We start from the raw sequence: 110,591 nt of genomic DNA, 5'->3' as shown, positions 1-110,591 counted from the left end.
CCTCGGTGATCAGGGCGTTGGCGCCGATCAGACAGTTCTTCCCGATCTTCGCCCCGTTCAGGATCACCGCCCCGATGCCGACCAGGCTGTTGTCGCCGATGGTGCAGCCATGCAGCATGGCCTTGTGCCCCACGGTCACGCCTGTCCCGATCACCAGGGGCGAGCCGACGTCCGTATGCAGGATGCTGCCGTCCTGAATATTGCTGTCGCGGCCGATCACGATGGGATCATTGTCGCCTCGCAAAACCGTGTTGAACCAGATGCTGGCGCCGGGATGCAGAATCACATTCCCTAGGACCGTTGCATTCGGCGCGATCCAGTATTCGCCCTCCGGCGGAAGCTGTGGCTTGCTGTCGCCTAGACTGTAAACACTCATCCGAACACGCCCTATGTTTCAGAAAATGATGGCTTTAAGCCCTCATAAACTACGTTAGCATCATTCTGTTGATGCGATTCGAGGTCGCCATTTCGCCCCCGGATCCGAAGCCGGATCAAGCCCGGTCCGGTCAGATACTGGAGAATGCGCGTGGCGTGTTCGCGACCGGTTCCAGGACGACGCCTCTGCTGCGGCGACGACCCGGCGACTGATCCCGGCGGCCGCCGTCTGTTTCCGGCCCCTTCCTCCCCCACCGACGACCAAGGCGTGTCCCTGCCGGGCGCGCCTTTTTTCATGCCCTGGAGGCGTTCATGACCAAGCGTTCGGCCATCAAGCATCAAGTCCGTGAAGGCGTTCTGGACTCGCGGGAGTTCCTGCAGGACGCCAAGGTGCGGCGTTTGCCGCCCCGCAACGGCTGGTCTCCCTATCCCTCGAACGACGAACGTGACCAAGGCTACCTCAAGACGTTGAAGCCCAAGTCGGACGGCCAGGCCGAGCTGATGGACGCGGTCGACGCCCACAACCTGGTCCTGGCCCTGGGCCCGGCAGGCACCGGCAAGACCTATCTGGCCGTGGCCAAGGCGGTCGAGGCGCTGGAGGCCGGCAAGGTGGGCCGCATCGTCCTGAGCCGTCCCGCCGTCGAAGCCGGGGAGTCGATCGGCTTCCTGCCCGGCGACATGGAGGACAAGCTGGCCCCCTATCTGCGCCCCCTCTACGACGCCCTGTCGGACCGCCTCAGCATGAAGCGCGTCAAGGCCCTGATGGCTGAGGGTCTGATCGAGATCGCCCCCATCGGCTATATGCGTGGCCGCACCCTGAACAACGCCTTCATTGTCGTGGATGAGGCCCAGAACTGCACCTACGTCCAGCTCAAGATGCTGCTGACGCGGCTGGGCTGGCACTCGACCATGGTGGTGACCGGCGACCCGCAGCAGTCGGACCTTCTGCCCGGCGTGTCGGGCCTGTCGGACATCGCCGAGCGGCTGGAGGCCGTGCCGGAGATCGCCGTGGTCCGTCTGGCCGAACGCGACATCGTGCGCCATCCCCTGGTCGCGAGCATGATCGGCGTCCTGTAAGCCCCCCTAACAGGACGCGGATGCGGAAGAGGCCCGGCGAGCGATCGTCGGGCCTCTTTTCTTTACATGACGTCGGCCAGGGTCGCCTTGGGCTCATCCTTCTTGGGCGGCGTGATCACCCGACCGCCGATCCGGTCGATCAGGGCGAAGACGAAGGGATTGAGCGAGATCGACAGCAGGGCCGCCGCCAGGATCAGGTCGTGGGTCTCGCGGCTCATGGCGCCCAGGGACACCGAGATGGCGGCGAGGATGAAGGAGAATTCGCCGATCTGAGCCAGGGCGGCGGCGACGGTCAAGCTGGTCGGACGGTCCAGCTTGAAGGCCGTCGTGATGGCCAGGGCCGCCAGCGACTTGCCGACGATGACGATGCCCAGAACCCCCAGGACGGCCAGGGGCTCGCGCACCAGGATCATGGGGTCGAACAGCATGCCGACCGAGACGAAGAAGAGGACGGCGAAGGCGTCGCGCAGCGGCAGCGACCGCTCGGCCGCATTGTGGCCCAGGGGCGAGCTGTTCAGCACCAGTCCGGCCAGGAAGGCGCCCAGGGCGAAGGAATGGAACAGGTAGTAGGCGACCCAGGCGATGCCCAGGGCGATGGCCAACACGCCCAGGGTGAACAGTTCGCGCGACTTGGTGTGGGCGATCCGCACCAGCACCCAGGGCAAGACCTTGGCGCCGATCACCAACATGACGCTGACGAAGACCGCGACCTTGAGAAGGGTCCAGCCGATAGACTTGGCCAGTTCGACACCGCTCAGCGTCTCGCCGGGCGCGATGATCAACAGCGGCATCATGACCAGGGCGACGACGATGACCAGGTCCTCGACGATCAGCCAGCCCATGGCGATGCGACCTGCGTCGCTCTTGAGCTGTTTACGCTCCTCCAGCGCGCGCAGCAGGACCACGGTCGAGGCCACGGACAAGGAGAAGCCCAGCAGCAGGGCCTCGACGTCGCCGAGGCCGAGCAGAAGACGCCCAAGACCCCAGCCGAGCACGGTCGCCGCGCCGATCTGAACCAGGGCGCCGGGAATGGCGACCTTGCGCACCTTCATCAGGTCCGCCGCCGAGAAGTGCAGCCCGACCCCGAACATCAGCAGGATCACGCCGATCTCGGCCAGTTGCGGCGCCAACTCCGTGTCGGCGACGAAACCGCCCGTGTAGGGACCGACGACGACCCCCGCCACCAGATAGCCGACCAGGGGCGACAGCTTAAGCCGATTGGCCAACATGCCGAACACGAAGGCGAGGACGAAGCCTCCGACCAGGGTGATGATCAGGCTGTCGGCATGCGGCATCGGCGCTCCTGCGTCGGTGAAGGTTCTTTTTGGACTGGAAACCTCAATCTGGGGGCGCAAGGCCGCCACGGCAAGGCTTTCATGCCCATTTTACCGGGATGAAACCGATATGAAACAGTCAAAGTTGCGTGCGCGACGACGGGTCGCGGAAGGCGAGGTGCGACGCCGGTTCCTTCTCCCCTTGCGGGAGAAGGTGGCAGCCGAAGGCTGACGGATGAGGGGTCTCGCGACACGTGCCGATGACCGGCCTTCATCCAACCGCCAGAAACCCCTCATCCGAGCCCTTCGGGCCCACCTTCTCCCGCAAGGGGAGAAGGAAGAGATTTAAGCCCGAACGGCCCGGCTGGCGTCCACGCCCAGAGCCGTCAGGGCGGTCGCCGCGATGTGGTCGGCGTCGAGGCCGGCCTGGGCGTACATGACCTCGGGCTTGTCCTGGTCCTGGAAGACGTCGGGCAGGGTCAGGGTGCGGATCTTCAGACCGCCGTCCAGCGCGCCCTTCTCGGCCAGCAGTTGCAGGACGAAGGCGCCGAAGCCGCCCATGGCGCCCTCTTCCACCGTGATCAGGCATTCGTGCTCGCGCGCCAGACGCAGGATCATGTCGGCGTCCAGCGGCTTGGCGAAGCGGGCGTCGGCGACCGTGGCCGAGACGCCGCGTGCCGCCAGCATATCGGCGGCCTTGAGCGATTCCTGCAGACGGGTGCCGAGCGACAGGATGGCGACCGAGGTGCCTTCGCGGACGATGCGGCCCTTGCCGATCTCCAGCGGGGCGGCCAGTTCGGGGATCTCGACGCCGACGCCGTCGCCGCGCGGATAGCGGAAGGCCGAAGGGCGGTCGTCGATGGCCAGCGAGGTCGAGATCATGGCGGCCAGTTCCGCCTCGTCGGCGGCGGCCATCAGCACCATGCCGGGCAGAGCCCCCATGAAGCCGATGTCGAAACTGCCTGCGTGCGTCGCGCCGTCGGCGCCGACCAGACCGGCGCGGTCCATGGCGAAGCGCACCGGCAGGGACTGGATGGCCACGTCGTGGACGACCTGGTCATAGCCGCGCTGAAGGAAGGTCGAATAGATGGCGCAGACCGGCTTCATCCCGTCCGCGGCCAGACCGGCGGCGAAGGTAACGGCGTGCTGCTCGGCGATGCCGACGTCAAAGGTGCGGTCGGGGAAGGCCTGACCGAACAGGTCCAGCCCGGTGCCGGTCGGCATGGCGGCGGTGATGGCGACGATCGACGGGTCGATCCGGGCGTGCTTGATCAGCTCGGTGCCGAAGACCTTGGTGTAGCTGGGGGCGTTGGAGACGGCCTTGGCCTGCTTGCCCGAGACCACGTCGAACTTGACCACGCCGTGGTATTTGTCGGCGCTGTCCTCGGCCGGGGCGTAGCCCTTGCCCTTTTGCGTCACGACGTGAACCAGAACCGGGCGGTCGGTGATGGCGGCGGCGTTTTTCAGGATGGGGACCAGGTTCTCCATGTCGTGACCGTCGATCGGCCCGATGTAGTAGAAGCCCAGCTCCTCGAAGAAGGTGCCGCCGACGATCATGCCGCGGGCGTATTCCTCGGCCTTGCGCGCTGCGTCGCGGAAGGGGCGCGGCATATGGTCGACGAACTTCTTTCCGACCTTGCGGATGTTCTGATAGGCGCCGCCCGAGACCTGCTTGGCCAGGTAGGCGCTCATGCCGCCGACGGGCGGGGCGATCGACATGTCGTTGTCGTTCAGCACCACCATCAGCTGGCCGTGGGTGGCCTCGGCGGCGTTGTTCATCGCCTCATAGGCCATGCCCGCCGACATGGAGCCGTCGCCGATGACGGCCACGACGCGGTTCTTCTCGCCCTTGGCGTCGCGCGCGGCGGCGAAGCCGAGCGCGGCCGAGATCGAGGTCGAGGCGTGGGCTGCGCCAAAGGGGTCGTATTCGCTCTCGGCCCGCTTGGTGAAGCCCGACAGGCCGCCGCCCTGACGCAGGGTGCGGATACGGTCGCGCCGCCCGGTCAGGATCTTGTGCGGATAGCACTGATGGCCAACGTCCCAGATCAGGATGTCCTTCGGCGTCTCGAACACATGGTGCAGGGCGACGGTCAGCTCGACCACGCCGAGCGCCGAGCCCAGGTGGCCGCCGGTGACGGAGACGGCGTCGATGGTCTCGGCCCGCACCTCGTCCGCCAGCTGCTTCAGCTGATGAACGTCCAAGCCCCGCGTGTCGGCGGGAAACTTGACGGTGTCGAGAAGCGGGGTGTGGGGCATGGGTATCGGGGGCCTTTGACGCAGGACGTCATATTCTAACCCGCGGGAGGCGGGCGCGTTTCCTATCAGGACCGGCGTTTGAGCACAAAGTCCACGCTGGCCTTGAGGACTTCGGCCTCATGACCGAACAGGTCAAGGTGGGAGCGGGCCTGATCGGCCAGGTGCGCGACCCTCTGTCGCGCCGCCTCGACGCCCAGCAGGGTGACGAAGTTGGTCTTGCCGAGCGCCGCGTCCTTGCCGCCGGCGGCCTTGCCCATCTCTTCGGCCGAACCCTCCGCGTCCAGAACATCGTCGATGATCTGATAGGCCAGCCCCACGTCGTGGGCGAAGCTGGTCAGGGCGTGCCAGGCGTCTTCGCCGCCGCGCGAGATGATCAGCGGAATCTCGAAGGCGTAGGCGAACAGGGCGCCGGTCTTCAGGCGCTGCATCCGGGCCACGCCGCCGAGGTCGTCGCGGACGCCCAGCAGGTCGATCATCTGACCGCCAGCCATGCCGCGTGCGCCCGAGGCGAAGGACAGACGTCGCGCCAGCTCGCAACGGATCGTGGCATCGTCGTGGGTGTCTTCGTCCAGGATGATGTCGAAGGCGGCGGTCTGCAGCGCGTCGCCGGCCAGAATGGCGGTGGCCTCGTCATAGGCGATGTGCAGGGTCGGACGCCCACGACGCACGTCGTCATCGTCCATGGCCGGCAGGTCGTCATGCACCAGCGAATAGGCGTGGACGCATTCCAGGGCGCAGGCGGCGCGCAACACCGCGCGCTCGTCGACCTCCAGCATCCGGCCTGCCTCGATGGCGAAGAAGGGACGCAGCCGCTTGCCGGGACCAAGCGCGGCGTAGCGCATGGCCTCGGTCAGGCGGGCTTCGGGGCCGTCGGCGCGAGGCAGCAGTTCGTCCAGGGCGACGGTGACCAGATCGGCGATCTCGGCCACGCGGTCGATGACGGCCTGTTCCGGGGAGTTGGCGGCGAGCATGGTCAAAACAGTCTCCCGCCCAGCGGCAGGTCGCGGTCGACCCCGGCCAGGACGACATTTCCGTCCGCGTCGGGGAAACCCAGGGTCAGGACCTCGGACTTGACCGGGCCGATCTGACGCGGCGGGAAGTTGACCACCGCCGCGACCTTGCGGTCCTGAAGGTCGTCCAGGGTGTAGTGATGGGTGATCTGAGCCGAGGACTTCTTGACGCCGATCACGGGACCGAAGTCGATGGTCAGCTTGTAGGCGGGCTTGCGCGCCTCCGGGAAGGGCTCGGCCTTGATGATCTGGCCGATGCGGACATCGACCTTCATGAAGTCGTCGAAGCCGATCAGCGGCGCGATAGCGGCGTCGGACATCAGCCGAACTCGGCCGGCTCGACGCCCTTGGCCTGACCGTCAGCGCCGACGACGATCTTCTCAACGCGCAGCTGGGCGGCCTTGAGGCGGGCCTCGCAGTGGGCCTTCAGACGTGCGCCCTCTTCGTAGAGGGCGATGGACTCTTCCAGCGGGGCCTGGCCCGACTCCAGGCGCGAGACGATGCCCTCCAGACGCGACAGGGCGTCCTCGAAGCTGAGATCGGCGGAAACGGCGGGGGAAGCGGAGGCGTCGGTCATGATGCGGGCAACCTAGAGACGCCCGCGCGGCGCATCAACGACGAAAGCCTCCATATTCGTCACCCTCGGGCTTGTCCCGAGGGCCCATGTCGCCTCACTGTCTCGCTATGGAACGAGAACGCCCGTTCATCGCCGCCTACATCGTGACCAACCGACCGTACGGAACCCTGTACGTCGGCGTGACGAGCAATCTCTATCAACGGGTTCAGCAGCATCGGGATGGCGCGTTTCCTGGCTTCACCAAGACGCATGATCTCAAAAGACTGGTCTGGTTCGAGCCCTTCGAGGCCATTACGGACGCGATCCGGCGCGAAAAGCTGATCAAACACTATGTGCGCGACTGGAAGATCAACCTGATCGAACGGGACAACCGGCATTGGGAAGACCTGTCCCTGCCCTGGTTTGCAGCGCCGGTTTGGCGACACGATCCCTAGGCCGAGAGCCGGAAGCCGCGATAGGCCCTCGGGACAAGCCCGAGGGTGACGAACCCTTTCAGGTTCAGCGCTTCTCGTAGCGACGCTGCGACCAGTATTTGAAGCCCTGGTTGTGGGCCAGACGCCAGCCGTGGGCCTTCAGCTTCTGGCCGACCATGTGGTTGAAATAGCCGTGGGCCAGAACCAGAACGTCCTGACCTTCGCCGGCGCGAGCGATGAGGATGCGAGCGGCCTGATCGGCGCGGACCTCGGCCTCGGCGCGGGTTTCCTGGCCTTCATGGTGGTTGAAGACGTGCCACCAGAAGCGCGAGATCACGCCCCAGTAGCGCGGCGACAGCTTGATCCACGACGGGAAGCGCGGCGGCGGCAGGGGCGCCTCGATGAACAGGGCGTCGACCAGAACCTCACGGTCGCGCGCCACGGCGCGGGCCGTTTCCTGGGCCCGCAGACGGGAGGAGGCGTAGATGGCGCCGGCGCCCTCTGCGGCGGCCAGCAGGGTCTGCGGCGGGGTCTGACCGGCGCGCAGGCCGCCGACCTCATAACGACCCCACCAGTCACGGTATTGATCCGAGGTGATCATACATTTGCGCGACAGGGCCGGTTCGCCGTGTCGGGCCAGGATGATCGCGCCGACAGCCGGCTCCGCCTGGGCGGCGCGGGGCGCCTCATTGGGCGTCGATGCTGCGGATTCGGTGTGTGTCATGAGAGCGGGAGACGTCATAGCACGGGGAGCGGCCTTTGAAATCAAGGCTTTGGCGTCCCTCAATCCCCCCGATTGCGGTTGACGGGGCAGGCATGTCGTCCGCCCCTTGGAAGATGGTGGTAGCTCCCGCCGCGCGCCCCTGCAACCACCAAGCGATGACAGCCTCGCGAGCGGGCTCTACGGCCTCGACCGCCGCGTCTCACGGCGCTATGGCCGAAGCCATGACCGAAGCCCTGATCCGCCCCGCCCGCCCCAACGACGCCGCCGCCCTGGCCGTGCTGGGGCGACAGACGTTTGTGGACACCTTTGTCACCGGTTTCGGCATCCCCTACCCCGCCGACGACCTGGCCGCCTTCCTCGACAAGAGCTTCAGCGTCGAGACCATCCAGACCAAGCTGGCCGAGCCTGGCGCCGCCTGGTGGGTGGCCGACCGCGACGGCGAGATCCTGGGCTTCGCCAACACCGGCCCGAACACCCTGCCCCATCCCGACGCGCGCCCCGGAAACGCCGAACTGCGCCGCCTCTACATCGGACGCGACGCGCAAGGCCTGGGGCTGGGCACCAAGCTATTGAAGCTGGCCCTGGAATGGATGGAGGCCAATACCGACGGCCCCCTGTGGGTCGGCGTCTGGAGCGGCAACGAAAAGGCCCAGAAGCTGTATGCCGCCTATGGTTTCGCGAAGGCTGGCGAATACGACTATCCGGTCGGCGCCTGGAACGACCACGAGTTCATCTTGCGGCGGGGCTGATCGCGGCCCAGTCTGATCCCATGCTCCTGCCCTTCTTCACCGCCCTGCGCGAAGCGCGTGTTCCCGTTTCGCTGAAGGAATGGCTCCATCTGATGGAGGCCATGGACAAAGACGTGGCCGGGCGGGAGGTCGAGGCCTTTTACCATCTGTCGCGAGCGGTGCTGGTCAAGGACGAGAAACACTATGACCGCTTCGATCAGGTGTTCGCCAAGGTGTTCAAGGGGCTGGAGACGGTCGGGGCGGGCGAGGACCTGACCACCGATATTCCCGAGGACTGGCTGCGGCTGCTGACCGAGAAGTTCCTGACCGACGAGGAGAAGGCCCAGATCGAGGCCCTGGGCGGCTTCGACAAGCTGATGGAGACGCTGAAACAGCGTCTGGAAGAGCAGAAGGGCCGGCATGAGGGCGGCAACCGCTGGATCGGCACGGGCGGGACCAGCCCCTTTGGCCACGGCGGCTATAATCCCGAGGGCGTGCGCATCGGCGGCCCCGGAAAACATGGCCGCGCGGTCAAGGTCTGGGAAAAGCGCGAATACAGGAACCTGGACGACACGGTCGAGCTGGGCACCCGCAACATCAAGGTCGCCCTGCGTCGTCTGCGCCGCTTTGCCCGCGAAGGCGCGGCTGAAGAACTGGACATGGACGGCACCATCGACGGCACGGCGCGTCAGGGCTGGCTGGACATCCAGATGCGGCCCGAGCGGCGCAACACCATCAAGGTCCTGCTGTTCCTCGACATCGGCGGCTCGATGGATGGCCATATCAAGCTGTGCGAGGAGCTGTTCTCGGCGGCCAGGACCGAGTTCAAGAACCTGGAATTCTTCTACTTCCACAACTGCCTCTACGAGGGGGTGTGGAAGGACAATCGGCGGCGTCACAACGAGAAGATCCCGACCTGGGACGTGCTGAACAAATACCCCGGCGACTGGCGCGCCATCTTCGTCGGCGACGCCACCATGTCCCCCTATGAGATCACCATGCCGGGCGGCTCGGTCGAGCACTGGAACGAGGAGGCCGGCGCCGTCTGGCTGAAACGCGCCCGTCAGCAGTGGGACAAGTCGGTGTGGCTGAACCCCGTCACCGAGCGTTACTGGAGCTACACCCAGTCAGTCGGCCTGATCCGCGAAGTCATGGACCAGAGGATGTTTCCCCTGACGCTGGACGGGCTGGACAAGGCCATGCGGGCGCTGACACGCTAGGGCCCTGATCCAGGAGGGACGCGATGACGACGGCTCTGCTCTTCGCCTTGGTATTGCAACAGGCCGCGCCCAGCGTGGTTTGGTCCGACGATCCGCCCGCCCCCGTCGAAGAGGTCGTCGAGGCGGCGCCGGCGCCGGTCCTGCCCGCCCACGCCCTGGCCGATGCCTATGGCTGGGAGCGGTCGCAATGCAGCCCCTTCATCCGCAAGGACGAACCGCTGGAGCATTGCCAGGCCCGAGTGCGGGTGACGCTGGCCGCCGCCATGGGAGACCAGTTGCCCGAGGCCCTGCGTCCATCGAAGGCGCTGGAGAACTGCACCCCCGGCACGGCTGCCAACGGCTACGCCATGCAGTGCGGACCTCGACCCGTCGCGGCCCTGGGCGCGCCGACGCCACTGGAAAAGGTTTGCGACAACCGACCGCAACGCACCGCCAGCGGAGCCATCGCCTTCAACAGCGAGTGCCGACCGGCGCCAGGCGAAGCGCGTGAAGCGGACGGCTTGCGCATTCGCCTGGGCGGCGACTGAGGCCTGCTGGGGTCGCTGCGACGAAACCTAGTCGACGCTCATAACGCCGAAGGCCGGCCTGATGCCCACCGCCGTCTCCTGTCGGAAGAAATAGCGACCGGGATGGAGGAAGAACGTCGCCTCTGCCGCGCCCGACGTCAGCAGATAGTGGTCGGCGGGCGGCCCTGCCGTCCCCTCCTGCAGGGGCAGGGCCTGCACCAGCGCCAGTTCGTCCAGAGGCGGGACCGAAATCGCGACGCGTCGGCGCTCAGGATCCGCCGCCAGCCAGCCGGGACGACCCGCGACCGGCGCCATGCGGGGATGAAAGACCGAAAGATCCATCTTTCCGACATAGGCGGGCGAAGCCACGATCTCGCCCGCTCGCGACACCACGATGGGCCTGTCAGGCGCAAAACGGTCCAGAACAGCCGCCACATGCGGCGCATCGTTTTCAGACGCGATCGCCGGCCAGTTCATCGACTGCTCGATCGTCAGCGGATCAATGCCGGTCTTGGCCTTGAGACGCGCGGCGAACCATGTTCCGCCTCGGCCCGGCTTCTCAAGCGCATGGCTGTAGCCGACAAAGACAAAGACGCGCGCTTCGGGATGGCCGGACAGGATGTTGGCGATCAGGTTGTCGGCCTGGGCCTCTTCCCGAGCGGCGATACGCAATGCGCCGTCGGCGTCGTCAGGCGCGTTCTGATCGAAACGTTGCTCATAGTCCGCAAAGCGATAGCCGAGCCGCGCCGCTTCCCGGACCATTTCAGCGAAGACGGGATCATGGGTGTAGTAGCCGTAGCTGGACAGAAACGGCGCGCCCCTGACGTAGCTGCTTATCCGGACATGGGGGTCAGGCTGCGGCGATGTAAAGGTCTCCGCCGCGAACCAGTCATACCCGAGCGGGAGCAGCGCGCGCATCACCCGAGCGGCGAAGGCGCGATGGCCCGACACATTATGGGCCTCGTTGAGTATGACGATACGCGTGTCGCGCGCGGCCTCCACGATGGCCTCAATCGCATCGCGCGCCACGGCGTCATCGAGATCAGGACGAGCGAGCGAAGGATGCGGGGGGCGTTCCATCATCCCGACGGCGGTGGCTTCGTCGCCCAAAAAGGACGCGAACTGGCTCAGCATCTGGCGCGCCGCCTCATCCCCGGCTTCCGCCTTCGCCTTCAGCTCCAGATAGGTCGGCAGGTAGCGTCCCTCGGCGTAGAAGCGATCATTGCTCGACAAGGCTTCCTGTGAAATCGCCGGCGCCCCATGGGCAAACCCCAGACCGGCGGCCGCCAACAAAACAGATCGACGCGGCACCATGGCCCAACCCCATCCCGACACTTCACATGACGGTCAGCCTAGAGGCTTCATAAAGCTTGGCAATAAAAAGCGCCCCGCAGACCCTTTCGCCGCGACTGACGCAGGCACTAGAGCGAACATGAAAAGGCCGCCGCCCCCACCGGGAGCGACGGCCTGATCGGTGCAAACGGAGGCTAGTTACGCTTGTCGCGCAGGGTGTCCTTGAGGCCGCCGACGGCGTTCTGGACCTTGCCGGCGACCTGATCGGCGCGGCCTTCGGCTTTCAGCTTTTCATCGCCGGTCAGCTTGCCGGCGGCTTCCTTGATCTTGCCGCCGATGTTCCTGGCGGCGCCTTCGACACGGTCATGATCAGGCATGGGAACCCTCTGTGCTGACGCCGTCGGACTGACGACGCTTCGACAGAAACAACCATTCGCCGCAGGGGCGGTTCCCTAAATTCGTGAGCGCAGCCACTTGGCCACGGCCCAGGCGTGGGCTTCGTGGCGCAGGCGAGAGACGGCTTCCAGCGGGTCCAGCCAGACCAGTTCGTGATCGGCCTCGCACTGGGTCGTGGCGTCGAAACCGGCCAGGCGCACGGTCCAGAAACCGCCGGCGTTGTTGACGGGCGAACCGTCGGTGCGCTGGAAATACTGGGCGGCTTCGACCAGGCGGTCCTCGGGCTGGACGATCAGTCCGGTTTCCTCGGCGAACTCGCGCACCAGGGCCTGCTGCTCGCTTTCCTCGCCATCGACGGCGCCGCCGGGCAGGTCGAAATAGCTGCCCTCGCCGCGGTCGACGCGCACGCAGGCCAACTTGCCATCCTGTTCAACCAGACCAAAGGCGGCAGGGCGGTGGAGGTAGTCGAGGCCCGGACGGGCCGTTCCAAACTGAAGCTTCATTGACGCAGACTAACGCGCGGTCACGCCGATGCGAAAGACCTAAAGATCAAAGACCAGTTGCGCCCGCACGCCAGGATGATCGGCGTCGAACTCGACCGTCGAGCGCAGGCCGCCAGCCATGGCGGACACGATCTTGGAACCCAGGCCAGTGCCCTTGGGGGCGCCGTCGCCTAGACCCGGCCCGTCATCCTCAACGGTCAACATGGCCCGCCCTTCGGCGGCCGTTTCCAGCACCACGCGGATCTCGCCGCCCTCGCCCGGCGCATAGGCGTATTTGACAGCGTTGGTGACCAGTTCGGTGACGATGACGCCCAGGGAAACGGCCTGATCCGTGGTCACCCGCATGGGCTCCGCGCGCAGGGTGAGGCGCGGCGAGGTCTCGTCCCCTCCCGCGCCGGGCCCGACCGACTTGCCCAGTTCCTCGACCAGACCGATCAGGTACTCGTCCATGGCCACGGTGGCGAGGTCCGACGAGGTGTAGAGGCGGCGGTGGACGTGGGCCACGGCCTCGATCCGCACCTGGGCCTCGCGCAGGGCCGAACGTGCGCCCTCGTCGGCCAGTTGGCGCAATTGCAGGGAGATGAAGCTGGACACCAGTTGCAGCGAGTTGCCGACGCGGTGATTGACCTCGCGTAGCATGGCCTCGGCGCGGTCGCGGGCCAGACGGACCTCTTCCTGGGCCAGCTCGTTCTCGCGTTCCAGACGACGGCGCAGCAGGGCGTCCTCGATCGCCGAGCGCAGCAGGGCGGTGAAGTCCTCGGACACGTCCTTGATGACATAGTCGGCGGCGCCGGCGCGCAGGGCGGCCACGGCGATGCGCCCGTCCTGGGCCCCGGTGACATAGACCACCGGCGGCGGACTGGGCAGGTCCAGAATGTCGGGCAGGACGTCCAGGCCCTCCCGGCCCGGCATGTAGTGGTCCAGGGCGCAGACGTCGAACACACCCGCCTGCAGGGCGGCGTAGCCGGCGTCGGCGTCGGGGGCGCAGGTCACGTCATAACCGTGACGGCCCAGCTCCTTCTGGACCAGCCGCGACAGGCCGCGGTCATCGTCGATGTAGAGTAGGCGGATCGCGGCGCTCAAATCTCGGGCGCCTGCATGACGGACAGGAAGAGACCCAGTTGCTGGATGGCGCCAGCGAAGGCTTCATAGTCCACCGGCTTGGTGATGTAGACGTTGCAGCCCAGATCGTAGCAACGCTGGATTTCCACCTTGTCATCGGTCGTGGTCAGGATGACGACGGGGGCGCGGCGCAGGCGCTCGTCCGACTTCACCTTCTCCAGAATGTCGGTGCCCGACATGTCCGGCAGGTTGAGGTCCAGCAGGATCAGCAGCGGGCCGTGGGCGCGAACCTCGTCGCTGAACAGATAGTCCAGCGCGGCGTCGCCGTGATCGAAGTGAACGATGTCGTTGGCGATGTTGGCGCGGCGGATGTTCTTTTCGATGAGCTTGGCGTGGCCGTGGTCATCCTCGACCATGACGATCTTCACGGAATGGCTCATAGATTGTCTCCCGCTTCCCCCGGCACGATCAAGCGTGTGGGGAATTTCAGATGGAATGTCGAGCCTTGTCCCAGCTCGGACTCCAGGGTGATGACGCCCCCCAGACGACGCACGCTGTTACGCACAAAGGCCAGACCCAGGCCCTCGCCCGGCAGGTCCTGTTTCCCAGCGCGGCGGAACAGTTCGAAGATACGTTCATGGTCGCGCTCAGACACGCCGCGCCCATTGTCAGTGATGCGATATTGAAGCCGTCCGTCGTCAGCCGTCTCGCCCTCGACCATGATCCGGATGGGTCGGCCCGGCTCTCGATACTTGACCGCATTGTCGAGCAGGTTGCCGAAAATCTGCTCGATCGACAGCCGATCGCTTTCCAACGCGGGCAGGTCATGCACGACGATCTCGCCGCCGGCCTCGCTGGCCTGATGGTGCAGACTGTCAGCAATGGACTGGACCAGGTCGGTCATGGGCAGGATCTCGGGAACCAGGGCTCGGCGGCCTTCGCGCGATAGCTTGAGGATGGCGTTGATCAGCCGGTCCATCTTGGCGGTCGAGGCGCGGATGAAGCCGACGGCCTCTGGAACGTCCTCGCGTACGGCCCGGATCGCTTCGGGCTCGATAGCGTCGGGGTGGGTCCGAGCCAGGGAGGTCAACTGATGGTCAAAGATCTTGCCAACCTGCTCCAGCTCAGAGGTATAGCCCATGACGTTGACCAGCGGCGACCGCAGGTCATGGCTGACGATATAGGCGAAGCGCTGGATTTCCTCGTTGGCGCGGGTCAGCTCGGCGGTGCGGTCGAGGACCTGATTTTCCAGCCCGGCGTTGACCCGATCCAGTTCCAGATGGGCCGCCTCGATCTCCTCGACATAACGCCGCACCAGCCAGACGCTGATGCCCGCCAGGATCAGGATCAGGACGGCGGCCAGGGCGTTGACCGACACGGTCACCGCCGAGGCGCGCTCGGACTGTCGCGTGCGCTCAACCAGACGCCGGGCCTCGATCGCATCAATGGCGGTCAGCTCGACCCGCATCTGATCCATCAGGGCCTTGCCCTGACCGCTGCGGATCAGTGACACCGCCTCGCCAATCCGACCCATGCGGGTCAGGGCGATGGTGTTGTCCATCAGGGTCATCCGCTGCTGATACAGCCCCCGGACGCGGCTCAGACGGGGGGTCAGCTCCGGGTCGCCGTCGGTCAGATCGTCGAGCCTGGACAAGACGCCGGGCAGTTCGGCCACGGCCCTGGCGTGCACGCTCAGATACTCGGGCCGCGCTGTCAGCATGAAGCCGCGCTGGCCGGTTTCGGCGTCGACCAGAAGGCTGAGCATGTCCTTGGCCGCCAGCCGGACCTGCTGGCTGTGATCGACCGTGTCGTTATAGGCCGTGGTCCGCTGGATCATGACGAAGGTGGCCGCGTTCACCGCCAGCAGCAGCAGGATGGCCAGCGCCAGAAGGGCGATGATCGAACGACTGAGGGTCGGCGTGCGCAGAAAGGCGCCAAGGGTCCGCAGGGCCGGCCGAATTCGTTTCATGGACGCCAGCTTATCGACCCAACCCCTTGAGTCCAGTCGTTAACCTCGAAGTCGATCAGACCGTGCCGACCGTACGCAGCCGCGCCTTGGGATGGACTTCGTTCTGGCTCATCACCACGGTCTGACCGCGGAAACGCTCGATGATGGAGCGGACATAGGGGCGAACCTGCGGCCCGGTCAGCAAGACCGGGTTCTCCCCCGCCATGGCGGCGCGCTCGAAGGTGTCGCGCACCCCCCGGATGAAATCCTGAAGACGGCTGGGAGCCATGGCCAGTTGCTTGTCCTCGCCGGGACCGATCAGGCTCTCGGCGAAGGCCTGTTCCCAGTCCGGCGACAGGGTGACGATCGGCAGGGCGCCGTCGTCGCCGCGGTTGGCCCAGCACAGCTGACGCGCCAGGCGGGTGCGGACATGCTCGACCAGGGTGGTGACGCTGGTGGTGTGGGGCGCGGCCTCGGCCAAACCTTCGAGAATGGCGGGCAGGTCGCGGATCGAGACCTTCTCGCGCAGCAGGCTCTGCAGCACGCGCTGCAGGGTGGTGACGGTGACCACGCCGGGGATCAGTTCCTCGACCAGCTTCTTCTCTTCGCCGTTCAGTTCGTTGAGCAGCTTCTGCACCTCGGCGTAGGACAGCAGCTCGGCCATGTTCTCCTTGAGGATCTCGGTCAGATGCGTGGTCAGCACCGTCGAGGGATCGACCAGGGTGTAGCCGCGGAAGGTGGCTTCCTCGCGCAGGGATTCGTCGATCCAGGTGGCGGGCAGGCCGAAGGCGGGCTCGCGCGTGTGCTCGCCGGGCAGTTCGACCTGACGCCCCGCCGGGTCCATGGCCATCAGGGACGACAGACGCACCTCGCCGGCCCCGGCCTCCATCTCCTTGATGCGGATGGCGTAGCCCTGATTGGGCAGGCGCATGTTGTCGAGGATGCGCACGCTGGGCATGACGAAACCATACTCCTGGGCCAGCGAGCGGCGCAGGGCGCGGATCTGATCGGTCAGGCGGCGGCCTTCCAGGTCGTTGATCAGCGACAGCAGGGCGTAGCCCAGCTCGATCTTGACCTCGTCGATGGTCAGGGCGGTCGAGATCGGCTCCTCGACGTCCTCCTTGGGCTTGGCGTCGACGACCTCGACCGGCGCCGGTTTGAGGCGGTCGCGGCCCAGCTTCCACGCCATGAAGCCCGAGCCCAGGGCCAGGGCGGCGAAGGGGATCAGCGGCATGCCGGGGATCAGGCCAATCAGGCCCGCCGCGCCGGAGACCACGCCCAGGCTGACCGGGTTGCTGGCCAACTGGCTGACCAGGGCCTTGTCGGCCGAACCTTCAACGCCCGCCTTCGACACCAGGAAGCCGGCGGCGACCGAGACGATGATGGCCGGGATCTGGGTCACCAGACCGTCGCCGACGGTCAGCTGGACATAGGTGTTGGCCGCCTCGCCCACCGGCATGCCGTGCTGCGTCACCCCGATCAGCAGGCCGCCGATGGCGTTGATGAAGGTGATGATCAGGCCCGCCACGGCGTCGCCGCGCACGAACTTGGACGCACCGTCCATGGCCCCGAAGAAGGTGGATTCCTGTTCCAGCTCCTTGCGGCGCAGCTTGGCCTGGTCCTCGGTGATCAGGCCCGACGACAGGTCGGCGTCGATAGCCATCTGCTTGCCCGGCATGGAGTCCAGGGTGAAGCGGGCCGAGACCTCGGCGATACGGGTCGAACCCTTGGTGATGACGACGAAGTTCACCACCAGGATGATGGCGAAGATGATCACCCCGATGATGAAGTTGCCGCCCATCATCAGCTCGCCGAAGGCGTTGATGACCTGACCGGCGCTGTCGTGGCCTTCCTGACCGTGGGTCAGGATCAGGCGCGTCGAGGCCAGGTTGAGCCCCAGTCGATACAGGGTCGAAACCAGCAGGACCGTGGGGAAGATGGCGAAGTCCAGCGGCCGCTTCATCATCACGGCCGTCATCAGGATCAGCACGCTGGACACCAGCGAGATCGCCAGCAGCAGATCCAGAAGCATCTTCGGGATCGGCAAAATCAGCAGCATGATGACCGCGATCACGCCGACCGCCAGCCCCACATCGCCGCGCAGCAGCCAGCCGAGCGCATCGCGCCCGGTGGGGCGCGCGTAGCCGTCCTTCATCAGGATCGGCGCATCAACCATGGCGGCGGACGAAGATCATCCCGCCTGATGACAGGATTCGCGTGGTCTCAGCCATGGCCCAGCGCCCTGAGCGCCAGACGGGTGGCGTCGGCGATGACCGCTTCGCGCTGGGCGTCCGTCGACTCCCGCGTGGCGTGGAAATAGACGGCGATGACCACCGGAGCGCCGGTAGGCGGCTGGATCAGGCCGATGTCGTTGGTCGGGCCATAGCCGCCGGTGCCGGTCTTGTGCGCCACGGTCCAGCCCGCAGGGACGCCCGCCTTGATGCGGCCCTGCCCCGTCGGCGTCTGGGTCATCCAGCGCATCAGCAGGGCCTTGGACGCCGCGTTCAGCGGGGTGTCGGGCGAGACCAGCAGGCGGCTGATGTTCTGCACCGACTGGATCGGGGTGATGGTGTCCTTGTCGCCGTCGGCGCGGTTCATCTCGGGCTCGAGACGGTCGACGCGGGTGCTGTCGTCGCCGATGCCGCGATAGAAGGCGCGCAGGGTCTCCAGGCCGCCCATCTCGCGGATCAGGATGTTGGCGGCGGGATTGTCGCTCAGCTCGACCGTGGCCTGCATCAACTGCTCGACCGTCAGGGTCGAACCGACCGCCTTTTCCGTGGTCGGAGCGTGGTTGATCATGTCGGCGGCGGTGATGGCGACGGCGCGATCCAGCCGCTCCTGCCCCGCCTGGACGCGCAACAGGGTGGCGGCGGCCAGATACATCTTGAAGGTCGAGCAATAGACGAAGCGCTCGTCGCCGCGCCAAGCCGCATTCACACCGCCCGAGGCGACGGCCAGGCCCAGACGGCCGCCGTGGCGGGCTTCCAGATCCGACAGGTCCAGATCGACCGTGCCGTCATCCGCCGCGATGTCGGCGTCCAGATCGGTCTCAGCCGACTTCACCTCGCGCGAGCAGGCGGCCAGCGCCAGCGCCCCGGCGCCCAGCAGAACCGTCCGGCGGTCGGCGCGCATGGCCCTAGCCCGCCGCGCCATAGGCGGCGGCGACGCCCGATTGCGGGGCGGGGATGGCCGTGCCGTCGTCGGCGTATTCGTTCAGCTTGTTGCGCAGGGTGCGGATCGAGATGCCCAGGATGTTGGCCGCATGGGTGCGGTTGCCGAGGCAATGGTTCAGGGTGTCGAGGATCAGGGTCTTTTCCATCTCGGCCACGGTCTGACCGACGAAGCTGCGGGTCATGGCGTCGGCCATCTGGGCCGCGTGGCCGGCGACGCCCGCGTCATAGACCGAGGCGGTCGGCGACGGGGCCGTCGAGCCGCCTTCCAGCAGGGGGCGGCCGTCCGGCAGGCGGATGGCGTCCACGTCGATCTCAGGCCCCGTCGCCAGCAGGACGGCGCGGTGCATGGCGTTTTCCAGTTCCCGCACGTTGCCGGGCCAGCGGTGGCCGGCCAGGGCGCGGCGGGCCTCGACCGAGATCGGGCGCGGCGACACGCCGTTGGCGGCGGCGTATTTGCGGATGAAGTGGTCGCACAGGACGGCGATGTCGCCTGGACGTTCGCGCAAGCTCGGCAGGCGCAGGTTCACGACGTTCAGGCGATACAGCAGGTCTTCGCGGAACGTCCCCTCGGCCACGGCCTTGGCCAGGTCGCGGTTCGAGGTGGCGATGATGCGGATATTGACCGGCACGGGCTTGGAGCCGCCGACGCGGTCGATCACCCGTTCCTGAATGGCGCGCAGCAGCTTGGCCTGCAGGCGGGCGTCCATCTCGCTGATTTCGTCCAGCAGAAGCGTGCCGCCGTCGGCCTCCTCGAACTTGCCGATGCGGCGGGCCACGGCGCCGGTGAAGGCGCCCTTCTCGTGGCCGAACAACTCGGATTCCAGCAGGTTGTCGGGAATGGCGGCGCAGTTGACGCTGATGAAGGGCTTGTCGGCGCGCTTGGACCCGGTGTGCAGGTGACGGGCCATCACCTCCTTGCCGACGCCGCTTTCACCGGTGATCAGGATGGAGGCTTCCGAGCGCGCCACCTGATCGGCCAGGCCGATGACGGCCTTCATCGCCGGGTCGGCCGAAATCATCGGGCGCTCATCGTCGGCCACGGCCGACAGGACGGCGGCGATCAGGTCCGCCTCGGGCGGCAGGGGGATGAACTCCTTGGCCCCGGCGCGGATGGCGTCGGCGGCTTCGCGGGCGTCGGCGTCCACGCCGCAGGCCACGATCGGCACATGGATGCGCTCGACCTCGTTGGCGGCGATCAGGGCGGCGATGTCGATGCGGTAGTCGACCATCATCAGGTCGGCCCCCTGCCCGCGCCGCAGTTGCTCCGTCGCCTGATCGGCGCGCTCGACGTGCTGGACCTTGGCGCCGTGCGCCATGGCCATCTTCACCGCCGTCGCCAGCTGTCCGCTGAGCCTGCCAACCACCAGAAGCCGCATGGGTCTTCTCCTCTAGATCGCTACTACGAAAACCAGGCAGCCGATCAGGCGCCCGAGTCCTCGGTCTTGATGATTTCCGTCATGGTCACGCCCAGGCGATCCTCGACGACGACGACCTCCCCGCGCGCGACCAGACGGTTGTTGACGAAGATGTCGATGGCCTCGCCGACCTTGCGGTCCAGCTCCAGCACGCTGCCGCGGTTCAGCTTCAGCAACTGGGCGACCGACATGTGGGCCTTGCCCAGGACGGCCGAGATGTTGACCGGGACGTCGAAGACGGTGGCCAGGTCGGCGGCCGATTTGTCGCCGCCCTCGTCAGCGATGTTCAGAGCGGTGGAGTCGCCGAACTCTTCCAGGGCGAGATCGTCGGTGGCCATCAGAAGGCGCTCCTGTCGAGGGATTCAGCATGACCGGCCTCGGCCGCGAGCGCGGCCTCCAGGGCGGCGGAGACACGGGCGGCGACGCCCTCGGGATCAAACTCGGCACGGCCGTCAGCCCATTCCAGAGCGAAGGCGGCCGCTGGCGCGCCCGCGTCCTCGCGGAAGGCGATCAGGCCGGTGAAGCCGGCGTCGGCGCACAGGGCCTCGACATGGGCGCGGGTCGCCTCGTCCAGGCCGGAGGCGCGGACCAGCAGGCGCGGCGAGGCGTCGATCTCCTGCCCCAGTTGTTCGATGGCGGCTTCCAGCGGGCGTCGCGGAAAACGGTCGAAGGCGGCGGAGGCCAGAACGCGAGCAGCGGCGACCGACAGCTCGGCCGACTGGCGACGATGGGCCTCGGCGATGGTGCTCAGCGCGCCCGCCGCATGGGCGGCGTGCTGGGCCAGGGTCGACAGGGCGTCGGCGCGCAGGGCCTCGACCTCGGCCAGGGCCTGCTGACGCGCTTCCAGACGGGCCTGAGCGACCAGGGCGTCGACCTCGGCCGGGGCGAAGGATCGCTTCACCGGCTGCCAGGCCGAGGGCCGCACGACATCGCCCGAAGCGTCGAACTCGGTGTCGAAGATAAAGGGGCGCGCGGTGGAGGGGATGCCGGTCATGTCAGTAGATCAACTCGTCGTCGCCGCTCTGGCCGGCCAGCATGATGTCGCCGCGCGCGGCCAGGTCCTTGGCCACCTGGACCATGGTCATCTGGGCGGCGTCGACGTCCTTGAGGCGCACAGGGCCCATCGACTCCATGTCCTCGCGCATGATCTTCGAGGCGCGCTCGGACATGTTGGAGAAGAACATGTCGCGCAGGGATTCCGAGGCGCCCTTCAGCGCCAGGCCCAGTTGATCCTTCTCGACCGCGCGCAGCAGGGTCTGCACGCCGCCGGGGTCCAGCTTGGACAGGTCCTCGAAGACGAACATCAGCGAGCGAATGCGCTCGGCGGAATCGCGGCTGCGTTCCTCCAGGGCGCCGATGAAGCGGGCCTCGGTCTGGCGGTCGAAGCTGTTGAAGATGTCGGCCATCAGTTCATGGCTGTCGCGCTTGGAGGTCCGCGCCAGGTTGGACATGAACTCGGTGCGCAGGGTCTGCTCGATCTTGTCGAGGATGTCGCGCTGCACCGGCTCCATGCGCAGCATGCGCTGGACGCATTCCAGAGCGAAGTCTTCCGGCAGGGCCGTCAAGACGCGCGAGGCGTGGTCGGGCTTGACCTTGGACAGGACCACCGCGACCGTCTGCGGATATTCGTTCTTCAGGTAGTTGGCGAGGACCGCCTCGTTCACATTGCCGAGCTTGTCCCACATGGTCCGACCGGCGGGGCCGCGGATTTCCTCCATCAGGGCGTCGACGCGGTCGCCGGGCATGAAGGAGGCCAGCAGGCGCTGGGTCTGCTCGTAGCTGCCCATCAGGGCGCCCGCGCCGCCGATGCCCGAGACGAATTCGACCAGGACTTCCTCGACCACCTGAGCCGCCACGGTGCCGAGGCCGGCCATGGCCTGGGAGACCTCCTTGATCTCCTCCTCGTCGAGTTGCTGCCACAGGATGGTGTGCTCTTCGCCCAGCGACAGCAGGACCACGGCCGCCTTTTCAGGCCCCGACAGCTTGCGAATATCGTCGATCGCGCCCTTTTTGCTCACCAGACGGGTCATTAGCTTTCATGCACCCAGGAGCGGAGGATCGCCGTCGATTCCTCGGGGTGGGTGTCCACGAAGTCGGCGACCTTCTTGATCGAGGAAGCCTTCACCTGGCCCTCGATACGGGCGATGTCGAGGCGTTGATCCATCTCGCTGGGACCAGCCAGCATCTGGGGCTGGCCCGGCAGAACCCCGCCGACCAACTGGGTGTCCAGCGGCGTGACCGGCAGGCCGTTGGCGCCGACCAGGGCGGGCGTCGTCGCCCCGCCCGTCGCCGCCTTCAGCAGCGGCCGCACGACGAAGAAGATCAGCAGGAAGCCGGTGATCACCAGCACCAGCAGCTCGACGCCGCGCATGATGTCGTTCTTGTCGAAGTTGAACATCGACGAGCCTTCGTCCGCGCCCGGCGCAGCCGAGGGCTCGCGGTTGAAGCGGACATTGACCACCTCGATCTTGTCGCCGCGCGTCTCGTCGATGCCGACGGCGGCGGCGACCAGGGTCTTGATCTGCTGCACTTCTTCGGCGGTGCGCGGGGCGTAGGTCGGCTCGCCCTTACCATCGGCGGCGGGAGTGTATTTGCCGTCCACGGCGACCGAGACCGACAGCTTCTTGACCTCGCCCGGTTCCTTGACCGTCGTGGTGGTGGTGTTGGAGATCTCGTAGTTGGTCGTCTCGGTGTTTTCCGAGTTGGTCGAGCCGACCGGCGTGGTGTTCGGGGCCGCGCCGCCGGGGATGTTGTTGGTGGCGGTGACGCCGCCATCGGCCTGACCCGTGGTGTCCTGCGACTGCGAGCCGTTGGTCGAGGTCGAGCGGACGACCTGGCCGTCGGGATCGAACTTCTGTTCCTGGGTGGTCGAGCGGCTGTGGTCGATATCGGCGGTGACCTGGACGCGGGCCGCGCCGGCGCCGACGACGCCCTCGACGATGTCCTTGATGCGGGTCTGCAGCTGGGACTCGGTCGTGGCCTTGGCGGCCTCGGCGTTGGCCGAGGTGAAGCCTGTGTCTTCCGAACCCGCCGCCAGGGTGCGGTTGGACTGGTCCGTGACCGTGACCTTGTCCGGCTTCAGGTTCGGCACCGACGAGGCGACGACATTGCGGATGGCGCGAACCTGATCGCCGCTGAGGTCGCGACCACCGACACCCACAACCACGGCGGCGGTCGGGTCGGTAGCGGCGGCCTGGAACATTTCGCGGCGCGGCATGGTGATGTGGACGCGGGCCGAGGTGATGCCGCGCATCGACATGATGGTGCGCGACAACTCGCCTTGCAGAGCGCGCTGCTCGTTCAGGTTCTGCTGGAACTCGGTCTGGCCCAGAACCGACTGGTTGTCGAAAATCTCGTAGCCGACGCTGCCCGAGGTCACGAGCCCCTTGCCCGCCAGCATCAGGCGCGCCGTGCCGACCTCGTCGCGGCTGACGAAAATGGTCGAGCCGTCGCCCTTGGACGAATATTTGATGCCGGCCTGATCCAGGGCGGCGCTGATCTCGGAGGCTTCGCGCAGGTCGAGGTTGGAATAGAGCAAGGCGTCAGGAGCCTGGCCCACACGCAGCATGACGGCGACCAGCACGGCGGCCACGCCCGCGGCGACGCCAAGCACTGCGGCCAGACGGCCGATACCGAACTTCTGCAACGCCGCCGTGAAGCCGCCCACGCGTCCCCGCCCATCCACTGGCGGGTCGAACTGATCCCGCTAGGCAGAAACTGCCGCCTGGATGGTAAACGCGGCGTTAAGATGCGTTAAAGATTAAGGGAATCCGGGTCGTCTCTCCCTCCCCTTCATGGGGAGGGTGGTCGCGAAGCGACCGGGTGGGGAGGGCCGACAAGCAGAAGGCGGCGCATCTTTCGACACGCCGCCCCCACCCGGCCTCGCCCTGCGGGCTCAGCCACCCTCCCCATGAAGGGGAGGGAGAAAGTAATTAAGCCGCCTTGAGCAGTTCGGCCTTCTGGTCCGCCGCCGCACTGATGCGGGCTTCGGCGATGGCGTCGGCGATCAGATGGGTCGGCTTGTTCTCGGAGGCCGAACGCTCGAGGATTTCCTCGAAGGTCTCCATCAGGCGCGACAGCTTGCCTTCGACCCACGAGGCGTCATAGGCGCCGCCCGACTGGCGAGCATTCATTTCCGAGGCGACGTTGATGATGCCGCCGCCGTTGACGACGTAGTCAGGGGCGTAAAGCACGCCGCGACGGAACAGCTCGTCGCCGATGTCGGCGGTGGCCAGCTGGTTGTTGGCGGCGCCGCAGACGGCCTTGACCTTGAGACGGTCCAGGGTCTGCAGGTTCAGCGTCGCGCCCAGGGCGCAGGGCGCATAGATGTCGGCGGCGACGTCATAGATGGCGTCGGGCGAGACGATCTCGGCGCCGGTCTTGGCGGCGACGGCTTCTAGGTTGGCCTGGTTGACGTCGGTGATGATCAGCTTGGCGCCGGCCTTGTGCAGCATCTCAGCCAGATAGGCGCCGACGTGACCCACGCCCTGCAGGGCCACAGTCAGGCCGGTCATGTCGTTCTGATTGAACAGGCGACGGGCCACGACCAGGTTCGAGCGGAACACGCCCTCGGCGGTGACCGGGCTGGGGTCGCCCGAGGCTTCCGGGCCGTCCTTCAGGCCCAGAACGTATTCGGTGACCTTGCGGGCTTCGGCGATGTCCTCGACCGAGGTGCCGACGTCTTCGGCGGCGTAGTAGTGGCCGCCCAAGCCATTCAGGGCGCGACCGAAGGCGCGGAACAGTTCCGGCGACTTCTGGGTGCGGCTGTCGCCGATGATGACCGACTTGCCGCCGCCCATTTCCAGATCAGCCACGGCGTTCTTGTAGCTCATGCCCTTGGACAGGCGCAGGACGTCTTCGAGCGCTTCGGCCGACGAAGCGTAGTTCCACATGCGGGTGCCGCCGACGGCGGGGCCGCGCGCGGTGGAGTGAACTGCGACGATGGCCTTCAGGCCGGTTTTCTCGTCGTGGAAGGCGTGGACGCCTTCATGGTTCGCGAAAGAGGGGGAATCAAACAGCGTCTTGCCCATGACAGGCCTTTCCTGGGGTATTTTTTATTGCGCGAGGAGATACGCCGCGCCCGCCTACAGAGCAAGCGTGTCGGTTTCACGTCAGGAAAAGGCGGGATCAGCGCGCCTTGGGATCGGCCCGCAGCGCCGGCAGAACCGGGGCGGCCCCGGACGGCAGGGGCGCGGCGGCGTCGCGCAGCCAGGCCTCGACGTCGCGATAGACGACCTCGCCCTGCAGGTCGCGGTTCAGGATGTGCCAGCCGTTCGGATAATAGGCCGTGCGCAGATTGGGGCGCTCGCCCGCGCGTTCCAGCGCCAGCCGCATCGGCCCCTTGCGCACGATCTGGTCGTGGGCGCCGTAGAGCAGCAGGGTCGGCTTCTCGACCGCGCCGAGACGCACGGACGCCGCCTCCATCAGATCGACCAGACCGTGCATGGAATCAAAGCGGGTGGAGATGATGCTGAGCGGATCACGCCCGTTGCGGATCAGTTCCAGGGTATTGTCCGAAGCGCGGATGTTACGGACAGCGAAGGCCGGCGGCTCGACCGCCTTGTCGCCCATCAGCCGGGCGGCGGCCCAGAGACCTGCGCGGTTGAACGGGCTCTGGCTGGACCAGCCCCAGACGCCGGGGGCCAGCAGGATCACCCGGTCGGCGTCTGGCGGGGCCTCGCCTCCGAAGGCGGCGATGGTCGAAGACCCGCCCATGCTTTCCCCCGCCACCACGATCAGGGCGTTAGGGCGCTCGGCGCGGACAAGAGACACGATGGTGTGCAGGTCGGCGCTCGTCAGGCTCTCTGGCGCGAACTCGCCGCGATGGGGCGACAGGCCGAAACCACGCTGGTCATAGGCCCAGGTCTCGATGCCGCGCGTCGCCCACCACGGCCCGGCCAGGCGGAAGGAGGCGTAGTGGTCGTTGAAGCCGTGCAGGGCGACGATGACGGCCCAGGGCGGCTGACCCTCCGGCGACCAGCGCAGGTAGGGCAGACGCGCCCCGTCCTGAACGACAAAGGCGCCGCGCCCCAGGGTTCCAGCTTCGATGCGCGGACCGTTGAAGCCGACCGGCGGCGTTTCCGGTCCTTGCAGATGCGGCGTGGCGCAGGCGGACAAGGCGAGGGAAAGGGCCAGAAGGCCTGCCGTCAGTCCGCTACGCCAAAGGGTCACGCCAGAATCTCCGCTGTCCTCTGGCGAAGGTAGGGCAGAACCTCGGCTTCAAACCACGGGTTTTTCTTCAGCCAGGCGGTATTGCGCCATGAGGGGTGCGGCAGGGGCAGGACGGCGGGGGCATAGTCGCGCCAGGCGCGGACGGTTTCGGTCATATTGGCCTTGGCCCGCTCGCCCAGCGCCCAGGCCTGGGCGTAGCCGCCGACCAGCAGGGTCAGCTCGACATTGGGCAGTTCGGCCAGCAGGCGGGGCCGCCACAGCTCGGCGCAGCGGCGCGGCGGGGGATAGTCGCCGCCTTTTGGATCGGTGCCGGGAAAACAGAAGGCCTGGGCCGCAACGCCCAGACGCGGATCGCCGTAGAAGGTCGCCTCGTCCACGCCCAGCCAGTCGCGCAGGCGGTCGCCGGACGGATCGGTAAAGGGCAGACCGCTTTCATGCACCCTTCGTCCCGGCGCCTGACCACAGATCAGCAGGCGGGTTTCGGGCGCAAGCATGACCACCGGGCGCGGCGTGTGGGGCAACTGCCCCAGGCACGCCCGGCAGGCGCGGATCTCGGCCAGGAGCTCATCCAGGCCGTTTTCCGGTTCAGTCGAAGTCGTCATCCGAGGCTTCGACCGGCGGCAGGGCCGCCAGCGCCGCGGCCGTCTCGGCCTCGGTCGGCAGGCGCAGGCGGATCACGCCCTTGAAGGCGTTCGGGTCGACCGCCTTGCCCTTCTTGGTGATGGTCAGCTTGCCCTGACGCATCAGGCCAAGCGCGACCGCGCGCACCTTGGGCAGCATCCGCTGCCACTGCTCGGGCTGCAGCTCTTTGGCCACATCCGAGGGTTCAATGCTCTTGCCGCCGACGTTCTTGGGGTCGGCCTTGGCCAGTTTTTCAAAAATGGCCGCTTCGATTGGATCGCTCATTGCGCCTATATGCTGCAGCGCGAGATCAGAAAGAAGGCGTAATCGGCATGGTTGGCAGGATCACGGTATCGGAAGGCGAGTTCGCTGGCTGGGAAACCTATGAGGTGACGGACACCACCTTCGATTCCACGGTCGGCCCCTTCTACCGCAAGCCCGATCCCGACGGGTCGATGCGCTGCGCCTTCCGCGCCGAGCAGAAGCACATGAATTTCGGCGGCCGGATGCATGGCGGCTGCCTGATGACCTTCGCCGACATCGCCATGTTCCAGATCGCCTATCAGGAGATGGAGGGCGCGTCCGGCGTGACGGTGCAGCTGGATTCCACCTTCATCGACGGCGCCTATGTGGGCGAACTGATCGAGGCCACGGGCCAGGTCACCAAGGCGGGCAAGAGCCTGATCTTCGTCCGCGGTCAGATCAACACGGGCGAGCGGCTGCTGATGACCTTCTCGGGCGTGATCCGCAAGTTCACGCCGCGAGACTGAGGCCCCTACTTGGCGGCGTAAACCACGCGGCATTCGCCATCAACCGTGGTGTAACGGCCGTTTGCGGCGTCCACGAAGGCGATGCGGCCGCCGTCATTGTATTCGACCTTGCCGGTCGAACGGCCCTTGAAGGTTTCGACGCCATAGCTCCAGCAGGTGATGTCGGCCGGGCGGTCGCTGAAGGTCGCGTCATTGCGCGCGCGCCGGCTTTCCGTGCAGGCGGCGGCCGATACGGCGAGACCGAGGACAAGGGTGATGGTGACAGCTCTGTTCATGCCGCACAGCTTGGCATGACGAACAGGGGTCGAAAAGCCTTTAGACGCCCGCCTTCGCCGCCGGGCGGGCGCGGCAGGCCTCGAGCCAGCGGGCCAGATGGGTGAACTCTTCCGGCGGGCGGTATTTGACCAGTCGGGCGAAGTCCAGACCGACCGCCGCCACGATGTCGGCTATGGTGAAGCGGTCGGCGGCGATGAACTCATGCTCGGCCAGTTGACGGTCCAGAAGGCGCATGAACTTCTCGGCGCCGACGCGGCTGTATTCAGCCACCTGCGGCTGAGGGGCCTCCAGCGCGGCCAGGGCCGGGTGACTGAAACGCACGTTCAGCATCATGGGATTGGCCAGATAGATCTCGCAGCGTCGGGTCCACATCTCGATCAGGGCCTGTTCCTGGGGATCGTGACCGAACAGGTTCGGCTCCGGGTTCAGGGCTTCCAGATAGCGGCAGATGGCGATGGATTCGGAGATGCAGGTCCCGTCGTCCAGTTCCAGCGCCGGGACGTGCGGCACGCCGACCTTGGCGCGATATTCCGCCGTGCGGTGCTGACCGGACAGCAGGTCGATCTCGACGAACTCGACGTTGTCGACGCCCTTCTCGGCCATGACCCAACGGACCCGGCGCGGATTGGGCGCGCGATAGGAGGTGTAGAGCTTCATCGGACGGTCCCCCGGTCCAGATCAGGATTAATGGCCAGAGCGTTGTTACTGGCCGAACACGGAGGCCGGCATGGCCCCGACGATGCAGGCGGTCATCAGCGTGGCCAGGAAGCCCGCTAGCAGGGCCTTCCATACCAGGCCCAGAACTTCCTCGCGGCGCTCGGGCATCAGCACCGACAGGCCAGTGACGGTAATGCCGACCGAGCCGATGTTCGCGAAACCGCACAGGGCATAGGTCATCAGCATCCGGGTGCGCTCGGTCATCTCGCCATCCGGCACCGCACCCAGTTTGATGAAGGCGACGAACTCGGTCAGGGTCAGCTTGACCCCCAGCAGCCAGCCGGCCTTCTGCGCATCGGCCCACTCCACCCCGATCAGCCAGGCGAGCGGCGAGAAGACGACGCCCAGGACACGTTCGACGCTCAGCGGCTCGCCGCCGATCCAGAAGGCGCCCAGCATGACGTTGGCCAGGGCCACCAGGGCCACAAAGACGATCAGCACGGCCGAGATGTTCAGCACCACCATCAGGCCATCCGAGGTGCCCTTGACGATGGCGTCGACGGCGCTGTCGTATTTCAGCGCCGAGTTGTAGTCGGCGACCGCCCCGCCCTCGCCCGGCTTCTCCGGGATGATGACGCGGGCCAGCAGGACGCCGGCCGGGGCCGAGACGATGGAGGCGACCAGAACGTGGCCTGCCGCATTGGTCAGCACCGGGGCCAGGATGGTGGCGTAGGCCACCATGGTCGAACCGGCGACAGTGGCCAGGCCGACCACCATCATCAGAAAGACTTCCGAACGGGTCAGCTTGTCCAGATAGGCCCGGATGACGATGGGGCTTTCGATCATGCCCAGGAAGACATTGGCCGCAACCGCCAGGGCCGAGGCGCCGCCCAGGCCCATGGTCTTCTGGAACACAAAGCCGAAGCCCAGGGTGATCCACTTCAGGATCTTCCAGTGCCACAGCAGAGCCGACAGGGCCGAGATCACCAAGATCAGCGGCAGGACCTTGAAGGCGAAGGTGAACAGCGCCCCTTCATTGGCCACGGCGTAGGGTTGGTCTCCGCCTGCCAGATAGCCGAAGACGAACTTGGTCCCCTCTTCGGTCGCCACCTCCAGCCCCTTCACGGCGTTGTTCACGCCGTCCAGCACCACCTGCGATCCGGGAATGGCGAACGTCGCCAGGATCAGCGCCGCCTGCACCAGCACCGCACCAATGGCCAGCCGCCAGGGGAAGAGCTTGCGGTTCTCGGACAGGCCCCAGCAAACGGCGATGATGACGACCAGGCCGAGAAGGCTCTGCAGGTTCAGAAGGCTGAACATGGGAAAAGGCGGCTCCACGAGCGACCGACGGCCGAGAGCCGCCTTTAAAATCTGCTTGAACGCTACCGCGCGGCTTCTGGTCAAGTGCGCATGCGGCGTCCTGCCGCGCCAAAGCCTCGCCTCAGTCTAAACTTCGCCGTTATGCGAGCAGCCAATCACCGTTGCGTCATCAACGGGGAGAGGTCGAATGCGCAAGGCACTGATCGGAGCGGCGGCGGCGAGCGCCCTGCTCGCAGGATGCCAGGAGGGATCGCGTCAATACGCCGACGAGTCGGTGGACGTCGAACTGATGGAAGCGGCGCCAGCCGCACCTGTCATGGACGCCGCCGCCTCCGCGCCGTCGGGGCCCGGCAGCGGCGCCACGCCGGTCGTCGCGCCTAGCACCGCCCCCAATGTCGCCCCCAGCATCGCCTATGCCTATCGTTTCGGACTGGAACTGCCGGCAGAGGCGGCGACCAGCCTGATGGCGAAGCACGAACAAGCCTGCATCGCCGCCGGCGCGTCGGCCTGCCAGGTGATCGGTTCCAACTCCAGCCGGGTCGGTCGCGATTCCGTCGAGGCCAGCCTGGAGATGCGCGCTACGCCCGCCTACGTCGCCCGCTTCCGCGCGGCGCTGGACGGCGAGGCCAGGGGCGCGGGCGGGCGCGTGGCCCAACAGTCGGTCGAGAGCGAGGATCTGACCCGGCAACTGGTCGACACCGAGGCGCGGATGCGGGCGATGGAGACCCTGCGCGATCGGCTGCAACAGCTTCTGGCCACGCGCAGCGGACCACTGGAACAACTGCTGCAGGTTGAGCGCGAACTGGCGCGGGTGCAGGGCGAACTGGATGCCACGCGTTCGGCGCTTACAGTCATGCGGACGCGGGTGCAGACGTCGAGGCTGGACGTGACCTATCGCGCGGCGGGGCAGTTGGCGCCCGACAGCGCCCTGCGCCCCGTGACCGACGCCCTGGGCCAGGCGGCCTATCTGTTCATGTCGACCCTGGGCGCCTTGATCATGCTGCTGGCCGGCGCCCTGCCCCTGCTGCTGGTGATCGCGCCTCTGGCGTGGCTGGGGTGGCGCTGGCGTCAGAAACGCGGGGCGCAGCGCCGGGCCGCCGAGGCGGCGCGCAAGAAAAAGGCGGAGGGTGACCCCTCCGCCTGATCGCACTTTTCTTTCCTCCCCATTGCATGGGGAGGGGGGGTCAGAGCTGGCCGCGGACCAGCTTGCCGTAGTCGTCCATCAGGGTCAGCGACAGCTCGCCCGGCGTGAAGCGATAGTCGCCGATCTCGCTGACCGGTGTGACCTCGGCGGCCGAGCCGGTGAGGAAGCATTCCGAGAAGTCCGCCAGCTCTTCCGGCAGGATGTCGCGGATCACCACCTCGATGCCCTTGGCCTGGGCCATCTCGATCACGGTCTGGCGGGTGATGCCGTCCAGGATGTGATCGACGCGCGGGGTGTGCAGGGCGCCGTTCTGGACGAAGAAGACGTTGGCGCCGGTGGCTTCGGCCACATAGCCGCGCCAGTCCAGCATCATGGCGTCGGCATAGCCGCGCTTCTCGGCCGCCGTCTTGGACATGGTGCAGATCATGTAGAGGCCGCCGGCCTTGGCCGTCGAGGGGGCGGTGGCGGGGTCAGGGCGACGCCACTTGGCCCACTCCAGACGGATGCCCTTCTTCTTGACCTCGGGGTCGAAATAGCTGGGCCACTCCCAGGCGGCGATGGCCAGGTGAACCTTGCTGTTCAGCGACGAGACGCTGAGCTGTTCGGCGCCCAGATAGGCGACGGGACGGATGTAGCAGTCCGTCAGGCCGTTCTTTTCACAGGTTTCCTTGCAGGCGGCGTCGATCTCGGCCACGCTGTAGGGAATGTCGAAGTCCAGCAGCTCGGCCGAGCGCTTCAGCCGTTGGCTGTGCGCCGTCAGCTTGAAGATTTCGCCGCCATACATACGCTCACCCTCGAACACCGACGAGCCGTAGTGAAGGCCATGGGTCAGAACGTGCGTTTTCGCGTCCCTCCAGGGCACGAACGCGCCGTCAAACCAGATCCAGCCGTCACGATCGTCGAAAGGAACGAAGGCCATTGAATAACGTCTCCTCGGGATGTGGTCCGGTTACACTCTTCTCTCCCGCCGCCGTCAACGCCTTTGCGTTCGGCAGGATCGCCTAAGACATGACTGATACGCGCTCGAACGGCCGCTCCGGCCCCATCGCTGCTCCCGGCGCCGGCCGTCACCTGCTGGTCGTCGACGACGACGACAGAATCCGCGAACTGCTCAAAGAGTTCCTGGCGCGCGAGGGCTATCGCGTCACCGGCGCCGCCCACGCGGGCGCGGCGCGGCGGCTGGTCGAACTGATCGAGTTCGACCTGATCGTGCTGGACGTCATGATGCCGGGCGAGAGCGGCTTCGACCTGACCAGCTGGATTCGCAGCCAGGCCTCGCTGTCCAAGACCCCGGTCCTGCTGCTGACGGCCAAGGGCGATCCGAACGACCGCATCGAGGGCCTGTCGCGCGGGGCCGACGACTATATGTCCAAGCCCTTTGATCCGCGTGAGTTGGCGCTGCGGGTCGAGGCCATCCTGCGCCGCACCGGCGGCAAGCCCATGACCCCGCGCGAGATCCGCATGGGACCGGCGGTGTTCGACATGGAGCGGCTGGAGCTGACCCGCGACGGCGAGTTGCAGCGCCTGACCGAAGCCGAGGCGCAACTGCTGAAAACCCTGGCCATCCACGCCCATTCGCCGGTCGAGCGCATGAACCTGTCGCCCGACACAGCCGACATCACCGGCCGCGCGGTGGACGTGCAGGTGACGCGCCTGCGCCGCAAGCTGGAAGCCGACCCCAAGAACCCGCGCTATCTGCAGACCGTGCGCGGCGTGGGCTATATGCTGGCCCCGGACTGATCCGGTCATGAGGCTGCTGCCCCTTCCCCTCTGGGCGCGGATGATCAAGCGCCGCCTGCCGACCTCGCTATGGGGCCGTTCGCTGCTGATCATCGTCCTGCCGGTGCTGATCATGCAGGGGGCCGTGACCTGGGCCTTTTTCGACGCCCACTGGCAGGCCGTGACCGCGCGCCTGTCCGAGGGCCTCGCCGGGGACGTCGCCTGGGCGGCCGAAAGCTATCGCGACCAGCCGACGGCGCAGAACCTGGCCGTCATCGCCGACCGGGCCGAACGGTCGATGCAATTGTCGATCGCGTTTCAGGACGGTGCGGTCCTGCCCGAGGAGCAGCGGCGCGGGGCCATCGGCGTAGTCGACCGCGTCCTTGAGAAGGCCCTGTCCTCGCGACTGGACCAGCCCTTCTGGTACGACACCACCCGCTATCCCGCCTATGTCGACATTCGCGTGCAGGAGCCGGGAGGCGTGCTGCGCATCATCGCCCCGCGCGAACGGGCCGTAGCGACCCAGGCTCATATCTTCGTCCTGTGGCTGACCATCGCGACCGTCCTGCTGCTGGGCGTGGCGGTCCTGTTCATCCGCAATCAGGTGCGGGCCATCGAGCGGCTGGCCGACGCCGCCGAAGCCTTCGGTCGGGGCGAAAGCGTGCCGCGCTTCAAACCGCACGGCGCACGCGAGGTGCGGGCCGCCGCCAGCGCCTTCCTGGACATGCGCGGCCGCATCCAGCGCCACATCGACCAGCGCACGGCCCTGCTGGCCTCGGTCAGCCACGACCTGCGCACGCCCCTGACCCGCCTGCGGCTGGAACTGGCCCTGGCCCCGCCCTTTAAACGCGCCGAGGCGATGAAGGGCGATCTGGACGAGATGGAGCACATGATCGACGAGTATCTGGCCTTCGCGCGCGGCGAGGCCGGCGAAGCCATGCAGTCGATCTCCGTGCCCGAAATGCTGCGCCGCGCGGCCGAGGACGCCCGTCGGGCCGGAGCCGAGGTCACGGTCGAGGCGCCGGACGACCTGGACGCCATGCTGCGCCCCCTCGCCTTCCGCCGCGCCCTGAACAATCTGGCCGGCAACGCCGCCGTCCACGGCGAGCACGTGCGCCTGTCGGCCCGCCCCCTGCCCTCGGGCGGGCTGGAGATCGCGGTCGAGGACGACGGGCCGGGCATCCCCGACGACATGCATGAGGAAGCCTTCCGACCCTTTTCCCGGCTGGACGCCTCGCGCAATCAGAACAGCAAGGGCGTCGGCCTGGGCCTGGCTATCGCCCGCGACGTGGCGCGCGGCCACGGCGGCGACATCACCCTGAGCCGCAGCGATCTGGGCGGACTGAAGGCCTCGATCCGCCTGCCCGGATAAATCGCCGCGCCCCTCTGGCGTGACTGTAAAATCATCGCCATCTTGAGCCCGTTCCAGGGGGGCCTGGATCAGGAGTCCGTATGATGCGTCGTTTTACGTTTCTCGCACCGCTCACCGCCGCTCTGGCCCTCGCGGGCGCCGCTGCGGCCCAACCCTCGGCCGTCGTCGTCACCGTCAGCCCCGACTTCGCCAAGACCGCCGAAGAACTCGGCCAGCGCGACGTCCAGCAACAGGTCGACGATCTGACCGCCAAGGTCACCCGTGTCCTCACCGAGCGTCACGCTCTGGACGGCGCCCGGATCGAACTGACCATCACTGACCTGAAGCCCAACCGGCCGACCATGCAGCAGACCTCCGCCAAGCCGGGTCTGGACCCGATGCGCAGCATCTCGATCGGCGGCGCCGCCATCGAGGGCACAGTCACGACCGCCTCGGGCGAGGTCCATCCGGTCAAGTACGACCACTATTCGAACACCCTGGCCGACGTGCGCGGCTTCAGCACCTGGCAGGACGCAAGCACGGCCTTCAACCGGCTGGCGCGCAACCTTGCCGAAGGGCGCTACGTCACCCGCTAAGTTCGGTCGACTTGGCCACAGCCGCCTGAACGGCGCTCTCGACCGCCCGGTCGAGGGCGCCGTCTGCGTTCAGGGCCACAAGACCGGCCTGGGTCACGCCGCCGGGCGAGGCCACGCGGTCGATCAGGGCGTCCAAGGCCTCGGTTCCCTCCACGCCCGCCGCGGCGGAACGAAGCGTGGCGCGGGCCAGCCGCACGGCGGCCTCCGGCGTTAGACCCTCCTCGACCCCGGCCTGGGCCAGGGCGCGCGTGAAGGCGAAGTAGTAGGCGGGACCGCAGCCGGACACGGCGGTCGCGGCGTGCATGGCGGCCTCGTCGTCCAGGTGGACGGTCTCGGCGATGGGCGCGAACAGGGCCTCGCCCACGGCGCGGGCGGCGGCGTCCGCGGCCCAGATGGTCGCCACGCCCTGCGCTTGAGCCACGCCGGTCGTCGGCATGATGCGGACGACAGAGCGGTGGTCGAAGCCGGCGGAAATCGTCTCGCCCTTCACCCCGGCCATGACCGAGACGACGACGGCGTCCGGCGCCAGATGCGGCAAGATGGGGCGCGAGGCCTCGAACCACTTGGCCGGCTTGACGCCGATGACGAAGGCGCGAGCATCCTTCAGCGCCTCTAGCGGCGGATTGATCCGTGCGCCGAGCGCCCGCGCCATCTCGGCGGCGGGCTTTTCGGACGGGGTCAGGATGATGAGGTCGGCGGGGTCGACCGCCCCGGTCTTCAGCCAGCCTTCGAGGATGGCCGAGCCCAGCCGCCCCACGCCTTGCAGGACAACTGTGCGGCTCATGTCAGGCGGTGCCCACGGTTTCGAACAGGCAGGCGTCGATGGCTTCCTGCGCCTTCTTGGAGCCGCGCACCATGAAGTCGAAGGCAGGGTAGTAGCGGTCGGCGGCCTCGATGGCGGCGTCGATCATGGACGCGGCCTGGGCCAGGGTCGGGCGCTCGCTGTGCGGCAGAGCCAGAGAGTGGCGGAAGACGATCTCGCCCTCGTCCGGCCAGACCTCGAAATGGCCCAGCCAGGTACGCTGGTTGATCATGGCGACCAGTTCATAGGCGGCGGCCCGGCGCGTCTTCATGACCCGCAGATCCAGGGCGCAGCACAGCTGAAGGCAGTCGCCTTCGGGCCGCCAGGCGAACCACAGCTCATAGTCCTTCCAGTCGCCCGCAAGCGCGAAGGCCAGGTCGCCGTCGTCCGTGCGGTCGAACGGCAGGTTCTCCGCATTGAGGACATGCTCCACGACATCCAGAGGGTCGTAGGGAACGTCGACCTCTTCGGGTCGGGCTGCATCCATCAGGGATTCACATTCTTACTCGGGGGCCGCGACTCACGACCTGCAAACGAACGGTAAACGTGTTCGGAGATTCGGCTCAACCGGCCGAATTCGCATCAGGCGTCGTGCCTGTGGACGTTCCGGAAGACGCCTTTTTCGCGGGCGATTTCTGAGCCTTAAGCTCAGCAATCTCGGCGCGCAGGGCGGCGATCTCGTCCTTCAGAACGTCGAACTCGTCGCGGCGGACCAGATCCATCTCGGCGACGAAGCGGTCGGTCTGGGCGCGCCAGGCGGCCTTGGCTTCGTCGCCTGCAGCCTGGGCCAGACCCATGGCGCCCGTGGTCAGCTTGGCGAACTCGTCCAGAAGGGGATTGCGCGTCTGCATGATCAAATCTCGCGTCTCGGCCACACCAGTATATGGTTAATGGCGTCGTAAATTGGGTGAACGAAACCTTTCCGTCCGAACCGGCTATAAACTGCTTCGCGGGAAAAGCGCGCGACGAATGCAGTCTCGCTTGCTAGATGATTTCGGGTTCCAAACGGCGCTGACGGAGGCCCTGTGCCCTTCCCCGAATTCGACCCTGTCCTGATCCATCTCGGCCCCCTGCCCATCCGCTGGTACGCCCTGGCCTATGTCGCCGGGATCGTGCTGGGCTGGTGGTACGCCTCGCGTCTGGCCAAGACGGAACGGCTGTGGGCGCCGGGCAAGCCGCCGGTGACGGGACCGCAACTGGACGATCTGGTGCTGTGGATCACGCTCGGCGTCATCCTAGGCGGCCGCTTCGGCTACGCCCTCTTCTACAAGCCGGCCATGTTCGCTCAATTGTTCACTGGCGACAGTTGGGGCGAGCGGCTGGAGTTGCTGCAACTGTGGACGGGCGGCATGAGCTTCCACGGCGGCTTCCTGGGTGTGGTCATCGCCATCGCGCTCTACGCCAACCGCCAGAAGGTCAATCCGCTGAGCCTCGGCGACCTGATCGCCCCTGTGGCGCCGATCGGCCTGTTGTTCGGCCGCATCGCCAACTTCATCAACGGCGAGTTGTGGGGCCGCGAGACGACGGTTCCCTGGGCCATCCGCTTCTGCAACGCCCGCATCGAACAGATGTACGGCTTCTGCCCCGCCGGCAACGAGCCGCGCCACCCCAGCCAGCTCTATGAGGCGGGCCTTGAGGGTCTGCTGCTGCTGATCATCCTGTCGCTGGCGATCTGGAAGTGGAAGATGCTGAAGCGTCCGGGCTTCGTCACCGGCCTGTTCCTGCTGGGCTATGGCGTCTGCCGCGCCGCGTTGGAGAACGTGCGCCAGCCCGACGCCGGTTTCGAGCACCTGCCGCTGGGCCTGACCATGGGCATGATCCTGTCGATCCCGATGATGCTGGTCGGCGCCTGGCTGATCTGGCGGGCGCTGAAGAAGCCGGTCGTCGCAGAGGCGTAAGAAGTCATGGCGGAGACGCTCAAAGACCGGCTGGTCCGCGAGATTGTGCTGACCGGACCGATGACGGTGGCGGACTATGTCACCCGCTGCCTGCACGACCCCAAGGGCGGCTATTATTCGACGCGGCCCGCGCTGGGGGAAGGCGGCGACTTCATCACCGCCCCCCTGGTCAGCCAGATGTTCGGCGAACTGATCGGCCTGTGGGCCATCGAGGTCTGGAGCCGGCTGGGCGCGCCCGAGCGCGTGCGGCTGGTTGAGGTCGGGCCGGGCGACGGGACGCTGATCTCGGACGCCCTGCGCGCCGCGCGGCTGGTCCCCGGCTTCCTGGAGGCCGTGGACCTGATCCTGATCGAGCCCAGCGCGCCGCTGCGCGCCGAACAGGCGCGGCGGCTGGCCGACGCCGACGTCCACCCCCGCTGGCTCAGCGCCCTGCATCAGATCGAGACCGACGCCCCCGTCATCCTGATCGGCAATGAGGTGTTGGACTGCATGCCCGCACGTCAGTTCATGAAGACCGAAGGCGGCTGGGCCGAGCGCCGGGTCGGCGTCACCGACGACAATGAGCTGACCTTCGGCCTGGTCGCCATCTCGGGCGGGTTCGAGCGCCCGGAATACGATGTCGAACCGGGCCAGGTGGTCGAGATTTCGGAGCAGCAGGCGGCCTTCGCCGGCGATCTGGCGACCCTAGTCAAGGCGGCCTCGGGCGCCGCCCTGCTGATCGACTATGGCCGCGCCAAGCCGGGCGCCGGCGACACCCTGCAAGGGTTGAGGCGGCACCAGAAGGTCGATCCCCTGACGACGCCGGGCGAGGCCGACCTGACCCAATGGGCCGACTATCCGCTGGTGCTGGAGGCTGCGGTGCGCAGCGGCGCCGACGTGACCGGCTGCGTCGGCCAGGGCGCCTTCCTCAAGGCTCTGGGGATCGAAGCCCGCGCCCAGAGGTTGATGCAGGCCCGCCCCGACGCCGCCCCGGTCATCCAGCGTCAGTTGGACCGCCTGACGGCGCCGGACCAGATGGGCGAGCTGTTCAAGGCGGCGGCGATCTTCTCGCCCCGCTCTCTGGTCCTGCCGGGTTTCTGAGGACTGCGGGCCGTTTCCGCAGGGAGTGTGACGATGCGTTTTTCGGATCGAGAACGGGACGTGCTTCTGGCCGCCAAGGGCGTCGGGCCCAAGGTGATCGAACGGCTGGAGGAACAGGGCCTGGGCGCCTTCGAGCGGCTGGCCCAGGCCGATCCCGCCGTCGTCTGCGCTGGGGCCGCCGCCAGCCTGGGCGCCACCTGCTGGAAGAACAGCCCCCAGGCGCGCAAGGCCATCGAAGCCGCCGTCGCCGCCGCTCGCAACTCGCTGGAGGCCGCATGAGCCTGAACCCCATCAACCACCCCCTGCTCGACAAGGCCGGGGTGCGCCACGGCTTCTTCACCCGCGAGGGCGGGGTGTCGGAGGGCATCTACGCCGGGCTGAACGCGGGCGTGGGGTCCAAGGACGATCCGGCGAATGTGGCCGAGAACCGTCGCCGCGTGGCCGAATGGATGGGCGGCGGGCTGGATGACCTGTGCGGCTGCTATCAGATCCACTCCGCCGTGGCCCGCGTGGCCGAAACCGGCTGGGCCGGCGAGCGACCCGAGGGCGACGCCGTGGTCACGGCTGTGCGCGGCCCGATCGCCTCCATCCTGACCGCCGACTGTGCGCCCGTCCTGTTCGCTGACGCCGAGGCGGGCGTGGTCGGCGCGGCCCATGCGGGCTGGAAGGGCGCGCTGGGCGGGATCATTCATTCCACGGTCGCTGCCATGGAAGCCCTGGGCGCCCGGCCCGAACGCATGGTCGCCGTGGTCGGCCCCTGCATCGCGCAGGCGTCGTACGAAGTGGGCGCCGACTATCAGGAACGCTTCGCCCACCACGACCCCGGCAGCGAACGCTTCTTCTCCCCCGGCGCCGCCGAGGACAAGCGCCTGTTCGACCTGCCCGGCTTTGTCCTGTGGCGGCTGGAGCAGGCTGGCGTCGGCGACGCCGCCTGGACCGGCGACGACACGCGCGCGGACGCCACGCGCTTCTACTCGAACCGACGCGCGTTTCTGGCGGGAGAACCGGATTTCGGGCGGCTGGTGAGCGCGATCAGCCTGACCTGATCTTTCCTCCCCACTTGTGGGGAGGGGGACCGCGAAGCGGTGGGGGGGCGAAGCAAACGTCAGCCGTCGAGACGCCCCCTCCGTCACGCCGCTATCGCGCCGAGCCACCTCCCCATGGAATGGGGAGGAAAGAGGGCCTCAGCCCGCCATCGCCATGTCGGGGACGCGAGTGGTTTCGCGCCAGGCGTCGGGCTGGGCCAGCAGGGCGCGGACCAGCTTGTTGTTCAGGGCGTGGCCCGCCTTGACGCCTTCGTAGCGGCCCAGCAGGGGGGCGCCGAGGACGTAGAGGTCGCCGATGGCGTCCAGGGCCTTGTGGCGCACGAACTCGCGTTCCATGCGCAGGCCGCCGGGGTTCAGGATCTCGTCGCCGTCGATGACCACGGCGTTTTCCAGCGAACCGCCGCGGGCCAGACCGGCCTGACGCAGGGCCTCGACCTCATGGGCGAAGCCGAAGGTGCGGGCGGCCATGATGTCCGAGCGGAAGGTCGCCTCGTCGACCACGAAGTCCACCACCTGATTGCCGATGACCGGCGTGGGGAAGTCGATCTCGAAGCGCATCTCGTAGCGGTCACAGGGCAGCAGGACAGCGGACTTGTCGCCCTCCTCCACCCGGATCGGCTTGAGGATCTCGATGTAGCGGACCGGGGCTTCCTGACGGCGGAAGCCGGCGCGATCCAGCAGTTGCACGAACTGCAGGGCCGAGCCGTCCAGGATCGGCAGTTCGGGGCCGTCGACCTCAACCACGGCGTTGGAGACGCCGAGCGCGCACAGCGCGGCCATCAGGTGCTCGATGGTCGACAGGCGCACGCCCGCCGCGTTCTCGATCATGGTGTTCAGGCGGGCGTCGATGACGGCTTCGCCCGAGACGGGGATGCGGTTGTCGCGGTCGGTGATGTCAGTGCGCACGAAGACGATGCCGGCGCCGGGCGCAGCCGGGCGCACGACCAGCTTGACGCGCTGGCCGGTATGGACGCCAACGCCAGCCGTAATGGCCGGGGCGACGATGGTCTGTTCGTGATGGTCGTTACGGACCGGCAAGCTGAAACTCTCTGTGTTGCGCGGCTCCGCGCAGTCGTGCGGAGTTCGCCTCGCCTGTCGTTTAACCACGCCCGCTCAAGCCGGAAATGAAAGATGGGTTTCGAAATGTTTCGGTCTCGCGACACTCGGGACGCGCGGCGACACAAGGCAAAACGCCCCGGAGCCAGGCTCCGGGGCGTTTCAATCAGCGTCTCTTCCGATCAGTTCGCGAGGCGGCGAAGAAAGGAAGGGATTTCGAGGTCGTCGTCTTCAGCGTGACCGGCCTGGAAGTCCTGGGTCGGCTGGGTCGCCTGGGTCTGGCGCAGTTGCTGGGTCGTGCGGTTCGACGACGGCTGCGGCGCATAGGAGGGCTGCTGCTGTTGCGGCTGCTGGCGCTTCTTGCCGAACAGGCTCCAACCGCTGCGACGGTGATCGCGGTCGTCGTAGTATTCTTCTTCAGCGACCGGGGCCTCTTCGCGGCGCGGGGCCGGGCGGGCTTGCGGTTGCTGGCCGCGGTCGAAGTAGAGGTCGCCTTGCTCAGCCGAAGCGGCGGCGGGTTGAGCGCGGACAGCGCCGGATTCGTATTCCTCAACCCAGGGATCGACGATCGGCTCCAGGTTACGGGGCGCATCGTGGATGACGGGTTCCGGGCGCGGCTCAGGCGCGGCGCGCGCGGCCGGGGCCTCATAGACCGGAGCGGGTTCAGGGGCGCGGGCCGGTTCGCGCACCGGGTCGATGCGAACTTCGGGCTGGCGCGGCGCGGCGGCGGCCGTGGCCGGGCGGCGGTCCGAGAAGGCCGAACCCTGGGGCTCGATCTTCTGGATCACGGCCTCATCCATGCCGGTCGCGACGACCGAGACGCGGATCTTGCCGTCCAGGGCCGGGTCGAAGGCGGCGCCGAAGATGATGTTGGCGTCGCCGTCCACTTCGGCGGCGATGGCGTTGGCGGCCTCGTCCACTTCCAGCAGGGTCATGTCCAGACCGCCGGTGATGTTCACCAGCACGGCCTTGGCGCCCTTGAGGCTGGTTTCGTCCAGCAGCGGGTTGGCGATGGCGTTCTGGGCGGCCAGCAGGGCGCGGTCGTCGCCCGTAGCCTCGCCCGTGCCCATCATCGCCTTGCCCATTTCGGACATGACGGCGCGGACGTCGGCGAAGTCGAGGTTGATCAGGCCCGGCAGGATCATCAGGTCGGTGATCGAACGCACGCCCGAGTGCAGCACCTGATCAGCCATGCCGAAGGCGTCGGCGAAGGTCGTGCGCTCGTTGGCGACGCGGAACAGGTTCTGGTTCGGAATGACGATCAGGGTGTCGACGTAGCGCTGCAGCTCGGCGACGCCGGAGTCCGCCAGGCGCATACGGTGACGGCCTTCGAAGGTGAAGGGCTTGGTGACGACGCCGACGGTCAGGATGCCGCGGTCACGCGCGCACTTGGCGATGACGGGGGCCGCGCCGGTGCCGGTGCCGCCGCCCATGCCGCAGGTGATGAAGACCATGTGCGCGCCGTCCAGGTGCGCGTGGATCTCGTCGGCGCTTTCCTCGGCGGCGTTCATGCCGACTTCGGGGTGGGCGCCGGCGCCGAGGCCCTGGGTGATGGTCTCGCCCAGTTGGATGCGACGGTCGGTCTTGGCGAAGCTGAGGTGCTGGGCGTCGGTGTTGGCGACGACGAACTCGACCCCTTCAAGGCCGGCGTCGATCATGTTGTTCACGGCGTTTCCGCCCGCGCCGCCGACGCCGAAGACGACGATCCGGGGCTTCAGTTCCGTGTGTTGCGGCTTCACCAGCGAGAGAGACATGATTGTTGTTCCGACTTTCCGACCCTGCCCGTTAACCCCAATGCGAAATCCCCGCCGAATCGCATTGGTTATGAGCGCGTTAAGGAAAACCCCTTTTGCGTTAACGGAGTGTTACCCCGGTAATATGAGTCGGAAGATTTGAAAGCGTGCATCCGTAGCTTGGCTGCAGATTTACTTCATTTTTTTTCGGACCTCGGCGTCGAAAAGCAAAAAGGGCGGCTCTTGCGAGCCGCCCTTTCCGTTTTCGGATCGGACCGAACTTACCAGGGACGGAAGTTCATGCCGACGAAGAAGCGACGACCGTAGGGGTCGAAGTTCGAGTAGAGGGTCGTTCCGAGATAGTCAGGCTGCTCGGCGTCGAAGGCGTTCACGACACCAGCGCGAAGCGTCAGGTCATCACGCACATTCCACCGGACGGTGAAGTCGTGGCGCGCGAAGTTGCCGGTATCGAGCATGTTGGCAGGACGGCTATCCGCGTTGTTGACGAAGTCACGCAGCTGAATGATGTCCTGGGCCGTTTGCCAGTCCGCCGTCCAGTTGACGCTCCAGGTTTCGTTCGGCGTGTAGGTGAGCGACGAGGTGAAGCGAACCCGCGGGTTGGAGCCGCCGGTGGACAGCAAGCTGGCGTCTTCATCAAAGTCGGTCGGATCGGCAGCATTGAAGAAGCTCTGCTGCTCGATCAGCCACAGACCGCCGATCGAGTAATCGAGCTGGCCCCAGTTCAGGCCCATCATCTCTTCGAAGTCCCAACGGTAGCGAGCGGTGAAGTCAAGGCCGCGCGTCGACAGTTGGGCGTAGTTGATCGAGCCCTGGATAAAGCCGCCGATCGGGTCGCCTTGCGGCGCGCCCATGGCGAACGGCTCATCGGGATTGTTACGGAAGATGACCGAACAGGCTTCCAGGTTCAGGGTCGGGCCGCTGACGCAGTTGTTGGCCTGCGTTTGGGCGCTGACCGAGGCGATGACCTGGTCAATCTCGATTTCGTAGTAGTCGAGGATGATCGACAGGTTGGGAACGAACCGCGGCTGCCAGACCGCCGAGAAGGTGAAGCTCTTCGATTCTTCCGGCTCCAGGTTCGGGTTGCCGCCGCCAACCCCAGCCACGCCGCTGGCGTAGGTGCCATTGCCGCGACCGAAGGGATTGTAGTCATCGACGTTGGTGTCCGTCGCGCCGGCGAAGTCGAAGGTCAGACCTTGCTCCTTCGCCAAGGCGGTGCAGTTGGCGATCCGGTTGGTGCGCGTTTCCGCGTCCATCGTCGGAGAGTTGATCGCTGCGGTGGCGCAAGGATCAACGAAGCCGTTTGCGAACGTCTGAACAAGCGGCTGGAAGTTCTCGCCCAGGTCCGGCACGCGCACCGACGTGTTGAAGCTGGTCTTGAACGTGATGTCCCGGATGGGGCGGTAAACGAGGTTGACGCCGTAGATGTCAACGGTGCCGACCGTCGAATAATCTGCAAAGCGATACGAGCCGCTGAGTTCAGCATACTCGCCCAGGAAGCTGTCGCGAAGCAGCGGGACCGACACCTCAGCAAAGTATTCGTTGCTGGTGTATTCAGCGCCAGGGAAGTCAGGGCCGGTGTTCAGGAACAGGAAACGATCGCCGGTATCACGGTCACGACCGATGGCTTCGGTGTATTCGCGGCGATATTCAGCACCGAGGGCCACGCCGAGGGGGCCAGCGCCCCAGAAGTCCCACAGTTGGCCAGAGATCGAAGCCAGACCCTGTTCCTGCTCATTGACCTCACGCACGTTGATGTCGACCGAAACATAGTCGAGCGCTTCGGCGCTTTGGTTGCCCTTGCCGAAGACGTTCATCGGCGTGCAGGAGTCGAGTGCGCGCTTGCCCTCGACCGAGTCCCTCAGGTCTCCGCCACGGAAGTCATCAGGAGTTTCGGCGCCCGAAGCTTGAAGAAGCCGTGCGCGGCAAACGATGGCCCCGGGGGTTCCCAACACGCCAGCAGTGTCGAACACAGCATCGGCCGCCATCTGGAAGCGTTGGTTGTCGGTAGCGACTTCCCTGTTAACGACCTCGACCTTGCCGTAGGTGTAGGACAGATCCCAGTTCACATTGTCGACGATGCCGACCTTGTCCCAGCCGCCCTTCAGACCCACGACATAGCGCTGAAGTTGGCGATTGTTCTCTTGGTCGCGGTCGTTGCCGAACAACGTGTGCCGCGCGAAGGGCGCAGCGACCGTACCCAGAACAGCGCCGGGGCTATCCGCAGTGGGAGCGCCATACCGCGTGAAGGTGTTGTTGCGGATCGCCGTACGCAGGTTTTCCGGCAGATAGGCGTTGTCGCTGAGGCTCAGGTTAAACGCATTGGTCGCGTAAGCCGGCTGAAGTCCAGCGTAAGAATCATTGATGTAGAAGTCGTAGAAGACCGGCTGAGCGCTGAAGTACGTATCTTCGTCAACATACTTGGCTTCGACATAGGCCTCGATATTCGACGTGACCTCGAAGTTGGCGCCGACTTGGAAGCGCTTGGAGGTCGACTCGGGAACGCGCGTGATCGTTCCGAAGGTCGCGGGGTTATCGCCATCGCCGCCGATGTTGTTGGGGCGGTTGATGCCCGTCTCGCCGACGCGCTGGCCGAAGTTGGCCAGCCGCGCCGTTTGGCCGTCGAAGACCCAGGTATAGGCGGGATCGACGTTGAAGCAGTTCGATGCGGTGATCGAGGAGCAGGTGCCGTACGGAATGTTCGGGTTGGACAGGGCGCTGCCACGCTGAGCATTAGCCAGAGTGGTTTGACCCCAGCGCGGACGCTGGAGCGTACGCACGCCGCGCTGAATGCCGACATCGACCAGACCGTCATACGGCTTGCTGGTCGGATCGGCGTCCAAGCCATAGAGGCCCGTGGCGTCCTGGAGCCAATCCATGTCCAGCGACTGGACCTCGTCGAGGGCTTCGTACTCACCATGAGCGTAAACGTTCAGGCGGCCATCGAAGAAGTTATGACCGACCAAGGCGGAGATACGCTTACTCGTTTCACCGTTCTGATTGATCTGGCCGTAATGGGCGTCGATCTCAACACCTTCGAAATTCTTGCGAAGGACAAAGTTCAGAACGCCCGAGACAGCGTCAGCGCCATAAACCGAAGCGGCGCCGCCGGTGACGATCTCGATGTTTTCGATCAGCAGGCGCGGGATGGTGTCGATATCAACCGACAGCGAACCGCCGTTGGAGCCGACATGGCGACGTCCATCGACCAGGGTCAGCGTCCGGCCGGAGCCCAGTGCACGCAGGTTCGGCAGAGCCAAGCCGCCAATACCCAGACTGCCGGTCGTATCCGACGGGATCATGGACTGCGACAGAGCCGGAATGGTGGCCAGGTAGTCGATCACAGTCGACTGGCCGGTCGACAGCAGGGCCTCCCGCTCGACCTGTATCAGCGGCGTCGGCGAATTGACGGGGTCGCGACGGATACGCGAACCGGTGACGACGACCTCTTCGACCACGGTTGCATCCTGAGACGCAGGCTCAGCGGTCTGGGCGAAGGCCGGAGCCGACACAGCAAGGACGCCGGCGAGGATGGTCGTCCCGAATAGATAGTTGCGCTTCAAGTGCATTTTGAAATTGGCCCCAACCTTGAATTGAACTTCAGCACAGCGGAATCGCTCAGGGCGCCCGCATGACAGACCGTCTCGTCTAACGGAAATCGGTGACCGGGCAAGCTTTGTGACCCAAATCAGGCCATCACGCGTCAAACCTGTAACAATGAGGCCACAGTCCGGTCACACATGGCCGAAGGATGTTCCGCGAGCGAAGATCATTCTCGTTTTGGCCCAATTGCTGCAAAAATTGAGCGCAGACGAGCGTCATCGCAGTGCTTTCGACAAACACCCATCAGACGCCGTGCGCCTAAATCAGACAGGAATGGGGCCGACTCTGCGCCCTGAAGACCGCCAAGCGGCCTAGAGGCGGCCTAGAGGTTGTCGCGCAACCAGCCGGCGGCGCGGGCCACCATGCCGCCGCGGTGCACCTTGGGCGCGTCGGCGGCGGTGATCTGACGGGACATCAGCTTGCGGGCTGAGACCGCCTCACGCGGGCCATAGGCGGCGCGCAGCAGGACGCCCGAGGCCGAGCAGAAGGCCGGGCCCGAGGCGGCGTCGGCCAGGTGGGGGGCGCGTTGCGGCTTGCCCAGGCGGACCGGGCGGTCGAAGACGCGCACGGCCAGTTCGCGCACGCCGTTCAGCTGGCTGGCGCCGCCGGTCAGGACGATGCCCGCGCCCGGGTCCATACCGACGCCGGCGTGCTTCAGCCGGTCGCGCAGCAGCTCCAGCGTCTCCTCGACGCGCGGGGCGATGACGGTCTTGAGCATGGCGCGCGGGACGATGACGGGGCCGGCGGACGGGTCCTCGCCGCGCGGCGGGGCCTCCAGCATCTCGCGGTCTTCGTTGGCGCTGGCCATGGCCGAGCCGTGCAGGGTCTTGAGGCGTTCGGCGCCGACCTTGGAGGTCGACAGGCCGCGCGCGATATCGGCGGTGACGTGATCGCCGCCGACGTTCAGGCTTTCGATGTGGAGCAGGCTGCGCCCGCCCCAGACGGCCGCCGAGGTCGAGCCGCCGCCCATGTCGATGCAGACGCTGCCCAGCTCCATCTCGTCCTCTTCCAGCGCGGCGAGCGAGGAGACGACGGGGGCGGCGGCGACGCCTTGCAGGTCCAGGTGGGCCAGTTCCAGACAGTGGCTGAGGGCGCCGAAGGAGCCTTCGGACATCGAGACGACCAGCAGGTCCAGCCCCAGCGAGCCGCCGCGCATCGAGCGCGGATCGTGAACGCCGCGGGCCCCGTCCACCGACCAGGCGATGGGCAGGACGTGGATCGGACGGCGGTTGGGCAGACGGATCTGGGCCAGAGCCATGCCGATGGCGCGGGCCAGGTCGCCGTCGCTGATCGGATGGGCGCCCAGGGAGACGCGGGCCTGAACCCGGTGGCTGGCCATCTGGCCGATGGCCGTGGTGACGATGACCCCGGAGACGGGCGAGCCGGCGGCGCGCTCAGCGCGCTCGACCGCATGACCGATGGCCTGGGCGGCCTCGTCCATGTTGACGATGGCCCCGCCGCGCACGCCGCGCGACTGGACGTGGCTGGCCCCGGCGACGCGGATGGTGCGGTCGGCGTGGCGCACGCCCTCGGGCTTCATGATGAAGCAGGCGACCTTGGACTGGCCCAGGTCGAGCGCGGCCACGGCCGGAGCGCGCGGGGCGCCCTTGGCTTGGTCCGTGTTCGTGTCTCGGCTGCGTCCGGCCATGATGCTCGTGTCCTGAATAGTCGTGTCAGACAGCGCCTTCGGAGGGCCGGACGGCGACCTCCTCGGGCGTGCGGAGATCGACCCGGGCGAAGCCCAGATCGAGAAGGCGTTCGCGCTGGTCCAGCGCGTCGAGGCGGATCAGGGCGCTGTCCTGATCGACGGCGGGCAGCTGGATCAGGGCGCCGTCCTTGAGCCGCAGGTCCCAGCGGCGCTCGTCCACCCGGACCAGGGCGTCGATACGCGCCATCAGGCGCGGGCGCTGGGCCAGCAGGGGCAGGATTTCAGAGGCGGTCTGATCGGCGCCCTTGCCCACCACCAGCGGCAGCTTGGGGTAGCGGCCGGCGTCGGCGCCCGGAATGACCTTGCCGCTGCTGTCGATGACATAGGCGTGGCCGCCGGTCTGCCAGACGGCCAGACGGTCGTGTTCCTTGACGTCGACGATCAGGGTGTCGGGCAATAGGCGCACCACGCGCGCCTCCTTGACCCAGCCCACGGCCTGCACCCGGTCGCGTACGGCGTTCAGGTCCAGACTAACGATGGGCTGGTCGGCGCTGACGCCCACGGCCTGCTGGATCGCCGCCTTGGCCTCGGGCGAGGCCCCGGTGACATGGACCTGCTTGACCTTCAGGCCCATGCCCGAGGTGACGCTGTCAAACTTGTTGGAGACCGAGTTGGAGATGCGCTCGGCCCGCGCGCCCGTGGCCAGGACCCCGCCCAGCACCACGACGCCGGCCACGATGGAGATCAGGACAGCGCGCGGCGACAGGTCCAGCCGACCGATGGCGGCGACCTTGCCCGGCGTGGCCGGAGCGTTGCGGCCGCCCTTTTGCGGCCCCCTGCCCTTCGTCGCGCCCTGTCGCCGACCGCCACGCACTACCGCGGGCATGAGGCGTCCTCCACCATCCACCGAACCAGATCACGATACGCCATCCCGACATAGGCCGCCTGCTCGGGACTGAGCGAGGTCGGCGTCATGCCGGGCTGGGTGTTGACCTCCAGAAGAACGAGAACGTCGTTAACATCGTCATAACGGAAGTCGGATCGCGACACGCCGCGGCAGCCCATGGCCGTGTGGGCCAGCTCGGACTGACGTAAAGACTTGTCAAAGACATGGGCGGGCAGTTCCGCGGGCAGGACGTGCTTGGAGCCGCCCTCGGCGTACTTGGCTTCGTAGTCATAGAAGCCCTTGGTCGGGGTGATGTCGGTGACGGTCAGGGCGCGCGGGCCAGACGCCTCGCCCAGCACAGTGACGGCCAGCTCCTTACCCGCGATGAAGGGTTCGACCATGACCAGATCGCCATAGGCCCAGTCGTCAGCGCCGACTTCGGCGACGGGGCGGTTGGCGCCCTCGCGCACCACGAAGACGCCGACCGAGGAGCCCTCAGCGTTCGGCTTGACCACATAGGGCGGGTCGATGACGTGGCGGCTGGCCACTTCATGACGATCAAACAGACCGCCGCCCGGGACGATGACGCCCGCCGCGCTCAGCACGGCCTTGGACTTGTCCTTGTCCATGGCCAGGGCCGAAGCCAGGACGCCCGAGTGGGTGTAGGGAATCTTGAGCGTCTCGAGGATGCCCTGGACGCAGCCGTCCTCGCCCCATTTGCCGTGCAGAGCATTGAAGACGACATCGGGCTTCAGGGCCGTCAGCACCTGGGCCAGATCGCGGCCGGCGTCGACTCGCGTGACCTTGGCGACCTGCCCTTCCAGGGCATCGGCGCAGCCGCGGCCGGACGACAGCGAAACCTCGCGTTCCGACGACAGGCCGCCCATCAGGACAGCGACGTGGAGGGTGTTCAGGGGCGCGCGCATGGGACGATCCGACTACTAGCCCGCCCCTATGGACTGAATACGGTTAACCGGTTGGAAACGATAGCGGGACGGATGCGAAATTCGCACCCGATCATCGTGGATTGCGAATGAGGAAACACACGCCTTGAAAAGCCTGCTCGGCCACGCCTGACATCCTGAACAATTGATGCTAGGAGGCCCGCCCATGAGCGCAGCTGTCATCGTCTTCCCGGGTTCCAACTGCGACCGCGACTGCAAGGTCGCCGTCGAACGTTCCACTGGCGAACAGGTCCAAATGGTCTGGCACGCCGAGACCGAACTGCCGAAAGGCCTCGATCTGATCGTCCTGCCGGGCGGCTTCTCCTACGGCGACTATCTGCGCTGCGGCGCGATGGCGGCCCAGGCCCCGATCATGCAGGCGGTCAAGAAGGCCGCCGACGACGGCGTCGCCGTCCTGGGCATCTGCAACGGCTTCCAGGTCCTGTGCGAGGCCGGAATGTTGCCGGGCGCCCTGCTGCGCAACGCCGGTCTGAAATACGTCTGCAAGCCCATCAGCCTGACGGTCGCCAACGGCCAGACCCGCTTCACCTCGGGCTACCAGGGCCAACGTGAAGTCGTCATGACCCAGGGCAACGGCGACGGTAACTACTTCGCCGACGCTGAAACGCTCGCTCGCCTCGAAGGCGAGGGCCAGGTGGTGTTCCGCTACGTCGACAACCCCAACGGTTCGACCGCCGACATCGCCGGCATCCAGAATGAGCGCGGCAACGTGCTGGGCATGATGCCCCACCCCGACCGCGCCTTTGAAGCCGAACTGGGCAGCGCCGACGGCGCCACCCTGTTCCAGAGCATCTACGCGGCAGCCTAAACCCCCAGCTTAGGCGCGCCGCCTCCGGTCGCGTCGATGGCGGCGAAGAGGGCTCGGATCAGATCCTGCTCCTCAGCGGTGATCTCCGGTTTCCAGACATCGAAGATCAGGATGGTGCGGTCCCGGCCGCTGTCGTTCCACGCCTCGTGCTCGATGGTGTCGTCAAAGGCCCAGGCCTGACCTTCACGCCACTCTCGCGTCTCGCCGCCGACACGGAAATGCGAGCCCGGCGGCGCGATCAGCGGCAGGTGGCAGATCAGACGCGGATTGATCAGGCCGTGATGCGGCGGAATCCTCGCCCCCGCCTGCAGCTTCGAGAACAGGATGGACGGCGAGCGGCCGGGGATGCGGCACAGGGGCGCCGCCGCCAGGGCCTTCATCGTTTCGGGGCAGCGGGCGGCGATCTCGGGAACTTCGGCCCCGTCCTTCCACAGGAAGACCGCGCTCCAGGCGGCGTTGTCCAGCATGCCCGCCTGCGCGTTCTTGGGACGGTTGGCGCGATCCTCGACATAGGGGGCGAACAGGGTCGGTTCGGCCAGGATGGCGTCCAGTTCCGCCCGGATCGCCGGCCCCGCAGCCTCGACCCCGGCCAGCCAATCCACCGTATCGCGCGGCTGGAACTCGATCTGCGGCAAACCGGGAAACATGTAGAACTTGGGCTGCTGATAATAGAGACGCCGTTTGCCGGTCATCAGGTCCAGCGAAGCCGAGAACCGTGCGCTGGACGAAACCGGGTCGAAGCCCCGCGCCTCCAACCCGTCGCGAAGGCCCTGCTCGAATCGTCGCGCCCCCTCGGCCTGTGCGCGGGCGGCGCGTTCAAGCTCCATCTTAAGATCAGCAGACGGTGAAGGGACGGCGCGGCCTTGCGCCAGGGCGGCGCCATAGAAGCTGGCGGCCGCGCGATGCTCCCCCCGCCCCGCCAAGGCATCGGCCTTCAGCACCAGGGCGCGCGGCTCACGCGGGTTCATCTCCAACAGGGCGTCAGCCGCCAGGGCAAGCGCCGCAAAATCCGATTGATCGCGCGCAGCGCGGGCCTGCGCCAACAAGGTCAGGGGATCGGACAATCGAACATCGCTCATCACAGGATGGAACGACGGGCCGCGGGTGGGGTCAAGCGCCCCGGTCCGGCGCCGGGCTCATTGTCGTTGATCCAGGACTACTTCTTGCGGTCCAGAACGCTGGCGCTGCGGCCGAGTTCGTCGGCCTCGATCTCTTCTTCGACCGGTTCGCCGTCTTCATCCAGCGGGCGCTCCAGCGTGCCTTTGGCGCCGGATTCGCCGATAGCGGCCAGTTCGCGGGCGCCGACCCCCAGGCCCTGTTCCAGGGCGCGGTTGGTTTCCACCTCTTCAGTGTCGAGAGCGGGATCGTCAGGCAGGTCGTCGGGGTCGGCCACAGGGCGTCTCCTTGGCTGAGGCTGTCCTGATAAGCGAGGCGGCGAGCAGAGGGTTCCGTCAGCCGCTCTTGAACCAAACCCCGCAGCGATGCGTAACTAGAGCGAAGCTGAGCAGGAGACGCCGCCATGTCCGCCATCGAACGCCCCACGCCGCGCCAACAGACCCGCCGCCTGGTGGTGCTGGCCGCCGCTGTCTTCGCCGTCGTAGTGCCGATTGTGCAGAACCTGGGCGGGTTCGGCCTGTCACAGGCCGAGTTCGCGGCGGAGGGAAACCAGACCCTGCAGGTGGCGGGCTACGCCTTTTCCATCTGGGGCCTGATCTATCTGGGGCTGCTGGCCTATGCCGTGCGCCAGGCCCTGCCGCAGACGGGCGAGAGCGTGCTGATCAACCGCATGGGCTGGCCCTCGGCCGTCGCCTTCTTCGGCATCGGGATGTGGATCATCGCCGCCGCCCTGAACCTGAAGGCGGCCAGCGTGGTCATCATCTTCGCCTCCCTGCTGGCCCTGCTGGTTCCGCTGCTGGTCAACGCCCGGACCATCCGCACGACCGGGGTGATGGACCGTGATCGCTGGTTCCTGATCTGGCCTCTGGCGGCGCTGGCGGGATGGCTGACGGTCGCTGCGCCGTTGAACCTGATCACCACGGCGACGGCGTTCGACGCCCTGCCCGCCTTCCTGTCACCGACCGTCTGGGCCATCGCCATTCCCGCCTTTGCGGTTCTGGTGGGCCTGGAGGTCACGCACTACCTTCGGACCCTGGCCTATCCCCTGCCGATCGCCTGGGGTCTGGTCGGGATCTTCGTGGCGGAACAGGAGCGTAACCCCACGGTCGCCTACCCCTCGTTGGTCGCAGCCTTCATCCTGGTCGTGGTCGTGGTCGTGGTCACTTTCGGCCTGAAACGCGGGATCGAGCGGCCCCACTGAACGGACGGGCTGACAGGAGGCTCAGACCCGGCTAGAAGCCCCGCCCATGAGCGCTCCGCAAAAGACCACCGCAGAATTGGCCGCTGAATACGGTCTGGCTCCGAACGAGTATGAGGTCCTGCTGGACCGGCTGGGTCGCGAGCCCAACCAGGTCGAGCTGGGCGTCTTCTCGGTCATGTGGTCCGAGCACTGCTCCTACAAATCCTCCAAGAAGCAGTTGATGAAGTTCCCGGTTACGGGACCGCGCGTCATCTGCGGCCCGGGCGAGAACGCCGGGGTCATCGACATCGACGACGGCGACGCCTGCATCTTCAAGATGGAGAGCCACAACCACCCCTCCTACATCGAGCCCTATCAGGGCGCGGCGACGGGCGTGGGCGGCATCATGCGCGACGTCTTCACCATGGGCGCCCGCCCGGTGGCTCTACTGAACGCCTTGCGCTTCGGCGATCCCTCGCACGAGAAGTCCAAGCGCCTGGTCAAGGGCGTGGTCGCCGGCATCGGCGGCTACGGCAACTGCGTCGGCGTGCCGACGGTCGCCGGCGAAACCAATTTCCACAAGGGCTACAACGGCAACATCCTGGTCAACGCCATGTGCGTGGGCATCGCCAAGGCTGATGAGATCTACTACTCGGCCGCGCCGGAAGCCGGCCACGACGTGGTCTATTTCGGCTCCAAGACCGGCCGCGACGGCATCCACGGCGCCACCATGTCCTCGACCGAGTTCGACGACGAGTCGGAGGCCAAGCGCCCCACGGTCCAGGTCGGCGACCCCTTCGCCGAGAAGCTGCTGATCGAAGCCACGCTGGAGCTGATGGCCTCGGGCGCCGTGGCCGCCATTCAGGACATGGGCGCGGCGGGTCTGACCTCCTCGTCGGTCGAAATGGCCGGCAAGGGCGGCGTCGGCGTCGAGCTGGACCTCAACAAGGTGCCCCAGCGCGAAACCGGCATGACCGCCTATGAGATGATGCTGTCGGAAAGCCAGGAGCGGATGCTGGCGGTCCTGAAGCCGGGCTTCGAAGACGTCGGCTATCGCATCTTCCAGAAATGGGGTCTGGACTTCGCCATCATCGGCAAGACGACCAACACCGGCCATCTGGTGCTGAAGCATCACGACGAGGTGGTCTGCGACGTGCCGCTGGCCCCGCTGTTCGACGATGCGCCCCTCTATGACCGCCCCTGGGTCCAGCCCGAGCTGCAACCGCGCCTCGATCCGGCTGAAGTCCCCGCGCCCGAGAGCTGGAACGACGCGGTGATCAAGGTCATCGCCTGCCCCGACATGGCCTCCAAGCGCTGGATCTGGGAACAGTACGACCGCCACGTCATGGCCGACACCCTGCAGGACTCCTCGACCGGCGCCGACGCCGGCGTGGTCCGCGTCCACGGCACCGACAAGGGTCTGGCCGTGACCAGCGACTGCACCCCGCGCTATGTCCAGGCCGACCCCTATGAAGGCGGCAAGCAGGCGGTTGCGGAAGCGTGGCGCAACCTGACCGCCGTGGGCTCGCGTCCCATCGCCATCACCGACAACCTCAACTTCGGCAACCCGCAGCGCCCCGAGATCATGGGCCAGATCGTGCGCGCCACCGACGGCATGGCCGAGGCCTGCCGCGAGCTGGACTTCCCCGTCGTCTCGGGCAACGTCAGCCTCTACAACGAGACCAACGGCGTCGCCATTCCGCCGACCCCGACCGTCGGCGCGGTCGGCCTGCTGACCAACTATGACGTGGTCACCGGCTTCGGCGGCGTGGTCGAGGGCGACACCCTGGTCCTGATCGGCCAGACGCACGGCGAGCTGGGCGCCTCCATCTATCTGCGCGAGGTTCTGAACCGCGAAGACGGCGCTCCGCCGCCGGTCGACCTGAATCTGGAGCGCAAGACCGGCGACTTCGTGCGCGGTCTGATCGAGACGGGCGAGCTGACGGTCGTGCACGACCTGTCGGACGGCGGTCTGGTCGGCGCTGCCGCCGATCTGGCCCTGGCCTCGGACGTCGGCATCGAACTGAACGCCTCCAGCGCCGCCCACGCCCACGCCTTCCTGTTCGGCGAGGACCAGGCCCGCTATCTGGTCGCCGTGTCGGACGCCGAAGCCCTGCTGGCGCAAGCCAAGGACGCCGGTCTGCACGCCTCGGTCGTCGGCGTGGCCAAGGGCGCGGACTTCGCCTCCTCGGGTCCGAAGGGCGAGCTCTACCGCATCCCCGTCGCCCACCTGCGCGAGATCCACGAAAGCTGGATGCCGAACTGGATCGAAGGCTGATGCGAAACCGCGTCGTCGTCCTGCTGGTCGCCAGCGCAGCCCTGCTGGCCGCCTGCGACATCGAGGGCGGTGACCCGGTCCAGCACGCCCTGCGCGACGCGGCCGCCGCCCGACAAGCCGCCGCGCTGAAGACCACCGAGGAAGAACAGGCGTCTGCAGCCAGACGCGCCGCCGCCGTCCCCGCCGAGGGCGATGAGCTTTCGCGCCTGATCGCCTCGCGCCGTCAGGCCGTCGAAGACACCCGCGCCCTGCTGGCCGCCACCACCGACCCGGCACTGAAAGGCCAGTTGACCGGCGACCTCAAGGCCGAGGAAGGTCGGCTGCGCGCGCTCGAGGCCCGCGCCGCCGCGCAATAGCCTCGTCGGGGAAGCCAGCATGAGAACCGCCGTCGTCATGCCTGTCGGGGCTCGCTTCTGCCGCGAGCAGCCGAACTCCATGGAGACGGTGGCGCGAACCCTCGCCAGGGCCGAGACGGCCGAGGTGCGCGTGTTCTGCTGCGAAGGCGCCGACGACCACGACACGCCGTTGGCCCAGACCCTGCCGACGGCCGGTCGCCTTCAGGCCCTGCGCCAGGCCCTGACCGACTATCGCCCCGACGTCATCGAGTTCCACCAGCAGACCCAGCAGGCTGTCGCCCTCGCCCGATACTTCCCCGACGCCGCCGTCACCCTTTATCGCCACAACGCCGTAAAGCCTCCACGCCACGCCATCGACCGCTGGCGCTATGAACGGCGCTATGACCGCATGGACGGTCTGGTCTTCGTCAGCGAGGCGGCGCGGCTCGATTTCCTCAAGGACTTCCCGCGTCTGGCGGACAAGGCCTTCGCCGTGCCCAATCCCATTGATGTCGGGCTGTGGCGGGCGCCGGTGGAGGACCGCGAGCCGCTGATCGCCTTCGCTGGACGCGCCATGCCGGAAAAGGGCGTGGACCTGATCTGCGCCGCCCTGCCCGAGGTGCTGGACCGCCACCCCAGCTGGCGCGCCGTGCTGATGCTCAACGACTGGGACCAGCATCAGGCCTGGGCCGCCCCTCACGTCGCGCCGCTGGCCCGATACGGCGGCCGCGTCCAGATCCTGCGCTCGGCCCCGTTGGCTGACGTTCGTGCCGTGATGCAGAAGGCCGCCATCGCCCTGACGCCCTCGGTCTGGGCCGAACCCCTGGGCCTGACGGCGCTGGAGGCCCATGCGGCGGGCGCGGCCCTGATCTCGTCAGGACGCGGCGGCCTGCGCGAAGCCAGCGGCCCCCACGCCGTCTATGTCGACGACCTGACGGCCCCAGGCCTGGGCGCCGCCATCGAGACCCTGATCAATGATCCGGCCCGACGTGAAGCCATGGCGCGCTCGGCCCAGGCCTATGTGCTGGAGACCCACACCCCTGAACGCCGCGCGTCGCAGTTGGCCGCCCTGCGGGCCAAGCTGGTCCTGACCAAACGCGCCGGGCTCAAACTTCGGCGATAGCCGCAAAAGCCCCTTCCTTTTGACATTATCGTCAATACATATGAAGCCAGCCTGAGAAGGAGCGCTTCATGACCGACGCCGCCGCCTCGACCTTCCGCCCCTGGACGCCGCCGCGCCGGACCCGGAGGATGAACTTGCCGCAGTTCCTGTGGCAGAGCTGGCGCGACCCGCTGCAGATCTGGTCGCAGGCCCATTTTCGCGAACTCTACATCGACGGTGCCTCGCCGCTGGACCGCACCCTGGTGGTCAGCGATCCCGAGGGCGTGAGGCGCGTCCTGACCGACAACGCCGCCAACTATGAAAAGGGCGACCTGCAAAGGCGGGTGCTGGGCCCCATGCTGGCCGACGGCCTGCTGCTGACCGAGGGCGAGCAGTGGCGACGCGCCCGGCGCATCATGGCCCCCCTGTTCACCCCCGCCCACACGGCGCGCACCGCCGAGGCCATGGACCGGGTCTGCCGCCGCCGGGTCGAGGGCTGGCGCCTGGAGCACGGCGCGCGGGTGCTGAACATCGACAGCGAGATGAGCGGGCTGACGTTTGACATCCTATCGGCCACGCTGTTCTCGGACGACCTGGACGGCGACGCGGCCGGGTTCGAGAAGGCGCTGAACCACTTCCTGGCGGTCGGCGCGCGTATCAGTCCGCTGGACGCGCTGAAGGCCCCCGACTGGATTCCACGTCTTGGCAGGGTGGCCTCGGGCGGCGACGCGCGCTTCTTTCAGGAAAGGGTCGGGGCGCTGGTGGCGCGACGCCGGGCGCGGATGGAAGAAGGCGGCGAGCCCCCTGACGACCTGCTGACCGCCCTGCTCAGCGCGCGGGACGAGGACGGCGACGGATCGGGCCTGTCGGACCATGAGGTGGCGTCGAACATCCTGACCTTCATCCTGGCCGGGCATGAGACGACGGCGCGCACTCTGGGCTGGACCCTGCATCTGATCAGCCGCGATCCGCGAGTGGCTGACATTCTGAAAGCTGAGGCCGACGGCTGGGACCGCAGCGCCGGCGCCCTGCGCGACCTGCATTGGCACCGGGCAGTGATCGAGGAGGCCATGCGCCTGTTCCCGCCTGCCCCGACCATGATCCGTCAGGCCGTAGCCGACGACGTCATCGGCGGTCATGAGGTCAAAGCCGGTCAGACCGTGCTGATCGTGCCCTGGGTCATCCATCGCCACGAAAAGCTGTGGGACGAACCCGACGCCTTCCGCCCCGAGCGCTTCCTGCCCGAGAACCGCAAGTCCATCGACCGCTATGCCTGGCTGCCCTTCAGCGGCGGCCCGCGCATCTGCATCGGCGCCGCCTTCGCCATGCAGGAGGCGATCATCGCCCTGGCCGAAATCCTCAAGGTCGCCGAGGTCGAAGCCATCACGCCGATAGAGCCCCGGCCGGTGCATCAGGTGACGCTGCGCAGCAGCCGGACGATGCGGCTGCGGCTCAGGGCGCGGCGGGATCGGGCCGAGGCGGTCTAGACCTGAGGGATGGCTTGGCTCAGGCGGCCGCCGACGCGGATGGCTTCGACGCGCTTGGCCAGACCCGTGCGGTCGTCGGTCTCGACGAAAACGCCGCAGATGGTGGCCGGGCCGCTGGCGGGGGTGTAGCGCCCGCCGGACAGCCGCGTGGTGAAGCGGCGCAGCGGCTCTTCCTTGTCGTTGCCGATGACCGAGTCATAGTCGCAGCAGCCGCCGGCGTCGGTCTGATAGGCCGTGCCGTGGGGCAGGATCTGGGCGTCCGCCGTCGGGACGTGGGTGTGGGTGCCGACGACCAGGCTGGCGCGCCCGTCGCAGAAGTGGCCCATGCCCATCTTCTCGCTGGTGGCCTCGGCGTGCATGTCGACGATGACGGCGTCGGCGACCACGCCGAGCGGCGCCGCTTCCAGCTCGCGCTCGACGGCGCTGAACGGGTCGTCCATCGGGTCCATGTGCACCCGGCCCAGGACGTTGATGACCAGAACCCGACGGCCGTCCTCGGTGACGAAGACATCCGCGCCGCGACCCGGCGCGTCCATCAGGCGCGGATAGTTGGCCGGACGGATCAGGCGCGGCTCGCGCACGATATAGGTCAGGGCTTCGCGCTGGTCCCAGCTATGGTTGCCCAGGGTCAGGACATCGGCGCCGGCGGCGAAGATCTCGCGCGCCGTGTTCTCGGTGATGCCGAATCCGCCTGCGGCATTCTCGGCGTTGACCACCACGAAGTCGAGCTTGAGGTCGCGCCTCAGCCCCGGAAGATGATCCGTCAAACCATCGCGCCCGGACTTGCCGACCACGTCACCGAAAAATGCCAGTCTCATGGGACGGCTCTATAGCCCTTCTCGGTCAAAACGCCATGCAGACGCATGTCGTGGGCCTCCAGCGCCAACCGCTCGACCTCTTGCCCGGCATAGGCGAAGCCGATCCGCACAGCGTCCGGCAGAACCGCAAAGGTCCGGTCGTAATAGCCGCCGCCCTGCCCCAGCCGCCCGCCGTGAACGTCAAAGGCCAACAGCGGCGTCAGGATCAGGTCGGGCGTGACGACCTCGCTGAGCGGCAGGGGAGCGGGACAGCCGGCGGCGTCCAGTTCCAGCGGCTCACCCGGCGTCCAGGCGCGAAAGATCATGGCCGCGTCGCGCGCGATGACCACCGGCAGGCACAGGCGGCGGCCCGCCTGATACAGGGCGACAGCCAGGGCATCCGTGTCCAGTTCCGAGCCCATGGCGCGATAGAGGGCGACGGTTTCGCCGGCTGGCAAAGCCTCGGCGTGACCAGCAGCGCGCTCGGCGGCTTCGTGGTCGACCTCGGCCAACCGCTTGCGCAGGGCGCGCATCGCGGCGCGGAGTTCGTGTTTGGATGTCATGCGCCGTCTCAAGCCCGTCCGGACATCAACGCGCTCAAGCAGCGAGGCCTCGCAGGCCGAGCGATAGCGCAACAAGAATGCAAAGGGTGGCGGCGCCGCAAGAGCCGTGAAGAACGTTTAAATCCTCTCGACCTGGGTAGCCAGGTGGGCTCCATATGCCCAGGCCCTCGAGCCCGGACAGGGACAGATCCCGTAGAGTGAATTAAGGTCAGAAGGATATGTTGTCTTCGACGTGAGCCGCAGCAGGACCCGCCGTCGGACAAGATAGGCGGTCCGGCAGGATTCAACAATGGCGGATCAGGCACGTCTTGTTTCTTCCGTCATCCCGGACGGCCCGAAGGGACGATCCGGGACCCAGACGGTCAGATCATCCCGACAAGGAACCGCCTGGCTACCCACGCCTGGGTCCCGGCTCTGCGCCTTGCTCCGCAAGGCTTGGCCGGGATGACGGCACGAAAATCAAATCGTCTGACAGATCTTCTCGATACGCGCCGCCACGGCGTTCAGGGCCTCGGCCACGCCGTCGCCCGGCGGGGGCGGCGGGGCTTTCTGGGGGCCGTCCTGAACCGCTGGTCCCTGGCCGTTCTCCAGGCGCTGACGCGCCTCGTGCAGTTCGTCGGCCAGCATCAGCGAGGCCATCAGGAACAGGCGCAGGTCGCCGACATGGCCGACATCGCCGGCGATCTGGCGCACATGACTGTCGAACTGGCGGGCCAGGATGCCGACGCGCTCTTCCTGGCCATCGGCGCAGCCCACCGCATAGGAGCGGCCGTTGACTTCAACTGTGACGGTCGCCATCAGCGCGCCTCCTGCTCGGCTAGGACCTCGCGCACGGCCTCGGCCGCCCGGCCCAGGGCCTCGGCGGCGTCGCGGCCGGCGGCTTCCAGTTCGGTGATCCGCACCAGGTCGGCGGCGTTCGACGGTCTTGGCGCGAACAGGTCGTCGTCGGTGATGGCGGGGGCGGTGGCCGGACGCGCCTTCAGCTCCAGCACTCTGCGTTCCAGCAGGGCCAGGGCCTTGTCGATGCGTGTCTTTGCGGCCGTAACGGCGTCCATTGGGGTCCTTTCGTCCAGATTCCGTATAGAACCTGTGCGCGCGTCGGGGTAAAGGCGGCGCGCCCCCGCTTTATCCTGTTCCTGAGGAAAGGTCTCGCCGTGACCGACGCCCAAGCTGCATTCGCCAAGCCTTCGCCCAAGCAGATGGCCGACGCCATCCGCGTCCTGTCCATGGACGGCGTCGAAAAGGCCAAGAGCGGCCACCCCGGCATGCCCATGGGCATGGCCGACGTCGCCACCGTCCTCTACTCGAAATTCCTGAAGTTCGACGCCAGCCGTCCCGACTGGGCCGACCGCGACCGCTTCATCCTGTCGGCGGGCCACGGCTCGATGCTGATCTACAGCCTGCTGCACCTGACCGGCTACAAGGAAGCCACCAAGGAGCAGTTGGAAAACTTCCGCCAGTGGGGCTCCAAGACCGCGGGCCACCCGGAATACGGCCACCTGGCCGGGATCGAAACCACGACCGGCCCCCTGGGTCAGGGCCTGGCCACCTCGGTCGGCTTCGCCGTGGCTGAACGCCACCTGGCCGCCCGCTTCGGTGCAGACCTGGTGGACCACCGCACCTGGGTCGTCGCCGGCGACGGCTGCCTGATGGAAGGCGTGTCGCAGGAAGCCATTGCGCTTGCCGGTCGCCTGAAGCTGAACAAGCTGTGCGTCCTGTGGGACGACAATGAGATCACCATCGACGGCAAGGTGTCGCTGTCGGACGCCACCGACCAACTGGCTCGCTTCAAGGCCTCGGGCTGGGCGGTCAAGGCCATCGACGGCCACGACCACAAGCAGATCCAGAAGGCCCTGGCCTGGGCGACCAAGCAGTCCAAGCCGACGCTGATCGCCTGCAAGACCAAGATCGGCAAGGGCGCCGCCACCATGGAAGGCAGCCACAAGACCCACGGCGCCGCCCTGGGCGCCACCGAGATCGCCGCCACGCGCCAGGCCCTGCACTGGCCCTTCGCCCCGTTCGAACTGCCGGAAGGCATCCAGAAGGCCTGGGCCAAGGTCGGCAAGCAGGGCGCCAAGACCCGCAAGGGCTGGGAAGCCCGCCTGCTGAACCACGCCCAGCGCGACGACTTCACTCGCGCCATGGCCGGCGACCTGCCCACCGGCGCCTTCGAGGCGCTGGACGCCAAGCTGAAGGAACTGGTCTCGACCCAGCCGGCCCTGGCCACGCGCCAATCCTCGGGCGAGGCGCTGGAGACGGTGTTCAACGCCATCCCCGAACTGATCGGCGGCTCGGCCGACCTGACCGGCTCGAACAACACCTTCGTCAAGGACACCCAGATCCTTGACGCGCCTGACTACGCCGGTCGCTACCTGAACTACGGCATCCGCGAGTTCGGCATGGCCGCAGCAATGAACGGCCTGGCCCTGCACGGCGGGGTCATCCCCTACGCCGGCACCTTCATGGCGTTCGCGGACTACAGCCGTCCGGCGATCCGCCTGGGCGCCCTGATGGGCGTGCGCGTGGTTCACGTCCTGACCCATGACTCGATCGGTCTGGGCGAAGACGGCCCGACCCACCAGCCGGTCGAGCATCTGGCGGCGCTGCGCGCCATCCCCAACCTGATGGTCTTCCGCCCGGCCGACACCGTCGAGGCGCTGGAGTGCTGGCAGGTCGCCCTGCAGCACAAGAAAACCCCGTCGGGCATGTGCCTGTCGCGTCAGAAGACCCCGGCGGTCCGACTGACCGACGCCGGCGAGAACCTGTCGCGCAAGGGCGCCTATGAGCTGAAGGCCGCCAACGGCCCGGCGAAAGTCACCCTGTTCGGCACCGGCACCGAAGTCGCCCTGGCGCTGAAGGCCGCCGAGACGTTGGAGGCCGAAGGCGTGCCGACCCGCGTCGTCTCGGTCCCCTGCTTCGAACTGTTCGAGCAGCAGCCCAAGGCCTATCAGGACGCCGTCATCGGCCGCGGCACCGTCCGCGTCGCCGTGGAAGCCGCGATCAAGCAGGGCTGGGAACGCTTCATCGGCGAGGACGGCGGCTTTGTCGGCATGACCGGCTTCGGCGCCTCGGCCCCGGCCGAAGTCCTCTACCGCGAGTTCGGCATCACCGCCGAGGCCGTGGTCGAAGCCGCCAAGGCCCGGCTCTAAGCCTGATGCGCCGCCTCGCCCTCGCTCTGAGCTTCGGCTTGTCGATGGCGGGCGGCGCACCCGCCTTCGCCGAGACCGCCATTCCCGTGGCGGTCGAGACGCCCGTCGTCATCGGCCATTCCTACGCCCTGCCCTCCGCCGTCATGGGCCAGACGCGCGAGATCAACGTCTGGCTACCGCCCGGCTATGCCAAGGGCAATCAGACCTATCCGGTCCTCTATGTCCTCGACGGCGGACAGGATCAGGACTTTCACCACATCTCGGGCATCGCCCAGTTGGGGACCATCGTCGGCACGACGCGCGACGTCATCGTCGTGGGCATCGCCTCGGTCGACCGCCGCAACGAACTGGCCCTGCCGACCGAGAACGCCGAACTGATCGTCCGCTATCCGACGCAAGGGCAGTCCGAGCGCTTCCGCCGGTTTGTCGGCGAAGAGGTCATGCCCTTCATCGAAGGCCGCTTCCGCACCAGCGGCGAGACGGCCCTGATGGGCGAGTCTCTGGCGGGTCTGTTCGTGGTCGAGACCTTCCTGAAAGAGCCGCAGATGTTCGACGCCTATGTCGCCGTCAGCCCCAGCCTGTGGTGGGACGGCGGTCAGTTGGCGCGGCAGTCAGGGGCGCACCTGCGCGACCATTCCAATGACCCGCGCACCCTGATCCTGACGCTCGGCGACGAGGGCGAGGAGATGCAGGCGCCGATGGACGTCCTGACCGCCAACCTGCGCGACCACGCCCTGCCCGGCGTCACCTGGACCTTCACCCCGCGCCCGACCGAGAGCCACGCCACCATCTATCACGGGGCTGCGCTGGACGCCTTCCGCCGCCTCTATGCGGTTCCGACACCATGAGCCATCTCGGCGCCGTCAGCCTGCTGGTCCGCGACTATGACGAGGCCATCGCCTTCTACGTCGGCAAGCTGGGCTTCGACCTTTCCGAAGACACCGACATGGGCGGCGCCAAGCGCTGGGTCCGCGTCACGCCGAAAGGCGGCCAGACCTCGCTGCTGCTGGCCCGCGCCGCGACGCCGGAACAGGTCGCCCGGATCGGCGATCAGGCCGGCGGCCGCGTCTGGTTGTTCCTCTACACCGACGACCTGCTGCGCGACCACGCCGCCTGGCTGAAGGCCGGCGTCGTCTTCCGCGAAACGCCCCGTCACGAAGCCTATGGCAAGGTGGTGGTCTTCGAAGACCTCTACGGCAACGCCTGGGACCTGATCGAACCGACTACCGGAGCCTGAGGCCATGAAGATCGGCACGCCGCTTACCGACCACGCCACGCGCGTCATGCTGCTCGGCTCGGGCGAGCTGGGCAAGGAGGTGGCCATCGAGCTGCAGCGTCTGGGCGCCGAGGTGATCGCGGTCGACCGCTATCCCAACGCCCCGGCCATGCAGGTGGCGCACCGCAGCCACGTCATCCCCATGACCGATCCTCAGGTGCTGAACGGGATCATCATGGCCGAGGCCCCGCACATCATCGTGCCAGAGATCGAGGCCATCGCCACCGACGCCCTGGCGGCCATCGAGGCGGCGGGTCTGGCCCGCGTCATCCCCACGGCCCGCGCCACCCAGTTGACCATGAACCGCGAGGGCATCCGTCGCCTGGCCGCCGAGGAACTAGACCTGCCGACCAGCCCCTACGCCTTTGCGGGCTCGGCCGAGGAACTGGCGGCGGGGGCCGAGGCCGTCGGCTTCCCCTGCTTCGTCAAGCCGGTCATGTCCTCGTCGGGCAAGGGCCAGTCCTATGTCCAGAGCGCCGATCAGGTCGCCGACGCCTGGGACTATGCCCTGGCCTCAGGCCGGGTCGACACGACCCGCGTCATCGTCGAGGGCAAGATCGACTTCGACTATGAGATCACCCTGCTGACCGTGCGCTCGCTGCACGACGACGCCGTCCGCACCGACTTCTGCGCCCCCATCGGCCATCGCCAGCAGAAGGGCGACTATGTCGAAAGCTGGCAGCCGCAGATCATGAGCGAGGCCGCCTTGCAGGCGGCGCAGGACATCGCGGGCAAGGTGACGGACGCCCTGGGCGGTCTCGGCGTCTTCGGCGTCGAGCTGTTCGTCACCGGCGACAAGGTCTGGTTCTCGGAGGTTTCACCGCGCCCGCACGACACCGGGCTGGTGACCCTGGCCACCCAGACCATGAGCGAGTTCGCTCTGCACGCCCGCGCCATCCTCGGCCTGCCAGTGGACGTGTCCCTGCGCGAGCCGGGCGCCAGCGCCGTCATCTATGGCGGTATGGAGGCCGAGGGCGTGGTGTTCGAGGGCGTCGCCGAGGCCCTGTCGGTGCCGACCGCCGACCTGCGCCTGTTCGGCAAGCCCGAGGCGTTCGAGCGCCGTCGCATGGGCGTGGCTCTGGCCCGCGGCGCCGACACGGATCAGGCCCGCTCACGGGCGACCGAGGCGGCGAGCAGGGTCCGCGTCGTCAACTCCTGACGCCTCTTTCCTCCCCATGAAATGGGGAGGGGGACCGCGTAGCGGTGGAGGGGCTTCTGCGCCTGGATGAAGCGGCCCCTCCGTCACGGGCGCTACGCACCCGCGCCACCTCCCCATGGAATGGGGAGGAGAACTCGCCGCAAAGCTTGCCTTGACTGTAAAATAAAGACGCCAACCTTCGACTTTAGTCGGTTGGCGCCGAGGCCCTAAAGGGTTCAGAAATGCCGAAAGGTCGCACCTAGTCGGCCCGGAGGACCGTTTCGCCATGGGCAAGCTCAAGACCGCGCTAATTTTTGGCGCCATAGCCATACTGGGGGCCATCGCCCTCGCCGTCATCGCCCTGCATCAGGGCGAGAGCATCAGCGCCGTCTGGATCGTGGTGGCGGCGCTGTGCGTCTACGCCATCGCCTACCGCTTCTACGCCCGCTACCTGGCTGGCAAGGTCATGGGGCTGAACGCGAAACGGCCCACCCCGGCGGTTCGGCATAACGACGGGCTGGACTATGTGCCGACCCCGCGCAACGTCCTGTTCGGCCACCATTTCGCGGCCATCGCGGGCGCCGGGCCACTGGTCGGGCCGGTGCTGGCGGCCCAGATGGGCTATCTGCCCGGCGTGCTGTGGATCCTCGTCGGCGCGGTTCTGGCCGGGGCGGTGCAGGACATGATGGTCCTGTTCATGTCCACCCGGCGCGACGGTCGCTCGCTGGGCGACATGGTCCGCACCGAAATGGGCCCCATCCCCGGCATCATCGCCCAGGTCGGCGTGCTGATGATCATGGTCATCATTCTGGCGGTTCTGGCCCTGGTCGTGGTCAAGGCTTTGGCCGAGAGCCCGTGGGGCACCTTCACCGTGGCCGCCACCATCCCCATCGCCGTCTTCATGGGCCTCTACACCCGCTACCTGCGGCCTGGCCGCGTGGGCGAGGTCTCGGTCATCGGCGTGGTCCTGCTGATCCTTGCCATCATCGGCGGCGGTCACATCGCGGCTGATCCCTTCTGGGGTCCGGCCTTCACCCTGTCCGGCACCACCCTGGCCATCGCCATGATGGCCTATGGCTTCGTCGCCTCGGTCATTCCGGTCTGGCTGCTGCTGGCCCCGCGCGACTACCTGTCCACCTTCCTGAAGATCGGCGCCATCCTGGCCCTGGCCGTCGGCATCCTGATCGTGCGTCCGCACGTGCAGATGCCGGCCATCACCCCCTTCATCGACGGCACCGGCCCGGTCTTCTCCGGCGCCCTCTTCCCCTTCCTGTTCATCACCATCGCTTGCGGCGCGGTCTCGGGCTTCCACGCCCTGATCTCGTCGGGCACCACGCCCAAGCTGCTGGAGAACGAGAACCAGATCCCGCTGATCGGCTATGGCGCCATGCTGTGCGAGAGCTTCGTGGCCATCATGGCCCTGATCGCCGCCACGGTGCTGGACCCCGCCGTCTATTTCGCCATGAACAGCCCGGTCAGCGTGATCGGCGACAACGCCGCCTCCGCCGCCGCGGCCGTGGCCCAGTGGGGCTTCCACATCACCCCCGGCGAGTTGGAGCAACTGGCCCGCGACGTGGGCGAGCACTCCATCCTGTCACGCGCGGGCGGCGCGCCTACGTTGGCCGTCGGCATGGCCCACATCCTGTCGGGCATCATCGGCGGCAAGGCCATGATGGCCTTCTGGTACCACTTCGCCATCCTGTTCGAAGCCCTGTTCATCCTGACCACGGTCGACGCCGGCACCCGCGTCTGCCGCTTCATGATCCAGGACCTGCTGGGCGTCGCCGTGCCCAAAATGCGCGAGACCAAGTCCTGGACCGCCAACGTCGTGGCCACGGCCCTGACGGTCAGCCTGTGGGGCTACTTCCTCTACACCGGCGTGGTCGATCCTCTGGGCGGCATCAACAGCCTGTGGCCGCTGTTCGGCATCGCCAACCAGATGCTGGCCGCCGTCGCCCTGATCCTCGGCACCGTGGTCCTGTTCAAGATGAAGCGCGAGCGCTTCGCCTGGGCTACGGCGGTTCCGGCGGTCTGGCTGCTGATCTGCACCCTGACGGCGGGCTTCCAGAAGCTGCTGCACCCGGACGTCAAGATCGGCTTCCTGGCCCACGCCCGGAAGTATCAGGACGCCCTGGCCGCCGGCGACATCCTGGCCCCGGCCAAGACGGCGGGCGACATGCACCGGATCATCATCAACGACTACGTCAACTCGGCCCTGACGGCGGGCTTCCTGTTCGTGGTCCTGACCATGGTGGTCTATGGCGTCCGCGCCTGCCTCAAGGCCCGGAAGATCAACCACCCGACCGTGGTCGAGCAGCCCGCCGCCCACGAGCTGACGCTGGAGGACGAAGCCATGGACACGGCCCGTGCCTAGGCCCGCCCCCCAAGATGGCGGCGCAGATCTACTCTGCGTCTGCCGCGACACCCTGGTGCGGTGGGGCAAGGACGCCCGCCGCACCGCCAGCCTCATGGTCGGCCAGCCCGACTATGAGGTCTATGTCGCCCACGCCGAGGCCACCCACCCCGAGCAGCCGCCGCTGGATCGCACCGCCTTCTTCCGCCTGCACGAAGCCCGCCGCTTCGGGGCCGGCGGCGCGTTCCGCTGCTGCTGAGACCTTACTGCGAGTTCACTCGCCAAGGCCCGGCGTCGGCATAAGGTGGCGGGCATGAAAGCGCCCGTCCCCGCCCTTGGCTTCATCGCCGCCCTGTTCCTCGCCGCCTCGCCCGCCCTCGCGCGACAGGCCGAGGCCCCCGCCGCACCCCGCGTCGTCGTCGGCCAGGTCGCCGCCGCCATCCGCGACGCCTATTTCGACCCCGCCAAGGCCGAGACCATCGCCGCCGCACTGGAGGCCGAGGCCGCCGCAGGCCGCTATGACGCCCTGACCGATCCCCGCGATCTGGAAACGGCCCTGACCGCGCGGCTGGAGCCTTTCGACCAGCATTTCAGCGTCGGCAAACCGGCGCCCTCCACGCCCGCCGCCGCCCCGTCCTCGGGCGCGGCATCGGGCCTCGCCCCCGTGCCCTTCCCCGTCGTCGCCGCCCGTGGCGGTCAGGGATTCCGCGCGGTTCAGATCCTGCCCGGCAATGTCGGTCTGATCGACATGAGGATGTTCGCCGACTTCGAGGGGCCCAATGACCCGGCCCGCCGTCAGGCCGATGCCGCCTTGCAGATGGTGTCGGGCGCGGACGCCGTCATCTTCGATCTGCGCAACAACGGCGGAGGCTCGCCCGCCATGGTCGGCTATCTGGTCAGCGCCTTCGTCGGGCCGGACGCCGACGTCTATAACCGCTTCCATTCCCGCGACGGCGAAGCCAGCGAAGCCCCCGCCCAGCCCTATGCCGCGCCGCGCCTGGACGTGCCGGTCTATATCCTGATCAGCGGCCGCACCGGCTCGGCGGCCGAAGCCTTCGCCTATACGATGCAGGCTGCAAAGCGCGCCGTCGTCGTCGGCGAGACCTCGGGCGGCGCGGCCAACCCCGGCGGCCCGGTCTTCACGCCGTCGGGCTACCGCGTCTTCATCTCCACCGGCTCACCGACCAATCCCCTGACCGGCGGCAACTGGGAACAGGTCGGCGTCCGCCCCGACGTGGCCGTCCCCGCAGAGGAGGCGCTTGAGACCGCCTGGAAGGCGGCGCTCGCCGGGCAAGCCAACGCCGCCCCCGCCGCCGCGACCCAGGCCGCCTGGGTGCGCGAAGCGCTGGACGCCAAACCCGCCGCCTTCGACCCCGCCCCCTACCTCGGCGCCTATGGCGCATCCGTGATCCAGGCCTCCGCCGACGGCCTGACCTGGAAGAACGAGCGCCGCCCGGCCTGGCGTCTGCGCCCCCTGTCGCCCGACCTCTTCTTCGACGTGGACGAGCCCTATCGCCGCATTCGTTTCGTCCGCGACGACGCGGGCCGCGTCACGGCGCTGGAGATTCTGGACAGCCAGACGGGCGTCAGCCGCCTGCTGCGCCGCGCCGCCTAGGTCGTCTTCCGTTACAGGCGATCACACCTTGTTACGGGCGCGGGGTTGCAACCGCGCGCGCTCCGTCCCACTAAGGCGCCAATCATAACCGCCCTCGTTCAGGAGACCTCACCCATGACCGTTCGCGTCGCCATCAACGGCTTCGGCCGCATCGGCCGCCTCGTGCTTCGCTCGATCGTCGAGCATGGCCGCAAGGACATCGAGGTCGTGGCGATCAACGACCTGGGTCCCGTCGAGACCAACGCCCACCTGCTGCGCTATGACTCGGTGCACGGTCGCTTCCCCGGCACCGTGACCTCGGGCGAAGACTGGATCGACGTCGGCACGGGCAAGATCAAGGTCACCGCCGAGCGCGACCCGGCCAACCTGCCGCACGCCGAGCTCAAGGTCGACATCGCCTTCGAGTGCACCGGCATCTTCACCTCCAAGGAAAAGGCCTCGGCCCACCTGAAGGCCGGCGCCAAGCGCGTCCTGGTCTCGGCCCCCGCCGACAACGCCGACAAGACCATCGTCTTCAAGGTCAACCATGAGACCCTGACCGCCGACGACATCGTCGTGTCGAACGGCTCGTGCACCACCAACGCCCTGGCCCCGGTGGCCAAGGTGCTGAACGACCTGTTCGGCATCGAGCGCGGCTACATGACCACCATCCACGCCTACACCGGCGACCAGCCGACGCTGGATACGATGCACAAGGACCTGTACCGCGGCCGCGCCGCCGCCCTGTCCATGATCCCGACCTCGACCGGCGCCGCCAAGGCCCTGGGCCTGGTCCTGCCGGAACTGAAGGGCAAGCTGGACGGCTCGTCGATCCGCGTCCCGACCCCGAACGTCTCGGTCGTGGACCTGAAGGTCGTCGCCGCCCGCGAGGTGACGCCTGAGGAAATCAACGCCGCCCTGCAAGCCGCCGCTGACGGCCCGATGAAGGGCGTCCTGTTCACGACGACCGACCCGCTGGTGTCGATCGACCTGAACCACATCGCAGCGTCGTCCACCGCCGCCCTGCCGCAGACGCAGGTCGTCGACGGCAAGCTGGCTCGCGTCCTGACCTGGTACGACAACGAGTGGGGCTTCGCGACCCGCATGGCCGACACCGCCCTGGTGATGGCCAAGTTCCTGTAAGCTGAAAACGCTAGGCCCTCTCCCACTGGGAGAGGGCTTGAGCGCCCAAGAGCCGAAGGCGATTGGCTGCGCGAAAGGGTGAGGGTCGGCGCGATGACATTGAAACGCACCGCCTTCGCTCGATCCCTTCGACAAGCCTCAGGCTTAGCCGAGCAGCGCGTCTGGGCCTTGCTACGAAGCGGACAGATCGACGGCCACAAGTTCCGTCGCCAGCATCCAATCGGTCGATACCTCGCGGATTTCGTCTGCGACCGCTTGCGGCTGGTGATCGAGATCGACGGCGGGGTCCATGATCGGGACGAGGTCGTAACCAGCGATCATCTACGACAAACCGATCTGGAAGCTCTGGGCTGGACCGTCCTGCGCTTCTCCAACGCCCAAGCCTTGAGCGAACCCGCAGTCATCACCACCGCCATTCGTGCGCACGCCCGCTTGAACACACCCTGACCACGGCTTACGCCGACGGATACCTTCGACCCTCATCCGGCCCTGCGGGCCACCTTCTCCCACAGGGAGAAGGAAGACCTGGAACTTCATCATGACCTTCCGCACCCTCGACGACGCCGCTGACCTGTCCGGCCAGACCGCTCTGGTCCGCGTGGACTTCAACGTGCCGATGGAGGGCGGCAAGGTCACCGACGACACCCGTCTGAAGGCCGCCCTGCCGACCATCCACCGCCTGCGCGAAGCCGGCGCCAAGGTGGTGCTGCTGGCCCACTTCGACCGTCCCAAGGGCGAGCGCGTGGCCTCCATGAGCCTGCGCCCCGTGGTCGAGCCGCTGGAGCTTCTGCTGCACGGCCCCGTCCGCTTCGCCGACGACTGCGTAGGCGACGAGGCCAAGGCCGCCGTGGCGGATCTGGACGCTGGCGGCGTGCTGCTGCTGGAAAACGTCCGCTTCCACAAGGGTGAGGAAAAGAACGACCCGGCCTTCGCCGCCCAGCTGGCGGAACTGGGCGACCTCTACGTCAACGACGCCTTCTCGGCCGCGCACCGCGCCCACGCCTCGACCGAGGGTCTGGCCCGCCTCAAGCCCGCCTATGCCGGTGAAGCCATGAAGCGCGAGCTTCAGGCGCTGGACGCCGCCCTCGGCAGCCCGCAGAAGCCCGTCATCGGCATCGTCGGCGGCGCCAAGGTCTCGACCAAGCTGGACCTGCTGAAGAACCTGGTCGCCAAGCTGGACTACCTGGCCATCGGCGGCGGCATGGCCAACACCTTCCTGTTCGCCCAGGGCGTCGATGTCGGCGGGTCGCTGTGCGAGAAGGACCTGGCCCCCACCGCGCTCGAAATCATCGAGGAAGCCCGTCAAAAGGGCTGCGAGCTGTTGCTGCCGGTCGACGTCGTGGTCGCCAAGGGCGTGAAGCCGGGTATCGAATCGGGCGTGCGCGCCCTGGACCGCATCGCCGCCGACGACCTGATTCTGGACGCCGGCCCCGAGACCGTCGCCCGCCTGACCCGCGCCATGGACCTGTCCAAGACCCTGATCTGGAACGGCCCGCTGGGCGTGTTCGAGGTTCCGCCCTTCGACAAGGCCACCGTGGCCGCCGCCAAGCACGCCGCCGAACTGGCCGCCGCCGGCAAGCTGGTCGCCGTGGCCGGCGGCGGCGACACGGTCGCGGCCCTGAACCACGCCAACACGGCCGACGACATGACCTTCGTCTCCACCGCCGGCGGCGCCTTCCTGGAATGGATGGAGGGCAAGGTCCTGCCGGGCGTCGAGGCCCTCAGGGCCTGATTCAGTCTAGCGCGCGGCGGCGCCCGTCCGTCGCGCGCCCCCTCCCGGATAGGGGTTGTCGCATGCCTCGCGCCCTGCCGATTCGCTAGGCGACGCGCTGCAAACAGGCAGATCGCAACGAGAAGACTGGCGACAGGCGCTCTGTGTCATGCCCTGCCCCACGCCCCGCCAATCGACGCTCACGCCTTGGGCGCAACCCGACAAAAGTCCGGCAAGCGCCGCAAATATCGCCACCCGTCGCATGACCACTCCCGAAGACCAAGGTTCTCCAACCCTGCCCTGATCAGCCTGTTTCGGCAAGAACAGACGGATTGGTCCTGTTACACGGCGTGACTTCCGCCCGCCTCCGGGCTAAAGCCTCAGCAAAATAATACCGGCTCAGGAGACTACCCATGGCGCGCATCACGCTGCGACAGTTGCTCGATCACGCGGCGGAAAACGACTACGGCCTGCCCGCCTACAACATCAACAACATGGAACAGGGTCTGGCGATCATGGAGGCGGCCCATGAGGTCAACGCTCCGGTCATCATCCAGGCCTCGCGCGGCGCCCGCAACTACGCCAACGACATCATCCTGGCCAAGCTGATCGACGGCCTGGCCGAGCTCTATCCGCACATCCCGGTCTGCATGCACCAGGACCACGGCAACGGCCCGGCGACCTGCGCCACCGCCATCCAGTATGGCTTCACCTCGGTGATGATGGACGGCTCGCTGGAAGAAGACGCCAAGACCCCCGCCTCTTACGAATACAACGTCGACGTCACCCGTCGCGTCACCGAAATGGCCCACTCGTGCGGCGTCTCGGTCGAGGGTGAACTGGGCGTGCTGGGCTCGTTGGAAACCGGCATGGGCGAGGCCGAAGACGGCCACGGCTTCGAGGGCAAGCTGGACCACTCGCAACTGCTGACCGACCCGGATCAGGCCGTCGATTTCGTCAAGGCCACCAAGGTCGACGCCCTGGCGATCGCCATGGGCACCTCGCACGGCGCCTACAAGTTTACGCGCCAGCCGGACGGCGACGTCCTGGCCATGAACGTGATCGAGGAAATCCACCGTCGCCTGCCCAACACCCACCTGGTGATGCACGGCTCGTCTTCGGTGCCGCAGGACCTGCAGGACATCATCAACGCCTATGGCGGCCAGATGCCCCAGACCTGGGGCGTGCCGGTCGAAGAGATCCAGCGCGGCATCAAGCACGGCGTGCGCAAGATCAACATCGACACCGACAACCGCATGGCCATCACCGGCGCCATCCGCAAGGTCCTGGCCGAGAAGCCCGGCGAGTTCGACCCGCGCGCCTATCTGAAGCCCGCCAAGGAAGCCATGAAGAAGCTGTGCATCGAGCGCTACCAGCAGTTCGGCTGCGAAGGCCAGGCGTCCAAGATCAAGCCCCTGTCCACCGCCCAGATGGCCAAGCTCTACGCCGCCGGCGACCTGGACCCGCGCATCGGCTGATACTCCTATAGCCGCCCGCTCTTGATCCTCCCCCGCCTGCGGGGGAGGGGGACCACGCAGTGGTGGAGGGGGCGGCCACAGCCGCAAGGTTCAATAGGACGAGGCGGCGCCTGACCTCGCCCCCTCCACCATGCTTCGCATGGTCCCCCTCCCCCGTTCCGCTACGCTGCTCGGGGGAGGATCAGGCGCTCCTGATCACCACACCCCATACCGACCGCCGATGGCGCCGATCACCGCCCGCGCCTCGATCTCGGCATAGCGCAGTTCCTCCTCAGCCTGCCGCGCATCACGGCGTGCATCCTGAATCTCGCCGCGCACCTCGCGGATACGCTCGCGAATGCGCTGGCGCTGCTCGTCCGTCAGCCCGTCCTGGCGCAGTTCGCGCTGCTTGGCCTCCAGCTTGTCCTCGCGGTCGTCGATGCGGCTGACAGCCGAGTTCAGCGCGCTTTCCGCCGACGACACCGCCTGCTCCACCACATAGATGCGACGCCCGTCTTGATAGGCCGGCAGGAAGTCGCGCTCCTCGGCCGGGGCGCAGACCCCGCCGTAGCTGTTCCCCTGCCGTCCCTGCCGGAAGCCGTTTTCCCAGGTGCAATAGGTCCGCAAGCCGTCCTCGCGCGCCGACAGATAGGCGCTCATGTTCGGGGCCACGCCATATTTGGCGCAGGCCTTGGCGTGGTCGTCCAGACGGCTGGTCCGATGCCCCGCCGCCCCGTCGCGCCAGCCCTGCCCGCCCCAGTCGCCGACCAGGCACTGGTCCTGGCTCATGGTGGCGCAGCCGGACAGCAGAACCACGCCCGTGGCGGCGACAGCAGCGGCGATCAAGAACTTCATCCGAGCCTCTCCCAAGGCGTTTCAAGCCGCAATCAAGGACTGATGAAGCCTCGCCTCGCAAGCCATGCTATTTCGCCCTATGGCCGATGAACCTTTGCTGACGGAAGACGACGACGCGGAAATTCTCGAGGCGCGCATCGACGCGCCTGGCGTCCGTCTCGACAAGGCCTTGGCCGCCGCCTTCCCCACCCTGTCGCGCGCCCGCCTGCAAGCCCTGCTGGCCGAGGGCGCCGTCCGCCGCGACGGCCAGCCGATCACCAGCGGCTCGGCCAAGGCGCAACCCGGCCTCTATGCCGTCGTCATGCCCCCGGTCGTCGCCGCCACGCCCCAGCCCGAGGCCATCCCGCTGACGGTGCTGTTCGAGGACGCCGACCTGATCGTCATCGACAAGGCCCCCGGCATGGCCGCCCACCCCGCGCCCGGCTGCGAGACCGGCACCCTGGTCAACGCCCTGCTGGCCCATTGCGGCGAGAGCCTGTCGGGAATCGGCGGCGTCGCCCGCCCCGGCATCGTCCATCGCCTGGACAAGGACACCTCCGGCGTCATGGTCGCCGCCAAGACCGACCGCGCCCACGCTGGCCTGTCGGCCCTGTTCGCCACCCACGACATCGAGCGCACCTATATCGCCCTGACGCGCGGCGCGCCCTCGCCGGAAAAGGGCCGCATCCAGACCCAGATCGGCCGCTCCAACAGCGACCGCAAGAAGATGGCTGTGCTCAAAAGCGGCGGCCGCGAGGCCATCACCGACTATGTGGTGCAAAAGACCTTCGGCCAGCCCGCCAAGGCCTCCGGCGCGCCCCTGGCCGCCCGCGTCGCCTGCACCTTGCACACCGGCCGCACCCATCAGATCCGCGTCCATCTGGCGTCCAAGGGGTCGCCCCTGCTCGGCGACCCCGTCTATGGCTCCGGCAGCCCCGCCATCCCGGTCCGCGCCGCCGTGGCCGAGGTCGGCCTGACCCGCCAGGCCCTGCACGCCGCCGTCCTCGGCTTCGTTCACCCGGTGACCGGCGAAGCCCTGCGCTTCGAGACCGCCCCGCCCGAGGACATGCGCCGACTCGAAGAGCTTCTCGCCGAACTGTGACGCCCTCCCACCGCTCGATTTGATCAGCAACACACACTGTGCTAATAAGCCTTCACCCGACACGGGTGGCTTGGGAGCCACAGTCACGCCTTCGTGTGACGATCCGCCCCTACACAAGGCGGCAACCCATACCCATCTGATCGGTTGAGGGGTGAGGCGATGGCGCACGCATGTGGTCATGGCCGTGGCGCCTGCTCTTTGCTTTCGGTCGGAGGGACCACGTCTAATGGCTAACTCGACACTCGCGGTGATGTCGCCTGAACAGGGACTGTCGCGCTATCTCACGGAAATCCGTAAGTTTCCGATGCTCACCAAGGACGAGGAGTTCATGCTCGCCAAGCGTTGGAGCGAGCACCAGGACCCCGAAGCGGCCCACCGCCTCGTCACCTCTCACCTTCGTCTCGTGGCCAAGATCGCCATGGGGTATCGCGGCTACGGCCTGCCGATCGGCGAAGTGATCTCAGAGGGCAACGTCGGCCTGATGCAGGCCGTCAAGAAATTCGATCCCGACAAGGGCTTCCGCCTGGCGACCTACGCCATGTGGTGGATTCGCGCGTCCATTCAGGAATACATCCTGCGCTCCTGGTCCCTCGTGAAGATGGGCACCACCGCCGCGCAGAAGAAGCTCTTCTTCAACCTGCGCAAGGCCAAGAGCCAGATCTCGGCCTTCGAGGAAGGCGACCTGCACCCCGAACACCTCGCCGCCATCGCCACCAAGCTGGGCGTGTCGGAAGAGGAAGTCACCAACATGAACCGCCGTCTCGGCGGCGACGCCTCGCTGAACGCGCCCCTGCGCGCCGACGGCGAAAGCGAGTGGCAGGACTGGCTGGCCGACGACGATGCGGTGTCCCAGGAAACGGCTCTGGCCGACTCCGAGGAGAAGTCCATCCGCATGAGCCTGCTCGAAGAAGCCATGCAGGAACTGACCGACCGCGAGAAGCACATCCTCACGGAGCGTCGCCTCAAGGACGACCCGGTCACCCTGGAAGAGCTCGCCAGCCAGTATGGCGTCTCGCGCGAGCGCGTCCGTCAGATCGAGGTCCGCGCCTTCGAGAAACTGCAAAAAGCCATGCGCGCCGCCGCTGAAGAGCGGAACCTAGTCGACGCCTGAGCGCGCTCAAGCAGCCGAAGGCGGTAGCGCAAAAAAGATGAGCCTTAGCCCGCCCGAGACAGGCTCTCGGGCGAGGCCAGGGCCAGCACAGCCCCCACCGGCCCAGCCAGCGTCGCCTTGGTCGGCGCACCCGCCGCCAGGTTGGTCTCCAGACCGGCCGCTGCAATAGCCAGCGAGGCGTCGCCGGTCTTGATGGCCAGGGCCTTCAGCGTCTCGGCCTGCTGCTTGATGGCGCGCACCGCCTGCATGGGATCGGTGTCGAACTGGGTCAGGGCCGAGTTCAGAATCCGCATGGCCTGGTCCTTGACCGCCACCACGGCTTCCGCCGCCGACGCCGGCTTGTCTGCCTTGCGCTTGCCCGGCCCGGCGTAGTCGTCGGAGTTGAAGCGGCGCCGATCCGGCCCGATGTAGCCCACGGCCTCGACCCAGTCGCGCGGCTTGGTCGCCAGGTTCTCGACCCGACGGAACAGGTCGCCGCTGGTGAAGGGCTTCCTCAGAAACTCGTGCACGCCGGAATCCCGCGCGCCCTTGATGCTGCTGGCGGTGGCCTCGGCGGTGACCATGATGATCGGCACGCGGCGGCACGACAGGCTCGACCGGCGGATGCGTCGCGCCAGACCCTCGCCGTCCAGCTTCGGCCCGGTCCGCTCGGTCAGGATCAGACCCGGCTCCATCTCGCGCGCCAGATCAATCACCCGCGCCTCATCACCCTCGACCGCGACATCACGCGACCCAAAGCCCTTCAGCAGGTCGGACAAGAGGCGCGCAGCGGCAGGATTGGGATCGACGATCAGCACCCGGCGCACGACCGGAGCGATCTTCTGCATTGTCTTGGCGTCTAAGGCGAACACGGCTCGGCTCCATCTGGAGCTGAGAAGGTAAACTCAGGGGGTTAAGGCGCGGTTTCCCTAATCGGGACGCCGCGCCTCGACCGCCTCAACCCTGGAAGGGATCGCGCATCAGAATGGTGTCGTCCCGCTCGGGGCTGGTCGACAGCAGGGCCACCGGCGCGCCGATCAGTTCCTCGATCCGACGCACATACTTCAGCGCATGGGCGTTCAGGTCCTTGAAGGTGCGCACCCCGGCGGTGCTCTCGTTCCAGCCTTCCAGCTCCTCGAACACCGGCTCGGCCGAGGCCTGATCCTTCAGGCTCGACGGCAGGTAGTCCAGCACCTCGCCATTGATGCGATAGCCGACGCAGATCTTCAGCGTCTTCAGACCGTCCAGAACGTCCAGCTTGGTCAGGGCGATGCCGTCGATGCCGTTGATGGCCACCGACTGGCGCACCAGAACCGCGTCGAACCAGCCGCAGCGACGCGCCCGGCCCGTATTGACGCCGACCTCGCGGCCCACGACCGCCAGATGCTCGCCGACCTCGTCGTTCAGTTCACAGGCGAACGGGCCTTCACCGACGCGCGTCGTATAGGCCTTCACGATGCCCAGCACATAGCCGACGCCGCGCGGGCCAATGCCCGAACCCGCCGCAGCCTGGCCGGCCACGGTGTTGGACGACGTCACATAGGGATAGGTGCCGTGATCCACGTCCAGGAAGGCGCCCTGCGCCCCCTCGAACAGCACGCGCTTGCCGTCCTTCTGCGCCTGATCCAGCACGCGCCAGGCGGGCTTCACATAGGGCAGGATCTTCGGCGCGATCTCCAGCAGTTGCGCCAGCAGGGCCGCCGGGTCGATCGGCTCCAGCCCCAGACCGGCGCGTAAGGGATCGTGGTGCGAGCGCAGACGGTCGATCTTGATCTTCAGGTCGTCTTCGTTGGCCAGATCGCAGACGCGGATGGCGCGCCGGCCCACCTTGTCCTCATAGGCCGGGCCGATGCCGCGACCGGTCGTGCCGATCTTGGCGCCCGGCGCGCTGGCGGCGGCTTCGCGCGCCACGTCCAGGGCCGGATGGATCGGCAGGATCAGGCAGGCGTTGTCGGCGATGGTCAGGATGTCGGGGCTGATGGCCACGCCCTGGGCGACGATCTTCTCGATCTCGCCGACCAGATGCCAAGGGTCCACGACCACGCCGTTGCCGATGATCGAAGGCTTGCCCTGCACCACGCCCGAGGGCAGCAGCGCCAGCTTGTAAACCTTGCCGTCGACGACCAGCGTATGCCCGGCGTTATGGCCGCCCTGGAACCGCACGACCATGTCGGCCCGGTTCGACAACCAGTCGACAATCTTGCCCTTGCCCTCGTCGCCCCATTGGGCGCCGACTACCGCGACGTTCGCCAAGATCGTTTCTCCGCAATCCAGAATGCGGTGGGAGCCTATAACCCCTGAATCGTCAGGAGTCCCCCCAAGGACGCAGAATTATCCGGCCAGCTCGGCCACCGCTGTCTGGAAGGCCCATTCCAGCCACGGCGTGGCGTCCACCACGTCCGCCGTCTCGACGGTGCAGCCGCACCACAGACGCAGGCCCGGCGGCGCATAGCGATGCGGCTCCATGTCGAACACAGCGCCCTCGTCTTCCAGCAAGGCCTTGAACCGCTTCACGAAAGCTTTCTGCCCCGCCTCATCCATCGCCGCGATGCGCGCATCCGTGAACTTCAGGCAGACCGAGGTGGTCGAGCGCACTTCGGGTCGGTCGGGCAGGAAGGCGATCCAGTCGGTCCGCTCCACCCATTCCGCCAGGGCCGCATAGTTCTGGTCCGTGCGGCGGATCAGTTCGGGCAGCCCACCCACGTCCCTGGCCCACTCCAGGGCGTCGATCCAGTCCTCAATGGTCAGGATCGAAAAGGTGTTGATCACCACCCCGTCCGCCAGGGTCCGGTCAAAGCCCTTCTTGTCGGTCAGGCGCAGCACCTTGGGGATCGACCGCTCGGGCCGATAAGCATCCAGCCGCGCCACCGCGCGCGGCGACAGCACCATGACGCCGATGCCCGCCTCGCCGCCCAGCGCCTTCTGGAAGCTGAAGGTGGTGACGTCCAGCTTGTCCCACGGCAGGTCCATGGCGAACGCCGCCGAGGTCGCGTCGCAGATGGTCAGCCCCTCGCGGTCGTCGGCGATCCAGTCGACGTTATCCACGCGCACGCCCGAGGTCGTGCCGTTCCACGGAAACACCACATCCTTGTTCGGATCGACCTGGCTCATGTCCGGCAGCTCGCCCCAGGGCGCCGTCAGCACCTCCGGTTCCAGCTTCAGGTGGTCGCGCACGTCGGTCGCCCAGACCTGACCGAAGTTTTCATAGGCCACGACCTGCACCGGCCGCTCGCCCAGCATTCCCCACAGCGCCGCCTCGACCGCGCCCGTGTCCGACCCCGGCGTATAGAGCAGCACATAGTCCTCGGGCGGCGCCAGCACCTCGCGCGTCAGCCGCAAGCCATAGGCGAAACGCTCCACCACCTCCGGCGCGCGAATGCCGCGTCCCAGCAGGTTGGTCGGCAACCCCGCCAACGACCAGCCCGGACGCTTGGCCGTCGGACCGGCGGAGAACCACGGGCGAGCAGGCTTTGCGTCAGGCTTGGCGATCATCAGCGTCGTTCCTCGGGGAGAAGGATAGAGAGTCGGCTCAGCGTCCGGGCGTATAGGGCCGCTTGTCGCGCCATTCAGTGGCGAACCGGATCAGCTCGTCATCCGGCGTCTCCGGCAGGGTCACCGCCAGCTTGGCCAGCAGGTCGCCGCGCTTGCCGCCGGCATAGGCGCCGCGTCCCTTGAGCCGCAGGATCTTGCCGCTGTTCGAGCCCTTGGGAATGGTCATCATCACCGCGCCCTCGGGCGTCGGCACCTGGATCTTGCCGCCCAGCACCGCATCGGGAACCGAAACCGCCAGGTCCATCGTCAGGTCCGCGCCGTCGCGCTTGAACACCGGGTGCGGGGCGATCTTCAGTTCGATCAGGGCGTCGCCCGCCTGACCGCCACGCCCCGGCGCGCCCTGCCCTTTCAGTCGGATCACCTGGCCCTCGGACGCGCCCTTGGGAATGACCACGTCCAGCATCCGCCCGTCCGAGAACTGGATGCGGCGCGTCGTCCCCGCGATGGAGTCTTCCAGACTGATGTCCAGCGTGGCCCGCACGTCCTGGCCCTTGCCGCCGCCAAAGCCGCCGCGTCCCGCCGTGCGCCCGCCGCCGCCGAAGGCGCCGAACAGTTCCTCCAGGTCGATGTCCTCGAACCCGCCGCGACCGCCCGAGCCGCCGAACCCGCCAAAGCCGCCCGAACGCCCGCCGCCGCCCGGCGGCGCGCGGAACTGCTCGCGTCCGTCGGCGTCGATCTCGCCGCGATCATACTTGGCGCGCTTCTCGGCGTCGCCCAGCAGGTCGAATGCCGCCGTGATGCGCTTGAACCGCTCCTCCGACACCTTGTCGCCGGGGTTCTTGTCCGGGTGCAGCTCCTTGGCGAGCTTGCGGAACGCCTTCTTGATCTCGTCCGCGCTCGCGCCCTTGGCTACGCCCAGTTCCTTATAGGGATCGCCAGCCACGTCGAGTTCGCTCCAACATCAGTAAAAGAACCAGAGCGTCAGTTAAGCCATGCGCCCCCCCGCTGGAAGGGGCGATCCACCCCTTTCCTCCCCATTCCATGGGGAGGGGGACCACGAAGTGGTGGAGGGGGCGACGCAAACGTCTGCCGTTGAGACGCCCCCTCCGTCACGTCGGCTTCGCCGCCGCGCCACCTCCCCATCGCTGCGCGACAGGGAGGAAAGCTAAAGCCCGACCACCGCCTCCGCGCCCCAGCCATAGCCTTCGCCCCACTGCGCCACTGCCACCCGCGCGCTTTCGCCGCTCCCGCCCGGCCAGTCCGCCGCCCTCTGCGCCGCCGGATAGACCGTCTCAAGTCCCGCCACCTCCCAGACGCGCTTCTCGACCGCCCCGTCCAGCACCCGCACCCGGAACCGGCGCGGATCGACCTCGACCGGCTCGGCCTCCCAGCCCTCGCCGTTCACCCGAACGCGCGGCGTCCATGACAGCCGCCGCCCGCCGCCCTCGACCACCGCCCGCAGATGCGCCGGTCGCCAGGGCCGCGCTGACCGCCCTTCCCAGGTGAAATCCGCCTGCGCAAAGCCCGTCCCGCCCGGCGGCGCCCCCGCCGGTCCCGCCCGCCACAGACGCGGCAGACCGCGCTCGCCCGCGCTCATCTCCACGCGCGGCAGGCCTCGATCCAGCATCACGACCAGAGCCCCGGTTGCAGCCCCCGCAACCGCCTCCGCCTCGGTCCCCTGCTGCCCGCGCAACAGCCCCGTCAGGCGCCAGACCTCGTCCCCGACCAGTTCCGCCCGCCTGAACTGCACCACCTCCCAGCCCGCCGTTGTCTCCACCGCCAATGCATTCCCGCCGCCGAGAACCGCCCCCGCCGACAGGCTCTGCGGCCCCGCCCCTTCGATCCGCACCATGATCGCATTGGCCTCGTCCCAGCGCCCCAGCACGCCGCGCGTCAGCGGCGTCATCAGCACTCCGACCGTGGCCGGCTGCGTCACGGTCGCCCGCGGCGTCAGCGTCGCCGCATCCTGCCCGCCATGCACCGTCATCGGCCGCCACGGCTCGGCGGCCACCACCGCCACAGGCCGCCCGTCGTCCTCCATGCCCGGCAAGAGCGGCAGGTCCAGCAACCGCAGGAAGGGCGCCCCCATGACCGTCGGCGGCTCGCCGGGCCGCCAGTCCGGCCTCGCCTCGCCCGGCGCGATCCGCACCACCGGCTCCAGCGTCGCCGTCGGCTCTTCGTCCCAGTCCAGCCTCGCCGCGCGCCAATCGCCCGCCTGTCCCTCGACCGCCACCAGGTCGTCGGGTTCCAGCTTCAGCGCCTCCAGCGGCCCCAGCCGCACGGTCAGCCGCTCAGCCGCCTCGCCCGCCGCCAGCATCCGCCGCGCCACGGTCGCCGCCAGTTGGGCGTCACACACCACCGGCAAGTCCGCATCCAGCCCGCCGCCGTCGCCACCCTGCTCCGCCTGCACGGTCGCCGATCCAGTCTGATAGTTCGCCGCCTCGTCGATAAAGCGCACCCGCGCCGCCTCGGGCCGCGCCTCCAGCGATCGTTCCGCCGACACGCTGGCCCCGTCGTCCGGCAGCGCCAGCGCATCCGCCGTCAGCGTCAGCACCGCCGCCTCGTCGCCCTGCACCGCCACCCGCCCGCCGCGCTCCGCCGCCGTGGCGCCGAAGGCCGCCAGCAGCGGCTCCAGCGCGTCGCGCGTCCGCATCGGTCGGTCGATCACATAGCCCGCCGCCTCGCCCTCCAGCGCCCCCACGACAAAGTCGTCCTCATCCAGCCCCCCGCGCCTCAGCACGGCGGCGATCATGTCCACGGCCTCGCCGCCCAACCGCCCGTTCAGCCAGTGCCCAGCGCGCCAGGCCGCTGCGTCGGCCCAGACCTCCGCCCGCGCCGGAAAGGCCGGATAGGGCCGCGCGTCCCAGCACCAGGCGTCCGCCCCCTCCAGCATCCGCCCGCCATAGACCAGTGACACCGGATTGTTCGCCGGCGCCGCATAGTGCTTCAGCACCGCCTCCAGCGCCCGCCGCTGCATCCGGTCATCCCGCGCGCCCGTCGAAAAGGGCGGCAGGGCGTTCTCCGTGCTCTTGGGGTCCTGGAACAGGTTCGGCGCATTGCCGCCCCGGTCCACCGCCGCACAGCCGAATTCCGTCAGCCGGATCGGCTTCATCATGGGAACCCAGGCCGTCGGCGTCCCGCTCTTCACGCCCGCGACCCGGTCGTGGTGCGGGTTCGACCACCAGTTCTTCAGGTCCTTGGGGCGGAACATCCAGTCCTCGCCGTGCGCGGTGTCGACGATCGGCGTCCGCGCCTGCGCCGCCCGATCGGCCTCGCTGGCGTAATACCAGTCGAAGCCCTCGCCGCCCGTGACCTGCGCGGCCAGATAGGCCGCCGATGACGCCCCCTCGAACCCCGCCTCCGCGTCCAGGCCGCCATCCCCGGCCCGCCAGTCGCCCAGCGGCGGATACCAGTCGATGCCGACGTAATCGATGTTGGCGTCGGCCCACAAAGGGTCCAGATGAAACCGCACCTCCCCGTCCGCCTGCCGCCCGAAATACTCCGACCAGTCAGCGGCATAGCTCAGCTTCACCCCCGCCCCGACCACCGCCCGGCATTCCGCCGCCAGGGTCCGAAACTGCGCCACCGCCGGAAAACCCCCGCCGGCATCCCGCATCCAGGTCAGCCCTCGCATCTCCGAGCCGATCAGCAGCCCGTCCGCGCCCTCCTCGGCGGCAATGCCTGCATAGTGCAGCGCCAGCCGCCTCAGACCCCAGCCGTCCGCTGTGCCGAACATGGCCGCGACCTCAGCCGGGGCCCCTGCGCCGTCAGTACCCGTCACGCGCCCGCGCCACGGATAGCCCTCGCAGTCCATGAAGACGAAGGGATAGAGGGTCACCTCCAGCCCCCGATCCTTGAGCGCCCGGATCGCCTGACGCACGCTCTCGTCCGACGGCGTCCCGCCATAGGCCGGCCCCTCGCGGCCCGCCCCGCCATCGACCCTGGAAATCAGATGCGCCTCGCCGCGCTGCAGACCCGCGACCTTCCAGGTCATCGGCTCGGTCGTCTTGGTGCGGTTCTCCACCCCCGGTCGGATGCGGCACTGACCCGCGCGCACGTGGTCGCCAAACCAGCCGACGATCAGACTGACCCGCTTCAGATTCGGCGCCTGGACCAGCAACTGGTCCAGCGAGACCAGCAGGTCCGCCTGCCCCTCGGCGTGGTTCACATTCTCGGCCCTGGCCCGCGTCAGCCCCTCGCGACGCATCACCGCCTCGGTCGCCAGGCAGAACTCCCCCGCGCCGGGGATCAGACACACCCCTTCCAGCAGATCCTCCAGTCGCCCCTCGCCCGGCGCGCGACGGAACACCTCGAACGCCAGCTGCGGCGCGCGATTGCCGAACGGCCCCAGCGGCAGGTCCTCGAACACCGCATAGGCCGTGCCCCGATAAGCCGGCGCTTCCCCCTCGACCGCCTCGATCAGCGGATCGGGCGTCTGCGTCTGCGTCCCGCGATGCACCCGCATCGTCACGCCCGTCAGATCCAGCGGCTGGCCGTCGGCCCAGACCCGTCCTACCCCGTCGATCGGCCCCTCGCCCAGGGCCACGGCGAAGCTCAGCGAATAGGCATACTCGACCGTCCTCTGCCCGCCCTTGCCGCCCGACCGTTCATGGCGCTTCTCCAGAAACCGCGCGGCCCAGATCACCTGTCCCGCCACCCGCGCCCGCCCAAACACGCAGGCCATCGGCGCCCCGTCCGCCGACGACTGCAGGCTCAGCGCCTCCAGCCTCGGTCCCTTTTGGCGCGCGGGCGACAGGCTGGCGATCACCCGCTCATCGACCGCCCGCCCCACGGTCGCGCCGATGAACTGCCCGATCGGCCCGCCGAAATGCTGGCCCAGATTGCTCAGAACGACCTGCGCCATTCACATCTCCTGTGGCCAGCGGAACGCCGCGACCAGTCTTCTGCGCCACCACGGCCCCATCCAGCTCTCCACCACCGACCGTCCCCAGTAGGCGTGGATCATCTTCGGCTCCGGCCCGCCGTCGTCCGACAGGATGGCGCAGTGCTTGGCCGGACAGCCCGCGCTCATGCGGAACAGCAGCACGTCGCCGGGCCGCGCCGCCTCGGGCCTGATCTCGACCAGCCAGCGCCGCGCCGCGTGCAGCAGCGTCTCCTCGCCCCCGACCTCGGCCCAGTCGGGCCGGTAGGGCGGCGGCGCCTCCGGCTCCTCGCCCGCCACCTCGCGCCACACCCCGCGCACCAGACCCAGACAGTCCGCGCCCTCGCCCTTCACGCTGGCCTGATGCCGATAAGGCGTCCCCAGCCAGCCGCGCGCGGCGGCCACCACATCCGCCCTCATCGTCGGCTCCCGCCGTCGTGCCGCCCCGCCGTCGTCGGCCGCGCAGCGATGAAGTCGTCGCCCGGAATGTCGGGAAAGCCCTGGAAGTTGACCCCGTTGCCGAACTTCCCCGAACACGTCGTCCAGCGCTTGTCGCAACCCCGCCCGGCGACCGCCTCGACGCTCAAGCCACAGCGCCCATCCCCCAGCACCGCGTCGCAGCTCCGCCCATAGGTCCGCCCGACCACCCGCTCCAGCACCGCCATCGGCCCATCCAGATCCGCGACAAAGGCCCCGTTCTCACGCCGGATGCGCGCCAGCGCCCCGACCCACAGCCGCACCCTCAACTCCGGCCGCGCCCAGTCCACGCGCCACAGCTCGACCCGCGCCCGGTCATAGAGACCCGCCGCGATGTCGGCCTCGGTGAGCGCCGCATCGTCCAGCCCGCCGGACGCCGACAAGCCTCCCGCCATCAGCCCGACCGCGCCCTCCCCGACGCCCGCCGTCCAGCCGCTGCCCGCGCGACAGGCCACGCCCTCGACGCTCAGGTCCCGATCATGATCGGTGAACCCCATCACCTCGCCGTCCGTCCGCCTCAGCATCCAGGCATGGCACAGCATCGCCGCCCCGCTCTCGATGCGGGGGGCCAGGTCATCCGGTATGTCACGCATGGCTAGACCCGCACCTCGATCAGCGGCATGGCGACCATCCGCCCGGCGCCGAAACTCTCCAGCGTCACCTCGATCCGGTCGGCGTCGAACCGCACCGGCGTGTCGAACACGAACCCTGCCGTCACCACCGCGCCAGCGGCCGGCGCCGACGTCAGCGTCACCGCCCCCGTCGCTGCATCGACCATGAACCCCGCCGTCTCCACGCCCCCCACCGCCACCCGCACCGAGCCCTCGACCGGCTTCCTGATCCGCCGCTCATGGTCGCCATAGGCCTTGCACAGCCCGAAGCTGCGCCGCGTCCCGTCGCCCGTCCCGATCCTCTGATCCGTCGCCGCGACCGCCTCGCCCGGCGCGCAGCTCTTGAAATCGGCGAAATCGCGGAACCGGAACCCGTACAGCCGCCCGCGTCGCGCCTCGAAAAAGGCCGTCAGCGCCGCCATGTCGTCCAACGACCGCAACCCCGCCCCGATCAGATAGCGCCGTCGCCCCTCCGCCCAGGGCGTCGAGCGCCGCTCGAACCCGGACGCCAGGGTCGTGATCTGCGTCCGCCGCTCGACCCCGCCGGTAGATCCGAACGCCAGCCGCGCCGGCAGACGCACCTCGTGAAAGGCCATTGGTCCTCGCTTGTGTCTTGAACTGCGCCATTCCGGGACAAGCTGCGATTTGTTCGCAGAAATCCTGCCCCCAAGGTCACGCTTCGGGTTGTCTGGAAACCAACGCTCGGTCATGCTCGCGTGAAAGCGGCCGGGGGCCGTTCAGAACTCAGGAGACATGCGCGTGCGCGGTGAAATTCTCAGCTATGACGACGTCTCGGGCACCGGCCTGATCAGCGGCGACGACAGCATCCGTTACGGCTTCGCCCGTTCGGCGATTCAGGCCGGCGGCGTCATCCGCCCCGGCGCGCGCGTCGATTTCGCAGCTGAAGGCGTCGAGGCGACCCTGGTCACCGTTCTGGCGGTCGATCCCGCCGCCGCCTTCGGCCAGGCCGCCGCCTCCTCCTACGTCGCTCGCGACACTGGCGGCGGCTACGACATCAAGAGCGCCATGCTCTCGTTCAAGGGCCGTCTGCGCCGCCAGCATTTCTGGATCAGTTGGGCCATTCTTCTGGTGCTGGGCATCGTCTCCAGCTTCTTCCCCGCGGCCAGCTTCTTCCTCGGCCTGATCCTTCTGGTTCCTCACCTGGCGATCGGCTTCAAGCGCTTCCACGACATGGGCAAGCCGGGCTGGCTTGTCGTTATCCCCTGGGCCATCTGGTACGGCGCCATGGGCATGATGGTCGCCGCCTTCGGTCTGGCGGTCATCACCAACCCCAACGCCATGCAGTCGATGGACCCCGAAACCCTGATCGCCACCGGCGGCGCCGCCTTCGGCCTCATGTTCCTGGCCGCTCTGGTCAGCCTCGGCTTCTGGCTCTGGCTCGGCATTGGCGACAGCCAGCGCGGCGACAACAAGTACGGCCCCAATCCCAAGGGCGAGTAGGTTCAAGGGGCGCTCTTCGGAGCGCCCCTTTTCTTTGGAGGCTATCGCTCAGCGCGCGGCGCTTCGCTGCTTAAGCCTCATGCACCCTGCGCCGCTACATTCTTCGCGCGCCCAGCGCCGTCGCCCGCGCCAGCATCCGCGCGATCTGCGCCTCGGACCGCAGCAGGCCCTGCGCCCCGCCGTCCACGCTGACATTGACCGTCACACCCGCCCCGCCGCCCGGCGCCTCGATGCTGCCCGCGCCCGCCGGTCGAAACACCTCCGGCCCGCGCTCGCCGACCAGATAGGCCCCGCCGCCCAGCACCGGCCCGCCCTCGGCTCGCGCCCCGCCGAAGCTGTTCATCACCGCCGAGAGCGCGTCCGACAACCCGCCGCCGCCCGCGTCAGCGACCGCGTCAGGCTTTCCCCCGCCCGCCCGAAGGCCTCTTCGATCGAGGCCGCCGCCCGCTCCGCCGGCTCCCGCAGCGCCTCGAGCGCCGCGGCCGCCTCCGCCGCCTTCAGCGGCACGGCGTCGATCCCGTCCGGCCTGAAACTGTCCGTCATTCCATCATCCTTTCTCCCTCCCCTTCATGGGGAGGGTGGTCGACGCGCAGCGGAGACCGGGTGGGGAGGGCCAGGCGATCCTGGGGTGCAGCGCCTGACTTGCCTCGCCGCCCCCACCCCCCATGAAGGGGAGGGAGAGGTCACGCCTCATCCGGCCACATCTCCCTCATCCGCTCCAGCTCGCCGCGCCCCAGCGGCGCCGCCTGAACCGGCCCCGCCGTCAGCATCCGCCATTCCTTCAGCGACAGCCGCCAGAAGCCCTCCGGCGCCACGCCCATCCGCGCCGCCGCCTGCATCATCTCGCTCCAGGGCATCATCACGCGGCCGCCGCAAACGCCTTCGCCACCGCCTCGGCCGCCTCACGCGGATCAACGAAGGCGCTCGCCAGCCCGTCCGCCAGCGCGCCCTCGCCCCCGCCGCGCAGCAGAGCCGCCAGCACCACCATCAGATCCCGCGCCGACAGCGCCTTCATCCGCTCGGCCAGCGCCGCCATCCCGGCCACGCCCAGCCCCGTCTCGATTTCAGCCAAGGCCCCCAGCGTCAGACACAGCCTCCGCTCCGCCCCCGCCAGCACCGCCGTCGCCTCGCCTCGCGCGCCGTTCGCTGAAACCATTGCACTTCCGATCCGACGCGATAGCCTCGCGCCATGTTGAAACTTCAGACCGACTTCAACGCGCTATCGGACAGCGATCAGGCATGGGGTCTGTGGCTCGATGGCCAGCGCTTCGAACCCATCGCTGATTCAGTCGGTGCGAAAGTCGGCGATCGCGTTGTTATTCTCGAGCCAGAGGACTTCGAGGTTGAGGGCGAACTTGGCTTTGGCCTCGTTGATCCACCCTGCCGAAGCGACACCGAAATGTGGTTCGTCAAAGTCGACTGGACCACCCTCCGACGCTTCTAGAGTGCGCCGAACGTCACTTCGCCCGCGCTCGCCAGGCTCAGCGCAAAGCTCGCCTCGCCCTCGTGCTCGCCGGCGTATTCCAGCGCCGCCACGATGAAGGCTCCCTCCAGCACGCCGAAGTCCGGCACGATCAGCCGCCACCGCTTCGCCGCCTGCTCAAAGAAGGCCTCGCGGATCAGGGCGTCGGACGCCGCATCGCGGAATATCCCCTGCCCCGACACCGCCGCCGACTTCACCCCGGCCCCCGCCAGCAGTTCCCGCCACCGCCCAGCGCTGTCGCCGTCGGTGGCGTCCACCGTCTTGGCGTTCAGCGAAATCGTCCGCGCCCGCAGGCCCGCCACCGTCGTAAAGACGCCCGCCGCGCCCTCGATCTTCAGCAAGATGTCCTTGCCGCGTTGCGCCGTCATGCCTTCAATCCTCCCTTGGCGCGCAGCGACGGGGGAGGGGGACCGCGTAGCGGTGGAGGGGGCGAACCCCACGCACTGCCCGCTTCCGCCCCCTCCACCATGCTGCGCATGGTCCCCCTCCCCCGCTTCGCAGGGGAGGATCAATTCTCAGATCTCTTCCGTCACGGCCCGCAGCCGCATCACCGCCCAGGCTCGCTTCAGGTCCGCGCTGCGGAACACATCGGTAAAGGTCACGCCCAGGCTGACCGCCTTCACCCCGTCGGCCTCCAGCAACGCATCCGCGACCCGCGCCCGCACCGCCGCCGCCACCGCCCGCGCCTCCTCCATGCCGGCGAAACGACTGGCGCAGGTCAAGGTCAGCCTATGCTCGACCCCGCCGCCGTCCGCGTTCAGCCCCCGGCTCTCGCCCTTGCCGATCAGCAGATGCGGAAAGGCCGCCCCCTCCGGCGGCTGGTCCCAGACCCGCACCGGATCGCCCAGCAGCGCCTGCAAGGCCCCGTCGCCCCTCAACCACGCGATCAGCGCCTTGACCAGCGCCCCCTCATGATCCCTCATCGCGCCCGCTCCAGGTTCAGCCTTGCCCGCCCGGCCGCCTTGGGATCAGCCTCGATCCCGACCACGCCCCAGTCGGCCCCGCCGAACCGCACCACCAGCCCCTCCTCCAGCCGCGGATCGGCCCTCACGCTTGCGCTCAGTGTCTCCACGCCCCGCGTCACGCCGCCCTCCGTCCGCTCACGCCGACGCCGCGCCCCCAGGCTCAGCCACAACGACCCCACCGGCTCATAGCTGACCACCCGCCCGCCATAGGGCGTCTCCGCCTCCACCGCCCGCACCAGGCTCGCGACAATCTTCACAGCCGCACCACGCGATAGGGCGCAATCCACCCCTCGACCGGCGCCGCCGACATCTCGCCCTCGCCGCGCTCATAGGCCCGCAGCACCAGCATCAGCACCGCCAGCCGCAGCGGCGCCGCCGAGGTCGAGGTCAGCGTCAGCCCCACCTCCCCCTCCACCCGCGCCCTCGCCGCGTCGATCAGGGTCTGGATCAGCCCGTCCTCCGCCTCATGCTCGACGCGCAGGAACAGCTTCGCCTCCGTGAGGCTCACGGGTGCGGTCATGTGAAATCTCCAATGTTCGGACGCCGCCCCTTTCCTCCCCATGGAATGGGGAGGGGGACCACGAAGTGGTGGAGGGGGCGACGCCGCCGTCGCCCGTCGAGCCGCCCCCTCCGTCACGTCGCTATCGCGACGCGCCACCTCCCCATCGCTCCGCGACAGGGAGGAAAATCATCAGCTCGCCGCGAACTTCATCAGCTTGATCGCGTCGAAATTCTGCACCCCGCCGCCGACGCGCTTGGTCGTGTAGAACAGCACATAGGGCTTGGCCGAATAGGGATCGCGCAGCACCCGCACCCCCGCGCGATCCACGATCAGATAGCCCCGCGAGAAGTCGCCGAACGCGATCGACAGGCTGTTGGCCGCCACGTCCGGCATGGTCTCGATCTCGGTGACCGGATAGCCCAGCAAGCTGGCCGTCTCGCCCGGCCGCGTCGCCGGCGACCAGACATAGTTGCCGTCCGCGTCCTTGAACTTGCGCACCAACGAGACCGTGCGGCGGTTCATCACAAAGCGCCCGTTCGGTCGATACTGGGCCTTGGGCGCATAGATCAGGTCGATCAGCTTATCGACCGGGCTGGCGCTGGCGAAGGCGCCCGCCGCACCCGAGGCCACCGTGCCGATCTGGCCCCAGGTCTGGGTGCCTTCCGTCGCCGTCGCATAGGCCAGGAAGCCCTTGGGCTTGTTCACCCCGTCGCCGTTGACGAAGGCCGCCGTCTCCTGCGCCGCAAAGGCGTCCTCGACCTCGGCCGCCAGCCATTCGTCCAGGTCGATCAGGGCGTCGTCCAGTAGGCTCTGCGTCGCCGCCGGACAGGCGTAGAGATCAGCCGAGGCGAACTCCAGCAGCGCCAGCGTCGCCGGGTCCGTCTCCGGCCGCGCCGCCGTCTCGGCCACCCAGCCCGCCGTCACCCCCGCCGTCGACACCGGCTTGCGGAACACGCCCGAACCGACCGTGCGCACCGTGGCGATCTCGCGCATCGGGCTGCCCGCCATCAGGCGACGCTCGATGGCCCGCTCCGTCTCCGGCGGCACGACATAGCCCGCCGAGTTCGACGCCGACGACAGCCCCGCCTTCAGCTCCAGGCCATGCGAGGCGCCCGACTTCATATAGCCGTCCCAGGCCGCCTTGGCCTCCGGCGCCGCCACGACGGCGGGCGCCTCAAGGCCCAACATCGGACGACGGCTCTCGCTCAGCGCGCGATCCAGACGCGCCTGCGCCCCCGCCACCGCCTGATCGATGCGCGCCACCTTCTCCTCCAGCAGCACGTCGGCCGAGGCCTTCTTCTCGATCTCGTCCAGCCGGGCGTCATTGGCCCCTTTGAACGCCTCGAACGCCGCCATCATCTCATGCATGGCGGCGCGCGCCTCGGGCGTGCCCGATGCGGTCTTGGTCTCTTTCATGAAGTCTCCAGTTGAGATACCGCTGGTTGCGGCTACGGTCGGAACAAAGTCCCGAACTGCTTTCGGCGGACGACAGAGAATTGGGCGTCCCGATGGACAAGTTTGATCGCAAACCCGCTTGGAAGACGCGCTACCGAAACTATCTTCTCGCCGGCGTTGGAATGGTCCTGCTTCTGGCCGGATACGTCGCCATGGCGCGCTTCGCCGACACGGCCTTCTACATTTGGGGCCTTAGCCTCTACCTCGCCGTCATGGTCCTCGGCGGTTTTGGAATAGGCCTCTTCAAAGCCTTCAAGACCTATCGCGAATGGATTCAAAAGCTCGCCTTGCAGCCGATCCAGGGTCCCGGATTCACCCCTCTCGAACTCGCCGCGCTTGAAGAGTTTCGCCGTCAGTCACCCCAGTCCACGACGGCGCTGCACGCCTTTTTGACCTCCGCTGAGGTGACGTCGCGCTTCAACACCGGGAACGGCTGCATCACGGCGATCCAGTCAGGAAGGCCCCATCCTCTTGTCGGCGCCGATTCGATTATCGCCTGGTTTGAGGTCGCTGGCGTCACGGCCCCGGTCGGCTGCCGCTTCTGGACCGACGATGCTCAGGTGGTGGATTTGATGGAGTTTTTCACCGGCGGCCAGAACACCCACGGCCTCGACTGGGCCGCCGTCTCGTTCGAAAGCACAGAAACAGGCTTCACCGCCCCCCCAGTCATTCGCCCAATCGCGACAGCACCTGATCCAGCCTATGCCAAGGTCTTGGAAAGCATGGAGCCATGACTCCGATCTTCACCCCGCTCGAACGCGCCGTCCTAGACGCCCTGGCCTGGGAGTTGCGCGACGCCGCCCCCGACCTCGCCGGTCAGGTCGAGGCGAGCCTGCCGGGCCTGCGCCGCAACACGGGCGGCGGCCTGCTGACCGAGTTGATCGTGGATCGCGGTCGTCCCGCGCCCGACGCCGACGCAACCGGCCTGTTCGGCACGGTCCACGCGGTGATCGACGGCCTTTCCGATCCCGTCGCCTTTCAGGTCGAACTGCGTCAGGGCCGCCTCATCGCCCTGCACGGCTTCAGCTATGATCAGGACACCCGCGCCGTCGACTTTGCGACCGTCCCCTTCGAGGAGGTCTTCCTGATCGACGAAGCCGGCGAATCCGTTCTGTTCGAGCCGGCCAAGACCCTCCCGGCCAGCCCGCTGCTCGAACTGCAAACGCCGCCGCCCGACGGCTTCGGTTTCGGCCCCAACGGCGCCCTCCTCGGCCCCGGCCGTCCGCCCGCCGACACCTCGCCAGGCTCCGACATCACCGCCGCCCTGAACCTGCCGCCGCGCGTCAAGCTGGCGACTGGCGTCGGTTACGGAATCTTCGGCCTCATCATCATCCTGTCGGTGCTCACGCCCGTCCTCCGCGACCATTTCGGCCTCAACTGGCTGCGCCTGCCCTTCGGCTTCATCTTCATCGCCCTGGTCATCAGCGGCGTCCTGACCCGGCTGCCGAAAGCGCCCCCGGCATGACCCGTTCCTGGCTGGACGCCGTCGAACGCTCCTGGAAGCTCAAGTTGGCCTGGCTGTGCATACCCTTCCTCCCCATCACCGCCCTCGCGGTGAGCAAACATGTAGAGACCGACTCTGGCCTTATCGCAGCCCTGGCCGCCATCGTGGTGTTGGGGGGCGCGGCGCTGCCCTTCCTCGTCGGTCTGCTGACCCAGCCAGCCAAGAAGGCCCGTCGTCGCGCTCTGTCGCCGCTGCAGCGCATGCAGATGTCCGAAGAAGCCGACGCCGCCACCGTCAGCGACGCGCTCGGCATCGCCGCAAAGACGCCCGTCGCTACCCTTCCCGACGCGCTTCAGGCCGCCATCGCCCATTTCGGCGCCCCGCTCCCGCGCCTGCTTGAGCCCCTCATCACGGCTCTCGGCCTTCTGATCTCGGTCGCCCTGATGGCCCTGGCCTTCCTGCGCGACCCTCACGGCCTCCTGACCCGTTGGACCGGCCTGACCCTGCCTCTCGACTACTGGCCCGCCTATGGCCTGGTGCTGACAGCGGCCTTGCTCATGACTCTGTGGCATTGGCTGCGTCAGATGCACGACCACTATGTCGCCGAGGCCAAACCCACCGGCCGCCGCCCCTTCCCGGCGCTGCGGTCATGAGTTCGACCCCGATGCTCAGCAGCACCACCCAACGGCTTGTCTTCCTGGCGACCCTCGCCGCGGCCGCCGTGTTGAGCGCGACCAACGCCTTGGCTCAAGATGCGGACTGCTACGACGCCGAAGTCTCGGCCCGCATCGTTTCGCAAACACCGACCGTGATGGGCCACTGCGACGACTGCATCATCATCAGTTGGCCCTGGATCGTCGATCTGGATGTTCGCCGCATTTATTCCGGCGACCTTCGCCGTGGACGGCTGACAGTCCTCGCCGTTCTGCACAACGATTTCCGCCGCGATCTCGGCGCTCGTCGCTGGAAGCTGCGCCGCAACAACCAAGGCGGTTTCAACCTCCTCCGCAATGCAGAAGAGGTCACGGCCCGATGCGCCAACGACGCGGCGCCCGCCACGGCCTACATCACCCCGCCCGATGGCCAGACCCTCGAGGACCTCCGCCGGGAAGGCCGCGCCCACTATGGCCGCGACAACTGAAACCGCGCGCCCGGCAGCATCGGAAACGTCACCAGCGACACCTCCCACAGCTCCACCGCGCTCAGCACCCTTAAGCGCCCATCCCGCCGCGCCTTCGCCGCGCGAAAGCCGATCGACAGCCCGTCCAGCGCCCCCGCCCGCGTCAAGGCCTGGGCGTAGCGCGCCTCGCCCGACCAGTCGTGGATGCGCCCGCGCACCCGCAAGCCGCGCTCGTCCTCGACCATCTCGTCCCAGACCCCGACCACCGCCCGGCTCTCGTGTTGGTGCAGCATCCGCACCCCGCCCGCGCCGGTCTTCGCCAGACTGTCGGCAAAGGCCCCGCGCGCCACGACATCCCCGTTCAGGTCGGCTGCGCCCCACAGCGAGGCGTAGCCTTCGATGACGACCACACCCTTCTCCCTCCCCTGCATGGGGAGGGAGGCCGAGCCGTCAGGCGCGGCCGGGTGGGGGCGCTTCGATAGATCAGACGCCATCACTTCTCCTCCAGCCGCCGCTCGATGCGATCCACCGTCGCCCGCACCGCCTCGCCCTGGGCCTCCACCCGCGCCAGCCGCTCGGCGACCAGCCTCTGCTCGCCGACCCTCTGCTCCAGCGTCGCGATCCGCGCCGCCGCGCCGCCGGCCCAGACCAGGCCGCCGATGGTCTGCACCAGCAGGGCCGCGATCAGGGCGACCGGGACCTTCTTCAAATCCGACATTCTTTCCTCCCCATTTCATGGGGAGGGGGACCGCGTAGCGGTGGAGGGGGCGACACCGCCCTCTCCCGTCGAGACGCCCCCTCCGTCACGCCGCTGACGCGGCGCGCCACCTCCCCATCGCTGCGCGATAGGGAGGAAAGGCTACGCCCCCACGCCCGCCATCCGACGCCGCTCCTCATCCGTCAGGAAGCTCGCCGCATTCAGCCTTGCCCACAAAGCATCCCGCTCGACCTGCAGGGCCGGAACCGCATCCAGATCCGGCTCGATCCGGCAGTCCGCAAACCGCCCGCCCAGCCAGCCCGTCATCGCCCCCGCCGCCTTCCGCACCAGCGGGATCACCGTCCCGCGCCAGAAGGCGGCGTTGGCTTCGCGATAGTTGGCGTAGGTCGCGTCGCCGGGAATCCCCAGCAACTGCGGCGGCACGCCGAACGCCAGGGCGATCTCCCGCGCCGCCGCGTGCTTGCCGGCGATGAAGTCCATGTCGTGCGGCGTCAGGCTCATCGGCTTCCAGTCCAGCCCGCCTTCCAGCAGCAGCGGCCGCCCGGCGTTCCTCGCCCCCGCATGGGCCTCGCCCAGCTCGGCCTTCAGCGCCTCGAACTGCTCACCCGTCAGCCGCTCGCCGTCCTTGGCGCCGTAAACCAGCGCGCCCGACGGCCTGGCCGCATTGTCCAGCAGCGCCTTGTTCCAGGCCCCCGACGCATTGTGCACGTCGATGGCGAAGGCCGCCGCCTCCAGCGGTGAAAAGCCGTAGTGATCATCCGTCGGATGAAACAGCTTCAGATGCATGACCGGCGACCAGCCGTCCCCATGCCGGCCGATCCGCACGGCCTGACCGCCGACCGCATATTCGTAAGCCTCGGGCCACCCCGCGCGGCCCGGAACCACCTTCACCCGGTCGGGCCGCAGCGCCCACAACTCATCAGGAACACCGTCGCCATCGGCGTCGCCCGACGCCTCGACATAGGCGTTGCCCGCCGTCTGCAAGGCGCCGTAGAGCGCCTCCATCAACTCCCCGCCCGACTGCTCGGGATTGGGCTTGGCCAGCAGCCGCGCCAGGGGATGCTCGGTCGTCCGCACCCCGCCGACCATGACCATTAAGGGCGTCGAGGCCGCCGCCTCCGCGATCATCCGCACGCAGCGATAGGCCACGGCGTTCTTCGCAAACCCCTCCTCGGCCAGATGCGCATAGTCCCGCGGCGTCCACCGCGCCCGGCCCGCCCCGGTCAAGGCGATCAACGGCCCCACCCGGCTGTCCTTGGTCTCAGGCGCAGCCATGCGCCGCCGACCAAACGGTCGTCGCCAATCCATGTGGTTCTCCATGTATTTCTCCCTCCCCTTCATGGGGAGGGTGGTCGCGCAGCGACCGGGTGGGGGCGGCCAGGCGGATCAAGCGCCGCGCCTTTCCTCCCCATTCCATGGGGAGGGGGACCGCGTAGCGGTGGAGGGGGCGACGCAAACGTCTCCCGTCGAGCCGCCCCCTCCGTCACGTCGCCTTTCGGCGCCGCGCCACCTCCCCATCGCTCCGCGTCAGGGAGGAAAGTTGTCACAGCGCCCGCAGCCTCGGCTGCGTCTTCCCGGCCAGCAGCAGGTGCGTCAGCGCCCACACCAGGGCGTCCGCGCGGTCCGGGCTCTTGCCCCCCGGCGCCTCGCTCCCCAGCGCCATCATCTCTTCTTCCAGTGCCGGAAAGGCCCCGCAGTGGACCACCCGCCCCTGCTCGTAGAGGGCCGCCACCGGCTCGGCCCGCGCCTTCTTCGAGCGGCTGGCGTGGACCAGCTTGATCTGCACCTCGCAGCCTGCCTGCCCCAGCAGGGTCCGCACCATCTCGCCGCCCTGATTGGCCTCGGCCAGCACCAGGTCGGCGTCGAACTCGGCCGCCGTCTCGGCGACACGCTGCGCCCATCCGGCGGGCGACAGGCCCCGCGCCGAACGGTCCGCCAACACATAGCCGGCCTTGTCCTTTCGCCCCGCGACGACAATCCCACAGGCGTCGCCGTGGGCGCTGGCCGGCGGGTCCACCGCCACCACCACCCGCTCGAACCGCGCCGGCCGGTTGCCCCGCGCCCGCGCCAGATCCTCGGCCCGGAACAGGGCGCCGTCGGCCTCGACGATCAGCCCCTCCATCTCCTGCGCCTCCAGCCGCGTCCCGGCGTAGAGCGTCTTCAGATGCGCCAGGAAGCCCGGCGCCAGATTTTCGGCATTGGCCTGCGTCGCCAGCCGCGCCTTGACCACCCCCGGCTCGGCCAGCAAGCGTCTCAGCGCTGGGATCGGCCGCGGCGTCGTGGTGATCGCCAGCTTGGGGTCCGCCCCCAGCCGCAGCCCGAACCTCAGGTTCGACAGCGTCGTCTCGATATTCCTCCAGGCGCAGAACTCGTCCGCCCAGGCGGCGTGAAACTGCGGCCCGCGCAAACTGTCCGGGTCCTCTGCCGAGAAGGCATAGGCCGCCGACCCGGAGGGCCAGATCAGCCGCCTGCGTCCCGCCTCCCAGCGCGGGCGGTTGTCGAACGGCGCCTGGGCCTTCAGCCCCGACGGTCCCTCGACCATGACCTCGCGCACGTCATGCAGCGCCGGCCCGACCAGGGCGAAGGTCCAGTCCTTCTGCCGCGCCAGTTCGTTCAACCAGAAGCCCCCGGCGAAGGTCTTGCCCGACCCGCGCCCGCCCAGCAGCACCCAGGTCCGCCAGTCGACCTCACGCGGCCAGATCTGTTCGTCGTTCAGCCTCGGCGTCGCCCGGATCGCCGCCCGCAGCGCCCGGATCTTCGCCTCGCGCGGCAGCCCCTCGATCCAGTCCCGCAGTAAGGGACTTGCGCTCGAAGGCTGCGACGAGATGATCGACACGGGCGAAGAATTCGGCCTGGAGCCCAGCCAGTTCGGCGTCGCTGACATCACGATCGTCTTCGCTCATTTCATCCTCTTCGGAAGTCCGGGATTTGCGCGCGGGCCTCAGCGCCGCCACCGCCTTGGCCGTCCGCGCCAGGACCCCGACGGCCCGCGCCCGCTTCTCGGCCTCGGCCACATCGGCCGGCGGCTCGGCCGCTGCGATCACGGCGATCGCCTGATCGGTCAGGGCCTTCAGCCGGTCGAAGACCGCCGCCAGCCACGCCGCCTCATCCGCTTTTCCCGCCATGCCTGAACCATAGCCGACCAGCGTCCCCAGGCTGGCGAACAGCCGCGAGCCCGGACCAATCCCGGAAATTTGCAGGGTTTGCGAAGGCAGACTGCGATAGCCGCCACCACATGGCTTCTCATTTCCTCCCCATTTCATGGGGAGGGGGACCGCGTAGCGGTGGAGGGGGCGGCGCCGCGGTCGGCATTCTGAAGCACGGTACACGGACAAGGCGGCGTCGCCCCCTCCGTCGCATCCGCTGCGCGTCTGCGCCACCTCCCCATAAAATGGGGAGGAATGTCGTCGCCTACCCCGCCAACGCCGCCGGATCGCCGCCGGCCAGCCAGTGGGCCAGGGCCCCGGCCAGCTCCGGGATCTGGATCGGCTTGGCCAGATGTCCGTCCATGCCGGAATCAAGGCAGCGCGCCACCTGGTCCGCCTGGACGTTGGCCGTCAGCGCCAGGATCGGGGTGCGATGCCCGCTCCCCGCCTGCATCCGCCGGATCTCCCGCGTCGCCGCCAGCCCGTCCATGACCGGCATATGCACATCCATCAGCACCAGGTCATAGGCGCCGGTCTGCATGGCCTGCACCGCCTCGGCCCCGTCGCAGACGGTGTCGATCTCCAGCCCCAGCCCGCGCAGGATGGCGCTGACCAGCTCGCGGTTCCCCGGCGCGTCGTCGGCCATCAGGATACGTCCGCCGACCATCCCGCCCGGCGCCGGCATGTCGTCGTCGCCGCTGGCCAGCCGCCCGACCGCCCCGCCCTGGGCCAGGGGCGTCTCGAACCAGAAGGTCGCCCCCTCGCCCGGCTTGCTGTCGACCCCGATCTCGCCGCCCATGATCTCGATCAGGCGCCGCGAGATCGCCAGCCCCAGCCCGGTGCCGCCGTAAAGGCGCGTGGTCGAGGCGTCAGCCTGCGAGAACCGCTGGAACAGGACCTCGATCTTCTCGGCGGGAATGCCGATGCCGGTGTCCGTCACCGCGACCCGCATCCGCCAGCGGCCGTCGCTCTCGGGCCGTCCGCCGACCCGCAGCGTCACGCCGCCTTTTCCGGTGAACTTCACCGCATTGGACAGGAAGTTCAGCATGACCTGACGCAGCCGCCCGGCGTCGCCGGTCAGCACCTCAGGCATGGCCGCGTCGACCACCACCTTGAGATTCAACCCCTTGGCCACGCACTGGCCCTCGACGATGGCCGCCGCCCCATCGACCAGGGCTGCGACCTGGAAGGGCTCGGGGTCCATCTCGATCGCGTTGGCTTCCAGCTTGGAATAGTCGAGGATGTCATTGATCACCCCCAGCAGGGCCTCGGACGCCGTGGCGATGCGCTCGACGTAAGTCCGCTCCTCGTCGGGCAGGGCTTCAGACCCCTGCAACAGGCCCGAGAAGCCGATCACGCTGGTCAGGGGCGTGCGCAGCTCGTGGCTCATGTTGGCCAGGAATTCGCTCTTTACCCGCGCCGCCGCCTCGGCTGTCTCCTTGGCCTCCAGAACCTCGGCCTCCAGGGCCTTGCGCTGGGTCATGTCGCGAATGACCACCACCACGTCGTCGACGTGGCCGTTCTCGTCCCGCAGGGCCTTGAAGGTGCATTCGACCCAGATCACCGAGCCGTTCTTGTGCATGGCGCGGTGTTCCAGCCGCGTCGGCTCGCCGGTCTTCACCGCCTTGCCGATGGCCCCCAGCACCAGATGCCCGTCCTCAGGGTGGACATAGTCGGTCGACTGGCCGCTCATTTCCTCGAAGGTCCAGCCCAGAAGCTGCTGGATCGCCGGCGAGATATACTTGCTCGACCCGTCCATCTTGACGCGGGTGATGACGTCGCCGGTATTCTCGGCCAGCAGGCGATAGCGCCGCTCGTTGGTCTGGGCCGCCCGCAGCAGGCGCTCGCGCTCGGTCACGTCCTGCAGCACGCCGAACAGGGCCACGACCCGGCCCGTGGCGTCCTTCTCGGTCGCGCCCTCGGCGGCGACCACCCGCTCGACGCCGTCCGTCCCGATCAGTCTAAGCTTGAAGCTATAGCCCTCGCCCGTCTTCAACGCCCGTTCGACCAGGTGCTGGATCTCGGCCCGGTCGTCGGCGTGATAGTGGCCGAACACGTCCTCCAGCGAGGGCGTGAACGCCCCCGGCGTCAGGCCGTGGATGCGATAGATCTCGTCCGACCACGTCACCGCGCCCGAGGCGACCTCATAGCGCCAGCGTCCGACCCCGACCATGTCCTCGGCCAGACGCAGCGTCTCCAGACGCGCCTTCTCCTGCCGCACCGCCTCGGCGTGTTCCAGCAGTTGACCGGCCATGCCCGCCAGTTCGCGGATCAGCTTGAACTGCGCCTCCGTGGGGCGGGATCGCGGTTTGACGTCCATCACGCCGATGGCGCCGACCGGCTGGCCGTCCGCCGCGCACACCGTCGACCCGATAAAGAAGCGAACGCCGGGCGCGCCGACCACCATGGGATGGTTGCAGAAGCCGGCATGGCTCAGGGCGTCCTCGACCACCACGACGGCGTCCGGCCCCATGCCCGCCAGCACGTGGCTGACGCTTTGCAGGCGCGGCACGCTGGTCTCGTCCAGACCGACCCCGGACTGGAACACGGCCAGGTCGTCGTCCAGCACCGTGATCATGGCGTGGGGGGCGTCGAACGCCGCGCAGGCGATCGCCGTCAGCCGGTCAAAGGCGTCCCGCCCGACCGCTTCGCCCGATGTCCCCTGCGTAACCACGATCCCCATAATCGCCCCCTACACCCCGCACGACGAATTATTCGTTAGCGTCGCCGCCGCGCTCCAGCATCCACTCCGGCGCCTCGAAATCCAGGGCGTCCTCCTCGGTGGCCAGGGCCGTCTCCGAGATGGTCTGTCGCCGGATCGACACCCCCGCCGTATGCACCGTCTCAGGATCGCCCGAGATCAGCGGGTGCCACCAGGCCAGCCCGCGCCCCTCATGCACCCGACGATAGCCGCACGACGGCGGCAGCCAGCGCAGCCCCCCGATCTTGCCGGGCGTCAGCTTGATGCAGTCCGGCACATGCGCCTGCCGGTTGGCGTAGTCCGAGCAGGTGCACTTGTCCGGGTCGAACAGCTTGCAGTGCACCCGCGTCGGCACGATCTCGCCGGTGTTCTCGTCCTCGAAGCGAATGACGCAGCACAGGCCGCACCCGTCGCACAGGCTCTCCCACTCGGCGGCCGACATCTCCGTCAGCGGTGTTGTTTCCCAGAAGGGACGTTCCATTCAATCCTCCCCTGCGCAGCGGGGGAGGGGGACCATGCATAGCATGGTGGAGGGGGCGGAAATGTGCGTACGCTGAGCCATGAGAGCGCCGCTCCTTACAGAAAAACGCGCCCGGAGTCTGCGTCGTGCGATGACGCCGCCAGAAGCCGCGCTGTGGACGCGTCTGCGTTCACGGCGTGAAGGTCTGCCAAGCTTTCGCCGCCAGCACCCGATCGGCCCCTATATCCTCGACTTCTACTGCGCTCGCCTATGTCTGGCGGTCGAGATCGACGGCCTGATCCATGGAACCGGCTCCAGCCCTGCCCATGACGACCGGCGCGACGCTTGGCTGCGCTCTCAAGGCATTCAAGTCATCCGCTACGCCGCCGCCGACGTGCTGAACGACGCCGACGCAGTGGCCCACTCCATCTGGACCCTCGTCCTGTCCCGCACCCGCTGACCCCTCGATCCTCCCCCGTTCGCGGGGGAGGATCAAAACCTCAGTGCGTCACGCTCTTGGAGAACAGATTGATCACCACCACCCCGCCGACGATCATCACCAGACCGATGATGGCCGGCAGGTCCAGCTTCTGCTTGAACAGGAACAGGCCGATCACCGAAATCAGCACCACCCCCAGCCCGCTCCAGATGGCGTAGGCCAAGCCCACGGGCATCTGCTTCAGCGCAATGGTCAGCAGGTAGAAGGCCAGGCCGTAGCAAACCGCCAGCCCCGCCGTCGGCCAGGGTCGGGTGAACTGCTGCGACTGCTGCAACAGGGTCGTGCCCATGACCTCGAAGCCGATGGCGCCCAACAGGGCCGCCCAGGTGATCGGGTTCATTCGAAAGCCTGGACTTCGGTCAGGATGCTGCCCGGCGTCAGCAGCGACAGCAGGGCGCGGCGCTGTTCAGGCGACACCTCATGGGTGCCGAACAGGTCGCTCATCCACAGGCCATCGGCGATCAGCCGCAGCATCAGGGCGTCGTCCTTGCCCGCCGGATCGACCGGGTCGTCCTCGGCCAGGGTCCGCATCGCCGCCCGCCAGCGCGCGATCAGGCTGGGCTCCACCGCGCAGGCCACCAGGGCCGCCCGGCCGATGCTGACGTCGCGGTCGGTCACCGGATCATTGACCGTCGCCCGCAGATAGGCGCGCGCATTGCGGCCATAGGGGTTGGGGTCGCGCGACGCCTCGGCCAGGACCGCCGCCGTCATCTCCGACGCCAGATGGTCGATCACGCCTTCCAGCAAGGCCAGCTTGGTCGGGAAGTGGTGCAGCAGGGCGCCCTTGCTGAAGGGCAGGCGCGACACCACCGCGTCCAGCTTCAACCCGGTCGCCCCCTCCTCGGCAGCGGCCTCGATAGCCATGTCGATGATCTCGGCGCGGGTGGCTTCCGGCGCGCGGCGGCGAGTCTGAGCGTCCATGCCGCACGCAATACCGTCCAGTTGGTATGTAATCAAGCGATGGCTTGTCGCACCCCCTTCGGTCTATAGGGACGCCCCTCCTTCCCGCTTTATCGGTCGCATCGTCTTCATGGCTGCTCGCCCCCCTCTCGTCGCTCTCAAGGACGTCCGTCTGCAAGACGGCCAGCGCCCCCTGTTCGACGGGGTCGATCTGGCGGTCGAGCCGCGCAGCCGCGCCGCCGTGGTCGGTCGCAACGGGGCCGGCAAGTCGACCCTGATGAAGGTGGTCATGGGTCTGGTCGAGGCCGACAGCGGCGACCGCGCCGTCCAGGCCGGCACCCGCTTCGCCTATGTGGCGCAGGAGCCGGAGATCGCGGGCGACACGCTTCTGGACTACGCCTCTTCCGGCGGCGCCGAGCGCTGGACCGCCGAAAGCTGGCTGACCACCTTCGGCCTCAACCCCGAAAAGCCGGCGCAGAACCTGTCCGGCGGCGAGACCCGCCGCGCCGCCCTGGCCAAGGCGTTTGCCGAAGAGCCCGACGTCCTGCTGCTGGACGAGCCGACCAACCACCTCGACATCCTGGCCATCGAACTGCTGGAGAACGAGCTGGTTCAGGCCCGCTTCGCCGTCCTCGTCGTCAGCCACGACCGCGCCTTCCTGAACAAGGTGACCAACACCGTCCACTGGCTGGACAATCGCCGCGTCCGCACCCTGAACAAGGGCTTCGACGCCTTCGACGACTGGGCCGCCAAGGTTCAGGAAGAAGAGGCCCTGGCCCTCGAAAAGCTGACCAAGACCATCGAGCGCGAGACCGAGACCTTCTACCGCTCCATCACCGCCCGTCGCACCCGTAACGAGGGCCGCGCCCGCAACTTGGCCGCCCTGCGCGCCGAACGCGCCGAGAAGATGAAGGACGTCCCGCGCGACCTCTATCTGGGCGTCGATTCCGGCACGGTCTCGGGCAAGCTGGTGGCCGAGCTGAAGGGCGTGACCAAGGTCTTCGGCGACCGGACCATCTTCAAGGGCCTGACCACCCGCGTCATGCGCGGCGACCGTCTGGCCATCGTCGGCCCCAACGGCGCGGGCAAGACCACCCTGGTCAAGACCCTGCTGGGCGAGCTGACGCCGGACGAGGGCACGGTCCGCCTCGGCGCCAATCTGGAGCCCGTCTATCTGGATCAGTCGCGCGAGGGGCTGAAGTCGGACATGACCCTGTGGGACGCCCTGACGCCCGGCGGCGGCGACAGCATCATCGTGCGCGGCTTCTCCAAGCACGTCGCCGCCTACGCCAAGGACTTCCTGTTCCAGGAAAGCCAGCTGCGCCAGCCGATCTCGACCTTGTCGGGCGGGGAACGCAACCGCCTCCTTCTGGCCCGCGCCCTGGCCAAGCCCGCCAACATGCTGGTCCTCGACGAACCGACCAACGACCTCGACATGGACACCCTCGACAAGCTGGAAGAGCTGCTCGAGGGCTATGACGGCACCCTGATCCTGGTGTCCCACGACCGCGACTTCGTCGACCGCCTGGCCACCTCGACCATCGCCATGAACGGGCGCGGCGACATCGTCGAAACCCCCGGCGGCTGGCAGGACTTCCTGCGCCAGAACCCGACCTTCCTCGCCCCGCCCCCGACCCACGCCGAGAGCGCGCCAGGGGCGCGTCGGGTCGAGAAGGCGGAGCCTTCTGACCGCGCCCCCAAAAAGAATGCGAAGCTCTCGTATAAGGACGCTCGCCGTCTGGAAGAGGTCGAAAAGCTGATGGAGACCCTGCCGGTCGAGATCGCCAGGCAGGACGCCATCCTGGCCGACCAGAGCCTCTACACCCGCGACCCCGCCGCCTTCGACCGCGCCATGAAGGCCGCCGACAAGGCCCGCGCCGACCTCGAAGCCGCCGAACTGGACTGGCTGGAGCTGGAAGAAAAGAAGGCGGCGCTGGCGGGGTGACCCGGGCGCGCGCCTGAACAGACCCAAAACGACAACGGCCCCATCGGGATCACCGACGGGGCCGCTGAACAGATAGGCAGAGCGCCTTAGGCGAAGCGGCGACGCCGCTGGATGTGGAGCGCCGCTCCGCCCGCCAGGATCACCCCGAACAGGATCATGGCCCACTCGGTCATCGTCGGGACCGGGGTGGGGGTGGGCGGCGCCGGACAGTCGGCGCCGTCGCAGTATTCGAAAACGCCGCCGCCCGTCGGGGCGCCTTCCGCGACCACGGCGAAGCGCGAAGTGCCGTCTTGCTGAATACCCAGCAGGAAGCGCACGTCGATGGATGCGCCGGGGGCCAGCGGCGTTCCGGCCGTGACGCTCGGGACCGTCAGCACGCTGTTGAAACCGCCGCCGTTGGGCTGCGAAGGCGGCTGCAACAGCGTCGTGCCCGCCACGGTCGCATTGCTCGTTCCGCTGCCGCAGGGGGTGCGGTCCACCGCAACCACGACATCGGTCGAGGTGCGAGGGCGCAGATCAGCATAGCCGGACGGCGCGGGGAAGGTCGTCAGATCAATGATGCGGAAACGCAGGCTGGTGATCGGCGCGCCCGACGTGTTCGTGAACGTGCGGCGAAGGTCGAGCGTGCCGAAGGTGGAATTGTTGGCGGGATCGGACAGGAACCCGCGCACCGCATTGGGCGCCGCATTGGCGGCGCTGCAGGTGTCCAACAGAGCCGTCGTGAAGGTGCTGCCTCCGCTGGCCGGCGCCGTCCGGTTGGCGGGCCCGGGCGCGCCCAGTCTCTGCCCTGCGCCAGCCGAAGTGCCATTGGTGTCCACGAAGACGAAATCGGCAGCGTTGGCGTCCGTGTCCAGCGGCGCGCCTGCGGAGGTGCAGGCCGTGCTGGCGGTAATGGAGCCGCCCTTGCCGCAGCGATCGCGGACGAAGGCGTAGTCGATGCTGAAGGGCGTCAGCGCCTGATAGCCGACGCCTTCCTTGTAGAGCGTGTTGACTTCGCTGTTGGAGCCGACAGCATCCAGCCGCGTGGCCAGGCTGTAATTGCCGGCATCATTGTCGAACAGCGCAATGCCGGCGTTGTCCGCAATGTCGGTCGTATAGGTCGCGTCGGCGACGGCCGAGGGAATGCCCCCCAAGGAGTAGGCCACGCTGTTGGCGCACAGGAAGGAGCCGCCCGCCGCCAGCACCGTCCCATTGGGAATCGTGCAGCGAGCCACGCCGTCCGAGGCGACGATCGCCCACCCCCCGCCCGACGAGGCGGCGACGGTCATCGGGGCGCCGGTCTGGTTGTGGACGCGGACGTATTCGTCGTTGGCGCCGCTGGGCCCCCGCAGCCGGAATTCCACGATCTGCTGAGCCTGGGCCGCGCCTGCCCCACAGGCGACGATCGCCGCCAAACCCAAAATGCGGACTGCCCCGCCCCCGTTGAATCGCATCGAGCTTCTCGCCTTTGAAGAACATTGATTCGATAATTTACAAAAATATACCTTTGCTATTCGGCGTAAGGCAAAGCTTTTCATCGATCGACGTCGTCTGCCGATCCCAGGGCGCGGACTGACGGCGGCCCGTCCCGGAAATGGAGGCACGAAGCGACTGACGGCGCCGCGCCCCAGACCTTCCAGTCCCAGTTCGGACGCGCCGTCAGCCGCAATCGATCAGCGCAGCACCGCGTTCACGTCCGCCAGAACCACGTCGTGCATCTGGTTCAGATAGGCCTCGTAGTAGCCCCGGTGCGAGCCGCCCACGAGGGTCAGCATCTTCACGCCGGGCTTCATCCCCATGACGTCGCGCATATTGGCGACCATCCGCAGGTTCCGCGTCTCCCAGTTCGCCAGATACATCCGGCCGAAGCCCTCGGGCGACGCGTCCTTCTGGGCGGCGCCGAAGTCGCTCTCATAGGCCCGGCGCATGGCCTCGGGGCTGTTGTAGTAGCGATAGAGGTTCAGCAGGCCGTCGGGCTGCGACAGCCCGGCCTCGAACGGCGCCTCGGCCGCCTTGCGCTCTTCGCTCGCTGGATTGTTCCAGACCTGGCGGATGGCCCGGGCATAGCCCCTGACGTCCGCCGGATAGCGGTCGGCCGAGTGGTCGTCGACGCTCCACACCCGCTCCAGCCCCAGCCGCGCGGCCAGGACGGCGGCGACGGAATCGCTCTCGTTGAGGCTGTCGACCTGGGCGTTCAACTGCGCCGCCAGGGTCGCGTCCAGCCCCTCGCCTTCGCGGCGCTCGGCCGGGGCCAGCCGCAGCCACTGGACCAGGGCCGAGGTCGGCTCGCCCGCCGCCAGGAAGACCGCAGCCAGACGGCGACGCTGTTCAGCCGTGGGCGCCGCTGGCCATTGCGCCAGCAGCCGCTCGGCCTCGGCGTTGGCCGCCGGGACGTCCAGGCCGTTCTGCTGACCGGCATGGCTGACGTCCGGGCAATAGTCGCTGATCGACACGGCGTGGCGCTGCGGATAGCGGCGCATGGCGTCGCACTGCAGGCCCGAGACGTGCTCGATGGCGATCACTTCAGGTTCCCAGGCCGCCAGGCGATCCAGCACCGGCGGCAGCATCTCGGCCTTCACCGCGTCGCCCATCTGGGCCAGGTGGGGCGAGCCCACCACCAGCACCTGATTGAGCGGCCCCGCAGGCGGCCCCTTCAACTGGTCAGGGTGGAAGACGGGGCGATAGGTCTGGGCGGCGGCGGCGGACGCCCCTGCCAGAGCCAAAATCGCGCCCAGAGCCAGAAGACGGGCGGAAGAACGAACAGTCATCACAACAGGCAACCTTGAAGGACAGAACGCGCCGCCAGGGACGGCTCAAGCGCGACCGTTAGACGAAAGGTCGCGCCTCGCCTCGTTAAATCCCGCTCATTTTCGGCGCCCTTCCGCTTTCCTGTGGACGGCCGCAAAACCCTGATCCGCGAGCGCGAATTCCATCCGCCCACGACTATCCACAGGCTTGCCCACAGGGGCTGGGACAGTTCCACACAGCCGCTCCGAATCGGGCGCTTGCCGGATAGCGGATTTCGCGAGACCGTCAACAGGCCAACGGGACACGGCGGCGCAGAAATCCCAAACTCAGCAATGGGTTAGCGGGACTTCAAGCGAACCGACCCGGCTCCCTGACCTAGGGTCCCAAGCCTCCTCGGAGGATGCGGAGACACCGAGGCAGGGCCACAGGCTCCCGATCCTTCAGCGCCTCGGCGCGGGGGTTGCGGAGAACCAGGCCAGGCTCGAAGACGGTGCGTCCCGACGACGCCCCCGACGCGACCAGGAGCCGCCAGGAGACCAGCCGACGCCGCCGGGTTCGCCCGACGTCGCCGCAGCGAAACCGGTTCGGGCGCTTGCGTCCGGACACGGATCTTCGCTTCGGAAAAGGCTAGGCCCGAACCCAGACGGCCAGGTCCAACCCGGACTTGGCGAGGGGACGCGATCAGGGCTTCGGCCCGGGTCTCGTCCCCTCGCTCAATTTCGGGCCCGTCCACAGGGGGCGGCGATGCGACAAGCCGCCTCGCCATCCGTCCCACACCGCCGATAGACAAGGCCGGGCGCGCCGCTCACGCTGACGGCGAATCTGACCGTGGGTCTGGTCATGGATCTGGGGGGATCATCAATGTCCAAACACTTCATCGCCGCGACGACCTTGGCGCTGGCGAGCGCCGGCCTGACCAGTCCGGCCCTGGCCCAGGTTCGGGTCTCGCCGGTCATCGTCTCGCCGGCAGACGCCCCGTCGCCGCTGCTGATCGCCCGCGACGCCGCCGTGCGTTGCGCCGGCCGCCGGGTCGAGCCGATCTACGCCGAGCGCCTGTCGCCGCGCGTCCTGCCCATGTCGTCCGCATTCGACCGCGAGCCCTCCACCCAGACCCTGCGCTTCTCGATCAATGAAGAAGGCCGCCCACGCAGCATCCGTCCGCTCCCCGCCGCGCAGCGCCCCAATCCGACCGAAGACGACCAGGCGACCCTGGCCGCCTATCGCTTCGCTCCCGGCCGGGCCCAGGCCGACTGCACCATGACCATCAGCCTGACGCCCCGCCCGCTGGCCGAGGCCAGCCGAGAACAGTTGGCCTTCGCCTATGCCGTCGATCGCGCGCGGCCTGCCGCCGTGGTCCGCGCCCTGGCGCGTCCGGGCGACGACTGCCGCACCCGTCCGCGCCCCGACGTGGCCGTCTATCCGTCGCCGGACGCGGGCCGCATCCCGCCCGGCGGCCTGGGCTGGAGCGTCACCCGCTGGAACGTCACCCGCGACGGCCGCACCTCGGACGTGGAGACCCTGGCCTCCTCGGGCGATGCGGAACTGGACGCCGAGATCCGCCGCGTCGTCGTCGCCAGCACCTTCCAGCCTGACGCCCCGCGCCGGGGCTGCATCGGCGCCTGGACCCGCCAGGGCGCGACCCTGTCCGACACGCCCGAGCCCGAGCCGACCGGCGACCCGCTGAAGAACTGCCCCGCCGAACTTCGCGCCCGCTTCACCCATGCTCGCCTGACCTATCCGACGGCCTTCCAGCGGCGCGGCATCGAGGGCTGGGCCATTGTCCGCTACGACATCGCCTCCTGGGGCGAACCCGGCGCCATCGAGGTGCTGGAGGCCCAGCCCGCCGCCGCCTTTGGCGAGGCCGCGCGCAACATCGTCCGCGCCGGTCGCGCCACGCCGGGCCATGTCGCCGGCATCCGCTGCACCGACCGCGTCATCTTCCGGCTGCCCCAGGGCGACGAGCAGCCGAATATCGACTGAGGCCCGCGCGACCTTCCCAAATTCGGCCCCGCCCCCTAAACCAAGACGAGATGACTCGCGCCCATCCCTCCCCCGCTGGACCGTCCCGCCGCCGCCTGATCCAGGGCGCCGCCGGCGCAGGCGTCCTTGGCGGCCTTCTGGGCGGTCTGGCCGCCTGCGGCCGCACCGAGGCGCCGGTCGATGAATCGGGCCGGGTGCGTCTGCGCCTCGCAGCGGGCGGCCCCGTCACCGCCGCCCACGGCGGCTTCTATCAGGCCATCGCCACCGGGGCCTATGAGCGGCGCGGCCTCAATGTCGAGATCCTGACCGGCGCCGCCGGGGCCGATGTCCCGGCCCTGCTGGCCGCCAGCGCCGTCGAACTGGCCGTCGGCGCCGACAGCTTCGCGCCCCTGCGGCTGATCGCCGACCGCGCCCCGGTCAAGGCCGTCGCCGCCTTCCTGCAAAAGGACCCCGTAGTCCTGATGGCCCGCCCCGATCAGCCGCTGGAGACCCTGTCGGCCCTGCGCGATCGGCCCATCCTGATGAGCCCCGCCGATCAGGCCGGGTTCTGGAACTGGCTGCGGACCCGTTTTGAACTGACCGCCGATCAGGCCAGGTCCGGTGCGCCGGACGACAACCTCAAGGCCTTCCGCGATGATCCGAAGGCGGTGCTGGTCGGGCGGCTGACGACGGGCGACCCGACCTTGATGGCGCGCGAGGCGGGCTTTACCCCGCGCGTCCTGATCCCCGCCGACGACGGCTACCCCTCCTATGGCGGCCTGGTTCTGGCCCCCAACGCCTTCGCGCGCGATAACGCCAGGGCCCTGCGCGACTTCATCGCCGCCTCGGTCGAGGGCTGGCGCGACTATGTCCACGGCGACGGGACCAAGGGCGACGCCCTGATCAGGCGAGCCAACCCGGATTTGAACCAGCGTCTGCTGAACGCCGTCCGCGACAGCCTGAAGACCGAGGCCGTGGTCGATGGCGGCGATGCGGCCCTCTACGGCCTGGGCGCCATGACCGCCGACCGCTGGCAGGCCTTCGCCGAACAGACGGAGGCCGCCTATGCCTCGGCCCCCGACTGGCGCGAGGCCTTCACCGTCCAGTATCTGCCCGGCCGGGGCTGAGACCGGCGTTAGCAGCGGATTAAGCCGTCACGGCCTAGTCTGGACGCTGAACGCCGTCCCGCAGCAGGAGGCCGTCCGTGCGACGCCCAGCCATCATCGCCGCCCTGACCGCCGGGGCCTGCGCCCTGGGCGCCGCCGCGCCTGCCGCGGCCCAGGCGTCTGCGCCCCAGAACACCTCCCAGAACGCTGCGCCCCGCCCCGTTCCATCCAGCGCCGGCGCCGCCGGTCTGCGCTATCTCAGCTGGCCCGGCCGGTCGTATCGCCCCGCCACGGCGGCCGAGGCGGCGCCTCCCGCCCCTGCGGCGCCCGCCCTGGCTTCAGCGCCGGTCATGGCCGCCAACACCCCGTCTCGGCCGCCGGTCATCCCGCATGGCGGCATGGCCCCGACCTACGCCCCTGCGCCGGAAGCGCCGCAGCGCCAGGGCCTGACGCCCGCCAGCGCCTGGGTCGGGCCACAGGCCCCCGCCTATCAGCCGCGTCCCGTCGCTGCGCCGCAACCCTATCTCGCGCCCCAGCCTCAGCCTGAGTTCCAGCCCGAGGTCCCGCCTCAGCCGGCGCCCGCCCCGGTCGGCGCGCCGTGGAGCCGCGCACGCGCCGCCGCGCCAACGCCCGCCGCGCCCGCCCTGGCCCCTCCTCCGGCTCAGGCTCCGACAGAATACTTCGCCGCCGAAGCCCCCCCGCCGGCGCCGGCTGA

The 110,591-nt window shown here is 68.0% G+C and carries 113 protein-coding genes, 1 other RNA gene and 2 pseudogenes (1 of these 116 running past the window's edge); 44 read left to right on the top strand and 72 right to left on the bottom strand.

Translation table 11 applies throughout. The annotated features are described in order from the left end of the window. Positions 1–376: the 5' portion of a gamma carbonic anhydrase family protein gene (locus tag CQ039_RS11315; RefSeq protein ID WP_105563883.1), read on the bottom strand. Its footprint begins 155 nt before the window's first position; 376 of the gene's 531 nt are visible here — the first part of the coding sequence; it begins with the start codon at positions 374–376; its stop codon lies beyond the left edge, outside the window. 299 nt (positions 377–675) lie between these two features. Between CQ039_RS11315 and CQ039_RS11310 the strand changes: the two genes are divergently transcribed. Beyond that, positions 676–1,452 carry a PhoH family protein gene (locus tag CQ039_RS11310; RefSeq protein ID WP_105563884.1) on the top strand — a complete coding sequence of 259 codons (777 nt, stop codon included), beginning with the start codon at positions 676–678 and terminating at the stop codon, positions 1,450–1,452. A 62-nt stretch (positions 1,453–1,514) separates the two neighbouring features. On the opposite strand, the gene CQ039_RS11305 is transcribed toward CQ039_RS11310, so the two are convergent. The 5 genes from CQ039_RS11305 to CQ039_RS11285 form a co-directional block, all read right to left on the bottom strand. Beyond that, positions 1,515–2,747 (bottom strand): cation:proton antiporter, encoded by a 1,233-nt coding sequence (locus CQ039_RS11305; protein ID WP_105563885.1) that lies wholly within the window; start codon positions 2,745–2,747, stop codon positions 1,515–1,517. Between the two features lie 324 nt (positions 2,748–3,071). Then, a complete protein-coding gene (dxs, locus tag CQ039_RS11300) occupies positions 3,072–4,982 on the bottom strand; it encodes a 1-deoxy-D-xylulose-5-phosphate synthase (RefSeq protein ID WP_105563886.1) in 1,911 nt (636 codons plus the stop codon). 65 nt (positions 4,983–5,047) lie between these two features. Then, entirely contained in the window at positions 5,048–5,953 is a 906-nt protein-coding gene (locus CQ039_RS11295) for a polyprenyl synthetase family protein (protein ID WP_105563887.1), read from the bottom strand. A 2-nt stretch (positions 5,954–5,955) separates the two neighbouring features. After that, positions 5,956–6,312, bottom strand: coding sequence for a tRNA-binding protein (locus CQ039_RS11290; protein WP_105563888.1), 357 nt, complete (start codon positions 6,310–6,312; stop codon positions 5,956–5,958). Continuing rightward, entirely contained in the window at positions 6,312–6,569 is a 258-nt protein-coding gene (locus CQ039_RS11285) for an exodeoxyribonuclease VII small subunit (RefSeq protein WP_105563889.1), read from the bottom strand. Before CQ039_RS11285 ends, CQ039_RS11290 begins: the two co-directional genes overlap by 1 nt. A gap of 107 nt (positions 6,570–6,676) precedes the next feature. On the opposite strand from CQ039_RS11285, the gene CQ039_RS11280 reads away from it, so the two are divergent. Beyond that, positions 6,677–7,003, top strand: coding sequence for a GIY-YIG nuclease family protein (locus CQ039_RS11280; RefSeq protein WP_105563890.1), 327 nt, complete (start codon positions 6,677–6,679; stop codon positions 7,001–7,003). 64 nt (positions 7,004–7,067) lie between these two features. On the opposite strand, the gene CQ039_RS11275 is transcribed toward CQ039_RS11280, so the two are convergent. Beyond that, complete coding sequence (locus CQ039_RS11275) at positions 7,068–7,706, bottom strand: histidine phosphatase family protein (protein ID WP_105563891.1); 639 nt, start codon at positions 7,704–7,706, stop codon at positions 7,068–7,070. Between the two features lie 221 nt (positions 7,707–7,927). Here CQ039_RS11275 and CQ039_RS11270 point away from each other — a divergent pair, with 221 nt between their 5' ends. The 3 genes from CQ039_RS11270 to CQ039_RS11260 are packed head-to-tail and all read left to right on the top strand — an operon-like array spanning position 7,928 to position 10,181. Further along, positions 7,928–8,455, top strand: a complete 528-nt coding sequence (locus tag CQ039_RS11270; RefSeq protein ID WP_105563958.1) for a GNAT family N-acetyltransferase — start codon at positions 7,928–7,930, stop codon at positions 8,453–8,455. A gap of 20 nt (positions 8,456–8,475) precedes the next feature. Then, positions 8,476–9,654, top strand: a complete 1,179-nt coding sequence (locus CQ039_RS11265; protein ID WP_105563892.1) for a VWA domain-containing protein — start codon at positions 8,476–8,478, stop codon at positions 9,652–9,654. A 23-nt stretch (positions 9,655–9,677) separates the two neighbouring features. Beyond that, complete coding sequence (locus CQ039_RS11260) at positions 9,678–10,181, top strand: hypothetical protein (protein ID WP_105563893.1); 504 nt, start codon at positions 9,678–9,680, stop codon at positions 10,179–10,181. 27 nt (positions 10,182–10,208) lie between these two features. Here CQ039_RS11260 and CQ039_RS11255 read toward each other — a convergent pair whose 3' ends face one another. The 17 genes from CQ039_RS11255 to CQ039_RS11175 form a co-directional block, all read right to left on the bottom strand. After that, positions 10,209–11,393, bottom strand: a complete 1,185-nt coding sequence (locus tag CQ039_RS11255; protein WP_233190251.1) for a hypothetical protein — start codon at positions 11,391–11,393, stop codon at positions 10,209–10,211. A gap of 254 nt (positions 11,394–11,647) precedes the next feature. Beyond that, entirely contained in the window at positions 11,648–11,830 is a 183-nt protein-coding gene (locus CQ039_RS11250; protein ID WP_105563895.1) for a CsbD family protein, read from the bottom strand. 75 nt (positions 11,831–11,905) lie between these two features. Then, positions 11,906–12,352, bottom strand: coding sequence for an NUDIX domain-containing protein (locus CQ039_RS11245; protein ID WP_105563896.1), 447 nt, complete (start codon positions 12,350–12,352; stop codon positions 11,906–11,908). A 39-nt stretch (positions 12,353–12,391) separates the two neighbouring features. Further along, positions 12,392–13,435: a sensor histidine kinase gene (locus CQ039_RS11240; RefSeq protein ID WP_105563897.1), complete on the bottom strand. Its 1,044-nt coding sequence runs from the start codon at positions 13,433–13,435 to the stop codon at positions 12,392–12,394. After that, complete coding sequence (locus CQ039_RS11235) at positions 13,432–13,854, bottom strand: response regulator (protein ID WP_105563898.1); 423 nt, start codon at positions 13,852–13,854, stop codon at positions 13,432–13,434. Before CQ039_RS11235 ends, CQ039_RS11240 begins: the two co-directional genes overlap by 4 nt. Next, on the bottom strand, positions 13,851–15,383 hold the full coding sequence (locus CQ039_RS11230) for a CHASE3 domain-containing protein (RefSeq protein ID WP_105563899.1): 1,533 nt from the start codon (positions 15,381–15,383) through the stop codon (positions 13,851–13,853). Before CQ039_RS11230 ends, CQ039_RS11235 begins: the two co-directional genes overlap by 4 nt. Before the next feature lie 55 nt (positions 15,384–15,438). Continuing rightward, positions 15,439–17,517 carry a flagellar biosynthesis protein FlhA gene (gene flhA, locus CQ039_RS11225; protein ID WP_233190256.1) on the bottom strand — a complete coding sequence of 693 codons (2,079 nt, stop codon included), beginning with the start codon at positions 17,515–17,517 and terminating at the stop codon, positions 15,439–15,441. 68 nt (positions 17,518–17,585) lie between these two features. Further along, on the bottom strand, positions 17,586–18,494 hold the full coding sequence (bla, locus tag CQ039_RS11220) for a class A beta-lactamase (RefSeq protein ID WP_105563901.1): 909 nt from the start codon (positions 18,492–18,494) through the stop codon (positions 17,586–17,588). Between the two features lie 4 nt (positions 18,495–18,498). Further along, positions 18,499–19,911 (bottom strand): sigma-54-dependent Fis family transcriptional regulator, encoded by a 1,413-nt coding sequence (locus CQ039_RS11215; RefSeq protein ID WP_105563902.1) that lies wholly within the window; start codon positions 19,909–19,911, stop codon positions 18,499–18,501. A 44-nt stretch (positions 19,912–19,955) separates the two neighbouring features. Continuing rightward, the gene (gene fliN, locus CQ039_RS11210) at positions 19,956–20,288 is read right to left on the bottom strand and encodes a flagellar motor switch protein FliN (RefSeq protein ID WP_105563903.1); all 333 of its coding nucleotides are present in this window, start codon (positions 20,286–20,288) and stop codon (positions 19,956–19,958) included. Next, the gene (locus CQ039_RS11205) at positions 20,288–20,944 is read right to left on the bottom strand and encodes a flagellar assembly protein FlbE (RefSeq protein WP_105563904.1); all 657 of its coding nucleotides are present in this window, start codon (positions 20,942–20,944) and stop codon (positions 20,288–20,290) included. The genes fliN and CQ039_RS11205 overlap by 1 nt, the downstream gene beginning before the upstream one ends. Position 20,945: 1 nt before the next feature. Continuing rightward, on the bottom strand, positions 20,946–21,980 hold the full coding sequence (gene fliG / locus CQ039_RS11200; RefSeq protein ID WP_369831556.1) for a flagellar motor switch protein FliG: 1,035 nt from the start codon (positions 21,978–21,980) through the stop codon (positions 20,946–20,948). Continuing rightward, on the bottom strand, positions 21,980–23,617 hold the full coding sequence (gene fliF, locus CQ039_RS11195) for a flagellar basal-body MS-ring/collar protein FliF (protein WP_105563905.1): 1,638 nt from the start codon (positions 23,615–23,617) through the stop codon (positions 21,980–21,982). Before fliF ends, fliG begins: the two co-directional genes overlap by 1 nt. Positions 23,618–23,882: 265 nt before the next feature. Then, on the bottom strand, positions 23,883–24,980 hold the full coding sequence (locus CQ039_RS11190; RefSeq protein WP_105563906.1) for a Glu/Leu/Phe/Val dehydrogenase: 1,098 nt from the start codon (positions 24,978–24,980) through the stop codon (positions 23,883–23,885). Positions 24,981–25,077: 97 nt separating this feature from the next. Further along, positions 25,078–26,121, bottom strand: a complete 1,044-nt coding sequence (locus CQ039_RS11185) for an alpha/beta fold hydrolase (protein ID WP_105563907.1) — start codon at positions 26,119–26,121, stop codon at positions 25,078–25,080. Next, the gene (locus CQ039_RS11180; protein ID WP_105563908.1) at positions 26,118–26,723 is read right to left on the bottom strand and encodes a uracil-DNA glycosylase family protein; all 606 of its coding nucleotides are present in this window, start codon (positions 26,721–26,723) and stop codon (positions 26,118–26,120) included. Before CQ039_RS11180 ends, CQ039_RS11185 begins: the two co-directional genes overlap by 4 nt. Next, positions 26,707–27,027, bottom strand: coding sequence for a DUF3253 domain-containing protein (locus CQ039_RS11175; protein WP_105563909.1), 321 nt, complete (start codon positions 27,025–27,027; stop codon positions 26,707–26,709). Before CQ039_RS11175 ends, CQ039_RS11180 begins: the two co-directional genes overlap by 17 nt. A 47-nt stretch (positions 27,028–27,074) precedes the next feature. Here CQ039_RS11175 and CQ039_RS11170 point away from each other — a divergent pair, with 47 nt between their 5' ends. Then, positions 27,075–27,512 (top strand): PaaI family thioesterase, encoded by a 438-nt coding sequence (locus tag CQ039_RS11170; RefSeq protein WP_105563910.1) that lies wholly within the window; start codon positions 27,075–27,077, stop codon positions 27,510–27,512. A 5-nt stretch (positions 27,513–27,517) separates the two neighbouring features. Here the strand turns inward: CQ039_RS11170 and CQ039_RS11165 are convergent, their stop codons facing one another. Genes CQ039_RS11165 through CQ039_RS11155 form a run of 3 tightly spaced genes read right to left on the bottom strand, consistent with a single transcriptional unit; the run spans position 27,518 to position 29,765 of the window. Next, entirely contained in the window at positions 27,518–27,787 is a 270-nt protein-coding gene (locus CQ039_RS11165; protein ID WP_105563911.1) for a hypothetical protein, read from the bottom strand. Positions 27,788–27,827: 40 nt separating this feature from the next. Next, complete coding sequence (locus tag CQ039_RS11160; RefSeq protein WP_105563912.1) at positions 27,828–28,445, bottom strand: glutathione S-transferase family protein; 618 nt, start codon at positions 28,443–28,445, stop codon at positions 27,828–27,830. Between the two features lie 45 nt (positions 28,446–28,490). After that, entirely contained in the window at positions 28,491–29,765 is a 1,275-nt protein-coding gene (locus tag CQ039_RS11155; RefSeq protein WP_105563913.1) for a NupC/NupG family nucleoside CNT transporter, read from the bottom strand. A 187-nt stretch (positions 29,766–29,952) separates the two neighbouring features. Here CQ039_RS11155 and CQ039_RS11150 point away from each other — a divergent pair, with 187 nt between their 5' ends. Then, positions 29,953–30,909, top strand: coding sequence for a DUF4349 domain-containing protein (locus CQ039_RS11150; RefSeq protein ID WP_105563914.1), 957 nt, complete (start codon positions 29,953–29,955; stop codon positions 30,907–30,909). Between the two features lie 40 nt (positions 30,910–30,949). On the opposite strand, the gene CQ039_RS11145 is transcribed toward CQ039_RS11150, so the two are convergent. Continuing rightward, the gene (locus CQ039_RS11145; RefSeq protein WP_105563915.1) at positions 30,950–31,828 is read right to left on the bottom strand and encodes a branched-chain amino acid aminotransferase; all 879 of its coding nucleotides are present in this window, start codon (positions 31,826–31,828) and stop codon (positions 30,950–30,952) included. Positions 31,829–31,917: 89 nt separating this feature from the next. Between CQ039_RS11145 and CQ039_RS11140 the strand changes: the two genes are divergently transcribed. The 3 genes from CQ039_RS11140 (at position 31,918) to CQ039_RS11130 (ending at position 34,575) form a co-directional block, all read left to right on the top strand. Then, positions 31,918–32,649, top strand: a complete 732-nt coding sequence (locus tag CQ039_RS11140; RefSeq protein WP_105563916.1) for a response regulator — start codon at positions 31,918–31,920, stop codon at positions 32,647–32,649. Between the two features lie 7 nt (positions 32,650–32,656). Next, positions 32,657–34,000, top strand: coding sequence for an ATP-binding protein (locus CQ039_RS11135; protein ID WP_105563917.1), 1,344 nt, complete (start codon positions 32,657–32,659; stop codon positions 33,998–34,000). Between the two features lie 83 nt (positions 34,001–34,083). Further along, positions 34,084–34,575 carry a hypothetical protein gene (locus tag CQ039_RS11130; protein ID WP_105563960.1) on the top strand — a complete coding sequence of 164 codons (492 nt, stop codon included), beginning with the start codon at positions 34,084–34,086 and terminating at the stop codon, positions 34,573–34,575. Here CQ039_RS11130 and CQ039_RS11125 read toward each other — a convergent pair. The 3 genes from CQ039_RS11125 to CQ039_RS11115 form a co-directional block, all read right to left on the bottom strand. Further along, entirely contained in the window at positions 34,565–35,359 is a 795-nt protein-coding gene (locus CQ039_RS11125; RefSeq protein WP_105563918.1) for a pyrroline-5-carboxylate reductase, read from the bottom strand. The genes CQ039_RS11130 and CQ039_RS11125 overlap by 11 nt on opposite strands. A 1-nt stretch (position 35,360) precedes the next feature. Then, positions 35,361–35,864, bottom strand: coding sequence for a YbjN domain-containing protein (locus CQ039_RS11120; RefSeq protein WP_105563919.1), 504 nt, complete (start codon positions 35,862–35,864; stop codon positions 35,361–35,363). A 76-nt stretch (positions 35,865–35,940) separates the two neighbouring features. Continuing rightward, positions 35,941–36,228 carry an accessory factor UbiK family protein gene (locus tag CQ039_RS11115; protein WP_105563920.1) on the bottom strand — a complete coding sequence of 96 codons (288 nt, stop codon included), beginning with the start codon at positions 36,226–36,228 and terminating at the stop codon, positions 35,941–35,943. A 174-nt stretch (positions 36,229–36,402) separates the two neighbouring features. Between CQ039_RS11115 and lgt the strand changes: the two genes are divergently transcribed. From lgt to pgeF, 4 genes are read left to right on the top strand one after another with little or no spacing between them, the layout of a single operon-like run. Further along, positions 36,403–37,275 carry a prolipoprotein diacylglyceryl transferase gene (gene lgt / locus CQ039_RS11110; RefSeq protein ID WP_105563921.1) on the top strand — a complete coding sequence of 291 codons (873 nt, stop codon included), beginning with the start codon at positions 36,403–36,405 and terminating at the stop codon, positions 37,273–37,275. A 6-nt stretch (positions 37,276–37,281) separates the two neighbouring features. Beyond that, complete coding sequence (locus tag CQ039_RS11105; protein ID WP_105563922.1) at positions 37,282–38,355, top strand: class I SAM-dependent methyltransferase; 1,074 nt, start codon at positions 37,282–37,284, stop codon at positions 38,353–38,355. A gap of 33 nt (positions 38,356–38,388) precedes the next feature. Then, entirely contained in the window at positions 38,389–38,634 is a 246-nt protein-coding gene (locus CQ039_RS11100) for a Pathogenicity locus (protein WP_105563923.1), read from the top strand. Then, a complete protein-coding gene (pgeF, locus tag CQ039_RS11095; protein WP_105563924.1) occupies positions 38,631–39,401 on the top strand; it encodes a peptidoglycan editing factor PgeF in 771 nt (256 codons plus the stop codon). Before CQ039_RS11100 ends, pgeF begins: the two co-directional genes overlap by 4 nt. Before the next feature lie 138 nt (positions 39,402–39,539). Here pgeF and lpxC read toward each other — a convergent pair whose 3' ends face one another. The 6 genes from lpxC to CQ039_RS11065 form a co-directional block, all read right to left on the bottom strand. Then, on the bottom strand, positions 39,540–40,439 hold the full coding sequence (gene lpxC / locus CQ039_RS11090) for a UDP-3-O-acyl-N-acetylglucosamine deacetylase (RefSeq protein WP_105563925.1): 900 nt from the start codon (positions 40,437–40,439) through the stop codon (positions 39,540–39,542). A gap of 200 nt (positions 40,440–40,639) precedes the next feature. Beyond that, positions 40,640–42,211 carry a cell division protein FtsZ gene (gene ftsZ / locus CQ039_RS11085; protein ID WP_105563926.1) on the bottom strand — a complete coding sequence of 524 codons (1,572 nt, stop codon included), beginning with the start codon at positions 42,209–42,211 and terminating at the stop codon, positions 40,640–40,642. 260 nt (positions 42,212–42,471) lie between these two features. After that, positions 42,472–45,777, bottom strand: a complete 3,306-nt coding sequence (locus tag CQ039_RS11080; protein ID WP_105563927.1) for a TonB-dependent receptor domain-containing protein — start codon at positions 45,775–45,777, stop codon at positions 42,472–42,474. A 356-nt stretch (positions 45,778–46,133) separates the two neighbouring features. Beyond that, on the bottom strand, positions 46,134–47,459 hold the full coding sequence (ftsA, locus tag CQ039_RS11075) for a cell division protein FtsA (RefSeq protein WP_105563928.1): 1,326 nt from the start codon (positions 47,457–47,459) through the stop codon (positions 46,134–46,136). 25 nt (positions 47,460–47,484) lie between these two features. After that, positions 47,485–48,345: a cell division protein FtsQ/DivIB gene (locus CQ039_RS11070; protein WP_105563929.1), complete on the bottom strand. Its 861-nt coding sequence runs from the start codon at positions 48,343–48,345 to the stop codon at positions 47,485–47,487. Beyond that, positions 48,333–49,271: a D-alanine--D-alanine ligase gene (locus tag CQ039_RS11065; RefSeq protein WP_105563930.1), complete on the bottom strand. Its 939-nt coding sequence runs from the start codon at positions 49,269–49,271 to the stop codon at positions 48,333–48,335. The genes CQ039_RS11070 and CQ039_RS11065 overlap by 13 nt, the downstream gene beginning before the upstream one ends. Positions 49,272–49,455: 184 nt before the next feature. On the opposite strand from CQ039_RS11065, the gene purQ reads away from it, so the two are divergent. Then, complete coding sequence (gene purQ, locus CQ039_RS11060; protein ID WP_105563931.1) at positions 49,456–50,118, top strand: phosphoribosylformylglycinamidine synthase subunit PurQ; 663 nt, start codon at positions 49,456–49,458, stop codon at positions 50,116–50,118. Here the strand turns inward: purQ and CQ039_RS11055 are convergent. Both CQ039_RS11055 and CQ039_RS11050 read right to left on the bottom strand, forming a co-directional pair. Continuing rightward, positions 50,115–51,182, bottom strand: a complete 1,068-nt coding sequence (locus CQ039_RS11055) for an aspartyl/asparaginyl beta-hydroxylase domain-containing protein (protein WP_233190253.1) — start codon at positions 51,180–51,182, stop codon at positions 50,115–50,117. The genes purQ and CQ039_RS11055 overlap by 4 nt on opposite strands. 92 nt (positions 51,183–51,274) lie before the next feature. After that, on the bottom strand, positions 51,275–51,511 hold the full coding sequence (locus tag CQ039_RS11050) for a hypothetical protein (protein WP_233190254.1): 237 nt from the start codon (positions 51,509–51,511) through the stop codon (positions 51,275–51,277). Between the two features lie 126 nt (positions 51,512–51,637). Here CQ039_RS11050 and CQ039_RS11045 point away from each other — a divergent pair, with 126 nt between their 5' ends. From CQ039_RS11045 to CQ039_RS11025, 5 genes are all read left to right on the top strand, one after another. Then, a complete protein-coding gene (locus CQ039_RS11045) occupies positions 51,638–52,435 on the top strand; it encodes a hypothetical protein (RefSeq protein ID WP_105563933.1) in 798 nt (265 codons plus the stop codon). A gap of 46 nt (positions 52,436–52,481) precedes the next feature. Beyond that, entirely contained in the window at positions 52,482–54,692 is a 2,211-nt protein-coding gene (gene purL, locus CQ039_RS11040; protein WP_105563934.1) for a phosphoribosylformylglycinamidine synthase subunit PurL, read from the top strand. Further along, the gene (locus tag CQ039_RS11035; protein ID WP_105563935.1) at positions 54,692–55,048 is read left to right on the top strand and encodes an indole-3-glycerol-phosphate synthase; all 357 of its coding nucleotides are present in this window, start codon (positions 54,692–54,694) and stop codon (positions 55,046–55,048) included. Before purL ends, CQ039_RS11035 begins: the two co-directional genes overlap by 1 nt. Before the next feature lie 19 nt (positions 55,049–55,067). Beyond that, entirely contained in the window at positions 55,068–56,150 is a 1,083-nt protein-coding gene (locus tag CQ039_RS11030) for a glycosyltransferase family 4 protein (RefSeq protein ID WP_233190255.1), read from the top strand. Positions 56,151–56,218: 68 nt separating this feature from the next. Beyond that, positions 56,219–57,616 carry a cytochrome P450 gene (locus tag CQ039_RS11025; RefSeq protein WP_105563936.1) on the top strand — a complete coding sequence of 466 codons (1,398 nt, stop codon included), beginning with the start codon at positions 56,219–56,221 and terminating at the stop codon, positions 57,614–57,616. On the opposite strand, the gene CQ039_RS11020 is transcribed toward CQ039_RS11025, so the two are convergent. The 5 genes from CQ039_RS11020 to CQ039_RS11000 all read right to left on the bottom strand — a co-directional run bounded on the left by CQ039_RS11020 (position 57,613) and on the right by CQ039_RS11000 (position 60,031). Next, on the bottom strand, positions 57,613–58,434 hold the full coding sequence (locus tag CQ039_RS11020) for a TIGR00282 family metallophosphoesterase (RefSeq protein ID WP_105563937.1): 822 nt from the start codon (positions 58,432–58,434) through the stop codon (positions 57,613–57,615). The genes CQ039_RS11025 and CQ039_RS11020 overlap by 4 nt on opposite strands. Continuing rightward, entirely contained in the window at positions 58,431–58,976 is a 546-nt protein-coding gene (locus CQ039_RS11015) for a 5-formyltetrahydrofolate cyclo-ligase (protein WP_105563963.1), read from the bottom strand. Before CQ039_RS11015 ends, CQ039_RS11020 begins: the two co-directional genes overlap by 4 nt. Before the next feature lie 88 nt (positions 58,977–59,064). Then, positions 59,065–59,225, bottom strand: a non-coding RNA gene (gene ssrS / locus CQ039_RS11010) — 6S RNA. Positions 59,226–59,435: 210 nt separating this feature from the next. Then, entirely contained in the window at positions 59,436–59,774 is a 339-nt protein-coding gene (locus tag CQ039_RS11005) for a cell division protein ZapA (RefSeq protein ID WP_105563938.1), read from the bottom strand. Continuing rightward, complete coding sequence (locus CQ039_RS11000; protein WP_105563939.1) at positions 59,774–60,031, bottom strand: hypothetical protein; 258 nt, start codon at positions 60,029–60,031, stop codon at positions 59,774–59,776. Before CQ039_RS11000 ends, CQ039_RS11005 begins: the two co-directional genes overlap by 1 nt. Before the next feature lie 144 nt (positions 60,032–60,175). Here CQ039_RS11000 and tkt point away from each other — a divergent pair, with 144 nt between their 5' ends. The 11 genes from tkt (at position 60,176) to fba (ending at position 72,818) form a co-directional block, all read left to right on the top strand. After that, positions 60,176–62,125 (top strand): transketolase, encoded by a 1,950-nt coding sequence (gene tkt, locus CQ039_RS10995; RefSeq protein ID WP_233190257.1) that lies wholly within the window; start codon positions 60,176–60,178, stop codon positions 62,123–62,125. Positions 62,126–62,130: 5 nt separating this feature from the next. Further along, on the top strand, positions 62,131–62,973 hold the full coding sequence (locus tag CQ039_RS10990) for an alpha/beta hydrolase (protein WP_105563941.1): 843 nt from the start codon (positions 62,131–62,133) through the stop codon (positions 62,971–62,973). Beyond that, positions 62,970–63,362, top strand: a complete 393-nt coding sequence (locus CQ039_RS10985) for a VOC family protein (protein ID WP_105563942.1) — start codon at positions 62,970–62,972, stop codon at positions 63,360–63,362. Before CQ039_RS10990 ends, CQ039_RS10985 begins: the two co-directional genes overlap by 4 nt. Positions 63,363–63,366: 4 nt before the next feature. After that, positions 63,367–64,560 (top strand): formate-dependent phosphoribosylglycinamide formyltransferase, encoded by a 1,194-nt coding sequence (gene purT, locus CQ039_RS10980; RefSeq protein ID WP_105563943.1) that lies wholly within the window; start codon positions 63,367–63,369, stop codon positions 64,558–64,560. Positions 64,561–64,825: 265 nt separating this feature from the next. Further along, positions 64,826–66,913 (top strand): carbon starvation CstA family protein, encoded by a 2,088-nt coding sequence (locus tag CQ039_RS10975; protein ID WP_105563944.1) that lies wholly within the window; start codon positions 64,826–64,828, stop codon positions 66,911–66,913. Then, complete coding sequence (locus tag CQ039_RS16895; RefSeq protein WP_255413106.1) at positions 66,906–67,151, top strand: YbdD/YjiX family protein; 246 nt, start codon at positions 66,906–66,908, stop codon at positions 67,149–67,151. Before CQ039_RS10975 ends, CQ039_RS16895 begins: the two co-directional genes overlap by 8 nt. A 54-nt stretch (positions 67,152–67,205) precedes the next feature. Beyond that, positions 67,206–68,507, top strand: a complete 1,302-nt coding sequence (locus tag CQ039_RS10965) for a S41 family peptidase (RefSeq protein WP_105563946.1) — start codon at positions 67,206–67,208, stop codon at positions 68,505–68,507. Between the two features lie 114 nt (positions 68,508–68,621). After that, positions 68,622–69,629 carry a type I glyceraldehyde-3-phosphate dehydrogenase gene (gene gap / locus CQ039_RS10960; RefSeq protein ID WP_105563947.1) on the top strand — a complete coding sequence of 336 codons (1,008 nt, stop codon included), beginning with the start codon at positions 68,622–68,624 and terminating at the stop codon, positions 69,627–69,629. A 99-nt stretch (positions 69,630–69,728) separates the two neighbouring features. Continuing rightward, a complete protein-coding gene (locus CQ039_RS10955) occupies positions 69,729–70,076 on the top strand; it encodes an endonuclease domain-containing protein (RefSeq protein ID WP_233191900.1) in 348 nt (115 codons plus the stop codon). 91 nt (positions 70,077–70,167) lie between these two features. After that, positions 70,168–71,361, top strand: coding sequence for a phosphoglycerate kinase (gene pgk / locus CQ039_RS10950; RefSeq protein WP_105563949.1), 1,194 nt, complete (start codon positions 70,168–70,170; stop codon positions 71,359–71,361). A 392-nt stretch (positions 71,362–71,753) separates the two neighbouring features. Next, the gene (gene fba / locus CQ039_RS10945; RefSeq protein WP_105563950.1) at positions 71,754–72,818 is read left to right on the top strand and encodes a class II fructose-bisphosphate aldolase; all 1,065 of its coding nucleotides are present in this window, start codon (positions 71,754–71,756) and stop codon (positions 72,816–72,818) included. Positions 72,819–73,013: 195 nt separating this feature from the next. Here fba and CQ039_RS10940 read toward each other — a convergent pair whose 3' ends face one another. Next, complete coding sequence (locus CQ039_RS10940; protein WP_105563951.1) at positions 73,014–73,652, bottom strand: DUF2799 domain-containing protein; 639 nt, start codon at positions 73,650–73,652, stop codon at positions 73,014–73,016. A gap of 79 nt (positions 73,653–73,731) precedes the next feature. Here CQ039_RS10940 and CQ039_RS10935 point away from each other — a divergent pair, with 79 nt between their 5' ends. Next, the gene (locus CQ039_RS10935; RefSeq protein ID WP_105563952.1) at positions 73,732–74,733 is read left to right on the top strand and encodes an RluA family pseudouridine synthase; all 1,002 of its coding nucleotides are present in this window, start codon (positions 73,732–73,734) and stop codon (positions 74,731–74,733) included. Positions 74,734–74,959: 226 nt separating this feature from the next. Further along, positions 74,960–75,844 carry an RNA polymerase sigma factor RpoH gene (gene rpoH / locus CQ039_RS10930; protein ID WP_105563953.1) on the top strand — a complete coding sequence of 295 codons (885 nt, stop codon included), beginning with the start codon at positions 74,960–74,962 and terminating at the stop codon, positions 75,842–75,844. Between the two features lie 44 nt (positions 75,845–75,888). Here the strand turns inward: rpoH and CQ039_RS10925 are convergent, their stop codons facing one another. The 8 genes from CQ039_RS10925 to CQ039_RS10890 form a co-directional block, all read right to left on the bottom strand. Next, positions 75,889–76,695 carry a response regulator gene (locus tag CQ039_RS10925; RefSeq protein ID WP_105563954.1) on the bottom strand — a complete coding sequence of 269 codons (807 nt, stop codon included), beginning with the start codon at positions 76,693–76,695 and terminating at the stop codon, positions 75,889–75,891. Positions 76,696–76,780: 85 nt separating this feature from the next. Continuing rightward, the gene (locus tag CQ039_RS10920) at positions 76,781–78,076 is read right to left on the bottom strand and encodes an adenylosuccinate synthase (RefSeq protein WP_105563955.1); all 1,296 of its coding nucleotides are present in this window, start codon (positions 78,074–78,076) and stop codon (positions 76,781–76,783) included. Positions 78,077–78,154: 78 nt separating this feature from the next. Beyond that, positions 78,155–79,315: a phosphoserine transaminase gene (locus CQ039_RS10915; RefSeq protein ID WP_105563956.1), complete on the bottom strand. Its 1,161-nt coding sequence runs from the start codon at positions 79,313–79,315 to the stop codon at positions 78,155–78,157. A 37-nt stretch (positions 79,316–79,352) separates the two neighbouring features. After that, positions 79,353–80,258, bottom strand: a complete 906-nt coding sequence (locus tag CQ039_RS10910; protein ID WP_105563957.1) for a DnaJ C-terminal domain-containing protein — start codon at positions 80,256–80,258, stop codon at positions 79,353–79,355. A gap of 222 nt (positions 80,259–80,480) precedes the next feature. Then, entirely contained in the window at positions 80,481–84,179 is a 3,699-nt protein-coding gene (locus CQ039_RS10905) for a glycoside hydrolase/phage tail family protein (RefSeq protein WP_105568023.1), read from the bottom strand. Continuing rightward, the gene (locus CQ039_RS10900; RefSeq protein WP_105565007.1) at positions 84,180–84,617 is read right to left on the bottom strand and encodes an NlpC/P60 family protein; all 438 of its coding nucleotides are present in this window, start codon (positions 84,615–84,617) and stop codon (positions 84,180–84,182) included. Beyond that, complete coding sequence (locus tag CQ039_RS10895; protein ID WP_105565008.1) at positions 84,614–85,267, bottom strand: DUF2163 domain-containing protein; 654 nt, start codon at positions 85,265–85,267, stop codon at positions 84,614–84,616. Before CQ039_RS10895 ends, CQ039_RS10900 begins: the two co-directional genes overlap by 4 nt. A gap of 2 nt (positions 85,268–85,269) precedes the next feature. Then, complete coding sequence (locus CQ039_RS10890) at positions 85,270–85,881, bottom strand: DUF2460 domain-containing protein (protein WP_105565009.1); 612 nt, start codon at positions 85,879–85,881, stop codon at positions 85,270–85,272. Between the two features lie 163 nt (positions 85,882–86,044). Between CQ039_RS10890 and CQ039_RS10885 the strand changes: the two genes are divergently transcribed. Then, complete coding sequence (locus CQ039_RS10885; protein WP_146112382.1) at positions 86,045–86,746, top strand: DUF805 domain-containing protein; 702 nt, start codon at positions 86,045–86,047, stop codon at positions 86,744–86,746. A gap of 94 nt (positions 86,747–86,840) precedes the next feature. On the opposite strand, the pseudogene CQ039_RS10880 reads toward CQ039_RS10885, so the two are convergent. The 3 genes and pseudogenes from CQ039_RS10880 to CQ039_RS10870 form a co-directional block, all read right to left on the bottom strand. Next, positions 86,841–87,289, bottom strand: a pseudogene (locus tag CQ039_RS10880) (phage tail tape measure protein). Positions 87,290–87,429: 140 nt separating this feature from the next. Then, positions 87,430–87,606, bottom strand: a complete 177-nt coding sequence (locus tag CQ039_RS10875; protein WP_105564881.1) for a phage tail assembly chaperone — start codon at positions 87,604–87,606, stop codon at positions 87,430–87,432. Further along, positions 87,606–87,902 (bottom strand): GTA-gp10 family protein, encoded by a 297-nt coding sequence (locus tag CQ039_RS10870; RefSeq protein WP_105564880.1) that lies wholly within the window; start codon positions 87,900–87,902, stop codon positions 87,606–87,608. The genes CQ039_RS10875 and CQ039_RS10870 overlap by 1 nt, the downstream gene beginning before the upstream one ends. 33 nt (positions 87,903–87,935) lie before the next feature. Here CQ039_RS10870 and CQ039_RS10865 point away from each other — a divergent pair, with 33 nt between their 5' ends. After that, a complete protein-coding gene (locus tag CQ039_RS10865; RefSeq protein ID WP_105564879.1) occupies positions 87,936–88,190 on the top strand; it encodes a hypothetical protein in 255 nt (84 codons plus the stop codon). On the opposite strand, the gene CQ039_RS10860 is transcribed toward CQ039_RS10865, so the two are convergent. The 5 genes from CQ039_RS10860 to CQ039_RS10840 form a co-directional block, all read right to left on the bottom strand. Further along, positions 88,187–88,597, bottom strand: coding sequence for a phage major tail protein, TP901-1 family (locus CQ039_RS10860; protein WP_105564878.1), 411 nt, complete (start codon positions 88,595–88,597; stop codon positions 88,187–88,189). The genes CQ039_RS10865 and CQ039_RS10860 overlap by 4 nt on opposite strands. 147 nt (positions 88,598–88,744) lie before the next feature. Then, complete coding sequence (locus CQ039_RS10855; RefSeq protein ID WP_105564877.1) at positions 88,745–89,152, bottom strand: DUF3168 domain-containing protein; 408 nt, start codon at positions 89,150–89,152, stop codon at positions 88,745–88,747. Then, a complete protein-coding gene (locus tag CQ039_RS10850; RefSeq protein WP_105564876.1) occupies positions 89,149–89,451 on the bottom strand; it encodes a head-tail adaptor protein in 303 nt (100 codons plus the stop codon). Before CQ039_RS10850 ends, CQ039_RS10855 begins: the two co-directional genes overlap by 4 nt. Next, positions 89,448–89,714, bottom strand: coding sequence for a head-tail connector protein (locus tag CQ039_RS10845; protein WP_105564875.1), 267 nt, complete (start codon positions 89,712–89,714; stop codon positions 89,448–89,450). Before CQ039_RS10845 ends, CQ039_RS10850 begins: the two co-directional genes overlap by 4 nt. A gap of 171 nt (positions 89,715–89,885) precedes the next feature. Then, positions 89,886–91,112: a phage major capsid protein gene (locus CQ039_RS10840; protein ID WP_105564874.1), complete on the bottom strand. Its 1,227-nt coding sequence runs from the start codon at positions 91,110–91,112 to the stop codon at positions 89,886–89,888. A gap of 92 nt (positions 91,113–91,204) precedes the next feature. Here CQ039_RS10840 and CQ039_RS10835 point away from each other — a divergent pair, with 92 nt between their 5' ends. From CQ039_RS10835 to CQ039_RS10820, 4 genes are read left to right on the top strand one after another with little or no spacing between them, the layout of a single operon-like run. Next, positions 91,205–91,885 (top strand): hypothetical protein, encoded by a 681-nt coding sequence (locus CQ039_RS10835; protein ID WP_105564873.1) that lies wholly within the window; start codon positions 91,205–91,207, stop codon positions 91,883–91,885. Further along, on the top strand, positions 91,882–92,616 hold the full coding sequence (locus tag CQ039_RS10830; protein WP_105564872.1) for a hypothetical protein: 735 nt from the start codon (positions 91,882–91,884) through the stop codon (positions 92,614–92,616). Before CQ039_RS10835 ends, CQ039_RS10830 begins: the two co-directional genes overlap by 4 nt. Further along, a complete protein-coding gene (locus CQ039_RS10825; protein ID WP_105564871.1) occupies positions 92,613–93,248 on the top strand; it encodes a hypothetical protein in 636 nt (211 codons plus the stop codon). Before CQ039_RS10830 ends, CQ039_RS10825 begins: the two co-directional genes overlap by 4 nt. Before the next feature lie 11 nt (positions 93,249–93,259). Next, entirely contained in the window at positions 93,260–93,736 is a 477-nt protein-coding gene (locus tag CQ039_RS10820) for a hypothetical protein (protein WP_105564870.1), read from the top strand. Here the strand turns inward: CQ039_RS10820 and CQ039_RS10815 are convergent. The 7 genes from CQ039_RS10815 to CQ039_RS10785 form a co-directional block, all read right to left on the bottom strand. Further along, on the bottom strand, positions 93,718–94,146 hold the full coding sequence (locus CQ039_RS10815) for an HK97 family phage prohead protease (protein WP_105564882.1): 429 nt from the start codon (positions 94,144–94,146) through the stop codon (positions 93,718–93,720). The genes CQ039_RS10820 and CQ039_RS10815 overlap by 19 nt on opposite strands. 62 nt (positions 94,147–94,208) lie before the next feature. Next, on the bottom strand, positions 94,209–94,433 hold the full coding sequence (locus CQ039_RS10810; protein WP_105564869.1) for a hypothetical protein: 225 nt from the start codon (positions 94,431–94,433) through the stop codon (positions 94,209–94,211). A 141-nt stretch (positions 94,434–94,574) separates the two neighbouring features. Further along, on the bottom strand, positions 94,575–95,753 hold the full coding sequence (locus tag CQ039_RS10805) for a phage portal protein (protein WP_105564868.1): 1,179 nt from the start codon (positions 95,751–95,753) through the stop codon (positions 94,575–94,577). Between the two features lie 223 nt (positions 95,754–95,976). Next, a complete protein-coding gene (locus CQ039_RS10800; protein ID WP_105564867.1) occupies positions 95,977–97,101 on the bottom strand; it encodes a DNA-packaging protein in 1,125 nt (374 codons plus the stop codon). Positions 97,102–97,120: 19 nt separating this feature from the next. After that, on the bottom strand, positions 97,121–97,768 hold the full coding sequence (locus tag CQ039_RS10795; protein ID WP_146113544.1) for a hypothetical protein: 648 nt from the start codon (positions 97,766–97,768) through the stop codon (positions 97,121–97,123). A 76-nt stretch (positions 97,769–97,844) separates the two neighbouring features. Next, a complete protein-coding gene (locus CQ039_RS10790; RefSeq protein ID WP_105564865.1) occupies positions 97,845–100,262 on the bottom strand; it encodes a PAS domain-containing protein in 2,418 nt (805 codons plus the stop codon). 28 nt (positions 100,263–100,290) lie between these two features. Then, positions 100,291–100,761, bottom strand: a complete 471-nt coding sequence (locus tag CQ039_RS10785) for a YcgN family cysteine cluster protein (protein WP_105564864.1) — start codon at positions 100,759–100,761, stop codon at positions 100,291–100,293. Positions 100,762–100,891: 130 nt separating this feature from the next. Here CQ039_RS10785 and CQ039_RS10780 point away from each other — a divergent pair, with 130 nt between their 5' ends. Further along, complete coding sequence (locus CQ039_RS10780; protein WP_199183676.1) at positions 100,892–101,200, top strand: endonuclease domain-containing protein; 309 nt, start codon at positions 100,892–100,894, stop codon at positions 101,198–101,200. 40 nt (positions 101,201–101,240) lie between these two features. On the opposite strand, the gene CQ039_RS10775 is transcribed toward CQ039_RS10780, so the two are convergent. Together CQ039_RS10775 and CQ039_RS10770 are read right to left on the bottom strand one after the other, a co-directional pair. After that, on the bottom strand, positions 101,241–101,579 hold the full coding sequence (locus CQ039_RS10775) for a multidrug efflux SMR transporter (RefSeq protein ID WP_105564862.1): 339 nt from the start codon (positions 101,577–101,579) through the stop codon (positions 101,241–101,243). Continuing rightward, positions 101,576–102,160 carry a TetR/AcrR family transcriptional regulator gene (locus tag CQ039_RS10770; protein ID WP_105564861.1) on the bottom strand — a complete coding sequence of 195 codons (585 nt, stop codon included), beginning with the start codon at positions 102,158–102,160 and terminating at the stop codon, positions 101,576–101,578. The genes CQ039_RS10775 and CQ039_RS10770 overlap by 4 nt, the downstream gene beginning before the upstream one ends. A 109-nt stretch (positions 102,161–102,269) precedes the next feature. Here CQ039_RS10770 and CQ039_RS10765 point away from each other — a divergent pair, with 109 nt between their 5' ends. Beyond that, complete coding sequence (locus CQ039_RS10765) at positions 102,270–104,084, top strand: ABC-F family ATP-binding cassette domain-containing protein (RefSeq protein WP_105564860.1); 1,815 nt, start codon at positions 102,270–102,272, stop codon at positions 104,082–104,084. A gap of 86 nt (positions 104,085–104,170) precedes the next feature. Here the strand turns inward: CQ039_RS10765 and CQ039_RS10760 are convergent, their stop codons facing one another. Continuing rightward, positions 104,171–105,517, bottom strand: a complete 1,347-nt coding sequence (locus tag CQ039_RS10760; protein ID WP_105564859.1) for an IPTL-CTERM sorting domain-containing protein — start codon at positions 105,515–105,517, stop codon at positions 104,171–104,173. 219 nt (positions 105,518–105,736) lie between these two features. After that, a complete protein-coding gene (locus tag CQ039_RS10755) occupies positions 105,737–106,831 on the bottom strand; it encodes a DUF5694 domain-containing protein (RefSeq protein ID WP_105564858.1) in 1,095 nt (364 codons plus the stop codon). Between the two features lie 841 nt (positions 106,832–107,672). Between CQ039_RS10755 and CQ039_RS10750 the strand changes: the two genes are divergently transcribed. The 3 genes and pseudogenes from CQ039_RS10750 to CQ039_RS10740 form a co-directional block, all read left to right on the top strand. Continuing rightward, positions 107,673–108,791 (top strand): energy transducer TonB, encoded by a 1,119-nt coding sequence (locus CQ039_RS10750; RefSeq protein WP_105564857.1) that lies wholly within the window; start codon positions 107,673–107,675, stop codon positions 108,789–108,791. Between the two features lie 50 nt (positions 108,792–108,841). Continuing rightward, positions 108,842–109,897: an ABC transporter substrate-binding protein gene (locus CQ039_RS10745; protein WP_105564856.1), complete on the top strand. Its 1,056-nt coding sequence runs from the start codon at positions 108,842–108,844 to the stop codon at positions 109,895–109,897. 77 nt (positions 109,898–109,974) lie between these two features. Further along, a pseudogene (locus CQ039_RS10740) lies at positions 109,975–110,591 on the top strand (hypothetical protein); the annotation flags it as partial.

Source organism: Brevundimonas sp. MYb52, from assembly GCF_002979535.1.
Taxonomy (GTDB): Bacteria; Pseudomonadota; Alphaproteobacteria; order Caulobacterales; family Caulobacteraceae; genus Brevundimonas.
Note: the sequence above shows the minus strand (reverse complement) of the source record. Positions and strands in the feature narration are given on the sequence as shown.

Coding starts and splice junctions, on each gene's coding strand:
- CQ039_RS11305 (WP_105563885.1), bottom strand. CDS start 2,747: ATGCCGCATGCCGACAGCCTGATCATCACCCTGGTCGGAGGCTTCGTC.
- dxs (WP_105563886.1), bottom strand. CDS start 4,982: ATGCCCCACACCCCGCTTCTCGACACCGTCAAGTTTCCCGCCGACACG.
- CQ039_RS11295 (WP_105563887.1), bottom strand. CDS start 5,953: ATGCTCGCCGCCAACTCCCCGGAACAGGCCGTCATCGACCGCGTGGCC.
- CQ039_RS11290 (WP_105563888.1), bottom strand. CDS start 6,312: ATGTCCGACGCCGCTATCGCGCCGCTGATCGGCTTCGACGACTTCATG.
- CQ039_RS11285 (WP_105563889.1), bottom strand. CDS start 6,569: ATGACCGACGCCTCCGCTTCCCCCGCCGTTTCCGCCGATCTCAGCTTC.
- CQ039_RS11280 (WP_105563890.1), top strand. CDS start 6,677: ATGGAACGAGAACGCCCGTTCATCGCCGCCTACATCGTGACCAACCGA.
- CQ039_RS11275 (WP_105563891.1), bottom strand. CDS start 7,706: ATGACACACACCGAATCCGCAGCATCGACGCCCAATGAGGCGCCCCGC.
- CQ039_RS11270 (WP_105563958.1), top strand. CDS start 7,928: ATGACCGAAGCCCTGATCCGCCCCGCCCGCCCCAACGACGCCGCCGCC.
- CQ039_RS11265 (WP_105563892.1), top strand. CDS start 8,476: ATGCTCCTGCCCTTCTTCACCGCCCTGCGCGAAGCGCGTGTTCCCGTT.
- CQ039_RS11260 (WP_105563893.1), top strand. CDS start 9,678: ATGACGACGGCTCTGCTCTTCGCCTTGGTATTGCAACAGGCCGCGCCC.
- CQ039_RS11250 (WP_105563895.1), bottom strand. CDS start 11,830: ATGCCTGATCATGACCGTGTCGAAGGCGCCGCCAGGAACATCGGCGGC.
- CQ039_RS11245 (WP_105563896.1), bottom strand. CDS start 12,352: ATGAAGCTTCAGTTTGGAACGGCCCGTCCGGGCCTCGACTACCTCCAC.
- CQ039_RS11235 (WP_105563898.1), bottom strand. CDS start 13,854: ATGAGCCATTCCGTGAAGATCGTCATGGTCGAGGATGACCACGGCCAC.
- CQ039_RS11230 (WP_105563899.1), bottom strand. CDS start 15,383: ATGAAACGAATTCGGCCGGCCCTGCGGACCCTTGGCGCCTTTCTGCGC.
- flhA (WP_233190256.1), bottom strand. CDS start 17,517: ATGAAGGACGGCTACGCGCGCCCCACCGGGCGCGATGCGCTCGGCTGG.
- bla (WP_105563901.1), bottom strand. CDS start 18,494: ATGCGCGCCGACCGCCGGACGGTTCTGCTGGGCGCCGGGGCGCTGGCG.
- CQ039_RS11215 (WP_105563902.1), bottom strand. CDS start 19,911: ATGCGGCTTCTGGTGGTTGGCAGGCTCAGCGGACAGCTGGCGACGGCG.
- fliN (WP_105563903.1), bottom strand. CDS start 20,288: ATGGCCACCGACGATCTCGCCCTGGAAGAGTTCGGCGACTCCACCGCT.
- CQ039_RS11205 (WP_105563904.1), bottom strand. CDS start 20,944: ATGACCGGCATCCCCTCCACCGCGCGCCCCTTTATCTTCGACACCGAG.
- fliG (WP_369831556.1), bottom strand. CDS start 21,980: ATGACCCGTCTGGTGAGCAAAAAGGGCGCGATCGACGATATTCGCAAG.
- CQ039_RS11190 (WP_105563906.1), bottom strand. CDS start 24,980: ATGGGCAAGACGCTGTTTGATTCCCCCTCTTTCGCGAACCATGAAGGC.
- CQ039_RS11180 (WP_105563908.1), bottom strand. CDS start 26,723: ATGACGACTTCGACTGAACCGGAAAACGGCCTGGATGAGCTCCTGGCC.
- CQ039_RS11175 (WP_105563909.1), bottom strand. CDS start 27,027: ATGAGCGATCCAATCGAAGCGGCCATTTTTGAAAAACTGGCCAAGGCC.
- CQ039_RS11170 (WP_105563910.1), top strand. CDS start 27,075: ATGGTTGGCAGGATCACGGTATCGGAAGGCGAGTTCGCTGGCTGGGAA.
- CQ039_RS11165 (WP_105563911.1), bottom strand. CDS start 27,787: ATGAACAGAGCTGTCACCATCACCCTTGTCCTCGGTCTCGCCGTATCG.
- CQ039_RS11160 (WP_105563912.1), bottom strand. CDS start 28,445: ATGAAGCTCTACACCTCCTATCGCGCGCCCAATCCGCGCCGGGTCCGT.
- CQ039_RS11155 (WP_105563913.1), bottom strand. CDS start 29,765: ATGTTCAGCCTTCTGAACCTGCAGAGCCTTCTCGGCCTGGTCGTCATC.
- CQ039_RS11150 (WP_105563914.1), top strand. CDS start 29,953: ATGCGCAAGGCACTGATCGGAGCGGCGGCGGCGAGCGCCCTGCTCGCA.
- CQ039_RS11145 (WP_105563915.1), bottom strand. CDS start 31,828: ATGGCCTTCGTTCCTTTCGACGATCGTGACGGCTGGATCTGGTTTGAC.
- CQ039_RS11140 (WP_105563916.1), top strand. CDS start 31,918: ATGACTGATACGCGCTCGAACGGCCGCTCCGGCCCCATCGCTGCTCCC.
- CQ039_RS11135 (WP_105563917.1), top strand. CDS start 32,657: ATGAGGCTGCTGCCCCTTCCCCTCTGGGCGCGGATGATCAAGCGCCGC.
- CQ039_RS11130 (WP_105563960.1), top strand. CDS start 34,084: ATGCGTCGTTTTACGTTTCTCGCACCGCTCACCGCCGCTCTGGCCCTC.
- CQ039_RS11125 (WP_105563918.1), bottom strand. CDS start 35,359: ATGAGCCGCACAGTTGTCCTGCAAGGCGTGGGGCGGCTGGGCTCGGCC.
- CQ039_RS11120 (WP_105563919.1), bottom strand. CDS start 35,864: ATGGATGCAGCCCGACCCGAAGAGGTCGACGTTCCCTACGACCCTCTG.
- CQ039_RS11115 (WP_105563920.1), bottom strand. CDS start 36,228: ATGCAGACGCGCAATCCCCTTCTGGACGAGTTCGCCAAGCTGACCACG.
- CQ039_RS11105 (WP_105563922.1), top strand. CDS start 37,282: ATGGCGGAGACGCTCAAAGACCGGCTGGTCCGCGAGATTGTGCTGACC.
- CQ039_RS11100 (WP_105563923.1), top strand. CDS start 38,389: ATGCGTTTTTCGGATCGAGAACGGGACGTGCTTCTGGCCGCCAAGGGC.
- pgeF (WP_105563924.1), top strand. CDS start 38,631: ATGAGCCTGAACCCCATCAACCACCCCCTGCTCGACAAGGCCGGGGTG.
- ftsZ (WP_105563926.1), bottom strand. CDS start 42,211: ATGTCTCTCTCGCTGGTGAAGCCGCAACACACGGAACTGAAGCCCCGG.
- CQ039_RS11080 (WP_105563927.1), bottom strand. CDS start 45,777: ATGCACTTGAAGCGCAACTATCTATTCGGGACGACCATCCTCGCCGGC.
- ftsA (WP_105563928.1), bottom strand. CDS start 47,459: ATGGCCGGACGCAGCCGAGACACGAACACGGACCAAGCCAAGGGCGCC.
- CQ039_RS11070 (WP_105563929.1), bottom strand. CDS start 48,345: ATGCCCGCGGTAGTGCGTGGCGGTCGGCGACAGGGCGCGACGAAGGGC.
- CQ039_RS11065 (WP_105563930.1), bottom strand. CDS start 49,271: ATGCGCGCGCCCCTGAACACCCTCCACGTCGCTGTCCTGATGGGCGGC.
- purQ (WP_105563931.1), top strand. CDS start 49,456: ATGAGCGCAGCTGTCATCGTCTTCCCGGGTTCCAACTGCGACCGCGAC.
- CQ039_RS11045 (WP_105563933.1), top strand. CDS start 51,638: ATGTCCGCCATCGAACGCCCCACGCCGCGCCAACAGACCCGCCGCCTG.
- purL (WP_105563934.1), top strand. CDS start 52,482: ATGAGCGCTCCGCAAAAGACCACCGCAGAATTGGCCGCTGAATACGGT.
- CQ039_RS11035 (WP_105563935.1), top strand. CDS start 54,692: ATGCGAAACCGCGTCGTCGTCCTGCTGGTCGCCAGCGCAGCCCTGCTG.
- CQ039_RS11030 (WP_233190255.1), top strand. CDS start 55,068: ATGAGAACCGCCGTCGTCATGCCTGTCGGGGCTCGCTTCTGCCGCGAG.
- CQ039_RS11025 (WP_105563936.1), top strand. CDS start 56,219: ATGACCGACGCCGCCGCCTCGACCTTCCGCCCCTGGACGCCGCCGCGC.
- CQ039_RS11020 (WP_105563937.1), bottom strand. CDS start 58,434: ATGAGACTGGCATTTTTCGGTGACGTGGTCGGCAAGTCCGGGCGCGAT.
- CQ039_RS11015 (WP_105563963.1), bottom strand. CDS start 58,976: ATGACATCCAAACACGAACTCCGCGCCGCGATGCGCGCCCTGCGCAAG.
- CQ039_RS11005 (WP_105563938.1), bottom strand. CDS start 59,774: ATGGCGACCGTCACAGTTGAAGTCAACGGCCGCTCCTATGCGGTGGGC.
- CQ039_RS11000 (WP_105563939.1), bottom strand. CDS start 60,031: ATGGACGCCGTTACGGCCGCAAAGACACGCATCGACAAGGCCCTGGCC.
- tkt (WP_233190257.1), top strand. CDS start 60,176: ATGGCCGACGCCATCCGCGTCCTGTCCATGGACGGCGTCGAAAAGGCC.
- CQ039_RS10990 (WP_105563941.1), top strand. CDS start 62,131: ATGCGCCGCCTCGCCCTCGCTCTGAGCTTCGGCTTGTCGATGGCGGGC.
- CQ039_RS10985 (WP_105563942.1), top strand. CDS start 62,970: ATGAGCCATCTCGGCGCCGTCAGCCTGCTGGTCCGCGACTATGACGAG.
- purT (WP_105563943.1), top strand. CDS start 63,367: ATGAAGATCGGCACGCCGCTTACCGACCACGCCACGCGCGTCATGCTG.
- CQ039_RS10975 (WP_105563944.1), top strand. CDS start 64,826: ATGGGCAAGCTCAAGACCGCGCTAATTTTTGGCGCCATAGCCATACTG.
- CQ039_RS10965 (WP_105563946.1), top strand. CDS start 67,206: ATGAAAGCGCCCGTCCCCGCCCTTGGCTTCATCGCCGCCCTGTTCCTC.
- gap (WP_105563947.1), top strand. CDS start 68,622: ATGACCGTTCGCGTCGCCATCAACGGCTTCGGCCGCATCGGCCGCCTC.
- pgk (WP_105563949.1), top strand. CDS start 70,168: ATGACCTTCCGCACCCTCGACGACGCCGCTGACCTGTCCGGCCAGACC.
- fba (WP_105563950.1), top strand. CDS start 71,754: ATGGCGCGCATCACGCTGCGACAGTTGCTCGATCACGCGGCGGAAAAC.
- CQ039_RS10940 (WP_105563951.1), bottom strand. CDS start 73,652: ATGAAGTTCTTGATCGCCGCTGCTGTCGCCGCCACGGGCGTGGTTCTG.
- CQ039_RS10935 (WP_105563952.1), top strand. CDS start 73,732: ATGGCCGATGAACCTTTGCTGACGGAAGACGACGACGCGGAAATTCTC.
- rpoH (WP_105563953.1), top strand. CDS start 74,960: ATGGCTAACTCGACACTCGCGGTGATGTCGCCTGAACAGGGACTGTCG.
- CQ039_RS10915 (WP_105563956.1), bottom strand. CDS start 79,315: ATGATCGCCAAGCCTGACGCAAAGCCTGCTCGCCCGTGGTTCTCCGCC.
- CQ039_RS10905 (WP_105568023.1), bottom strand. CDS start 84,179: ATGGCGCAGGTCGTTCTGAGCAATCTGGGCCAGCATTTCGGCGGGCCG.
- CQ039_RS10900 (WP_105565007.1), bottom strand. CDS start 84,617: ATGAGGGCGGATGTGGTGGCCGCCGCGCGCGGCTGGCTGGGGACGCCT.
- CQ039_RS10895 (WP_105565008.1), bottom strand. CDS start 85,267: ATGCGTGACATACCGGATGACCTGGCCCCCCGCATCGAGAGCGGGGCG.
- CQ039_RS10890 (WP_105565009.1), bottom strand. CDS start 85,881: ATGGCCTTTCACGAGGTGCGTCTGCCGGCGCGGCTGGCGTTCGGATCT.
- CQ039_RS10875 (WP_105564881.1), bottom strand. CDS start 87,606: ATGATGCCCTGGAGCGAGATGATGCAGGCGGCGGCGCGGATGGGCGTG.
- CQ039_RS10870 (WP_105564880.1), bottom strand. CDS start 87,902: ATGGTTTCAGCGAACGGCGCGCGAGGCGAGGCGACGGCGGTGCTGGCG.
- CQ039_RS10865 (WP_105564879.1), top strand. CDS start 87,936: ATGTTGAAACTTCAGACCGACTTCAACGCGCTATCGGACAGCGATCAG.
- CQ039_RS10860 (WP_105564878.1), bottom strand. CDS start 88,597: ATGACGGCGCAACGCGGCAAGGACATCTTGCTGAAGATCGAGGGCGCG.
- CQ039_RS10855 (WP_105564877.1), bottom strand. CDS start 89,152: ATGAGGGATCATGAGGGGGCGCTGGTCAAGGCGCTGATCGCGTGGTTG.
- CQ039_RS10845 (WP_105564875.1), bottom strand. CDS start 89,714: ATGACCGCACCCGTGAGCCTCACGGAGGCGAAGCTGTTCCTGCGCGTC.
- CQ039_RS10840 (WP_105564874.1), bottom strand. CDS start 91,112: ATGAAAGAGACCAAGACCGCATCGGGCACGCCCGAGGCGCGCGCCGCC.
- CQ039_RS10835 (WP_105564873.1), top strand. CDS start 91,205: ATGGACAAGTTTGATCGCAAACCCGCTTGGAAGACGCGCTACCGAAAC.
- CQ039_RS10830 (WP_105564872.1), top strand. CDS start 91,882: ATGACTCCGATCTTCACCCCGCTCGAACGCGCCGTCCTAGACGCCCTG.
- CQ039_RS10825 (WP_105564871.1), top strand. CDS start 92,613: ATGACCCGTTCCTGGCTGGACGCCGTCGAACGCTCCTGGAAGCTCAAG.
- CQ039_RS10820 (WP_105564870.1), top strand. CDS start 93,260: ATGCTCAGCAGCACCACCCAACGGCTTGTCTTCCTGGCGACCCTCGCC.
- CQ039_RS10815 (WP_105564882.1), bottom strand. CDS start 94,146: ATGCAGGGGAGGGAGAAGGGTGTGGTCGTCATCGAAGGCTACGCCTCG.
- CQ039_RS10810 (WP_105564869.1), bottom strand. CDS start 94,433: ATGTCGGATTTGAAGAAGGTCCCGGTCGCCCTGATCGCGGCCCTGCTG.
- CQ039_RS10805 (WP_105564868.1), bottom strand. CDS start 95,753: ATGGAGAACCACATGGATTGGCGACGACCGTTTGGTCGGCGGCGCATG.
- CQ039_RS10790 (WP_105564865.1), bottom strand. CDS start 100,262: ATGGGGATCGTGGTTACGCAGGGGACATCGGGCGAAGCGGTCGGGCGG.
- CQ039_RS10785 (WP_105564864.1), bottom strand. CDS start 100,761: ATGGAACGTCCCTTCTGGGAAACAACACCGCTGACGGAGATGTCGGCC.
- CQ039_RS10780 (WP_199183676.1), top strand. CDS start 100,892: ATGACGCCGCCAGAAGCCGCGCTGTGGACGCGTCTGCGTTCACGGCGT.
- CQ039_RS10775 (WP_105564862.1), bottom strand. CDS start 101,579: ATGAACCCGATCACCTGGGCGGCCCTGTTGGGCGCCATCGGCTTCGAG.
- CQ039_RS10770 (WP_105564861.1), bottom strand. CDS start 102,160: ATGGACGCTCAGACTCGCCGCCGCGCGCCGGAAGCCACCCGCGCCGAG.
- CQ039_RS10765 (WP_105564860.1), top strand. CDS start 102,270: ATGGCTGCTCGCCCCCCTCTCGTCGCTCTCAAGGACGTCCGTCTGCAA.
- CQ039_RS10760 (WP_105564859.1), bottom strand. CDS start 105,517: ATGCGATTCAACGGGGGCGGGGCAGTCCGCATTTTGGGTTTGGCGGCG.
- CQ039_RS10755 (WP_105564858.1), bottom strand. CDS start 106,831: ATGACTGTTCGTTCTTCCGCCCGTCTTCTGGCTCTGGGCGCGATTTTG.
- CQ039_RS10750 (WP_105564857.1), top strand. CDS start 107,673: ATGTCCAAACACTTCATCGCCGCGACGACCTTGGCGCTGGCGAGCGCC.
- CQ039_RS10745 (WP_105564856.1), top strand. CDS start 108,842: ATGACTCGCGCCCATCCCTCCCCCGCTGGACCGTCCCGCCGCCGCCTG.